Genomic DNA, 115,343 nt, shown 5'->3' on the forward strand with positions numbered 1-115,343 from the left:
TTAGTTGATGTTTTGCTTTTGAATACAACACCAATTCTCGTTTTTCACAAGGCGTTATAGCTTTTTTTCGATAACATCTTTTAAAACTACGTTTTCTAAAGTAAGCTCTGCTACAATTTTTTTATATCGGGACAATTGCTTCTCTAGTTCCTTTAATTGAGCTAATTGATGGGCTTCCATTCCGCCATATTTACTCTTCCATTTATAAAAAGTGGGTTGGCTTATTCCATGTTCACGACAAATTTCATTGACTGTTTTGCCTTGATTTTGTTTTGATAAGATCTTGACGATCTGAACTTCTGTAAAATTGCTTTGTTTCATAATTATCCCTAAGTTAATAAACTATATTTTTAAACGTTCCGGTTTTTAGGGAAGATTACACTTCATATTTCCTCAAAAAACTTTTTTTGACAAACTCATCATTATTTTTTTGACTTTCTTTATTAATTAAAAAACTCAATATAACAAGAGCAAAAACAGCAATAACACTTACAATAAGCGCTATAACATAAATGGATTTATTAGATAAATGGACTCGAAATCGAAAAGACAAACTATTTTTTTTGCAAAACTAAGGGAAGCTTTTTAATCAAAAAAATAAGAGAACATTTATCATAAAATGATAATTTTCAAATATTTGACAATATTATATAAACTAAAATCTCCCAAAAGGGAGATTTTTTTATCTTTTTAATCTTATAAGCGTCATTTAGAACTTAACATTAAAACAATTCGATTAAAGCTTGACGAATCGTATCATAAATATAATTTAGATCATCAGTCGAAATACAATAAGGAGGAACTAAATAAATAATATTCCCTAAAGGACGCAATAATATACCTTTCTCTAAAAAGTAAGGATATAGCTTTTCGTGTATATCACTAAAATAAGATGTTTCTTCATTTGTATTCCATTCCAACGCCAAAATAGTGCCGCATTGTCTTATCACTTTTACTTTAGGATGATCTTGAATAGACACAACAAAATGTTGATGTTGATGTACAATATTTGCTATTTGCTGTTGTATAGAAGTCTGTAATAACAAATCAAGACTTGCTAACGCAGCGGTACACGCTAATGGACTTGCCGTAAAAGAATGCCCGTGAAATAACGTCTTATTCAAATCATCAGCATAAAAGGCTTGGTAAATTCTATCTGTACAAGTTGTAACGCCCAAAGGCAAAGTACCACCTGTTAAACCTTTCGAAAAACACATAATATCTGGAACTTCTGTCAAATGATTTGCTGCAAATAATTTACCTGTACGACCAAATCCTACAAAAATCTCATCTTGAATCATTAAAATATGATATGCTCTACAGCAACTCATCAATTGATCTAAATATTCAGCCTCATGCATCAACATCCCCGAAGCTCCTTGAACCAAAGGTTCGTAAATAAAACACGCTACTTTAGTTGCAACTTCTTTTATTTGCGATTTAATCGCTTCTATATTTTCTGCATTCGGCGTATCAATAAATATAACATCAAAAAGCTTTTCACTAAAAGGTTCTGTCCAAATTCCTCTTCCACTTACAGACATCGCGCCAAAAGTATCACCATGATAGGCATTTTTGAACGCTAAAATCACAGGTCTATCTTCTTTTTTTATTGAAATGATATTGTAAACACATTTTTAATGCTACCTCAATCGCTGTTGATCCATTGTCGCTATAAAATGCTTTCTTTTGATTTTGAGGTAAAAGAGCCAACAAACGTTCAGACAATTCAATTGCAGGTCGATGCGTAAATCCTGCAAAAATAACATGTTCCAAAGTTGTTAGCTGTTCGTGCATTTTTTGTGCAATATACGGATGCGCATGTCCATGCAGCGTTACCCACCACGATGAAACAGCGTCAATATATTGTTTGTTATTTTCATCGTAAATATAACTTCCTTCTCCTCTTACAATTGGAATAATATTATTGGCTTTTTTCATCTGCGTATAAGGATGCCAATTCACCAACTGATCGCGTTCTTTTAATGTGTACATGTCTGAGTTGTTTCTTGTTTAACCATTGGTATTAAACCTAAATTTTCAAACATTTTCATATCCTCTGTTACCCCAGGATTAGGCGTTACCAGTAAGGTTTCACGCTCTCCTGTAAAAATCGAATTCGCTCCAGCCATAAAACACCAAGCTTGCTCAACTTCTGTCATTTCTATTCGACCAGCACTTAAACGCACAATCGAAGAAGGCATCACAATACGAGCTGTAGCAATCATACGAACCATATCCCAAATATCTACTTTCGGATTATTTTCTAAAGGTGTTCCTTTTACTCTTGCTAAAGCATTTACAGGTACAGATTCTGGATGTTTTGACATTGTTGCCAAAGTTAATAGCATAGAAATTCGATCTTGATGCGTTTCTCCTAAGCCAATAATTCCACCCGAACAAACTGTAATCCCAGCCTTTCGCACATTTTGTATCGTATTGATTCGATTATCAAATTTACGAGTAGAAATAATCTCATCGTAATAAGCTTCGGAAGTATCTAAATTATGATTATAAGCATGTAAACCTGCTTCTTGCAAACGAATTGCCTGCTCTTCTGTCAACATTCCTAATGTACAACATACTTCTAATCCCAATTCATTTACACCTTTAACCATTTGGATTATTCGATCAAAATCTCGATTATTTCGTACTTCTCGCCAAGCAGCTGCCATGCAAAAACGTGATGAGCCCGCTTCTTTTGCTTTCTTTGCATGTGCTAATACTGTTGCAGTTGGCAACAAAGCTTCTACTTTAATATCGGTATGATAACGCGCTGCTTGTCCGCAATATGAGCAATCTTCGGGACAACCACCTGTTTTTACAGATAACAAGGTGCATACTTGTACTTCTCTTGCATTGTGCCATTCTCGATGTTTTTTGGATGCGTGATATACTAAATCTAATAATGGTTGATGATAGATTTTTTCGATTTCTTCTTTCGTCCAATCATGGCGTGTTTCGTTTGATACTTTCATTGTATTTTAAATATTAAATTGATGCTTAATTGTTTCTGCTATATTTCTCACTTCGCTTGAATTTATTGAATTGAGTTTTGGTATAATGATGATAGAAATATCCGGAGACAAATGATTTTTTATAACACGAGAAGTGTCTTCATCAAACTCTCCATTAAACACAAAATATTCGATAGCGATATTTCTTAATTTCAGTATTTCAATCGTTAATAATGTATGATTAATACAACCCAAATAATTCGTTGCAACCATAACTACTGGAAGATTAAACTGCTGAATAAGATCAATCATAAAATCTTCTTCATTAATAGGAACAAATAATCCTCCTGCTCCTTCAACAATAAGAGAATTGGTTGTTTTGGGAAATTCAAAATCATTTAAATTGATTTCAATTGCTTCTTCCTTTGCAGATTGATGTGGCGAAGCGGCTTTTTGCAAACAATAACGTTCTTGATGAATTTTCAGTTCTGGAGAAGTTAACGATTTTACCAACAAACTATCTGATGAATCTAAATCTCCCGATTGTATTGGTTTCCAATAATCAGCTTGTAAAGCTTCAGTTAATATTGCTGAAACCATCGTTTTCCCAACTCCTGTTCCTATTCCTGTAACAAATAATTGTTTAGACATTTTCTTTTATCTTTTCTATTAATTGATTAATTTCTTCTTGTGTGTTAAAAGCATGCAAACAGATTCTTAAGCGCTCTCCTCCTTCTACTACTGTAGGTGGAAAAACTGCAAAAGTGTTTATTTCAACCTCTTCTAATTGATTTTGGATTTTGGTTAATTGACTCCTAGACTCAAACTTTAGAATTTGAATTGGACTATTTTTATTTGAAGAACTCGTTAAGCCACTATTTCTAAAATGTGAGATATTATATTGTAAACTTTCTTGAAGCGATTTATTTTCTTTGATAAACTGATAACCTTTTCGTAAACCTGTCACATGAAAATCAGCAATAGCTGTGGTGTAAATAAAAGGTGAAGCATAATTAATGAGATAATCAATCACTAACTGATTAGCTAAAATCGTGGCACCGCTCATTCCCATCGCTTTTCCATAAGTTACAACCGTTGCAAACACTTTGCATTGTAAACCGAATTGATGAACCAATCCGTAACCAAAAACACCAAAAGCATGAGCTTCATCTACCACTAATGCTGCATTGTATTTATTGGCTAATTCAACCAGTTCAATTAATGGAGCACAATCACCATCCATCGAATACAAACTTTCTACCGCGATAAAACAACGCTCTTTTACTCTTTGCAATAGTTTCTCTAAATGATCTAAATCGTTATGTTTAAACTTTGTTTTTTTTGCGTTGGATAATTTAATCCCGTCATGTACTGATCGATGTATATTTTCATCAACTAAAACAATATCATGTCGAGTTAAAAGTGCAGAAAAAAGTGCTAAATTGGCATTATATCCAGATGAAAAAAGTAATGCAGCTTCCACTTTATGTTCATTTGCTATTATCTGTTCCGTTTCTCTTAGGTAATTGGAATTCCCACTAATCAAACGTGCTCCAGTAGAACCATAAAGTAAAGATGGTTGTGCTATAAACTCATTTAAAATCTGCTGATGTAAGATTTCATTTTTAGCTAATCCCAAATAATCATTACTATAAAAATCAATTCCAGAAGAACGAACTTTTAATGTTCTTTTAATTCCTTTTTGTTCTCTTTCGAATAGAGATAATTGCAATGAATTAAAAAATTTCGACATTATTCAATTCATTTTCAATTGCAGAAATCCAATTCATAAATAACACTTCTTCTAGTTGTTTCACTTGATTTGCATAGATATTCCATTCACTATGAAATTCTTTTAATTGTGAAATCATTTCTTCAAGATGACCTTCTTCTTCAACAATAATAGATTTTACCATCACTTTTTGTTGATGCGCCGTCAAAATATCTTGATATATTGGATACAATTCATCTGCCCTCACTTCTATAGCGTAAGTCACAAACAAATAAGCTGCGTATTTTAAATCTTCCCCATCAAGATTAAATTCTTTCTTCAATAAACGACAAACCTGAATATCTAATTGATGTAAATAATACATTGTTGCTTTTGGTGCTAAAAGATAAATAGGCTCATAATTGACACAAGCATCTGGAATTAATTTTATAATTTGCTTTTTCAAATAATAAGCATGGCGATGTTCCTCAGCTGCATGTTTCAATTGGATAAGATTGACAAAAGTTTTGTGTTCACATGCCGAAATTTTTCTTGCTCCTGCATTTTCCATATACGAAAGTGTATTAAGCCACTTTACATGTAATTTTGGTTCTAAAACAATATGATTTAATAATTTTTTCAATTGATTTTATTTTTGACCAAAATTATAAGTCCAACGGATTGTATATACATTCCACTTTTATAATAAATGATAGTCCGGATATATTAAACCCATTCTAAAATCTCTGAAAAAGGTTGTAGAATCATCACTATAAAGAAGTTGAATAATGAAAACTATTATTACAGAAAAATTCATTATTCATGTATTAATTCTATCTTTTACGATTAGATTTTTCTAAATAGCTACTTTAATCTTATTTTTGCAAAAATTTTTAAATTGAGTACTCGAGAAAATTGGATAAGTTGCAAGAATTGTAATGGACTTGGAAAAAAAAGTCAAGGAGTTTCGAAAAGGAAACTATCGCGTTATGAATCAGCTGTTGCTCAATCTAAAAAGAATGAAAATTTTATTACTCCAAATAAACCAAAAAGTTCGATGCAGATCTGTACTGTCTGCTCAGGAACCGGTTTGACAACTACAAATGAACATCCATCACCCAACGAAAAAAAATATCCTCATATTGCAATTGTCGGAGCTGGAATTGGTGGAATTGCATTGGCATTAGCGTGTTTACATCGTCAAATTCCTTTTACACTTTTTGAACGTGATCGAGCTTTCAACGATCGTTCCCAAGGTTATGGACTAACGTTACAGCAAGCTAGTAAAGAATTAAAAAAATTTGGAATCCAAACTTTAGAGGAAGGAATCGTTTCTACATTGCATTTAGCACATACTATAGAAGGAAATGTGATTGGCGAATGGGGAATAAGAAAATTGCAAGATAAAGAAGCGATTGAAGCTAAAAACAAGAATAAACATACCAATATTCACATTGCGAGGCAATCTTTACGCTTAGCTTTTTTAAATCAATTAGGTGGCAATAATCAAGTTTTATGGAATCATCAATTAGTCGATTTTAAAGTTGATGATAAAATAGAATTAACATTTGATGTTGATGGAATTCAAAAACACTTTAAAGCTGATTTACTTGTTGGTGCTGATGGCATACGAAGTACAGTTCGTCGATTGATTATAAATGAGGAAAATACTCCATTACGTTATTTGGGGTGTATTGTTATTTTAGGTATTTGTAAACTGGATGCTTTAGCTAATTTAGAAAATCATTTGTTGGATGGAGCAACGGTATTTCAAACAGCAAATGGAACTGAACGAATGTATATGATGCCTTATGACAAAGATTCGGTTATGTGGCAATTTAGTTTTCCAATGTTAGAAAATGAAGCGATAGCTTTGAGTAAAAAAGGTTCAGAGGCTTTAAAAATAGAAGTTGCTAAAAGAACGCATTGGCACTCTCCTATTCCTGAAATTATTGCAGCTACAGAACCCAAACAAATCACTGGATACCCCGTTTATGATCGAGATTTATTAATGTCAAATTTACTAGAAAATGCTGGCTCTGTCACTTTAATTGGCGATGCAGCTCATCCTATGAGTCCTTTTAAAGGACAAGGTGCAAATCAAGCTTTATTAGATGCTTTATTGTTAGCACAAAAAATAACATCAGCTTATAATAATATTCAAAATAAACAGATTAATTTACGTGAAGAAGTTTTACAACAATATGAAAAAGAGATGATGGAACGAAGTAGCGTTAAAGTGAAAAAGTCAGCAGATGCCGCAAAATTTTTACATTCAGATATTGTACTTCAAGAAGGTAACGTAACGTTTGGTTCTAAGTGGTCTTCTACTTTATAATTAATTATTCTAGATTTACTCATTCATAATCAATAAAAAAGGAGTTTTTACCTTTTGATAAAAACTCCTTTATATAAAACAACTACACAAATTATTTCAGGAATTTCTGTTGATATTCTTTTCTATATGCATAATAAAATACAACTGGAAGAATTGTAAAGGATAAGATTAAACAAATAATTAATCCTCCTACAATCATAATTGCCAAAGGCTTTTGAATTTCTGATCCCATTCCGGTAGAAAGTGCTGCCGGTAATAATCCCATCGATCCCATAAGCGCAATCATCACAACAGGGCGTATTCTACTTTTAACACCATTGACTATTGCTTCTTTTAATTGCATTTTATGCTTTAAATTATCTCGAATAACACCAATTAGAACAATTCCATCAATCGTTGCTACTCCAAAAAGAATAATAAAACCTATTCCCGCAGATATACCAAAAATGGTTCCTGTTACCCAAAGCGAAATAAATCCTCCAATAAAAGCAAAAGGCAGTGTTAATGCAGCTATCGCTGTGTCTTTTACATTTCCGAAATTGGTATACAATAATAATAAAATCAAAACTAACGAAATCGGAACGACCATTGCTAATTGTTTTGCTGCACGCTCTTTACTTTCGAATTCACCAGCCCATTCCATGTAATTTTCTTTCGGTAATTTAACTTCTTTCGCCACTACTTTCTTCGCTTCATCGATTGTACTTCCTAAATCACGACCTTCTATACTGAATCCTACACCGATATATCGACTATTTCCTTCTCGATAAATAAAAGCAGGTCCTGTTTGATAACCAATTGTAGCTATTTCCTGCAAAGGAACATTGTTCCCGTTACTTGTCGGAATCAAAATATTTCCAATTTTCTCAGGAGTATCTCTATAAGCTTCTTGAAAACGAAGAATAACATCAAACTGTCGATCATTTTCATAAAACTTAGTAGCTGCTTGTCCACCAATTGTCATTTCAATTACTGCCTGAACATCCGCTGTACTAATACCATATTTCGCCATTTTTGAATCACTCAATTCTATTCTAAGTTCAGGTAATCCAATATTTTTGTAAACATTGATATCCGTTATTCCATTTACTTTTTCGATAGATGAAGCTACCTTATTTGCATATTTTTCTAAATCATACAAATCATCACCAAAAATCTTAATAACTAATGAACTTTTTACACCTGCTACATATTCTTCAACATTATCTTGAATGGGTTGCGAAAATCCAAATACAATTCCAGGATAATGATTCAGTTTATCTCGCATCTCTTGAATAATCTCTTCTTTTGAAACCTTGCGCTTCCAATCTTTTTCATCTTTTAATTGAACATTAAACTCAATATTAAAGAATCCTGTTGGATCTGTTCCATCATTTGGTCGACCTGTTTGTGTTAAAATAAAATCAATTTCATCACAATCTTTCTGCATCAACTCTTTCATCTCTTTTGTTAATCGAGTTGACTCTTGTAAATTGACACTATTTGGTAAAGTTGCACGAATGTAAATTGCTCCTTCATTCAATTTCGGAAGAAATTCTGATCCATAATGCGAGAATTTAAACAAACAAAGAGCTAAAATCCCTAAAAATATTCCTATTGTTGCTTTTTTATAACGAAATGCGGTTTCATATAATCCGAAAATAGTTTTCTGAAAAAATCGAGTAATAAAGTTTTCTTTCTCCTCCATATTTTTCTTAAAAAGCAACTTACACATTGCAGGAACATAAGTTAAGCTTAATATTAAAGATCCTAATAATGCGTATCCTAATGTAAATGCCAAAGGAGAGAACATTTTACCTTCCACTTTTTGAAATGAGAATATCGGTAATAAAGCAACAATAAGAATAAGTAAGGCAAAGAAAATATAAGAAGCTACACTTCCTGCGCTTTTCTTTATAACACCCATTTTACTCATTTTCGCGAAACGTTCTGCTCCTACTTTATGTTGCATTGTAGCTAAAGCAACAAAAACTGTTTCTACAATTACCAAAGTTCCTTCTAACAACAATCCAAAATCCAATGACCCCATTGAAATTAAATTCGCTGGTAATCCTTGTATTTTCAACATAATAATTGCGAACAAAAAAGAAAGCGGAATAACCGAAGCTACAATAAATGTTGATTTCCAATTATATAAAAAAACAAAAACAATTAATGAAACCAATAAAATACCTTCAATAATATTTTTAGAAACCGTATGTACTGTATTATCCACCAATTTTGTACGATCTACAACTGTTTCAATTTTTACATTATCTGGTAAAGTTCTTGTATTTAATTCTTCAATCTTTGCTTTCAGATTTCCAATGACTTCTGATGGATTTTCTCCTCGTAGCATAATAACGATACCTTGAACCATATCATCATTTTCATTATAACCAACTTGTCCCAATTTAGGTTTATTTGAAACAACAACATCTGCTACATTTTTGATAAGGATTGGCGTTGAACCATTTAGAGCAACAGTAATATTTCCTATATCCTCTATCTTATCTAACAAACCAACACCACGAACTACATAAGCTTGATCTCCTTGTTGAATAACATCTCCACCAACATTTATATTTGATTTAGAAACTGCTTCATAAACATCTAAAGGCGATAAATTATAATTCTTTAATTCTGTCGGATTGATTTTAATTTCATACGTTTTTTCTTCTCCACCAAAACTTACAACATCTGCAACTCCTGATACAGAAAGCAATTCACGTTCAATTACCCAATCCTGAATTGCTGTAACTTCCTTTATTGGTAAATCACTTTTTATTACATAACGAAAAATTTCTCCTGTAGCACCAGAAGGTGGTTCAATGTCTGCATCGGCTCCTTCTGGTAAATCAACTCCACTCAATTTATTAGACACATATTGTTGCGCATAAAAATCATCTACTCCATCTTCAAACTGAACCGTTACAACAGATAATCCGAAAAGAGAAATTGAACGAATATTAGATTTATGCGGAATACTATTCATTACTTTTGAAACTGGTAGAGTTACCAATTTTTCCATTTCTTCGGCGCTTCTTCCTGGCCATTGAGTTATAATACGAGCTCTAGTATTTGTTACATCTGGAAATGCTTCTATCGGTGTATGTTTCAAAGAAAATATACCTGCAAAGAGTAATGCAAATACAGCAAATAAAACAAAGGTTGTATTTCGTAACGAAAAAGTTACGACTGATTGTACTAACTTTTTCATTTATTATTTATTTAATTCCTCAAATATCATTAGAGCGTTTCGAGAAATAACTTTTTCATTTGGAGCAAACTTTTCGCTAACAAATGTGTATTCCTCATTTTGTCCTATTGTTGTAATCTTTCTAATTTCCATAGAACAATCATCTTTATAAACAACAACATATTCTTTATTATTTTCAAAAACTTTTGCTTTATTAGGAATCGCAAATGCATTTCCAACAATATTTTGTTTATCGATAATAATATCTGCACTCAAACCTGGCATCAAGTTCAAATCTTGATTTTCCAATACTACACGAGCTTTCAAAACATGTTCATTTTCATCAAACACATTGTATATTTTATCAATTTTTCCAACATAAATTCGATCAGGATACGCCATAGATTTCACTTTTACAGCATCTCCTTTTTTTACATATTGCAGATTATTGGCGTAAATATTTACCATTACCCAAACTTGTTTCAAATTAGAAATAGAAAATAAATTATCTTCTGAATCTGAAATAATAGATTGACCAACGCTCATGTTTTTCTGAACGATATAACCATTTTTAGGTGATAAAATCTGGAATTGACCATTGCCAACCGCACGATACATTCTCAAGGTTGCATTGATTTTATCAATTTCAATTTGCGTTGATTGTAATTCGTGTTCTGCCTCTGTAACTTCGGGTTGAGAAGCCATTCCATCATTCAACAATTCTTTTTTCGACTTGATTTGTTTTCGAATCAAATCCATTTGATTTTGATGATAACGCTTTTGTTGCACCAAATCCAGTACTTCGTTCGATTTTACAACTGCCAAAACTTGACCTTGACGCACATAATCGCCTAATTCAAAGTTCACTTTATCTACCACTCCTTGTAGCAAACTTTTAAAGCCAACTAAATCATTTTCGTTATATTCAATTTTTCCTGATAAGGTTAATTGTTCGTGAATTGGTTGCTGTAAAACTGGTACAATTTCGGTTGACTTTTTCAATTGCTCGTTCAAACAAAATTTGTCTTCTTTTACCGCTTCTTTCGGGGCTTCTTGCTTGTTACAACTACTTAAAACCAAAGTAAAAGCAGCTAAAAAATAAAAAGTTTTTTTCATCATTTTATAAATCTTGTCCAACGATATAATTTAATTCTTCAAAAGTGTTTTGATAATTCTCTAACAAATCAAAATAAGCTTGTTGAGATTCTCGATAAGCTTGTATGAAATCTATAAACTCTAGTAAAGTAATTTGTTTGTTTTGTAAATGTTTTTTATAATTTTCAATCATTGTCAATTGATCTTGATTATTCATTTTCTTCCATTGAATAATCGCTTTATCTAATTGATTGATTTGATTGTGAATTCGGTCAATTGTATTATTCAATTCAAAATCAATTGCATTTTTTGTAATCTGTTGTTGACTAACTACAATTTCAGAAGCTTTGATATTTCCTTTATTCGTATTAAAAATCGGTAAATCAATGCTTACTCCAACACCAACAAAATCGCGCATAATACCTCCACCTCGATCATAAATTACTTGAAAAGCCAAATCTGGTGTACGTTGTGCTTTTTCTAAAATCAATTGTTTTTCAGCTAAATTGATTTCATTCTCTTGTTTTTTTAACGCTATATTTTGCTCTTTCGCTAATTGTTTAGCATTAAATGGAATTGATTTGGAGTGAGAATTGAATCTTGAAAAATCGATTTCATTTACATTTAAATCTGAATTTTGCGTTAACAATCGAAGTTTATTGATGTATTCAATTTCTTGATTTTCTAACTCAATTTGATCTTTTTGTAAACCAATTAATTCGGTTTGAAGTCTGTAAAAATCTGCTTTTGGAACATTTTTTAAATCTGCTTGTCGCTGATATTGCGTCATCATTTGTTCAAACAAATCAACGCTATTTTGCAATTCTTTCTTTTCAGATTGAATACGCGCCAACGAAAAATATGTTTGTCTTAATTCCTTTTTCAGCTCACGCAACAATTCCTCATACTCAAAAAGTGCCGAATTCTTCTCTAATTCTTTAATCGCAACACGCTTTTTTCGTTTACCAGCGGTTTCAATTAATTGCTCTAATTCGACAGAAATTTGTTGATTTTTCCCGTATTTACCGAATAAATAAGGCTGTTCTTCTACATTATAAGTTTTCCAAAGATTAACCTCAGAAATACTCAACGTTGGATTTTGCCATAATTTCTCCTGAATAATTTCAGCATCAATTCTGTCTACATTGAATTTATTCGCAATAAGCGCGTAATTTTTTTGTAAAAACGCAGCTTCTAGATTGTCCAACGTTATGTTTTGCGCCTGTGTTTGTATCGCAAGAACAATTGGAATTGCTGTATAATAGATCTTCTTCACTTCTACTCTTTTTGAAAATTCAAAAGTAAAAGTGTAAGATTAAGGCGAGTTTTAAGTTAGATTAAAAGTAGATTAGAAAATGAGTTTAACAATCGTTCCTTTAGGTTTATTTGGAACAATTTCGATATCAATTTGATGAAGTGTAAAAATAATATTCGCCATCGAAAGTCCAATACCTTTTCCTTGAAAATCTTGCGTGTTTTTTCCTCGAAAAAAGTTTTGTTTAATTTGTTTGATATCGGTTTCTAAAATACCAATTCCCAAATCGGAAATATGAATTTGTAAACGGTGATTGATTTCCAAAAACTGTACTAAAATCGGTTGATTGTTCGAATATTTTATCGCGTTACTTACTAAATTATTCAACGCAACTTCTAATAATTTTTCGTTTCCTTGAATGGTTAACAATTGATTATTTTCGACTTGTAAATCCACATTTATACGTGCTTGATGATACAAAATAGCATTTTCAATCACTTGCCAAACTACCTCATCAATTCGAATTTGACTAAATTCAAAACTCGTTTTTGCAGCCGAAAGCAACATCATTTGATCTAACGTTTCTTGCAAATCATTCGTATATTGTTTTAATTGCACAATCACACTTTCGTATTCTTCTAGCGTTCTTTTTTTATGATTAGTTACCTCTAAAGTCCCTAATAATGCTGTAATTGGAGTTCGTAATTCGTGTGAAACATAATCGATAAAATTCTTTTGTACATTAAAAGTTTGCGCCATTCGATCAATAAAATGATTGTAGGTTTTGATTAAATCTTCAATCTCCGCATACGACTTATTGAGCTTTAAAGGTTCAGTAAAATTCTTTGCATCACGCTCTTTTATTTGCTCAATAATTTTTGTAATCGGTTCATAAGCAATTACTCCTAAAAAATTAGAAAATAGATAAATAAAAATAAACCCAACCAATGAAACCGAAATCAAAATTTGAAGTAACGATTGCATTTGTTCGTTAAATTCTTGTTTAGATTCACGCGTGATTACAACAAAATCACCTTCATTATCACGATAAAAAATTCCGTTATAAAAGAAATCTTTACTTGTAAAAAAATCTGATTTATTGGCACGAATATTTTCTATAAAATTGGTTGAAATATCTTTATTAGACGACATATTTCCATTGTATTTTTTGTTGTTATGATCAACAATTAAAATATTTTTTCGGGAAATCGTCTTCTCTAATTGATTTTTGATATTATTATGTTCTAAAACAGGTAATTCGTCCTTTTCTAAATAATAAATAGAAGCCAAAAGTGTCTTATTCTGCAATGATTTGATCTCTTTTTTCTCCATTTCGGTATAAAAAGAAAAATAAATAATTGTAGAAACAATCAAAATAATGATACTAAAAATAATGACTGAATAAAGCGCTAATCGATGTTTTAACTTCATAATTTAAGCTTTAAACATATAACCAACGCCTTTTACTGTATGAATATATTTCATACCATTTTTCTCTATTTTGTTGCGCAAATACGAAATGTAAACATCCACAACATTGGTGTGATTATCGAATGTTATTCCCCAAACAGCATTTAAAATTTGGATACGAGTAACGGTTTTATCTATATTTTCGATTAAATAATTCAACAACTTAAATTCACGAGGAGAAAGCTCTGTTTCTTCTTGATTGACAAAAACTTTGTATTGATCCAAATCGATTTCTAAGTCATCAAAAATCAATTTATTTTCAGGGATTTCTTGTGAACGAAACTGATTACGACGCGTTAAAGCTTTGATTCGCGATAATAATTCGTCGAAATGAAATGGTTTTGTAATGTAATCATCTGCACCATAGTCCAAAGCCGAAACTTTATCTTGAACTGTATTTAATGCACTTAACATCAAAATTGGAGTGAATATTTTTTTGTAACGAAGTGTTTGTACAAGCTGAATTCCATCCATTTTTGGTAACATAATGTCACAAATAATCAAATCAAACTGAATCGTAAGAAATTCATCTAAAACAGTTTCCGCATCTTTACAAAGCGTAACCAAATGTCCATTTTCTTCTAATCCTTTGATTAAAAAATCGCTAATTCGCTTATCATCTTCGATTACTAAAATTTGCATATACTTTCCATTTTTCCAAAATTAATGAAATTGATCAAGATGAGATGAATATAGCAAATTTTCTAATTGGATTTTAATTTAAAAAGAACAAAATTCAATAAAAAACGAGCAATAAATTGCTCGTTTTTTATATTCAATAATTCGAAGTCTAATCTCCTTCTCCACTATTTTTCATCGCAGTCAAAAGATTATATGCTCCTTTCGAAACATAGACTTTTCCTGAATTTTGAGGAGATTTTATTTCAATCATTTTATTCGCAGAACCTCCTATTTCTACAAGAACTAATCGAAACTGATTTTTAGTTTGTCTTTCGAACACATAGTCTTTTCCTTCAAACTGAATTACAGCTTCTTCTGGTAAAACATTCGCGTCAAGCGAATTCACTTGCAATTCGATATTGAAATACATATTCGCTGTTAATCGCGTACCATTCGCATTCGTAATTCGTGCAAAAACATCAACCGTTCCATCTTCATTCACTTGATTTGAAATTGAGGTGATTTGCGCATCTAACTTTTGATCTGGTTTTGCATTGGTATAAGCTTTCAAAAATTGACCAATCTGAATGTTACTCAGATCCTTTTCAAATACTTTTACATTCAACAAAGAACGATCTGGATTAATAATTTCTAACATCGCATCTGCTGGCGAAATATATTGTCCTGTATTCGCAAAAACCTGACTCACCATTCCGCTAATCGGTGCATAAACATTGATGGTACGTCGGATATTACTCAACGAAACTGAGGAAGGATTGATATTCATTAATCTTAGTTTCTGTTCCAAGGAACTTTTCTTTACCATCAACGATTGACGTGTCGCTTTCGCTTGTTGCATCACTTTGTCACTTGCTGCCTGCTCTGCATTCAAATCCTTTTGACGAACATAATCTGCACTAGCCTGCTCTAACAATGCTTTTGTTGTGAGATAATCTTCTTGCATTTGAATATACTGCGGATCTTCTAAAACCACTAAAACTTGTCCTTTATTCACATAATTTCCTGGAATTAATGCAATTCGTTTCACATAACCACCAAAAGCATTGGTGATAGAAATAGTATTCTCTGGGGTTACAGCCGTCTTTGCATTCAACCGAATAGTTGTAGGTAAATTCTGATGACGTAAAGAGGTAGTATCAATTTCAAAATTCTTTAATTGAGCATCTGTCAACTTTAAAATTGAGGTAGAAATAGTTGCTTTTTGCTCTACTTCGGGTTTTGTTTCTTCTTTGTTACAACTCATCACAACAAGAGATGTACAAAGCATTAAGATATATTTTTTCATATTATTGTGCAGTATAAAAAGTCATTGCGGCATAAGCCTGATTACGTAGATTCTTTGCTTCTAAAAACTTTGTTTTCACTTCGATGATTTGATTATTCAGAATCACCCAATCCAAAAAATTAATCTCTCCTTCTAGTAATTGACGATTAATTGTTTTTTGTAAATCATTCGCAGCAGGAAGTTGAGATTGTTCAAAATCCCCTACCATTTCTTCGTAAGCATTTACTTTATTTTTTAATACATCAAAATCTTGTTGCAACTTCGATTGTTGTAAAGTATACGCTTGTTTTGCAAGATCAGTTTTAACTTTTGAGGCTTCGATTGACGAATTAATTCCTCTATTAAACAAAGGTAAGCCAACTCCTACTTGAAAAGAATTGTATCGATTTTTGTCCAAATCAGAAAAGCTTTGATTTGAATATCCAACTGTTAAAACTGGAACTTTTTTCGATTTCTCAACTTCAGTTTCCAGCGTTGAAGTCTGAATATTTTCTTCCGCTAATTTTAACATTGGATGTGCATCTAAAACAGATAATCCTGCAATTCCATTCCAATTTACACCATCTTTTGTTGGATAAATTTTGAATGATGAATTGGTTAAAAATTGAATTTGTCTTGATTCATTTTCTAATTCATTCTCAACTAATCTCAATTGATTTTGAATCGATTTCAACTGAATAATAGCCGTTGAAACCTCACTTCGGTTTGATTCACCTTTTTTCAAACGTAAATTTGCTTTCTTCAAAAACTCTTGGTAAATCAATTCATTTTCTTTCAATAAATCTTGTTGATATTCTGTATTTTGCATATTGACATACAAATTGGCTAATCGTTGTTTAATTTCAACTTTCGTCAATTGTTCATTTGCTTTAGAAGTACTGATCATTTGTTCGTTCAAAGCTTTTTGACGTTTAAAAACCACAGGAAATTGAAACGATTGCGAAATAGTAAACTTGTTATCAAATTCACCCGAATTCACTTGTCCAAATTCCGCAGCTATATCTAAAGGTGAAAGCGAACGATTGGCAAATACATTTTTCTCATGATAAACAGTAGTCAATTCTGCTTGTTTAATTTCGAGGTTATTCGCGTCAGCTAACTTGACAACCTCATCAAAACTCATACGTTCTTGCGCATTGGCAGTTGCTCCAAACAAAACTAAAACTAATAAAATAGCTGTAGGAATTGATTTATGACGAGTTGATTTCTTTTTAAAATGAATATTTTCGAACATAACATATAAAATTGGTAAAACAAAAAGGGTAAGAAAAGTTGCACCCATTAATCCTCCGATAACAACAGTTGCTAATGGACGTTGAACTTCTGCACCCGAACCATTACTAAGAGCCATTGGTAAGAAACCTAAAGAGGCTACAGCTGCTGTCATTAGGACAGGACGAAGACGAGTTCGTGTTCCCATAATAACAATTCGAGTTGTATTTTTAATTCCGTTATCACGTAGACGATTGTATTCTGATATTAATACAATTCCGTTTAGAACAGCAATTCCAAAAAGGGCGATAAATCCAACTCCAGCACTAATACTAAAAGGCATATCTCGCGCAGCTAAGAATAGTATTCCACCGATTGAAGAAAGCGGAATGGCTGTATAAATTAATAAACTTTCTTTGATTGATTTGAATGCAAAGAATAACAACACAAAAATCAAAACCAAGGCGACTGGAACAGCAATACCTAAGCGAGCTTTTGCATGATTCAAATTTTCGAAAGCTCCACCATAAGTCGCATAATATCCTGTAGGAAGTTTGACTTGAGCATCAACCTTTTGTTGCAACTCTTGCACAACACTCTCTATATCGCGTCCTTTTACATTAAATCCAACAACAATTCTACGTTTTGCATCTTCGCGCTGAATTTGATTTGGCGTATTTTTATAATCTACTTTTGCTAATTGATTCAATGGAATCTGAATTCCAGAAGCAGTAGGAATCAATAAATTTCGAATATCTTCTATATTCTCGCGTTTATCTTCTGCCAAACGAACCACCATATCAAAACGTTTTTCACCTTCGAAAACCATTCCAGTAGATTGTCCTGCAAAAGCCATATTAATAATTCGATTTGCTTCTCCAATACTCAATCCATATTGCGCTAATAAAGCACGATCAAACTCAATCACAACTTGCGGAATTCCATTAATTGGTTCGATATATAAGTCTTGCGCTCCTTTTACAGTATTGATTATTTTTCCTAATTTATCTGCATTATTAGCTAAACTATCTAAATTTTCACCAAATATTTTCACCACCACATCTTGTCGTGCTCCTGTCATTAATTCGTTAAAACGCATCTGAACAGGAAATTGAAATCCCGTTGAAAGTCCTGGAACATCTTCCAAAGCTTTACTCATTTTATTCGATAATTCTGGAAAAGTTGTGGCAGAAGTCCATTCTTTTTTAGGTTTCAGTACAATAATCATATCTCCTGCATCCATTGGCATTGGCTCGGTAGGAATCTCTCCACTCCCAATTTTTGTCACAACCATTTCAACTTCAGGGAAACGATCTTTCAGTATTTTAGCTGCCTTATTTGTGTATTCTATTGTTGTCGTAATATTACTTCCTGGTAAAATACGTGCTTCCACAGCAAAATCGCCTTCTTCTAAAGCTGGAATAAATTCTCCACCTAAACGAGACATCACAAAAACAGCAATAGCAAATAGAGAAAGCACAATTGCTAAAATAATAGTACGAACTTTTAAGGCTTTGATTAAATATTTCTGATGGAAAATCTCAATTTTAGCCATTACACGATCCGATAAATTTGGTTTCACTTTCTTCTTTTTACTTAAGAATAAGCTGGTCATCATCGGAACATAAGTCAACGAAAGAATAAATGCACCAATCAATGCGAAAGCAACTGTTTGCGCCATTGGTTTGAACATTTTTCCTTCTATTCCTTGTAAAGTAAAAATTGGTAAATAAACAATTAGAATAATAATTTGACCAAAAACAGCCGAATTCACCATTTTTTTAGCTGAAGAACCAACTGTTTGATCCATTTCTGTTTGTGTTAATTTGTTCTTCAACCCAAACTTTTTGTTGTGCGCTAACTGATGCATCGCCGCTTCTACAATAATCACAGCTCCGTCAACAATTAATCCGAAATCTAATGCGCCTAGACTCATCAAGTTTCCACCTACACCAAAAATATTCATCATAATAATCGCGAATAATAAGGCCAGAGGAATGACAGAAGCTACAATAAAACCAGCACGTAAATTACCTAAGAAAAGTACCAAAATAAAGACAACGATTAAGGCTCCTTCAAGTAAATTCGTTTCAACCGTATGAATAGTATTGTCAACCATTTTTTTACGGTCTAAGAAAGGTTCAATAACAACTCCATCAGGTAATGTCTTTTTGATTTCTTCGATACGTTGTTGTACATTCTTAACCACTTCGTTACTATTTGCTCCTTTCAACATCATAACAATTGCACCAGAAACTTCACCTGTATCGTTATATGTCATTGCACCATAGCGCGTAGCAAAGCCAGTTTTTACGTCTGCAACATCTCTCAATAAAATAGGTGTTCCACTTTGCGAACGTTTGACCAAAATATTTTCGATATCTTCGATGTTACCAATTAAACCTTCAGAACGGATGAATAAAGAAGTAGGACCTTTTTCGATATAAGCTCCACCTGTATTTTGATTATTCTCACTCAGTGCATCAAATAAATCATTAATTGTCAGACTAAAAGATTGTAAACGTTGCGGATCAATTGCAATTTCGTATTGTTTCAATTTTCCACCGAAACTACTCACATCTGCCACACCAGGAACGCCTAAAAGTTGACGACGAACAATCCAGTCTTGAATTGTTCTTAATTCAGTTTCATCATATTGATCTTCGTAACCTTCGGCGGGACGAACAACATATTGATAGATTTCGCCCAAACCTGTCGAAATTGGACCAAGTTGTGGTTCTCCAATACCTTCGGGAATCTCATTTTGAACCTGAATCAATCGTTCACTTACTTGTTGTCGCGCCCAATAAACATCTGTATTGTCATCAAAAACAATGGTTACCAATGATAATCCAAAACGAGAAAAACTACGAATTTCGGTAATCCCACCAATATTAGAATTAGCTTGTTCGATAGGAAAAGTCACTAAACGCTCAATATCTTCTGCACTAAAAGAAGGCGCTACAGTGATAATTTGAACCTGATTAGATGTAATATCAGGTTGTGCATCAATGGGTAATTTTGTCGCATCGTAAATACCAAATATCAACAAAGCCAACGTAAACAAACCCACGATAAATTTATTCTTGATTGAAAAATCAATAATTTTATTTAACATCGTAAAATTGTATAGATTAAAAATGTGCTAAATACAAGTTGTAAATAGCTGAAATTGGATAAATTGAAAGAATCAATCTATCATAAATCTAAAAAAAATCACGCTTGTTTTGGCGGTTGCCAGATAGAATCTAAATAATAAGTATGTAAAAAATCTTCATCAAATATTTTGATTGAAGTGGTAGAAATTTCTTTATCTAAGTGTAAAATATCAAAGAGTTTTATAGGAGAGAAAAAAAAGTCGATATGAACAAACTCAACTTTCATGAAAGGTAATTTTTGGTCAGTTTCCCAATCCGCATCAACCTCATGTCCACCATAATGATGAACTAAAAAAGTTTTCATTTCATCCAAAAAATCTCCTCCTTTATCATGTTCAATAAAATGAGAAATAAACACAGGCAATTTATATAACTGACATAATTGAGTTGAAGTTGTTATATATAAAAAAATTAAAATTTTAGTTGCCCATAGTTTCACGACCCAAATGTACAGTCAATTTTGCTTTCTTTCAAATTTAATTAATGGAAAAATCTCGTTAAACTTACTTAGAAACCTCTTTCTTCGTAAATAAATGAGAAATCACTTCGAGTTTATCATGATCGAATAAACACAAACCTTCAACATAGAAAGGTGTAAAATGAAAACTTTGTTGATCTACGATTCCAAATTCTTTCAGTTTTGGTTCGTAAACGACAAAACCTGTACGCAAGAATGGTTTTTTAGAGACTTTATACAACACAATATCATTGGTAAATAATCGTCGATTTCGTTTATCCAATATATCTATTCCAATATCTATGGTATCAAATTGTAAAGCATTTTCGTGCCAAGAAAACTCGTTATAACCTTTAAAATAGGTCACTCCATCTATCTCCTTCGCAAAACCTTCTACTTTATTTTTGTTTCGTAATCGATAATATCCAATCGTTTTCATCTGGCAAATTTGCAATAAAAAAATTTAAAATAGAAACGAGCAATATTAAAATAGATGATTAAATTTATCATCCGAAAACAACTAACACAATGTACAAAATATATCCACAAAAAAGATACAATGAAACCTTAGCTTTGCTGAAACAATTTGCTCAACCTACTGATAAAATTCTTGATTTAGGAATCAAAAATCCTTTTACAGATGTGATGTTGGAAAATGGTTTTGATGTAAAAAATACAAATGGCGACGATTTGGACTATTATTATAAGGATTTGCAAAATTATGATGCTAACTTTGTAACGGCTTTAGAAATTTTAGAACATTCGGTAAATCCAATGGAAGTGCTAAGAAATTTGCCTGGAGATAAATTATTAGCTTCAATTCCGATGCGTTTGTGGTTTTCGCCTGCTTATCGTAATCAAAATGATGCGCGAGATGTACATTATCACGAATTTGAAGATTGGCAATTTGACATGTTAATGGAAAAAGCTGGATGGAATGTAATACATCGTCACAAATGGACGCATCCATCAAACAAACTGGGAATAAGACCCTTATTAAGAAGAATTACACCAAGATATTATGCTGTCTACACAGAACGAAAAAAAGACTTTACTTACTAAATACTCTATTGTTATACCTGCACATAACGAAGAAGATTTTATTGCGATTACGCTAAATTCTCTCGTTAATCAAACTGTTTTACCATATGAAGTGATTGTTGTAAATGATCATTCAACCGATAAAACACAACAAATTGTAGAAGAATTTACAGCTAAATATCCGTTCATCAAATTAAGAAATATCTTATCAAAAGGTGAACATCAGCCAGGAAGCAAAGTGATACAAGCTTTCTTGAAAGGTTACGAAATCATTGATCCTAATTATGATATTATTGTTAAATTGGATGCTGATTTAGATATTCCGTTCAATTATTTTGAGACTATTTTAACTCATTTTAATCAAGATGAAGATATTGCAATGGTTGGTGGTTTTGCGTATATTGATAAGGACGGAAAATGGATTCTTGAAAATCTGACAGATAAAGACCATATTCGTGGCGCATTTAAGGCGTATAGAAAAAATTGTTACGAAAAAATTGGTGGATTACGCGCACATATGGGTTGGGATACAGTAGACGAATTGTTGTGTAAATATTATGGTTGGAAAGTTGTTACAGACGAATCTTTACACATCAAACATCTAAAACCAACTGGTGCTAGTTACAATAAATCGGCACTTTACAAACAAGGTGCGGCTTATTATGCATTAGGTTATGGATTTTGGATTACATTAATTGCTGGCACAAAATTGGCTTTACGTAAAAAGAAACCCACATATATTTTGTATTATTTGAAAGGTTTTTTTGAAGCTAAAATTAATGGTACAAAAAAAATGGTAAATCGAGATCAAGAAAAATTCATCCGAAATTATCGTTGGTCGAAAATGAAACAAAAAATAAAAGGTTAAATCTAACATGCGATATTGGTTAACATACACACTATTTATATTTCCATTCATCAGCTTTGCACAAAATAAGTTGATTACTGGTTCTGTGGTTGTAGACGAAGGAAACGATTATATTTCCTCAGTTTCTGGTGCTCGTATAGAAAATCTGACGTCAGAAAGTAAGACATATACAAGCCCTTCGGGTTATTATTCTATCCAAGCAAATGTTGGCGACACGATTTTGTTTGAAGCAGATTTTTTGATTCCTAGAAAAATTGTAATCAACCAAAATATTTACAACAAAGGTTTTTTACAAGCACATTTGGATATTGAAACAATTGAATTGAGTGGTGCTACAGTTGGTAAAGGTCCTTTGCAGCCTAAATATCATAAGGATAATAAAACAGATTTGTACGATAAAATGGGACTTGATCAACGTTTACGAGATTTAGAACCTAAAAGAGATATTGCCAAATTCAAACCAATGGATGTTTTAAATCCTGTTCGATTAATTGGTCATATAAATGGTTTTTACCGTGAGCAACGTCGTGTACGTAATTATGAAACAAAACTTTCTCTTGTTCAAGAAGTTAAACATTATTATCCAACAGATTTTTATACTAATCAATTACAAATTCCTGAATATAAAATAGAAGAATTTTTATATTATGTTAATGCACGTTATCCGCTTCAAGAAAAAGTTTTGAGCAGACAATTTGGTACGATAATGATTGATTTAGAATCTTATGCGAAAGATTATTTGAATGAATTAAATCAAAACAAAAATCAATAATTCTTAATAGATTTTTAAAATTTAGCCAATAAACGTTAACAAAATTGATGCTAATTTATTAAGACTTATCTTCGTACAAATAATTAAACGTATAATCACGAACAATTGAAATCACTATTTACCATTCTAATATTGCTGTTGTCGAATTTTATTTTCGCACAAGAAAAATGGGTTCAGGGAAACATTATCATTGATGATTCTGACGATACAGCAGAAGGAGTTTACGTTACAAATCTGAGAACAAATCATACAACAATTTCTAATTTTACAGGAACTTTTCTTATTCAAGCAAAAGTAAATGACACGCTAAAAATACAATCTGATTGGTACGAAAATCGACTAATTATCTTAAGACCAAATTTGTTCAATAAACAAACAATTGTAGTGCATTTAGCTGTGCAGACAATTCAATTGAATACCGCATATATTGGTCAAAAATTGACAGGAATTCTTGAAAAAGATGTCAAAAATGGAAAAAAAGCTGATGTTGTAACAAAACTTTATAAAAGTCTTGGTGTTAATCCTGATATCAAACCTATAAAAGACACATCTTCGTTGAAAGCTGGATTTTTGAGTGGAGATATTACGTTGACGAGATTGGATATTGGGCGTATTTATGATGTTTTTTCTGGTAAAGCCAAACAACGAAAAGCATTGCTTGATTATGAAGATAAATACGATAAAATTACAAAAATTAAGAATTATTTTGGTGAAGATTATTTCACAAATGATTTAAAAATTCCGAAATTCAAAATCAGAGATTTCATTGAAAATGCATTAACAAATACCGAATCTAAAATAGAATTGAATGATGTAAATTATTTCAAATTACTTCAATTATTTAATTCTTACAGTAAAATATACCTCGACTTTTTATACGGAAAAGTACCAAATAATACGAAAATCATCAAAAAAGATACGATAGACGATTAAAAAAAGAGCTTGATAAATCAAGCTCTTTTTTTAGTTTTATAAGTTGTGTAAAATTAGTTTTTATAAGAAACCCATTTAATCATTTCTTTCACAGTTGGTTTTTTACCATAAATTAAAATCCCAATTCTATAGATTTTTCCAGCAATATAAACCATAAATATTGTACTGATTAACAGCAAAAATAAGGATAAAGCTAATTGCCAAATCGGAACATCGAACGGAATTCGAGTAATCATTGAGATGGGAGAAGTCAATGGAATCATTGATAACCAAAAAGCAACTGGACCATCAGGATTTTCGAAAGTTGTCATACTTCCGTAAAGTCCAATCATCATCGGAACTAAAGGAAAATATGTAAATTGTTGCGTATCTGTATCATTGTCAACCGCAGAACCAATTGCCGCGAAAACAGAGCTGTAGAACAAATATCCTAAGATAAAATAAGAAATAAAAGCAAAAATGATTAACGGATAATTAAACGTTAACAATACTTCGCTAATTTCTGTTACTTTTTGCATCATATCTGGATTAGTCTCGGCTAATTGTGCTTGATTCATCATTTGTTGCGACATATCCATTCTTGAAGCAGCAATTGTTGGAAATAAAATCAATAACCCCATTGTCATTCCAATCCATATTGCAAATTGCGTGACTGCAACCATTGTCGTTCCTAAGATTTTACCCATCATTAATTCGAAAGGTTTTACAGAAGAAATGATAATTTCGACAACACGATTATTTTTTTCTTCAACCACAGAACGCATTACTTTTACACCATAAATCATCACAAACATGAAAATAATGTAAGTTAAAAACATCGATAATCCGATTTTCAACTCCATTCCTTTATCTTCTTTTCCGTCTGTAACGTTAAAAACATTCAGGTTAACACGTGCCTTAGAAGCTTCTAAAGCCGCTTTGTCAATACCAGATTTTGCCTGTTTTTCTTTTACTATTTTATCACTAATCGTTCTCGAAAGTTTTTCACGATCAGTAATTCCAAGATTTCCATTTGTGATTAATTCAGTATTTTTCTCAATATTATCATAATTTCCATCTGTATTTTTCGGAATATGAAGAATCGCATTCAAATATTCGCTTCCTTTCAAAGTATCTTTGATAGATTTCAACTCTTGAGGCGTGTAAATACTGAACATCATTTGTTTAGTCGATTTAAACGAGGTTACAAACTCTGTACTTTCATCTACAATTGCAATATTTTTCACTTCCGAATTATTCGCAGAACTCAAAAAGAAAATCACCGCTCCTGCCCCAACAATCAACAAAGGCGAAAGAAAAGTCATAACAATAAACGCTTTGTTTTTTACTTGAGAAAAGAACTCGCGTTGTGCAACTAAAAATATATTTTTCATTTGAAAATTAGCTTAAAGATTAGGAATTGAACTTTGTTTGACGGCTTCCAAAAACACATCATTCATCGAAGGAATAATTTCTTTGAATTGATGAACTTGCCCCACTTGCATCAATTTATCTAAAATCACATTGGTTGGTGTTTCTTTATTGTACAACAAATTAAATTCAGTTCGTTGATTAATGTTTCGTACATCCGAAATCTCAAATTCATTCGCTAAATTTTGAAGAGAATCAGCGGGAATTTCATTCAATTGAATCGAAAATTTCCCTGTCTTAAATTGATTTCTAACTTCTTCAATTGTTCCATCTAATACTTTATTCGATTGATTAATCAAAGCAACATGATCACACATTTCCTCTACAGATTCCATACGATGCGTCGAAAAAATAATTGTCGTTCCTTTATCTCTTAATTCAAGAATTTCATTCGCAATAATTTGTGCATTTACAGGATCAAAACCACTAAAAGGTTCATCAAAAATCAGCAAAGAAGGATTGTGAATAACTGTAATCACAAACTGAACTTTTTGTCCCATTCCTTTCGACAACTCGCTCAATTTCTTGTTCCACCAAGACATCATATCAAGTTTCTCGAACCAATATTCGGTACGTTTTTTAGCTTCCGCAGAAGAAAGACCTTTCAGTTTTGCAAAATACAGTGCCTGTTCTCCAACCTTCATATTCTTGTACAAACCACGTTCTTCTGGCATATAACCAACTTGACCGATTGATTTTTTCGTCAAAGGTTCTCCATTCAACAAAATTGTCCCGCTATCTGGCGCTGTAATTTGATTGACAATACGAATAAAAGTCGTTTTTCCAGCACCATTTGGTCCCAAAAGTCCATAAATAGAACCTTGTGGAATATTGATACTAAAATTATTAAGCGCAACTTTATCTTTATATTTTCTTGTTAAGCCTTGAGCTTGCAATAAAAATTCCATTTTCTATATCATTTGATTTGTAAAATTAGTAAGAAGAAAGTAAATTTTGTTACAGATTTTAATGAGATTCATTCGGATCCCATACAATTTCTTTAAAATTAATCACTTTATCATTTATAATCTCCACACCTTCATTCTCTAACAATTGCTGCATCAAACTCGAAGGATTAAAATGATGTTTTCCAGTTAACAAACCATTTCTGTTTACAACACGATGCGCAGGAACATCTTCTCGATTATGTGCATGATTCATCGCATAGCCAACCACACGCGCAGAAAATTTTTCTCCTATATATTTTGCTATCAAACCATAAGTAGAAACACGTCCTTCGGGAATTTGACGAACTATTTCATAAATTTTCTCATAAGTATCAGAAATGATTTTTGTCATAATCTAAACATTTATTGTAAATTTAAAGAAAGTAATAGAATATGAGCCAAAAAGTTCCAATTAAATCTCTTTTAAGCCGACCACGTTTTAAGGTTTTTACGCATTTATCAAAACAAGAATTTATTGATTTAATCAAAAAACACCTTGAAACAAATTCTATTGAATACGGAGGTTATGCCAATCAGGAAGTTGCGATGATTCGTGTCCGCAAAGACAAGGATAAATATTGGCACCCGCAATTACAAATCAGAATTGAAGATGACGATGATCATCCTAACTATTTGGTTGTAAGAGGAATTATTGGTCCGCCTTCTAATGTTTGGACATTTTTCGCATTTTTGTATGGTTTGAGCGGAGCTATTTTTATCACCTTAGGCTCTTATGCGGTTTCCGAATATATTGTACAAGGAAATAGTGTATGGATTTGGAGTATTCCTATTGCATTATTGATTACTTTAGGAACCTATTTAGCGAGTTTATATGGTCATTATTTGGCAAAATATCAGCTAGGAAGATTGTATCATTTCGTGAATGAATTGCTTCGTGATGCAGAGTTTTATCAAAATAGCGACGAAATCAAAGAATAAAAAAAGCGACCTAAATAGGTCGCTTACAAGAAATATGTTGAGATAATATATTAATTAGATTACTTTCACATTAACGGCGTTGATGCCTTTTTTTCCTTGTTCTAAGTCAAAAGATACTTTATCGTTTTGAGCTACTTTGTCTGTTAAACCAGAAACGTGTACGAAGTACTCTTTTCCTGATTCGTCATCTTTAATAAATCCGTATCCTTTTTCTTCATTAAAGAATTTTACAGTTCCTTTATTCATAGTATTTTATTTTCGTTGATAAAGATATAAGATTTATTTACAAAACCAATATTAATTTTTAGTTTTTTTTATAACAATTTTTTTAGCCTATAATTTCATTATAATTTTGCTTCAAATCATAATATTTTGGCAGGAATTTATATTCATATCCCGTTTTGTAAACAAAAATGCAGCTATTGCGACTTTCATTTTTCGACAAATCTTCAACATAAATCAAATTTAATTCAAGCAATTAATAAAGAACTTGAGATCAGAAAAGATGAAATTTCAACACCTTTAGAAACGATTTATTTTGGAGGAGGAACACCTTCTATCCTGTCCGAAATTGAATTAGAAAGTATTTTCGAAACGATTTATAAAAATTATTCAACCAAAAATTTAAAGGAAATTACACTCGAAGCGAATCCTGATGATTTGAATAAAGAAAAACTTAATTTCTTAAAATCAACTCCGATTAATCGTTTTTCGATTGGTGTTCAATCATTTTTTGAAGAAGATTTGAAATTAATGAATCGCGCACATAATGCACAAGAAGCTGAAACTTCGATAAAATTGGCGCAAGATTTTGGTTTCGAAAATATCACTATTGATTTGATTTATGGTTCTACGACCACAACCAACGAAATGTGGAAGCAAAATTTGCAAAAAGCAATTGAGCTGAATGTTCCACATATTTCTTCTTATGCGTTAACAGTCGAAGAAAAAACAATTTTAGATCATCAAATCAAAAAAGGAATCACAAAACCGGTTGATGAAGATCGTCAAAACGAACAATTTCAACTTTTAGTTGACACTTTAACTTCGAATGATTTTATTCAATATGAAATCTCCAATTTCGGAAAAGAAGAGTATTTTTCTTTACACAATTCTAATTATTGGAAAGGAATTCATTATTTAGGAATTGGACCTTCTGCGCATTCTTATAACGGAAAAACTCGTGCTTGGAACATTGCAAATAATTCTAAATACATACAAGCTATCAACGAAAATAATCTACCTCAAGAAATTGAAGTTTTAAATGAAGTAGAAAAATTTAATGAAATGATAATGATAGGATTGAGAACAATTTATGGAATAGATTTAAATCGAATTAATTCAGAATTTTCTCAACCTTTAGTTAATTCTTTTCATCAAGAACTCAATCAATTAATCAACGAAAATTTAGTCGAAAAGAAAGAAAATAAAATTATTTTGAAACCCGAAGCAAAATTTTTCGCAGACGGAATTGCTTCTAGATTATTTTACATCAATTAATTTGTTAAATTTGCGATATGAATGATAACAGACCAATTGGTGTTTTCGACTCTGGAGTTGGTGGTTTGACGTTTGCAAAAGAAATAAAACGTCTGCTACCAAACGAAAGTTTGATCTATTTTGGCGATACTCAAAATTTGCCTTATGGAGAAAAATCGAAAGAAGCGATTACACAATTTTCGGTAGACATTACTAATTTTTTAATAGACAATAATTGTAAAGCGATTTTAGTTGCATGTAATTCTGCAACCGCTAATTCGTTGAAAGAAATTAGAGAAGCTGCAGGAAAAGATGTTCCTGTTATCGATGTTATTTCGCCTGTTGCGGAGAAAGTTTCGTTCGAATTAAGAGAAAAGATAGGTGTTATTGCAACAAAAGCAACTGTAAATTTGGGCGCGTACAAGAAAGCAATTCGTCGTCGAAATAAACATATTACGGTTATTGAAATGGCTACTCCTCTCTTAGTACCTGTTATCGAAGAGGGTTTTACAAATTCTACGATTTCTAAAGCAGTTTTAGAAACGTATTTATTGAACAAAAAATTAGAAGGAATTGATTCGATTATTTTAGGATGTACGCATTATACACATCTGGAAAAAGAAATCAATCAAGTATTTGAAGGAAAAGTTGATATCGTAAATTCACCTTTAATTGTCGTGAATCAAGTAATTTATCAATTGGCAAAAGAAGGAAAATTGGCTGCGAAAGATACTGTTGCAAACTATACATTTTATATTTCTGACAATACAGATAATATTATAAAAGTGGCAAAAAAATTCTTTGGAAAAGATATTCAATTAATTGAGAAAAATTTAGAAACGAAATAGAACCGACCATTATTTGTCGGTTTTTTTATAAAATATTACGAACAAACAAAAACAAATCATTACATGGAAAAATCAGCAGAATTAATTGCATTAGAAGAAAAATACGGAGCGCATAACTATCACCCACTTCCAGTTGTATTGGAAAAAGGTGAAGGTGTTTACGTTTGGGGTGTTGATGGAAAAAAATATTTCGACTTTTTATCAGCTTATTCAGCTGTTAATCAAGGTCACTGTCATCCTAGAATTATTAAAGCGTTGAAAGATCAAGCCGAAAAATTAACGTTAACTTCTCGTGCTTTTTATAATGCGGAATTAGGAAAATACGAAAAATTTATCACAGAATTATTCGGTTTCGATCAAGTATTGCCAATGAATACGGGTGCAGAAGCTGTAGAAACAGCGCTAAAAATTGCTCGTAAATGGGGTTACGAAAAGAAAGGAATTCCAACTGGTGAAGCGATTATTGTAGTATGTAAAGACAATTTCCATGGTCGTACAACTACTATTATTTCTTTCTCGAATGATGAAGATGCACGTAAAAATTTCAATCCTTACACAAGTGGTTTCGAAGCTGTAGAATACAATGATGTTGAAGCTTTGAAACAAATTTTAGAAGAAAAAGCAGATAAAATTTGTGGATTCTTAGTAGAACCAATTCAAGGAGAAGCTGGTGTTAATGTACCTTCTGAAGGATATTTGAAAGCTTGTGAAGAATTATGTAAACAACATAATGTTTTATTTATCGCGGACGAAATTCAAACAGGAATCGCACGTACAGGAAAAATGTTAGCAATCGATCACGAAAATATTGATGCTGATGTTTTAATCTTAGGTAAAGCCGTTTCAGGTGGAGCTTATCCAGTATCTGCAGTTTTAGCAAATGATGAAATAATGAATGTCATCAAACCAGGACAACACGGTTCTACTTATGGAGGTAATCCATTAGCTGCGGCTGTTGCTACAGAAGCTTTGCAAGTTGTTTTGGACGAAAAATTAGCTGAAAATTCTGAAAAATTAGGACAAATTTTTAGAACAGAAATCACGAAAATGGCTGAAGAATTTCCATTATTCAAATCAGTTCGTGGAAAAGGTTTATTAAATGCAATTTTAATCAACGATACACCAGAATCTGAAACAGCATGGAATTTCTGTGTTGCAATGAAAGACAACGGATTATTAGCCAAACCTACACACGGAAACATCATTCGTTTCGCTCCTCCTTTAGTGATGAACGAAGAACAATTACACGAATGTTTAGCGATTATTCGTAAAACTGCACAAGAGTTTAAGAAATAATCAAAACATAATAAACACACAAAAGCCTCTTAATTAGAGGCTTTTATTTTATATCTTAAGGTGCTAAACGCTCTTTTTTCCAATCAAAATCGTCTTGTAAAACATAACGAACTCTATCGTGTAAACGACTTGGACGTCCTTGCCAAAACTCTATCTCAGTTGGGCGAATCAAGAAACCTCCCCAATGTGCTGGACGAGGAATTTCTTTTCCTTCGTATTTTTTTTCTAATTCCAATTCCTCTGCCGCCAAATCTTCGTGCTCATCAATCACAGAACTTTGCGCCGAAATCCAAGCGCCTAACTGGCTACTTCTTGGACGTGTTTCGAAATATCCATCCGAATTATTATCCGAAGTTTTTTCAGCCACACCTTTTATAATAATCTGTCTTTCTAGAAATGGCCAAAAAAATGACAAACAAACTTTCGGATTTTCTAATAAAGCTTTTCCTTTCTGACTGTTGTAATTCGTATAAAAAATAAAACCTTCGTCCGTATATCTTTTCAATAAAACAACACGCGTTCTCGGAAATCCATCTTCACCAATCGTTGCAACAGACATCGCATTTGCTTCATCCACTCCATCCGATTCTTCAGCTTGCAGAAACCAATCACGAAATTGTTCGATCGGATTTTCTCTTAACGAATCAAAATTCATCGACTGTTTTTCGTAAACTTTTCTTTTATAACTTAAATCTTGTTTCATTAATGATTATTTTATATTTTTAAACAGCTAATTGTATATTTCGTTAAGATTTCACGTAACAAAACCGAAACAAAAATGTCTATCAAAAGTATAAAAAAAGGAGCTATTTTGGTCGCAAAACCAACATTAAGTAACGATATTTTTCAGCGAAGTGTAATTTTAATTACAGAACACTTAGAATCTGGAAGTATTGGTTTTATTCTTAATCATTCATCTCATATTCCGATTAGTATTTTTGTATCTGAAATGGAGTCTGCATCTATTGTTTTTGAAGGTGGACCTGTCGATAAAGAAAACATCTATTATATTCACAAACGACCTGATTTAATCAGAAATAGTGAAAAAATTACTGAAAATTTATATTGGTCTGGCGTATATGAAGATGTGCGTGATGCAGTAAATCAGAATTTGATTAGTCAAGATGAAATCAAGTTTTTTATTGGATATTGTGGTTGGGCACCAAAGCAAATCAAAGATGAATTAAACAACAATTCGTGGGCTGTAACGGATTTGGATTTTGATATTTTTGAGCGTTGGGATGCTGATTTGTGGAAAAAATTGATGAAACAGCTTGGAGGTGAGAACTTAATTTGGCTAAACACCCCCGCTGATCCTTCTATGAATTAATCGATTATAAATATTTAAAAATCGATTTTGTTTTGTCTAAAGTGTATTCTTTTTTACGATTTTTGGTAATTGGTAAAATTCCAATTCCATCAATCAAAATGAAAACTTCTTCTGCCTTCTGAATTTCAAATGGAAAAATTTCGACTTCTTCTACTTTAAATTCTTCGGCTTTATTAATTTTTGTAATGAAATTATTTCTCAAAACACTAGTAATAACACCTTCTTCTTTTTTCGGTGTACGAATCGTTTCTCCATTCACAACAAAAATATTTCCTCGTAAAGAACGCGCCATTTTTTTGTTTGCATTTAGCAAAATAATATCAGCATAATCATTCTCTAAACGATAGATTTCTGCAATATTTTCTTCTGGACGATACGTATTTACAAGTGAATAAAATGCAGTATTGATTGCATAATCTTTGTAAACATCAATTTCGTTTTCAGCTTGTAAAAACTCCCAATCATTTTCACTATTTTCAATGGAAATCAAATAATTGATGGATGCTTTTAGATAATCGCCCTCATCATTTCTGAACGCAAAAAATTCTACTTTCCCTGATTTGGTCTGATTTGCTTCTGCTAATAAATTGATTTGTTCTTGAAAAAATTCTGGTGTAAAATCTAACGGAATATTCATACGGTAAATACGCATAGAAGCCATTAGATTGAAATAATGATCTTCCCAATCAATAATTTCACCATTTACAAATCGCAAAATTTCTTTTACAGCATCACCATTACGAAAAGCTCTGTTCTGAATTCCTATTTCTGCATTTGCTTTTTCGACAATAACGCCACCTAAGTTAATTTTCAAAATAATAGATTTTAAACAGATCCTAAGATTTTTTTTAGATCTTCAATTTGACTTTCCCACAATTGTTTTGATTCTTCTACTTCGTCTTCATCAGCAAAATCTGTAATAACTAATGATACATCGTTCGTTAAATCGTCTTCTACAATTGTTAATTCGAAGAAATATTTTGTATCTTCATCATATTCCCATTGAAAGCGCACGTATCCATCTTGCTTAGATTTCATCAAAAATGCAGATTCTTCGTGTCCATCCCAAATAAAAGTATATTTTTCTCCACGAGAATTTACGTTATCTGCAAACCATTCTGATAAACCAGAAGGGTTTGAAATATAGTTATATAGCAAAGACGGTGAAGACTTGATTGAAAATTCTACTTGATATTTCTTTTTTGGCATAATTCTATTTTATTGAAGTCGCAAGATATAAAATGAATTGTATCTACCAAAGAAAATCAAAATAAGTTTTGTTATAAAATCTAAAAAAAATTACCTTTGCAAAAATTAAAATTTAGGCGAGGTAGCTCAGATGGTTAGAGCGCAGGATTCATAACCCTGAGGTCGGCAGTTCGATTCTGCTCTTCGCTACACAAGAAAAGCCCAAACAGACAATCTGTTTGGGCTTTTGCTTAACTACTAAAACCTATACTAATCTAAATAACCTACTACTTGATAAGCTCTTGTTCCTCTGTTGTAAATTTTTTGGTACAAAACACCTCCAAATTCATACAGATATTCGCCTCCATAATCTACTCTTTCATATCCTGCTGGTAACGCATATACGATAGCACCTAGAGGAGCTTGAACTACTTCATAATAATTTCTATTTGGGCTGTAATAAACACCTTCGTAGAAATAATATGGATTTCTATTACCAATATTAATTGTTACATAACCTACTGGTAAAATATTAATTCTAAATCCTACGTATGGCATATATCTCACATATCCACTGTTATAAGGACGATAGTAAATACCATTGTTTCCGTAGAAATTATAACTATTATACGAATACTTGTTATAGTTTCTTACATTCACATTAGAAACTGGTCGGTTTCCTCTGTTGTATGAGCTAGAATTTATACGAACTGGATTGTTGTAGAAATCTCTGTTTTTTAAACTCTCAGATCTATTACCTTGATTACCTTGGTTATTTTCTCTGTTATTTCCACTATTATTCCAATCTTTATTAGAACTTGATCTACTACTTACAATCGCTGTATTATTTCTATCTATACGTGTACTCGTTTCACGTTCAGTTCTATTTGTAGAATTTTTCCAAGATTCATTCGTAAAATTACCTCGATCTATTCTTTCTGTTCTATTTCCTTCAATACGACTAGTTCTATTTTCTGTTCTAGCCATTTCAGAGCGTCCATTCCCTTTACTTCTTGAAGTTGCTTCTCTTGAAGAAGAACTTCTCTCACCACCTCTTTGACCTCTATCTTGAGCATTTACACCAACAGCTAACATGGCTGTAAAAGCTACTCCTAAAAGTGTAAATTTAATATTTTTCATCACCTAACTTTTTAATAAATTAAGACATTTCTCCTAATACTATTTCCGTGCCATAATTATAAGTTTAAACCATAGAAAATGTTATAATAATCAAAATAATTTATAAGCCATTCAAATTCAATGAATTGCATTAACAATTTTGTTTGACAATTTTGTTAAATATTTTTATTCCTGACATCGTTTGTATTGATTTCTGAATTGATTACTTTTGTTTTTAAGAAATTATATAAAATGATTGACGTTAAAAATGCTTACATCGCCTTTATTAGTTTACAAAAAGTTGGACATAAAGTTCGAGAAGAAGCTAACATTTTTGCCGATAAAACACTAGAATACGATGAATCTAAGGAAGAACAATTGGTTCCTTTCTTATTAAGTCCGTTCAAAAAAACACTCGAAATTAATCGTTTCACGCATTATACAGAAAAATTAGAATTTAATGTTTTGTACAATCAATGCAAGCAAATGTTTGATGAAGAAATAGATTTTATCGATTTTTCGCAAGAAGTTTTAAGTCATTTATACGAGAAATCATTGCATCCGCAGATCAAAAGTGGTGAAGTTTTTATTGCCCTTTTCGAAAATATGATGTTCGACGGAATTCCTTGCCGTGGAATTGGAATTTATAAATTAGAGAATAAGAAGAAATTCTTGCGTTTCGACGAATCGCGTGGTTTAGATTACAACATTTGGAAAGGTTATAAGCTAGAAGGAATCGACAAAGCCTGTCTTATTCTTGATGCTTATCGCGACGAAGGTTTCCGCGTCTACTCTATCGATGATAAAAATGTGGAGTCAGAATATTGGAAGAAAAATTTCTTGGAAATTGATTTGATTAAGGATAACAATTACCATACGAAGAAATATATGGAGTTGATTACAGATTTCTCGAATGATTTTCTTTTGGATAAAACAGACAAAAAACAACAAGCAGAATTTATCTCAAATTCGATAAATGTGTTGAATTCGAATGAAGTTGTAACGAATGAAATTTTTGAAGATCAAGTTTTGAAACCTTTCGAAATTATTGATGAATTCAAAGAATATAAGAAAGATTATAGCGAAAATAATCGTGTTGAATTTGTGGAAGCTTTCGAAGTTTCAGTTCCAACTTTGATGAAAGAATCTAAGAAAATTAAAAGTGAAATTAAATTAGATACAAAGATTAACATCAAATTAGATTTGACAAATCCTGATGCAGCTGAAGAATATTTGGAGCGTGGTTTTGACGAAGAAAAGAAAATGTATTATTATAAAGTCTATTTCAATTCTGAACAATAAATTAAAGGCTCCTATTTTGGAGCTTTTTTTTTGATATTAATTCAATTTCAAAATACATTGATGATTCAAAATCTCAAAACCATTTTTCAGCCAAAAACCTTTTGCAAATTGATTTTCAGCTGTAAATTCTAATTCAATATATGCTTGATCGTTCAAGAAATTTATCGCTTCTTTAACCAATTTAGAAGCGATGTTTTGATTGCGATAATTTGCATCAACATACAACGAATCTATTCTTCCTTTTGATTTAATCACAAAATATTTCGGACGAAGATGTTTCGAACAAATAATATATCCCGTCAACTGATTTTCTATTTCGGCTACAAATATTTTTATATTCTGTTGATGTAAAATTCCCTTGAAAAAATCATCAATATCATGTTTGTAGGTCAAATCTATTTGATACAATGCATTAAACTCTTGATGATGTTGTAACAATTTTATCATCATTCTTTTCAGTTCAGGAATATCATTTTCTACGGCAATTCTTATCATATCTAAAAATAAAAAAATCCAGTTAAAAAACTCTAACTGGATTTACTAAAAACTATTGTTTATCTAGTTTTATTTTGTCTTGACCTTGTTGCAATTGATACAACTCTATAATATCCTCAATTGGATAATTAAACCAATCAACTTGTTTTTTGATTTTCGAATTTTGATCTAAATACAAATATGTCGTGAATTTCATCGCTGGAAACTTCATTCCATTATAGGTATAAGGCGAAAATTCTCCGTTTGCAATAATCATCGAATCGTTAGAAAATAATTCATTTACTTTCAATAATTTATTATTTTCATATTGCATCGTTTGATCACTCCAACGAATAATATCATTCAATAAATAACGCGGGTCTACCGTAGAACCTCCCGAATATTGTGCTACATTTTCATATACCAAACTATCATTGTAAAAAGACAACATTTTCTTGTAATCTTTTCGAGATGAATAATTTTCGAAAAAACGTTTTCCTAATTCATCATTTTTACTGGCTGAAGAAGAATTACAACTTACTAAAAAAGTAATTGCAATAAGACTTAAAATCCATGTAAATTTTATTTTCATTTGTCTGAAATTCTTGTTAAATAATTTTCACCATTATCATCAGCCATTCCATCTTCATTGAGAATCATAATCTCCGAATTGTCCGACCAACGTAAAAATTGAAAAGGTAATTTTTTCTTTTTTGAATCAATCTCCATCAACGATCCATCATCTTTTTTGAATAATTCTCCGTTATAAGATTGACCTTTGTATTCAGCAGTAAATTTATCATCTGCTAATTTCAAAACAATTTTATCCCCAAAATATTTTCCTTCAAAAACACCCTTATAAACAAGCGTTTCATTTGTAAAAACAGAATTTTTTTCTAAAGACAATACATCTTCATGCGATAAGCTATCTGAACTTTTATCCACTTCTACATTGTCCTTTTTACAAGAAAATAAAAAGAGTTGACTGATAAATAGCAAAAAGAAAATCTTTTTCATCTGAGATGAATTATTTTTTCACGAATTGTTCAACATCTTTTCTCGAAATTGGATCATCACCCAAAATCAATAAACGTTCAACAACATTTCTTAACTCACGAATATTTCCTGACCAATCTAATTCTTTCAAAGCATCATACGCTGAATTATCAAAAGATTTTTGACTTGTTGTATCAGTAATAAAATGTTCAACCAAAGCAGGAATATCATCTTTACGATCATTAAGTGCTGGAACATTAATGATAATTACCGCTAAACGATGGTATAAATCCTCGCGAAAACGACCTTCCTCAATCTCTTTTCGTAAGTCTTTATTTGTTGCAGCAATTACACGAACATTTACATTAATCTCTTTCTCAGAACCAACTGGCGAAACTTTTCCTTCTTGTAGCGCACGCAAAACTTTTGCTTGAGCAGAAAGACTCATATCCCCTATTTCATCTAAGAAAATTGTTCCTTCATTTGCTAATTCAAACTTACCTTGTTTGTCTTTCACAGCTCCGGTAAACGACCCTTTCACGTGACCAAATAATTCACTTTCAATTAATTCCGCTGGAATTGCAGCACAATTTACTTCAACTAAAGGTTTTACATTACGATTACTTTTTTCGTGTAAATGATGTGCAACCAACTCTTTTCCTGTTCCATTTGGACCAAGAATCAATACACGAGCATCTGTAGCAGCCACTTTATCTATAATTTGTTTCACTTCTGCAATTGCAGGAGCATCACCAATCATTTCATATTTTTTAGCAACTTTTTTCTTTAATGCTTTGTTTTCTTTCTTCAATTCTTTGTTCGAAGATAGCAACGATTTACGGTCTAAAGCATTACGAACAGTCGTCAATAATTTATTAAGATCTGGTGGTTTTGAGATAAAATCGTACGCACCTTTTTTGATCGCATCTACAGCCAAATCAACATCTCCGTGCCCCGTTATCATCACCATTGTTAAATCAGGATTGTATTCCATCGCTTCCGATAAAACTTCCATCCCATCTTTCAACGGCATTTTTATATCACTTATAATTAAGTCGTATTCTTTTTCTTTTATTTTTTCAAGCCCTATAGCTCCGTTTTCAGCTTCATCCACATTCCATTTTGGATTTTCGTCCATTAAAATGCTTTTCAAAACGTTGCGAATTGCCTGTTCATCTTCGATTAATAAGATATTTGACATCGTTTAGATCGTTTATTTTTGTAAAATTAAAATAGACTCAAAGATAATTGAAATTATTATTTTTGAGTCTACTTTTGATATAGATTTTAATACTTTTTTTAAGATGTTTTCACTTTTCGTGCATTTTCTAAACCTAATTCTTTTATAGAAACTTCTCTCATTTCTATTTTTCGAATTTTCCCTGAGATAGTCATAGGGAATTCTTGTACAAACTTCCAATATTTAGGACGTTTGAAATGAGCAATGGATAAACAATAAGCCTTCAATTCGTCTTCTGTTACACTAATACCATCTTTCACTTTCACCCAAGCCATTACTTCTTCTCCATATTTGATACTTGGAACGCCAATAATTTGAACATCAGAAATTGATTCATGTTCGTACAAAAAATCTTCAATCTCTTTTGGTGAAATATTTTCTCCTCCTCTGATAATAATATCTTTAATTCGTCCAGTAATATTAATATAACCATCAACATCCATAGTCGCTAAATCACCAGTATGCAACCAATTATTTTCGTCAATAACTTGCGCAGTTGCTTCCGGATTGTTCCAATATTTTTGCATGACGGAATAACCTCTTGTACAAAATTCACCAGCAATTCCACGAGGTAAAATATCTCCTGTTTGCGGATCAATAATCTTAATTTCTAAATGATCTTGAACTGTTCCAACCGTCGAAACTTGCTTTTCTAAAGGTGTTCCGATAATAGTTTGTGTAGAAACTGGCGAAGTTTCTGTCATCCCATAACAAATCGAAACTTCTTTCATATTCATTTTAGCTTGCACTTTCTTCATAATTTCAATCGGACAAGGCGAACCAGCCATTACACCAGTTCTCAAAGATGTTAAATCGAAACGATCAAAATTTGGTAATTCTAATTCCGCAATAAACATCGTCGGAACTCCATAAAGTGATGTACACTTTTCCATTTCGACTGCATTTAAAGTCTTTGCAGGATCAAAACTATCCGAAGGAATTACCATACAAGCGCCATGCGAAGTACACGCCATATTACCAATTACCATTCCGAAACAATGATAAAATGGAACAGGAATACAAACACGATCACGATGCGTATAATTTAATCGAACACCAATAAAAAAACCATTGTTCAATAAATTATGATGCGTTAAAGTTACTCCTTTTGGAAAGCCTGTTGTTCCAGATGTATATTGAATATTTACAGCATCATCAAACTGAACAGATTGCTCTATTTGATGCACTTCTGAAGTCGAAATTTCTTCTCCTTTAATCAAAAAATCATCCCAATTTTCTTCAAAAATAATGATATGTTTTAGTAATTTCGCATTCTCTTTTACATTATTCAACATCACTTTATACTCACTTGTTTTGAAGCTTAAAGAAGCAAAAACTGCAGAAATTTCAGCTTGATTTAATACAAATTCGAGTTCATTTTCACGATAAGCAGGATTCAAATTAACCAAAATCATTCCCACACGGGCCGTTGCATATTGTAACAATGTCCATTCCGCACGATTTGGCGCCCAAATACCTACGCGATCTCCTTTTTGCAAACCAATTGCAATCAATGATTTTGCTATTTGTTCGGTTTGTGAATAAAATTCTGTATACGTCGCTCTATAATTTTGATCTACGCAAACCAAAGCCTCTTGTTGCGGATATTTTGCAACTGTATTTCGTAAATTTTCGCCAATTGTTTCTCCTAAAAGAGGATATTGTGATGCACCACTTGAGTATGATAAGTTAGAAATCATGCGCTTATATTCTATGTTTTTAAAATTACTTTCCAACTCAAACTTAACAACGATTTTCAGGAAAATAAATTTATCAAATACAAGATTTATGATTTCTAAAAGAATCGTATTTTTTTATTAAAATCAAAAATGAATTCAAAAAAATGAAGGTTTATTTTTAACAAATACTTAAAATAACTCCATCAAATTATCCTTAAATTTTAAAAAATTACTGAAAAATGAATACAATAAACCACGACAATTATACTTCTATTTACGATGGAATAGAAGTTGTAGATGCTTTACAGACACGTATTGCTGACATCAAGAAAACATTAATAATTGTAACAGAATTAGATAAATGGGATTATGCATATGCAGAAGGTAAATGGACGATCAAAGAAATGATACAACATTGTATAGATTGCGAACGTATTTTTTCTTATCGTGCGCAACATATTGCGAGAGAAGATTCACAAACATTAAATTTCTTCGATGAAAACGCCTATGTATTGACTTCGAATGCAAATGAAAGAAAGCCTGAAGAATTAATAAAAGAATGGACTAATTTGATGAAAGCAACTTACTTTCAGTTTGAATCTTTTAATGATCAAACTTTAAACAAAATAGGAAAAGTTGGTAATCGAGAGTATTCTGTTGAGAAAATCGGTTATGTAATGGCTGGTCATTCCATCCATCATATGAATGTAATTAATGAACGATATTTATAAAAAAAGTCAGCTTCTAAAAAGCTGACTTTTTTATTTCGGCATCACATTATAAGTTGGATCTTCTTCGATATTTACCTCAATAACGCTTTTTGCATTTTCTAATAATCGAATAGAATCTTTACTCAAATGTCGCAAAATTACAATTTTATCTTGTTGTGCATATTTAGATGTAATAATATGTAAAGATTCAATTGCACTCATATCAACTATTCTACTCTCTTTCAAATCTATAACAATTATTCTTGGATCAGAATTAATTTCAAATTTCTCTAAAAAAGTAGAAGTCGAACCAAAGAAAAGTGGTCCATAAATCTCATATATTTTTCGTCCATTTTCATCAACAAATTTACGTGCTCGAATACGTTTTGCATTATCCCAAGCAAAAACCAAAGCCGAAACGATAACACCTACAAAAACAGCCAAAGCAAGGTTATGTAACACAATCGTGATAATCGCCACCAAAATACTTACAAACACATCCGATTTTGGCATTTTTGTTATTAATTTAAAAAATCCCCATTTAAAAGTCGAAATCGCAACCATCATCATTACACCTACAAGTGCTGCCATTGGGATTTTCTCAATCACTGGAGCGCCAATTAGAATAATAATCAAAATAGTAATAGCACCAATTGCTGGTCCTAATCTCGAACGAGAACCTGCATCTAAATTAACAAATGTCTGAGCAATCATTGCACAACCTCCCATTCCACCGAAAAAACCATTTGTAATATTTGCAGCACCTTGCGCCAAACATTCTTTATTCGACGAACCTTTCGTTTCAGTCACCTCATCCACCAAAGTAAGCGTTAGCAAAGTTTCAATTAACCCAACCGAACCCATAATAATCGAATAAGGCAAAATAATTTTCAAGGTTTCTAACGTAAACGGAACACTCGGAATATGAAAACTTGGCAGTTCTCCTTTGATACTCGCAATATCACCAACAGTCTTTGTATCAATATGAAATCCGATTACCAATAGAAAAGTCACAAGAATTGCAACCAAAGAAGCTGGAATAATTTTCGTTAATTTCGGAAAGAAATAAACTATCAGAACTGTAATTAGCGTCAATCCAGCCATCGTATAAAAAGGTGTACCACTCAACCAACTCGTTATTCCATTCGTAGTTGATTTGAATTGTTCTATTTGTGACATAAAAATAACAACCGCCAAACCATTTAGAAAGCCATACATAACAGGTTGAGGAATTAAACGAACAAATCTTCCTAATTTGAAAACACCAACTACTATCTGGAAAACTCCTGCTAAAGCAACCGCAGCAAAAATATATTGCTCACCATACGTAGCATTCAACGCGATTAAAGTGATAACGGTAGCACCTGCTCCACCCGCAACCATCGCTGGTCTTCCTCCAAAAACCGCCGTTACAATTCCCATGATAAATGCACCATATAAACCTATTAAAGGTGATAAACCAGCTAAAATTGCAAACGAAAGCGATTCAGGAATCATTGTCATAGCAACAGTTAAGCCGGCTAATATTTCGTTTTTATAATTTATTTTTTGATTGAATTTTAAATATTCAGCAATCGACATCAGAAGTTTTATTTCATGCAAAAGTAACAATTACTACGCATCTAAAATTAGTAAAAAGCTAGATTAAATATCAAATTACATACTAATGATTGAAGTAATTTTATAATTGTTAAATATTTCTTAATAAATATTTAACAATTAAGATATATAGCAAGTGTATTTTTGACGAAATTTAATTTCTAATGAAACATCTTTTAAAACTCTCCTTATTCATTCTAGGTCCATTCGTTTTGGCTCAAAGCGGCGTTATCTCAGGAAAAGTTATAGATTCTAACGATCAATTTTCGTTACCAGGAGCTACAATTCGCATCGAGAATTCCAATAAATATACTGTATCTGACCAAAATGGTAATTATCAATTTCTAAATCTTACGCCTGGTATTTATACCATTTATATTGATTATTTGGGATACGAAACCGTTTCAAAACAAATAGAAGTTACCGAAAATAAAACAGCCGTTATTGATTTTTCTCTAAACGCAGGTTACAACGAACTAAATGAAGTTGTTATTTTAGGTGATTATTTAAAAGGACAAGCTAAAGCATTAAATCAACAAAAGAGTAATGGCAATATTACAAATATAATATCTTCTGATCAAGTTGGTCGTTTTCCCGATTCTAACATCGGAGATGCGTTAAAACGTGTGACTGGAGTTACAATGCAAAACGATCAAGGTGAAGCCAGAAACATTATCATTAGAGGTTTATCACCCGAATTAAATTCGGTCATGTTAAATGGAGATCGTATTCCATCTGCCGAAGGTGATAACCGAAATGTACAAATGGATCTAATTCCATCAGATATGATTTCTACCATTGAGGTAAATAAAACATTAACTCCCGATATGGATGCTGACGCGATTGGAGGTTCAGTAAATTTAATTACTCGTGCAGTACCCAATAAGGAAAGAATTTCTTTCACTGCTTCTGGAGGTTTTGCTCCAATTAGAGATAAAGGCATTTATAATACTGCATTTATATACGGAAATAGATTTTTTAATAATAAACTTGGTATTGTAGGATCAGCAAGTTATCAACAACAAAATTATGGTTCTGATAATATACAAGCTGTTTGGAAGAAAGGTAAAAATGATGATTTTTATGTATCACAAATGGATATTCGTAAATATGATGTACAACGTATAAGAAGAAGTTTTTCTATCTCATCTGACTATATATTTAATAAAAACAATCGTATTGATTTTACTGCTATGTATAATTGGCGTGATGATAGAGAGAATAGATATAGAACAAGATACAATGGTATAAAGCAAAACTTCGATGATAATGGTAATTTAGTGGGCTATACCGGAGAAATCCGTAGAGAAACTAAAGGAGGTATTGACAATAATAGAAACAAGAATACACGTTTAGAGGATCAACGTGTTTATAATCTTTCTTTAAGAGGTGAACATTTGTTGTCTCCAAAATTGGATATGGATTGGGGAATTTCTTATTCAAAAGCTAGTGAAGATAGACCTAATGAGCGTTATATAGATTATCGTCAAAAAAATGTAAGTTTAAACGAGGACTTGTCAGATGGTAATTATCCTTTTATTTCTGTGGTTGGAGGAGAAGATTTATCAAAATATTCTTTAGGAAAAATTACAGAGAATAGAAAAAATACAGATGAATCTGAATTTGGTGCTAAAATTAATTTTAGAGTTCCATTTAGTCTTATAGAAAATAGAAAAGGACGATTGAGATTTGGAGGACGATTACGTATAAAAGATAAAGAAAGAAACGATATTTTTTATTCATATAAACCTATTGATGGTTTCGGAAGTTTGGGAGAAGTTCCTACATCATATTATGGTGGAAATGGATTCAATCCAGGTTCTAAATATGTACCAGGCACATTTGTTTCAAACTCATATTTAGGAAATTTAGATTTAAAAAATTCATCTTTATTTAGAGAAACTCTAGATCCTTCGGAATATTTATCTGGTAATTATAACGCTAAAGAAAGAATTACAGCAGGATATATTCGTTGGGATCAAGATTTATTTGAAAATACATCAATTATTACCGGAGTAAGATTTGAGAATACAAATATTGATTACACTGGGAATTACGTTGAAAATAAAAAAGATTTAGTAAGTCAAATTTCTAATAAAACTGATTATTTGAATGTTTTACCAAGTATTACTTTAAAACATAACTTTACAAAGGATTTTATTTTAAGAACTGCGTTTACAACAGGAATTGCTCGTCCTAATTATTATGCATTAGTTCCTTATATAAATGTGGTACAAGAAAATTATGAAATCGCAGAAGGAAATCCAGATTTAAAAGCAACTTATGCTTATAATTATGATATTATGGCCGAAAATTATTTTGACAAAATTGGAATTGTATCTGGAGGATTCTTTTATAAAAGATTAAATAAATTTATTTATACTTACAGAAATAACTCTTTTTCATCAAATGATTTTACTCAATTACATCCAAATTTAGCTAATCCAATTCCAGAAGGTGAAACATGGCAATATAAACAAGCTAGAAATGGAGATCATGTAAATGTATGGGGATTTGAGGCTGCAATACAAAGACAATTAGATTTTATTCCAGTAGATTTCTTTAAACATTTAGGGATTTATCTTAATTATACATACACGAAATCTAAAGCAAAAGGAATAACAAATGAAAATGGAGATGTTAGAAATGACTTAGATTTACCTAAAGCTGCTCCTCATATGTTTAATGCATCATTGGCTTGGGAAAATAAAAGATTTTCTACTCGTGTTTCTATGAACTATACATCATCTTACTTAGACGAGATTGGTGGTAATGCAGACGAAGATTCATATTATGATAAACAATTATTTGTAGATGCAAATGCATCTTATAAATTCAATAAATACTTACGTATTTTTATTGAAGCAAATAATCTAACAAACCAACCATTACGCTACTACCAAGGTGTTTCTGATCGTTTGAAAAAAGTTGAGTATTATCAACCACGTTTTACTTTAGGTCTAAAATTTGATTTCTAAACAATTATGAAAAAAATATTCATCACATTATCACTCTTCACTATTCTATTTTCTTGTGAATCCTCTAAACTGGCTCCAGTTCCTACAAATGCAGTAAAACCAACTGTTACAACAGAGCAAACACCAAATGACACTGATGATCCTGCAATTTGGATCAATTATCAGAATCCTGAAAAATCACTTATTATTGGAACAGATAAACAAGAAGAAACGGGCGGTTTATATGCCTATGATTTGAATGGTAAAATCGTAAACCAAATCGTTCCACTTAATCGTCCAAATAATGTAGATGTTATGTACGGTTTTCCTCTGAATGGAAAAAACGTAGACATTGCAGTACTTACCGAACGTGCAAACAATAAAATTAGAATTGTTTCGCTTCCAGATTTTAAATTGATTGACGATGGCGGAATCGAAGTTTTCAAAGACGAAACATTACGAGACCCAATGGGAATTGCGCTCTACAAAAGCAAAAACAACAAGTTTTATGCAATCGTTGGTCGTAAAGACGGTGTAAGTGGCGAATACCTACATCAATATGCATTAGAAAACAAGAACGGAAAAATAGAAGCAACTTTAGTACGCAAATTTGGAAATTATTCGGGTAATAAAGAGATTGAAGCCATTGCAGTTGACGAAGAATTAGGCTTTATTTATTATGCTGACGAAACAGCAGGAATTAGAAAATATTATGCTGATCCAGAAAAAGGAAACGAAGAAATTGCATTTTTTGGGCAAAAAGATTTTAAACGCGACCACGAAGGAATTGCAATTTATAAAACCAATGCAACAGATGGCTATATCTTAATTTCGGATCAACAAGCAAATTATTTTAATGTATACAAACGACAAGGTGAAGCTTCAAATCCGAATGAACACAAATTGATTGCTAAAATCCCAGTTTCTACTATCGAATGTGACGGAGCTGATGCTATAAACTTCAATTTTGGAACTAAATTCCCAAAAGGTTTCTTTGTTGCTATGAGCAATGGAAAAACATTCCAAATCTATGATTGGCAAATAATTCAAAACGAAATTGATAAACAAGCAAAATAATTATACATTCACACATAAAAAATCCGAGCTCATAGCTCGGATTTTTTAGTTATATAGCAGCACCTTTTTTGTCAATATAACATCATTTGCACTTATATTTTTTTGTAAACAAAGCCAATCAAAACAAACATTATGAAAATTTTCTACATATTTTCTACATAAAAACTTCTACTCCACTTCATCGAACAAACATCGAACAAACATCGAAGAACAAATATAGAATAGATATAAAACCATCGAAGAACTATCGAAGAATCATCGAAAAAACAAACACATAAAAACAGTACATAACCTATAATCAATTGATAATCAATTAATAGAAAAGACAAAAACAGATAACCAAGGAAAAAGAAAGAAAAATAAGGAAAAAACCTGACAATTAGAGAAATTTTAAGAAAATAGAATTTTTGTCAATATATATTGCTGAACTTTAGCATAATAACCCCTAAAAAAATAAAACAATGGGAAAAATTTATGATTCACTTTTAGCAGGCTCTTCAGGACGCACAGGGCGTATAGTTGTAGCAAATGTAAATGGTCACGAGATTTCAAGAATCAGACCTAAAAAAAGAACCAAAGCACCATCAGAAAAACAATTACTCGTTCAGCAAAGAATGAAACTTGCCATAGACTTTATGACCTCATACAGGGCCTATGCTTGCAAACACTATGGTTATCGTACAGGCATGCGATCTTCTTACAATCAAGCGTTTACCAACATCACAACAAACCTTGTAATAGACTATTCAACAGCCACTATAACACCAAATTACCAAAATATTTGTTTCTCCAAAGGTGCATTATTAGCCGCCATTCCATTATCTATTACTTTAGTATCAGCCGCAATGGTCGAGATAAACTGGCAGAACAATGCTTCACCCACATCAGACACAGCTACAGATATGTTGCAAATATTAGTAGCAGTAGAAAACGAAAACAATACATTTTTTATTGAAAATGCAACAGAACGAATGAACGAAACTTACACTTTAAGCCTATCCAACTTTCAAATAGGTAAAACCCTACACTTTTGGATTGCCTTCCGTTCACAAACAGAAGACCAAGTGTCAAACTCAGTTTATTTAGGTGCCATTAGTACTTAAAAACATATTCCTAAGGCTAAAATAATCTAATCATATTTAGCCTTAGGAATATTAAAGTTAAATGACCTACATAAAATTGTCAATCATTATACCTCTTCAAAATATCCAAAAACAATAAACTCCTCAAATAGTAGTTCTTAGAACCTAATCTAAAAAACTTAATCTCACCTTTTTTGCGACACCTATCCAGAGTCTTTTCAGATATACCAAACAATTCAGCAACCTCTTGATCCGTCATCAACTCATCTTTAGTCAATTTAAAATCCTTTGTACTATAACGTTCTACAAACTCCGCATAGATTTGCTGAAGTTCCAAAAATGTAAATTCTGTTTCCTTCATACTACAGCTTTTATAAAAACAACACACATTGGTAATTATTTAATAATGACTAATTTACAAATAAATAAAATATAATACCATATATTAAGCATTTAACTCACAAAGCTTGTTGTATAAATGAAGAAAATAGCCTCTCAAGAAGATAATAAGGCTGTAATCATCCAAGACTCTAAAATCACAAAATGAAAAGAATCTTTTTACATGAAAAATGCACAACTGAAATAAATTTAGTTAACCAAAAAAAAATCCTATTCGAAACAAATAGGATGTATTCTGCTAAATATTTTAATAAAATTACTTGTAGTTAATGAATTGCGAAGGATAATCTGTTTCAATAATATCTGGTCGAGAAATTAAATGCTGAATATAACCCCTTGCCCTTTCTATATCGGTTGGCAATTTATCCGTAGAAGGCGCAATGGCAATCATCACCATAACACCTTTTTTACGCAAATAAGCTATCATTTCTTTTTGTTCTTCTTTCACTTCCAAACCAATCCAAGCAATCATTCTATCATACGAAACATTTAGTTTCTCAAAACTTTCAACATCTTTCATCGAATGAAAAGGTTTCATAAACATTACATACTCAAGATGTTTTGCATAATAAGCAACCTCATCATCTTTTCGCAAACCTAAAACTACATTAGGATAAGGATTTTCTTTCAGAAATTTCACATAAGTTGCATACGGAACACCTTTATTATCCAATTGAAAAATAGTTTTTCCTTGACTCCAATCCAAAGCTTCTTTTAGTGTCGGAATTTTAAAATCAGTTAAATTTCCTTCTCGGTCTTTTAATCTTGCATTCTTTATTTGAGCATAGGTATACTCTTTTACCTTTCCTTGTAAATTTGTTGTTCGATTGAATGTATCATCGTGCATAAGAATTAAAACCGAGTCTTTCGTCAATTGTGGATCAATCTCAAAAAAAGAAGGTATAATTGACAATGTTTTTTCAAAAGCTTCAATACTATTTTCTGGATAGCCAGGCATCATACCTCCTCTATGTCCTGAAATAATGATTGGTTTTGATTGGTCTTGTTTGAAATAAGACTTCAAGTCTTCAAAATTTTTGATATCAACGGTATTTAATTGCGCATTAGCCACAGTAACTGTAGCTAATAACGCAAACCATAAATGTATTTTTCTCATGTGAATTGAAATATTAAAAACTATATCTAAATCCTATTTGTATTTGATACGGATTGAATGCATAACTCGTTTTACCTGTGTTCGTATTTACATTATAAACAAAACGTTCATTAGCTGTATCAAAACTCTTAATAGAATAAATATTTTGTTTACCTATTCTAGGTCCTACTCCCCATTCTTTATTCATTAAATTAGCTACATTAAAAATATCTACTGCAACTTCAAAACGATGCTTATCTACAATTTTTATCTTTTTAGCTAATCTTAAATCAAATGTTCCTGAAAAACCATTAATTCCACCATTTCGCTCGGCTATTTTTCCAAAACTTTTACGAATATAATCTTTCGTATGTTTTTCAACTTCAGGATTATCTAGAATAGCTTGAATTCCTTTTCTTAAATATTCAGGAGTTGAAGCAGCATTAGGATCATAGATGTATGCCAAATCATTTGAATTTACGAAATCTCCATTCATATTACCATTAACAGCCAATGAATAACGTGTTCCTCCAATTCCACTAAAACGAATACCTGCAGTCATTCCCCAAAAAGTTGGAGATTGTCCATAAACAACTAACTTGTGACGGAAATGTGTATCTGAATAATTCATTTTACTTAAATTTCTTGGATCTTCCGCAACCATTAAACTTAGAGTTGCAGTGTTAGCTACATTTCCATTATAAGAGGTATTATCTTTTGAATCATTCCATGTATATGAAACAGAAATTTGCCCATCTTTAAAATAACGATATGTTCCATCTAACACAATCGCATATTGATCTTTTTTACCATCACTAATTAACTCTAAAACTCGCCCCAATTCATTTGTTTTACGTCCATTAACCCAATTGGCAACACCATTTATAGGGTTAATTGTAGATGCAGGTACATAAACTCCTCGATTAGCTTCTTCTTTTATTCTGAAAAAGGGTTCGTCGACCATATTTCGATCAACGTACATATAATTATTTCGTGCCCAGTTAGCATAAGCACTAATCCCAACCCTTAATCGGTCACTAAAGAAATGATTATAAGATGCATTTAATTTGTAAACCGTCGGCACTTTAGCGTCTTTACTATTTGCATTAATCGTGATTAGTTTCTCTATTGCAGGATTATCGAACAAATCTTTTCCTGGTGCATGATTAGGATTTTGTCTATAATCAATAAAATCTGGAGTAGGAACTAAATCTCCTACTATATCTACTGCTGCGACTTTTGTTCCATCAAACAACATATTGTTAATCATTGAGTATGGATTTAGTGAAGAACCAAAAATACCTCCACCAAATTTCACAAAATCTTTTCTATTCTGATTAATATCCCATGTTAATTGGAAACGTGGCTGAAGTTGCCATGTATTAATTTTATTATCTGTTCTTACCCCCAATTGTTTATCTGCAACCTCATTGTAATTCGCTGCATTCAGATATTGCATATTCTCAAAACGAATTCCAGCCATTAAATCTAAACCAGGAAGAATTTCTGTTTCCAATTGTCCATAAACAGCTGATGCTAATTGATTAATCTTTGTTGATGGATCATCTGTTAGTCGAATTTCTCGCGCATAACGATAAGGAGTCATATTTTTGAAATTATCCATTCCAGTAAAATAGAATCGACCATTCATTTCACTTCCATATACATTTTTCATATGATAGTAAGAAAAATCTCCTCCTAGCGTATACTTAATATTATTTTTATTAATATATACATTATCAACTAATTGTATCACATTCCCTTTAAACCATTCTGGTGAAAAGCGTTGTCCACCTAATTGTATGTTTGTATATTGTGTTTTTTCTCCTATTTGAGATCCTATACTTTCCACAATTGCACGCGGAATCGATTGGCTTGGTAATTCACTTGAAGGGATAATATTCTGGTGTTCTATAAAATGTTGAACTTTCAGTTCATTAGTAATGTCATTATTAAAATCAGTTCTTAACGATAACATCAAACTATTGTCTGTTTTTTTTCTATCAATATACGATTCATACATATTGATTCTTGTATTATCTCCTTCTGAAAGTTTATCTTTTTCATGAACAAAGTTGTTACGTAATGTCAATAAGTTTCGAGCATTTAATTGCCAATCAATGCGTAAAAATGCAGCATTTGTATCTTTATTTTTATCAAATGATCCAAATTGAGGATTATTAGATACACCATATTTTTCTCGTGCAATAGATAAAAATTGATCTAATGTTGATTGCGTTACGTTATACAGAGCTTCATCACTTGGGTTATTAATATTCGCAATAAATAAAGGGCGTTTATCTACCTGTCTATCCCAAGCAACAAAGAAATGAGCTTTATCTTTCTTTATTGGTCCACCTAAAGAAAATCCATATTGATATGTAGAGAATTCGTTGTCTCTTTTGTTTCCACGAATGTCGTATGGACTAGAAAGCCAATCTGTACGACCATACAAAAAAGCACTTCCTTCTAATTTATTAGTTCCTGACTTAGTAACTGTACTAATAGTTCCACCTCCAGCACGTCCATTGGTCACATCATATTCATTTGTTACTACTTTAAATTCTCGGATTGCTTCCATTGAAATAGAATAAGAAGATGAGGTAGAACCTCCAGCTATTGTTCCACGGTTAGACATTCCGTCTATCGTATAATCTACCGAAGATGCTAATTGTCCACCAATACTCGAACCATTACTTAAAGGAGATAGGTCTATTAACGACGTAAAGTTTCGTCCATTTACAGGTAAAGTTTGTAAATCTTTTGCCGATACAGAAGTAGACGCACCAACTTGTTTAATAGAACTTTTTAAAGTTTGCCCACTTACCATCACTTCATTCAATTCAGTCGTTCCATTTGTAAATTTGAACGGAACCCAAATTAAATCTCCTTGATTCAAACTATAACCTTCTAAGATCTCCTCACCATGCTCTTCCGAAATAATAGTAACCGTATAAGGAAAACCTAATGGCAACTGCTTTAAGTTATACTCTCCTTTTTCATTCGTTTTCGTAGAAGCTGTAAATCCTGTCGATTCATTTTTCACAACAATGGTTACATTGTGCAAATCCGAACCATTAGCATCAGTAATTTTTCCCGATATACCTGCTAAATCTCCCTGTGCATAAACTGCAGTAGTTGCTCCCATCACAAAAACAACTGCTGATAGTTGAAATAAATTAAGTTTCAAGTATATGTTTTATTTGAAACCCAAAATTATTTTTTACCTCACAATATGGTGTTACTTAATAATTAAGAAAGCTTTAACTAAAAGTCATAAAAAAGTTAACAGTTACAAGAAATTTAAACGTTTAATAAACCTTAAGAATTTGGTTTTAAGATTTAAAAGAGTATTTAAAGAAAATAATATGTTAAAAATCCGAGCATTCGCTCGGATTTAATTATACAATTATGGCTTTTTTTCGTGTTGATTTCTTCATTCTATACATAAGGTAAATAATTAGAGATAATAGAAATGAAAAAATAAAGTATCGGATTGCTAACCCATTTTGAGTATCAACTTTACCAGTACTTGAGATAATAAAACTTGTAAGCGAAGTAATAATATACGTCATTCCTCCCATCAAACCACCAGCAACACCAGCATTTTTAGGAAAAGCCATCATATTTGAAGTAAAGAATGATGTGAATAAAATTCCCGAACAAATATGAATGAAAAACGCAAAGAATAATAAAACAAATAGATTTTGAACAAAGAAACCTGCGATAATCAAAAGAGAAATCAAAACTAATTGTACAATAATAGGTAAAGCTATACTTTCTTTAAAGTCAAGATGCATTCTTTTCTTTCCTACAAATCCGCCAATCATCCACGAAAAACCTAAAATTAAAGTTGAATAACCAATCACTACAGAATTAAAATGATAGGTATTTTCAATTAAAAACGGACCAATAATATTGAAAATCATTACAATAGAATAAGCAACAGCCTGTATCATAATTCCAACTATAAATAATTGATTGCTAAGCATCATTCTATAAGTATCAATAACGTTTTTCAAATTCAATTTAGTCTTTTCAACAATACTTTCCCCACTAAAAATCAATTCAAAAATTAAAATTAAAGCAGCGTAAATAGCTAAAAAATAAAAATTCGCATGCCAATTGAACAACTTTTCTAAATATCCACCTAAAAATGGAGCCAAAATAGGTCCGCATGACCAAACAATCGTGAAATAACCTAAATAATGTTTCGCCTTTTCTGGTGTATGAATATCAATAAAAAGTGCTCGAGTTGCAATAACAATAATCGCAACTGAAATTCCTTGAATAATTCGAAGAAAACAAATCAACAAAATGCTATCTGTACTCGCGATAACTAAACTTGTGATTAATACGACAAATAATGCTACAATTTTTGGATAATATCGTCCAATTGCATCCAAAATACTTCCAATAAACAATTGAGATAAACCATAACTCAATAAAAAACAAGTCAGAGTTAATTGAATACTACTTTCTGGAACTATCAACGATTTTGCCATCGACGGAAATGACGGCAAATAGATATCTGTTACAAATCCCGAAATTGGAATCGAAAAGAAACCAAGTATACTTATAATTTTTTTCCTTTTTTCTGATGCTTCTCTCAACATAAATCATTTTTTACTATGCAAAAGTAAAATGAATGTGAAATTGAGGAATTAAAAAAGACAAATAAAAAATTACAAAAATCAAATAAATTAATTTTATTGTTTAAATTTTAATGGAGAAGTTAAAGTATGTTTTTTAAAAAAATTATTAAAATGAGCAGGTTCCTCAAAACCTAATGTATAACCAACTTGCGCAATATCCCAATCAGTGTACAACAACAGGTTTTTAGCTTCTTCAACTATTTTCTGTTTAATAATTTGTGTCGTTGTTTGTTTTGTTACAGATTTCACAGATGAGTTGAGATGATTTACATGAATATTTAATTTCGTTGCAAAATCAGCTGGTGTTTTCAAAATAAGTGGATGAGCAGGTGAATCTAGTGGAAATTGTTTATTTAATAATTCATCAAACTTCTTATACAATCTCACATTTGATGGCAATTCAACCGCATGTATTTCATCAACTTTTTGTTCTAGAACATAATGAAAAATAGCAGATAAATGATTACGAATACTAAAATATCTCAATTGATAATTGGATTGATTAAGACGATACATTTCCTGAAAATAAGACAAAATCAAAGGCAATTGTTCATCCGAAATCTCAATAAAAGGAGAACTCCAATCTTTAAACAAAGATGTTTTTTTGAAGACGTCAAACTCTTTATTTTCAGAAAAAAATTGTTGATTGAATAAACAAAAATAACCTTCTTGCAAACTCGATTTACATTCCCAAGTATAAGAAATATGCGGAGATGGAAGAAATAAAACTGGTTTAGAAATATATCTTTCATTATTTCCATATTTAAAAATTCCTTCACCAATCAACAAACTGATTTTGTAATAATCTCGCCGACTATATGGACTTTTAAAACTACAATATTTGCGCAAAGAAATATTAAAATGCGCTTTATCGTGTTCAAAGTTAGCAGAATTCATCAATTCGGCTTGTTCTAAACTAATTTTATTATAATAATCTGCAATAGTTTCTAATTCTTGACTCATCTTTATTCTTACAAAATTCAAATAAACGACATTTTAGAATAATTATATGTTAAAATCTATATTAATCATAAATATTATAAAATTTCATTAACTTTAATCACATTCAAAACTTAATAAAATGCCTTGGAATCCCGAAATTTATAATCAATTCAAAAATATTCGTTATCAACCTTTTTATGATTTAGCGGATTTGATTTCTGCTGATAATTTGAAAAATTGCGGCGATGTTGGTTGTGGAACTGGTGAACAAACAGCTATTCTTGCCAATAAATTTGAATACGCTAATTTTTTAGGAATTGATTCTTCTAAAGAAATGCTCGAAAAGTCAAAAGAATTTGATTTAGCCAATCTTACATTTCAGCAAAAAACAATTGAAGAATTTGCAAATTCTAATACAAATTGGGATTTAATTTTTAGTAATGCAGCGTTACAATGGTCAGATAATCATGAAAAATTGTTTCCCACATTAATCTTAAAACTGAATGATAATGGACAATTTGCGGTGCAAATGCCTTGTCAAAAAGATAATGTATTGAATGTTATTTTGAGTGATTTAGCACGAGAAAAACCTTTTACAGATTTTCTGAATAATTTTCATCGAGATTCACCTATGTTAACGATAGATGATTATGCGAAAATCATGTTTGATAATGGATTGAAGGATTTGAACATTAACATGAAAGTTTATCCAATTTACGGAAATGACGAAACAGAATTTTATAATTTTATATCTGGTTCTGCCTTGATTCCTTATATAGAGCGCTTAACCACTGAACAGCAAGAATTATTTACTACAGAATTCAAAACGAGAATTAAGAAATATTACAAAACTTTTCCTGCAATTTATTCCTTTAAGAGAATATTGTTGTATGGGAGAAAGAGTTAAATAAAAAAGAGAATCATAATTGATTCTCTTTTTTATTTATTAAAATTTAATCTAAATCGTCTAATACAGATTTTAAGATATCACAACCTTTTATAATATCTTCATCCGAAATATTAATTGGCGGTGTAATTCGTAAATTCTCGATGCTATACATCAAAAAGAAAAGAATCAAACCTCTGTTCATACATTCTTGCTGAACGCGCAACGTATATTCTGGCGATGATAACTCAGGAGCTAACATCAAACCTTTACCATGAATTTTCTTAATTTTTGGATGCTGAAGATTTTCTCTGAATAATTGCTCTTTTCGATCAATATCATCCATTAATTTTTCATCATCTATAACATTTAGTAGTTCCAAAGCCGCTGCTGCAATCACAGGATTTCCTCCGAAAGTCGTGATATGTCCCAATTGAGGATTTTGTTTCAACGAACTCATAATTTTATCAGAAGTCATAAACGCACCAACAGGCAAACCGCTCGCCATGCCTTTTCCCATCGCTACAATATCTGGCACAACTCCAAAATGTTCGAAACCAAATAATTTCCCTGTACGTCCAAAACCTGGTTGAATTTCGTCCATAATCAATAATGCACCAACTTCTTCGCAACGTTTTTTCAGCTTGATAAAGAAATCATTTTCTGGCAACCTAAAACCAGAAGCACCACGAATACTTTCTACAATAACACCAGCTGTTTCTTTGGTAATTTTTTGTAAATCTTCTTCGTTATTAAACTCAATGAAATAAACTTCTGGTAACAATGGTCGGAAAGCAGCTTTCTTATGTTCATCCCCCGAAACACTTAACGAACCGTGTGTATTCCCATGATAGGCATTTCGGAAAGAAATTAATTGACGACGACCTGTAAAACGTTTCGCTAATTTAAGCGAAGCTTCAATCGCTTCTGTTCCAGAATTTACCAGATAGACTTGATCCAATCCTTCTGGTGTTAAATCAACCAGTCGCTTACATAATTCAACTGGTTTTTCTTGCGCATATTCACCATAAACAGCGACATGCATATATTTGTTTACCTGATCTATAATCGCTTGATTGATGCGCGGATGGCTATGTCCAAGTGTATTCACCGAAACGCCAGCCACAAAATCAAGATAAGCTCTTCCATCCTTTCCATAGATATAAGAGCCTTTTGCGTAATCAACTTCAAAACCAGATGCAAAATTTGTTGTTTGCGCCTGATATTTGAAAAATCCTTCCTTTAATTTTCCCATTTTATTTTAATAAAAAAAGTACAGCTGCACCGCTCATTGCATACGCTGCAACAGTAAGAGCATCTGATTTACCTTTCGAAAATTTTCTTATTTTGAACGATGAAATATCGTTTTTATGAAACTTCAATTCTTTTTCTGTTCCTTTTACAACAGCATATAAGGTATCAGCTTTCCATTGCTTTGCCTCTATTGTATATTCTTTTCCTTGCGCATCTACTTTATAAAATTGATCGGGTTTGATAACATCCGAAATTTTAATTGTAGAAGGATCTATCACTACTTTTTCTTCTTTATTCTCTTGTTTTTTAACCTTTATTGCAGCTAATTCTTCTTGACTTTCTGAAAGAGATGAACTAATTGCATTTTCATTCGGACTTTTTCGTTCTTTTCTCAATTCAGCAATATCAGCTCTAGAACGACTTCTTTCATTAGAGTTAGTCGTTTGATTTTGATTATTACCTTTAGACATTTCCAATGCATACTCCTCAGGATCAAAAGCTTTATATGTATAACAACTTGATAATAATAGAATAGATAATATGATAGATGTAGTTTTCATTTATAGTTTTAGAAATTAAACGATTAATTTATGAAAAGATTATTTCGATTCGATAAAAATATCTCGCCAAGTGTTTAATCGTTCAGAAATTCGCCATTTAAAATCGGGTAAATAACGCATTTCTTCAGGAAATTTAGACAATGGATACATTTTTCCGTCCGATTTTATGCGACATGCAACCAATTCAACATCTTTTCCTACAACATCAACTTCTATAATTCCGCAATAAGAAATATTAACTCCATAACGTTCTTTCACTTTCGTTTTTTGATCCGTATCATCCATGTACGTCAACGCGACAGCATTTTCTTCTACATTTATAAAATCAATTTTATCATCCTGAAAAAGAACAGTTAAATATTTTCCTTTGATTTGATGATATTCATTTTCCACAAGCGAATCCACTTTAGCAATCACAAAAGCATTATTAAACACTTTCATCGAGTCTAATTTTTCTGTTTTCGCATTTGTATACGCTTCGATATAATCTCCTGTAACTTGGTTATCACCAGAAAATAAAATTGGATCTTTGTAAAATTGCATCAATCCTTTAGTTTGATTGTACACCAAAGAATCTGCTTTTCCGTTCGCATTCGATTTGTAAAAACGCGCTTTATGAAAAGCTTTCACCAATGAAGTCGAATCAACATCGTGACGTTTTACCGCCAACAACGTATCAGCACTTATGTAAAGCGAATCTTTATCAAACGCTTTCACAGCATACGCGTTCTTCGTTACAAAAGCCGAATCTAAGTATTTAAAAGCTTCTCCGTAATCACCTTTCAAAAATCTTTTTTCTAATGGATCATCCAAAAAAACATCGCCTTCACCTTTACCAAAACCTGTTTTATCGTTGAAATAAAGTTTTTTAGCCGTCAACGTTTTGTTTTGATAATAAACTTTTGAATTTCCTCTTAACCAAGCTTCACCTGTTTTTTTATTAAAATCTCCATCCGAAGTAATGATATATTGTGATGGATCATTTCGACGTGTAATTTTAGAATAATCGCGGAAAGTTGTAATTCCCGTAATATCATTCGTCGTCATTTTTCTCGAATAAATCGTATAATCTTTATTCGTAATAAAAACTTCTGAACCAAAATTTGCCGATTTAGACTTTACATTATACACAACATTTCGTCCTTCGACTAAAGTTCCATCAGAACCAATTGTTTTGTAAGTATCATTTACAATAATATTTCCTGTCAATCGCTCGTAAATCATTTTCTCAGAACTGATTTGTTGCGTAGGTGTCTTCACTTCTACTTTCCCAATACCAGTCGCAATCTCGGTTGTACGATTATAATCCATATAATCTGCCGTAATACGAGAACTTGGATCAGTCAACACCACATCTTTGAAAGCTTTTGCAATTGTTGTGTTTCCGTCATACTCCATTTTATGCGCCGTAATTGTTTTGTCTTTGCTCACCAAACGAGCATTCGACCAAACAACAGCCAAGTTTTTATCACGATACAAAACCGCACTATCAGCTGTAATTACATCACCTTTATATTCGATTACAACATTACCTGATAAAAAATCATTTCCTTCAAAACGATCTGGATAACGCTCAACTAAATCAGCATTCTTCAACACAACTTTTTCTTTTTTAGGTTTCTGTTGCGCAAAAACACTTATCGTTATAAAACATGAAAGTAAAAAAGCAACTTTCAAACCTGTTTTATTTCTATCTATATAATTAATTAACAATTACTTATTATTTTTATTTAATCTCTATTTCACTTCAAAAAAGTGTTAGCCAAAATTAGTATTATTTTTTTAGTCCTAAAAATTAATTATTACGTTAAAACATGCTTGAATACTTAAAATTATCATAATGTTTTAATCAATATGATAGATTTTCAAGTCTTAATTTGATTAAAAAAAAATAACGATTATTCATCAAATTCAGTTTTAAAATTCTTAACTTCATATTCAATTTTATAAATCTATTAAATGCCTCAATATCAAAATGTATTAGACAGTCCAAACACCAATACTATTTTTATGGTTTGGAATTTTAAAGAAAATACTGCTTACAAAGATACTTTCAAAGAGCTTTGCGCTTTAATTATCAATCTCAATCATTCAGCCAATACACGTTTTCCGAAAACGCAATCGAGCGTTATTTTAGGAATTAGTTACGATGCTTGGATAAAATTAGATTTACCAAAACCTTTGCCGAAAGAATTAAAACCTTTTGTTGCCATTAAAGGAGAAAAGCATGAAGCCGTTTCTACAAAAGGCGATATTCATTTTCATATCCGCTCTACGCAACAAAGCTATTGCGTTGATATTGTTTCTAATTTGACTGATTTATTGAATGATGTTGCAACTTGCCAAGAAGAAATTCATGGTTTTAGATATTGGGATGGTCGTAGTATTTTAGGTTTTGTTGATGGAACTGAAAATCCACAAGGTAACGAAAGAATAAATTTTGGTTTGATTGGCAATGAAGATTCTGCTTATACAAATGGAAGTTACTTATTTGTGCAAAAATACATTCATGATATGCAAGCTTGGAAAAATTTACCAATCTCTGAACAAGAAAAAGTAATTGGACGATCTAAAGTTGATGATATCGAAATGAATGATGATGAAAAACCTTCGAATTCGCATTCTGCATTAGCAAATGTTGGAGATGACAAAAAAATTGTTCGTGATAATATGCCTTTTGGAAATATGTCGACAAATGAAATGGGAACCTATTTTATTGCTTATGCCAGAAAATTTAGCATTGTAGAAGAAATGTTAGAACGCATGTTTGTTGGTGAACCTGTCGGAAACTATGATCGAATATTAGATTTTAGTAAAGCCAAAACTGGAACTTTATTTTTTGTTCCTTCTTTTGATTTGTTAGACCAATTTTCTAATTAAAATAACAAAAAAGACCTTTTACGAAATTGTAAAAGGTCTTTTGGTTTTATAAAATCAAGGTTATTTATTCTTACGAGTTCCGTAAAAATACAATGAATGATTATCAATTTTGATATCAAAAATATCTTCTATCGTTTGTTTAATAGATTGAATTCTTGGATCACAAAACTCCAATACTTCTCCTGTATCAGACAAAATAATATGGTCATGATTTTTGTCGAAATATGATTTTTCGTAATGCGCTTGTTGATCTCCAAACTGATGTTTACGCACCAATTTAGCTTCCATCAAAAGCTCGATAGTATTGTATAAAGTAGCACGACTAACGCGGTATTTCTTATTTTTCATTTTGATATACAACATATCAATATCAAAATGATCATCTGTAAAATAAATTTCCTCTAAAATAGCATAACGTTCAGGTGTCTTACGATGTCCATTGTCTTCCAAGAAATTCGTAAACACTTGCTTTACTATTTCGTAATTACTTGATTTTACTGATTCGTCTGTCATATAAAAAATTTGTGTAAATATACAGAATATTTCCTTATCAATGTAACGAAACAGCTTTCAATTCGTACGTTTTTTTCTATCTCTTGATAATAAATCTTTATAGCAGCATATAATTAACAATACATCTATATAAGAAAATATATAATCTTTCAAAATTATTTTATCCTTTACACCACAAAGGTTAACTTTGCACACGATGGAAGAAAATTATTTAGAAAAACTGAACGAACCACAGCGTTTGGCTGTAGAAGCTACCGAAGGTCCAGTAATGGTGATTGCAGGTGCGGGTTCTGGAAAGACGAGAGTGTTAACTTATCGCATTGCTCATTTACTAAATAAAGGAGTTGATGCTTTCAATATATTGTCTTTAACATTTACCAATAAAGCTGCCCGAGAAATGAAAGAACGTATCGGACATGTAGTTGGTGAAGCGAATGCAAAAGCTCTTTGGATGGGTACCTTCCACTCTGTTTTTGCGCGCATTCTACGTGTTGAAGCTCCGCTTTTAGGTTATCCATCAGATTTTACAATTTACGATCAACAAGATGCAGTTTCGGTAATGACAAAGATTATTAACGAAATGCATTTGGATAAAGATATTTACAAAGCAAAACAAGTTTTGGGAAGAATTTCTCAATACAAAAATAACTTGATTACAGTTAGAGCTTATCATAACAATCAAGCTTTGATTGAAGCCGATAATGAAGCAATGCGACCTCGAATGGGCGATATTTACAGAGCTTATGTAGATCGTTGTTTCAAATCTGGCGCAATGGATTTTGATGATTTATTGTTACGTACCAATGAAATTTTGACGCGTTTTCCTGAGGTTTTAGCAAAATATCAAGAACGTTTCAAATACATTATGGTTGATGAGTACCAAGATACCAATCATTCGCAATATTTGATTGTAAAAGCATTGGCTTCTCGTTACGAAAACCTTTGTGTGGTTGGTGATGATGCGCAATCTATCTATGCTTTCCGTGGTGCAAATATTCGAAATATTTTATCATTCAAATCTGATTATCCTGATGCGAAATTATATCCATTAGAACAAAATTATCGTTCGACACAAATGATTGTGGAAGCTGCGAATCAGATTATCAAACAAAATCAAGATCAATTAGAAAAAAATGTTTGGACAGCAAATGAAACTGGTGAGAAAATAGCCGTTTATCGTGGACTTTCTGATGCTGATGAAGCACGTTATATTGCAACTCAGATTTGGGAAAGACAGATCAATAAACATCTTCAACCAAAAGATTTTGCTATTCTTTATCGTACCAATGCTCAATCTCGAGCATTAGAAGAAGCCTTGAGAAAAAGAGGAATTCAGTACCGTGTTTATGGCGGAACATCTTTCTATCAACGCAAAGAGATTAAGGATATGGTTGGTTATATGCGATTATTGATTAATCAAAATGATGAAGAAGCTTTATTGCGAACAATCAATTATCCGGCACGTGGAATTGGTCAAACGACTATTTCAAAACTTTTGGTTGCGGCAGATCAACATCAAATTAGTTTATTTTCTTTGATTGAAAATATTGCGATGTATGCTCCAACCATTGGAATAAATGCAGGAACATCAAACAAATTGAATGATTTTGTGTTGATGATTAAGCGTTTCCAAGTGATGCTAAAATCACATGATGTATATGAAGTAACAATGGAAATGGCTAAAACAACACAATTGTTGAATGCGTTGAAAGAAGATTCTACACCAGAAGGTGTTTCTCGCTTAGAGAACGTTCAAGAGTTGTTAAATTCGATCCAAGGTTATGTCGAAGAACAACAACAATTAGACGAAGGAGATGCTTCTTTAGGAGGTTTCTTAGAAAATATTGCTTTAGCAACTGATGCGGATAACGAAGAAGATGACGATAATAAGGTCAATTTGATGACTGTTCACTTAGCAAAAGGTTTAGAATTCCCTGTTGTATTTATTGCTGGTTTAGAAGAAAATCTTTTCCCTTCTATGATGAGCGTTAACACGCGCGCTGAGTTAGAAGAAGAGCGTCGTTTATTTTATGTTGCCTTGACACGTGCCGAGAAAGTGGCTTATATGACCTACTCTGTTTCACGTTTTCGTTGGGGAAAAATTATCGATTGCGAACCATCTCGTTTCTTAGAAGAAATTGATGATAGTTTCTTGGATTGGAAAAATCTTAATATTTCTGCAAGAGCTTCTAATAATAGTGGATTATCGGCTGATTTATTTGGAGATGAACCAACACCACAAAACTATCAACAACGAGAAAAATCAGTTGCAAGACCAAATCCAAGAGCTCGTGTAGAACCAGCTCAACCAAGGTCAAATTTCAAACCACTAAATCAAACAAAAAGTAACGCTTCATCAACAGCAAATGCACAAGGTTTGCAAGTTGGTCAAGTTGTTGTTCACGATCGTTTTGGACGAGGAATTGTGAAAGATTTGCAAGGAGAACCATCAGATATGAAAGCAATTATTCATTTTGATAATGCAGGAGAAAAAAAATTACTCTTAAATTTTGCAAAACTAAAAATCATTCGATCATAATAAAAAAACAGAAAAAGGTTACAGTAATTTGTAACCTTTTTTATTTATATTTAACTAATTACATACCTTTTATCAAACTAAAGGTTTAAATAAGATATCTTCAAAATTTAGAATAAAATTCTTGCTTGTATTTATTTTTTCGAATAAATAAACAGATTAAATCTTATAATTAAGATTTTTTTAGCATTTTAGCACCACAAATAAACACAAGAACAAAATTTTTTACTCAAATGGATGATATCATCAATCTAATAAGTAACTACGTCTGGTCATATGCCTTGATTGGACTTTGCGCTTTAACAGGAATTTACTTCTCTATTCGCACCGGATTTTTACAAATAGTCTACATAAAAGACATGGTTCGCTTGCTATTTAGTGGCGAAAAATCGGACAAAGGAATCACACCTTTCCAAGCTTTTTCTTTAGCAATTTCTGGTCGTGTCGGAACTGGAAACATTGTTGGTGTTGCAACTGCAATCGCAATGGGAGGCCCTGGAGCAATTTTTTGGATGTGGTTTATCGCATTTTTAGGAAGTGCATCTGCATTCATAGAATCTGCATTAGGACAGGTCTACAAGCAAGAAATCGATGGAGAATATCGTGGAGGTCCTTCATACTACATCGAAAAAGGTTTAGGAATCAAATGGTACGCGGTTTTGTTTGCAATCATTACAATTATGAGTTGTGGATTATTATTACCAGGCGTTCAGTCGAATAGTATTTCATCTGCTTTGAATAACGCGTTTGATATTCCTATTTATAATTTTGTAGGAATTCCAATCAACATTGTAGGATTCATCATTATTGGATTATTAGCCTTGATTATTTTTGGAGGTGTAAAACGTTTAGGACAAGCTTCTGAATTTATCGTTCCATTTATGGCAGGCGCTTATATCTTAATGGCAATGATTATTATCGGAATGAATATTCATCAAGTTCCATCAGTTTTAAGATTAATTTTCTCATCAGCTTTCAATCAAGAATCGCTTTATAGTGGAGTTTTTGGATCTGCAATTGCTTGGGGAATAAAACGTGGAATTTATTCTAACGAAGCTGGTCAAGGAACTGCTCCTCACGCGGCAGCGGCAGCGGAAGTTAATCACCCAGCTCAACAAGGTTTGGTACAAGCTTTCTCTGTTTACATCGATACATTATTTGTGTGTACAGCAACTGCTTTTATGATTTTATTTACAGGAAAATACAATGTGAATCACCCAGAAAAAGCGGGAAGTTTCATTACTCAAAATCTTCCTGGTGTGGATTATACAGGTTTTACGCAAGCTGCTGTTTCTAGTCATTTCCCTTCATTCGGAAATAGTTTTGTTGCAATTGCTTTGTTTTTCTTTGCTTTTACAACGATTATGGCTTATTACTATTATGCTGAAACGAATATTACATACATTTTCAAGAAAGGAAATAGAAAAGTATATGTATGGATTTTACGTATTTGTTTTTTAGGTGCTACGTATTACGGAACAATCAAAACTGCTGAAACTGCTTGGGCAATTGGAGATATTGGTGTTGGTTTAATGGCTTGGGTAAATGTTATTGCTATTTTATTATTAAGCGGAGTTGGGCTTAAAGTCTGGAAAGATTATAAAGACAAACGTAAAAAAGGAATTAAAAATCCTGATTTTAATCCTACAGAAATCGGAATTAAAAATGCTACTTTTTGGGAGAACAAAAATAAATAACACAAAAAAAACCACTTCGTTTGAAGTGGTTTTTTTGCTATTAAAAATTATGATTATTGGGCTTGAGTAAACTCTAAATTCACCAATAATTTTACTTTATCAGAAACCACTAATCCTCCAGCTTCTGTTACTTGGCTCCATCCTAATCCGTAATCTTTACGGTTGATTTCTCCTGAAAATTCGAATCCAGCTCTTTGTAATCCCCATGGATCAGTGATAACTCCACCAAAATCTGCATTTAATGTAATTGGCTGTTTTTCACCACGAATTTCTAAAGTTCCATTAATTTTTCCGTTTTGAATACCTGAAGTACTTTCAAATTTCATTTCTGGAAATTGCTCAGCAGCAAAGAAATCAGCTGATTTTAAATGTCCATCACGATCTGCATTTTTTGTATTGATTGAATCTACTTTTGCATCAAATTCAAATTTTGCATCAGAAAAATCATCTGAATTAGCTTCTACATCAGCATTGAAATGATCAAAATTTCCTGTTACTGTAGAGATTACCATGTGTTTAACTTTAAATTGAACTTCTGAGTGAGAAGGGTCTAAATTCCATTTTGTTGCCATAATGTTTTGTTTTTATTTGTTATTTAAATTGATTTATTTATCCTATTTTGAATGATAACATTCCTAATGATCCATAAATTAGTTTATCATTAAAAAGTGTTACTTCCTCTTCTTTTCCTTGTAATGCTAATGCGTAAATAGCTGGCAAATAATGTTCCATAGATGGGACAGCAAGATTAAATGCGCTACCTTTTTGTACAAAATTGAACAATTCGTCGTGATTACCTGTTTGAACAATATTCTTGAATGTATCATTCACTTCATATGCCCAATCGTAACCAGCATTTGGCTCATTCCAATTTAACGCTCTCAAATTGTGCACAACATTCCCACTTCCTACTATTAATACACCTTTACTACGCAAAGCGTCTAATTCCTTCGCTAATTCGTAATGCTCTTTTGGCGTTTTATAAACATCCAAACTCAGTTCTATCATCGGAACATCTGCTTCTGGATACAAAAATTTAATCACACTCCAAGAACCGTGGTCAAATCCCCACATTTTGTCTAAATCGATTTCTGTTGTTTTAATTAAATTTTTGATCTCTGTAGCCAATTCAGGACTTCCTGGTGCTGGATATTCAACATCGAATAAAGCTTGTGGAAAACCATAAAAATCGTGAATCGTTTTGGGTTGTTCTAAAGCCGTAACTTTAGTTCCTTTCGTTTCCCAGTGTGCCGAAATACAAATAATTGCATTTGGTTTTGGGATTGTTTTTCCAATATTCTTCCAACCTTCTACAAAAATATTTTCTTCGATTGCATTCATCGGAGAGCCATGTCCTAAAAATAAAACTGGCATCTTATCAGTTATAGAAAAACTTGAAGTTATAGATTTTAACGTATTGAAATCCACGATTTTTATAGTATATTTTATTTATTATTATTTAGCTTTTGGAGCTGCAAATTCTAAGTTAGATGTTAAGGTAACAACATCACCTACAACAGCTTCTGGGAAATTACCACCGATATTAAAATCACTTCTTTTTACATTTCCTTTTACTGTAAATCCGTACGTTTTAACTCCGTTATTGTTGATACTTCCGTTGTAAACTAATTTTAATGCTACTGGTTTAGTTACTCCGTTTAATGTTAAATCACCAACCATTTTAAATTGATTTCCTTTAACACGTGTAATTCCTTTTGAAGAGAATTCTAGTTTTGAATTTTTTGCTGCATTGAAAAAATCTGCTGATTTTAAATGATTATCACGTGCCTCTATTCCTGTATTGATTGAATTGATATCTGCAACTACATGAAATTTTGCATCGCTTAAATCTTCTTTTGTAAAGTTTAAATGAACATCAAAATTTTGGAATTGTCCTTCAACATCAGAAATTGTCATGTGAGAAACAGAAAAGCCTAATTTTGAGTGCGCTTTATCATTTGTATAATTTTGAGCAAATGCAGACATTGAAGCTGCTGATAACATTAACGTGAATAATAATTTTTTCATAACGAATGATTATTTGATTGTTTTTAATTAATTATTTATTTTGATAGGACAAATTTAGCTCAGTCATCAGCGAGATTTCATTGACATAAGATAAGAAATTAAAAAGCTTGATTTTTCATCTAATAAACGATCAAATTGTATCAATTAATATTCCAAAAAGTAAAGATTTTGAATTTGTTAGCAATAAAAAAAACACTTCAATAGAAGTGTTTAATATTATTTTACTGGACTAAAATACCAGTAGGTAGATGTTTTTTTATTCTCGACTTCCAAATATTCTGGAAATGCTTGTGGTAATAAATGTAATTCTTCCGATTTTTTCAAATCAGTTAGAATCTGACGTAAAGGATATCCTTTTTTACGATCGTGAGGAAAATATCCTTTTTCTATTAAGAAAGGCATCATGTCCTTCGTTTTTACACGTTCCAACTTATTTTCTGTTAAATAAGCCTGAATATCTTCGCTCATTTTTTTGACCACTTCGCGGTCTACTTTAATATATTCGTTTCTCTTCATATAATTTTACCAATTACCATTCATGTGCGTCAAAATCATAGGACCTTCAGAAGTTACCAAAACAGTATGTTCGTGTTGCGCAAAAACGCCAGGAGCATTTCCTATCATCGTCCAACCATCCGCTTGTTCAATTGCTTCGTAAGAATTTTCAGAAATAAAGGTTTCTAAAGCAATAACCGAATTTTTTCGAAAACGACGTTTATCATCTGGATCTCTGAAATTCATCAAATCTAACGGTTCTTCGTGCAACGAACGCCCTACTCCATGACCAGTTAAATTCTCAATCACATGATAATGATGTTTTTTTGCTTCTTTCTCAATAATTCCACCAATATCAGCGATTTTAACGCCAGATTTTACAGCCGCAATTGCTTTTTGAAGTGCAGAAATCGATGCATCAACAATTTTTTGATAACCATTTACATCTTCTCCAACAACAATAGAACCTCCATTATCAGCCCAAAAACCACCTAATTCTCCAGAAACATCAATATTAATAACATCTCCATCTTTCAAAATTTTATCAGCTCTTGGAATTCCGTGACAAATTTCTTCATTGACACTTAAGCAAGTATATCCCGGAAATTGATACGATTCATAGGGTGCAGATTTACATCCAAATTTCTTCATGATTCCTGCTCCAAAATCATCCAATTCTTTGGTTGACATTCCTGGTTTCACATAATCTTTCATCTCTTTCAGAGTTACCGCTACAGCTTCGCTGACTTTTTTCATTCCGATTAACTCTTCTTCTGTCTCTATAATCATTGCTTATATTCTATTGATCTCAAAACTCTGAAATCGTATGCAAAAGTACAATTTCTTTGAATAGATTTTAAAGAGTTCGGATTGAATTTTAAGAGGATGTTAAAAACATAACTAAACGAATAATTTTTCATCTAACGAAAGCGTTTAAATCAATTGAAAAATTACTATTAAATCTGAGATTATTTAAAAAAGTAATATTTTTTGTTCTACTCTCTTATTTATTTTCAAAAAATTCAAGTATAAGGTAATATTTTCCTTTCGGAAGAGTTTCTCCTTCCATAATCACCTCGCGTGCATTCATATTATAACTTAAAACATTGTTTGCTATGCGTGTACTTTCTTGGTGAATTAATCGGACATTAATTATTTTTGTAACAGGTGATAGCTCAAGCTCTTTTGGAAGAACAATACTATTCTTAGAATTATCTAATATAATTTCAGTTGTTAGTTCTTGAATAGATGCCCCATTCATCCATTTTTTTCCAGTCTCTTGAATTTGATTCGAATAGTTTATTTTATTGTGGCTGTCACTTTTTAAATCCGCGATATTTTTCCATTCTAACTGGGTGTAAGAAGCTCCTGATGGGATATCACCCACAACAAGTACTTGACCTTTTGTTCCAATTGTACGAGGAAACATATAACTGTCTGTATTCACTTCATTACCAGTTGCTCCATTTGTATTAAAATTAAATTTGATGCCTCTTGCCCCATCCAAAATAATCTCTGATTTAAAATGATTTCCGGTCAGGATTGGAGAACTTGAAGCAATCGAATATAATGTCATTTCCTTACTCGATGGATTAAAATCAATATTCAGAAGTGATCTAGATGGACTTGCTACATCATTATGAGCTCCTATATTCAGACGATTATCCAAAATACCTACAGAAGACCACAAAACAGAACTTCTTCCACTTCTCAGTGTAATATTACTTGTCGTCATGTCAATAGTTGTTCCACGACCCGATATCTGAGTATTTCTATTATACAAATTTAAAGATTGAGTACCTGATACTGCACCAGATGTTTCGATTCCTACAGATTGCCCAACTCTTTCATAAGCTGTCTTAAAATCACCTTTTATCTCCATTTGTTTACCAGATACAGCATCCGTATCTGTAAAACCCACTGCTACCTTACCTTGTTGGTAGATATTTTGGTCGTTGGCAGTCGCAACATTGGTGGTATTTTGTATACGCCAAGGCTCTTCTTGACTTAGACTTAATCTAATCCATTCTCCCGTTTGTTCATCTTTTTTAGACCAATAATAATATCCAGGGAATACAGCATTTTTTCCAGAACCATTTTGAGCTGTATTGAAAATTAACAAAGAATTTTCCGGATTATTTATAGGACTCGATAAATCGGTGGTAGTCAAACTAATTCTAGGAATTAAAACACCTGTATTTTGACTCGAAATATCTAAAGATGAAGAAGAACTGGGGTTATCCGTTCCTATTCCGACTTGAGCATTAACATATTTGAACGATGCAATTACAGACAAAATAATGGCATACTTAAAAGACAGGTTTTTCATAATAAAGAATTTAGGTCATTAACAAAATAAATCGACGTATAAAGCGTCGATTTTGATTTGCAAATTACAAAAAAAGAATGAAAAATTTAGTTTTTTTCATCTTTACAAATCTCTTTCGAAAAAAACTCCTAAACAATAAAAGTTAAGAGAAAATCATTTCAAAAAGAGCTTTTAATCTGCATCATAGATTAATACTCGTTTTGCTAGTTTATTTGGACCATTCAAAAATTCGAGATGTTGCGGATGTTTTTGATAAGCTTCAAATTGCTCCATTGTTTCAAAAGCTAAGAACAACGAGAATGAATAAGAAGCATCTATCACATCTCTTTCAATATTTGCAGGTGTTCCTACATGAAAAAAAGTTGAATCAGCAATTGGTTTCAAATCTTTCAAAGCTTGGTGAAATGTATTCATTTCTTCTTTTGTTGCATCATCTTTCAACCAAAAAAAAACATGGTGAACTAGCATAAAATTATATTTTATAAGTTATTAATTAATAAGCAATTTGCATTTTTATTTTCTTATTTTTCACTTTCTGTCCGTTTAGTTTCTTTAATAAATCAGGAACTTTTTTTCGGTTAATTGCAACATAAGAAGTCGTATCTTTTACTTCGATAATTCCGACATCATTTTTTTCTAGGTTTCCTTTTTTAAATAAAAATCCCACGATATCAACCTTGTTTACTTTATCTTTTTTTCCTGCAGAAATATAAATCGTTTGGTAAGGAGTACGTTCTGGAATTTTATAAGTTCCTCCTACATTTTCGACAGGTAAATTTTCTTTAACAAAAGGAAAATGCTCTTCATTACTGATAATTAAATACACAAAACCTTTCGCATTCATACGCGCTGTACGCCCATTACGGTGAATAAAAGCAGCTTCTTTTGCAGGTAATTGATAATGAATAATCGAATCTACTTCTGGAATATCCAAACCACGCGCAGCCAAATCTGTTGTAATTAAAACTCGAACCGAATCATTTCTGAATTTCAGTAACGCACGTTCGCGTTCGTCTTGTTCCATTCCACCATGAAAACTTTCACGCGCAATTCCTTTTTCATGCAACAAATTACTAATACGGTCGACAGCATCACGGTGATTACAGAAAATCAACATGCGTTTGCTTCCAATTTTGCAAATCAAATTAAATAAAGTATCCAATTTTTCTTCTGAAATGGTGTTAACCACTTTCATATGTAAATCAGGCTTTACCTCGATTTGTTTTAGATAGCTCACAATTTTTTCGTCATTCAATCCGACAAATTCTGGAATGCTTTCCATTTCTGTTGCAGAAGTCAAAATACGTTGTTTCAAGCCAGAAAGTTGCTCAACAATAAAGCTCATATCTTCTTGAAAACCTAATTCTAACGCTTTATCAAACTCGTCTAAAATTAAAGTCTGAACAGTTGAAGGATCAAAATTTTCGTTACGCAAATGATACGCAATACGTCCTGGAGTCCCTATTAATACAGCCGGAGCTTCTAACAAAGTATTTTGCTCAACTTTTGTATTGTGTCCACCATAACAACACGTTACTTTATAATCAGATTTCATCGATTTGAAAACTGTTTCGATTTGTAAAGCTAATTCACGAGCAGGAACTAAAATTAAGGTTTGAACACCTTTTATATCTGGATTTAAATCTCTTAAAGTCGGAAATAAAAACGCCAATGTTTTACCAGAACCTGTTGGTGATAATAGAATTAAATCTCGTTGATTTTCGGACATTTTGAATGCTGAACGTTGCATTGCATTCATATCTTTGATGCCCAAATTTTTATAAAGTAAATCGATTTGCATACTGCAAAAATAGTCTATTCTTTCGAATTAATCATTTTTTGACGCTGTAGAAATCTTATAATCTTCCATAAATTCGTCAAAAAGATTCATGATTTCGAAGTGATTTTTATCTAATGTATTTGCGTCAAACGAAACAACAGCACCATATATTTTATTCCAAAATCTCATGCGCGCTTGTAGGAATTTTTGAGATTCATTATTGATAAACTTATCAGCATCAACAACTTTTACATTGATGACACGTTGACGAGGTAATTTCAGTTCTTCAATTTCCAAGATTTTTCCCCATTCAATATAATTCAAATGATCCGTAGGTTTGTAAACAATTCCTTTTTTATCAATCAATAAAATCAATTGTTTTTTCATCAATTTTTTGATTGAAACGATGATGAATAGTAAACTTGGAACAAATAAAACTCCGCTTAAAATTTTTGCAGTTTGCGGAGAATTAACTTGATTGGCGTTTAGAAATAAATAAATTGAACAAGCAAAAAATAAAAGACTACCGAATAATAATCCCCAATTGCTTGTTTGTTTTGCGTAAACTTTAACTGAATTCAATTGATTTTGTTTTTACAAAAATATAGATTTTAATCTTAATTAAAGGTTATAAAAAAGAGTCTCAAAAAACTGAGACTCTTATTAATTATCCAAAAATTTCTTGGTATTGTTTCTTGTATTTTTCTAAAATAATTTTACGTTTAAATTTTAACGTTGGCGTTAATTCTCCACCTTCTACGGTCATTTCATTTGGAATAATTGCAATCTTTTTGATTTGTTCCCAATGTCCAAAATGATTATTCAGTTGATTGATTTCATCTTCTAATTTCTTTTTGACAACATCACTTTTCTGAAATTCATCATGAGGAAGATTTACAATTTCAGAAGCATTTGACTGCGCCCATTTTTTGAGATTTGTATAACTCGGAACCACAAAAGCTCCAGGAAACTTCTCGCCTTCTCCAACAACCATCAATTGCTCGATGAATGGCGATTCTACCATTTTCATTTCGATTTGTTGTGGAACAATATATTTTCCTCCCGAAGTTTTGTACATTTCTTTTTTACGGTCAACAATTTTCAAGAATTTATTGTCAACCCATTCGCCAATATCCCCCGTATATAACCAACCATCTTTGATTTCTTCGGCAGTTTTTTCTGGTAAATTATGATAACCCATCATCACAATATCACCTTTTACTAAAATTTCGCCATCATCAGCCAATTTTACTTCAACACCTTTCAACGGAGGTCCAACAGTTCCTATCTTTTTACCTCGACGAAAACAATTCACCGCAATTACTGGCGAAGCTTCTGTCAATCCATAACCTTCATAAATTGGAATTTCGGCAGCTAAAAATACGCGAACAATTCGTTGTTGAATCGCTGCACTTCCCGTTACAATGGCTTTTAATTCGCCACCAAGTCCTTCGTACCATTTGTGTAAAACTAATTTTCGGGCAATTGCTAATTTCAAATTATAAATTGTAGAACGCTGATCATCTTCTAACACAAACTCATCGCCAACTTTTACAGCCCAATCAAAAATAGATTTCTTAAAACCTGATAATTGAGCTCCCGTTTGCATGATTTTTTCATAAACTTTTTCAATCACACGAGGAACAGCCGTAATCATATGCGGTTTAATTTCTTTTAAATTATCGCCAATCTTCTCCATCGATTCTGCAAAATATATCGAAATCCCCATGTACACATACAAATACTGAATTGTTCGCTCATACGCATGACAAGCAGGAAGAAAGGTCAAAGCACGATCATAAGGATCAAGTGGTGTTGAATATTCGCAAGCCATAACATCTGCAATAATATTTTTGTGCGACAACATCACACCTTTCGGATTTCCCGTTGTTCCTGATGTATAGATTAAAAAAGCTAAATCTTCGTGCTTTACATTTGCGGCACGTTTGTCTATTTCTTCTTGTTGAATTGTTTTTCCTTTTTCGATTAAAACATTCCAACTTTCTGTATTTTCAAATTCATCAATCGAGTACAGTTGCTCTAATGAAGGCAATTTTGTTTTGAGTTGATTGATTCGCGTATACAAATCGAGATTACTTGTAAAACACAATTTTATAGCCGAATCGCTAAAAATATATTCGTAATCGCTGTCAGAAATATTCGGATAAATCGCTACCACAACAGCTCCGATTTGTTGTATCGCATAATCTATCATATTCCATTCGACACGATTTTCTGAGATTAATCCCACTTTTTCACCTGGTTGAACTCCACAAGCGATTAATCCTTTTGAGATTGCATCAACATGTTCTAAAAAAGTTGTGGTTTTCATTGGTTTCCATTCTCCATTTTGTTTGGATACAAACATGGATAAATCAGGAAACTTTTCCAGCTGACGTTTTGGTAAATCAAAAATTCTGGTTGCTTCCATAGCGTACTTATAGTTTTGTAATTTTGAAAATAATTCGTCGAAAATAGCGTAAAATGATGAGTTTTTCAAAAATTTTATCTTCAACTTAAAAAGAATTATATTCGTCATAACTATTACAATTATGAAATATCTAATTTTATTTCTCTTATTATTTTACTCTTGCAGTTCTGATTTTAAAAAGTCTTATATAATTGGAGATATTAAATTATATGAATTACAATGTTCTGGACACTATTATTTAAGCACTGATAATTGTGATTGTAAACATTTACCAACTAATTATTTTATTCCAAAAGGAGAAAATGATTCATTTTTTGAATTATTCTTAAGAGAGAATAATGGTAAACTTCAAGTTAATTCACTTTATAATGAATTTGAAACTCATGGAAATAGCTAAGAGAAAGTAGATTTTATTATATATACCGATAACGCTTCTTTTATGGATAGTATTGAAAAAGTAGATTATACTGTGATTCGTGGTTATACTAACGAAAGAATGAATCCATAAAAAAATCCCTCAACTCATGATGAATTGAGGGATTTTTTTATTTATAAATTTCTTCGAATTCTTTCTGATATTTCTTTAGAATAACTTTACGTTTTAATTTCAAAGTTGGAGTTAATTCTTCACCTTCAATCGTAAATTCATGCGCTAAAATTGCTGGTTTCTTAATCTGTTCCCAATTTCCAAAAAACTGATTTGCTTTACGAACTTCTTGATTAATTACTTTATGAACTTCTGTAGATGCTATGAATTCATCGCGAGAAAGATTACTAATTTCAGGTGCATTTTCTTTTGCCCATTCTTTCAGATTTGCATAATTCGGAACAATAAAAGCTGACGCAAATTTTTGCGCATCACCAACAATCATTGCTTGCTCAATAAAATTTGATTCGACAAGTTTTGTTTCAATTGGTTGAGGAACAACATATTTTCCACCAGAAATTTTGAACATTTCCTTTTTACGATCAATGATTTTCAAGAAATGACCTTCTCCTTCCTCCCAAACTCCAATATCACCTGTGTGCAACCATCCATCAATAATGACCTCATCGGTCGCTTTTTGATTTTTATAATAGCCCATCATCACATTAGGACCTTGAACCAAAATTTCTCCATCTTCGGCTAATTTTACCTTAACATCTTTTATTGGTGAACCCACAGTCCCTATTCGAACACCTAATTTATGCGGATTATTTACAGTGATTAAAGGCGAAGTTTCCGTCATTCCATATCCTTCAAAAAATGGTAATCCAGCCGCCATAAAAACACGCGCAATTTTACCTTGCAACGAAGCACTTCCCGAAATAATATATTTGAAATTACCTCCTAACGCTTCATAAAATTTATTCAAAACTAATTTTCGAGCTAAAGCTAACTTCACATTATACACCAAAGATCGTTTCTTCGCATCAGGTTCATATTGAGAAGCAATATTAATCGCCCAATCAAAAACTTTTCGTTTTTTTCCTGTTAAAGCGCTACCTGTTTTTAGGATTTTCTCATAAACTTTTTCCATCACTCGAGGAACAGCAGTCATGATATGAGGTTGTACTTCATTGATATTATCACCAATTTTTTCAAAACCTTCGGCGAAATAAACCGTTACACCAATATATAAATAGGTATAAATTACAGTTCTTTCGTATGTATGACAAGGCGGTAAAAAAGTCAAACCTCTTGTTCCTTCTTCTAACACTACAATTTCTTTTGCCGCAATAAAATTCGAAACCAAATTATTATGAGATAACATTACACCTTTCGGTTTTCCTGTTGTACCAGACGTATAAATTAAAGTTGCTAAATCTGAATTTCGGACAATTGAACTAAGGTTATTTACATATTCGTCTGTAATATCTTTTCCAATTTCTTTTAATTCTGACCAATTTCGAGAATCTGGGAACTCATTAATAGCAAAAACGTATTCTAAACTATAAATTGTGCCAAACATTTTATTGATACGTTCATACAAATTTTTTGTACTTACAATACACAATTGTATTTCTGCATCATTGAAAATAAATTGATATTCAAAATCTGTAATATTTGGATAAATCGCTACTACAACAGCACCAATTTGCTGAATTGCAAAATCAATTACATGCCATTCATAGCGGCTTTCACATACAAGTCCTACTCGATCGCCAGGTTTAACTCCCAAAGCCAATAAACCTTTAGAGATTTCTCTTGTTTGCGCAATAAATTCGGATGGTTTTGTAAACTTCCATTCGCCATCTATTTTACTTGCAAACATATTATGATTGGGATAAAGTTCTTGTTGACGATAAGCTAAGTCAAAAATTCGTGTAGGATTATTCATTTTCTAAATACTAAACTTTATAAAAAAGAGTGCAAATTTGGTTCAAAATTTTCATAAATCAGTTTTATTTCATGAAAAAAGCAAGATTAATAAAAATCTTGCTTCATTATTTTTCTAAAAAATTGATGTTTTTATTGATAAATTCCGTCAATTTCTTTTTTATATTTTTCTGAAATGATTTTACGTTTCATCTTCAAAGTTGGTGTTAATTCTCCCGCTTCAATTGTAAATTCATAAGATAATAAATGAAATTTTTTAATTTTTTCCCAATTTCCAAAATTGATATTTAATTTGTTGATCTCATTTCCTATCAATTCATAAATTTTTGGATGTGTTAAAAACTCTTCACGAGGTAAATTAATCAATGAAGATTCATTTGTTTTTGCCCAATCAATACAGTTTTCATAAGAAGGAATAACCAAAGCAGCCGGGAATTTTCGTCCTTCTCCAACTACCATAATTTGTTCGATATAATTAGATTCGGAAAGAATTTTCTCAATTTGTTGTGGCACAACATATTTTCCTCCAGAAGTTTTGAACATTTCTTTTTTACGATCGATAATTTTTAAGAATTTATCATCAACCCATTCACCAATATCGCCCGTATACAACCAACCATCTTTCAAAACTTCAGCAGTCGCTACAGGATTTTTATAATATCCTTGCATGATATTTTTACCTTTTGCTAAGATTTCTCCATCTTCAGCTAATTTAATTTCGATATCAATCAGAGGAATTCCGACAGTTCCGATTTTCATTCCACGTTTGATACAATTTACAGATAAACAAGGTCCGGCTTCTGTTAAACCATAACCCTCGTAAATTGGAATTCCGGCTGCTAAATACAATTTTAATAAACGAGTTTGTAAAGTTGCACTTCCCGATGCAATTCCTTTGACATTACCGCCAAGCGCCGCTTTCCATTTCGAAAAAATTAATTTTCGAGCAATGTTTAATTGAAATTTATACCAAGCAGAAAGTTTTGATTCATCTAAATCATACTGTTCTCCTAACGAAATTGCCCAAAAGAATAAAGCTCTTTTAACTCCTGTTAATTGTTCTCCAGTCGCCATTATTTTATCGTAAACTTTCTCTAAAACACGTGGAACAGCCGAAAAAATATGTGGTTGAACTTCTTTCATATCTTGCCCAATCGTATCCATTGATTGTGCAAAATAGATTGGTAATCCCATTTTGATGTACACGTATTGAAAGACGCGTTCATACGCATGACAAGCAGGTAAAAAAGACAACGCTTTATCATACGCTTTTACAGGAAAAGAATATTCGGAACTATTGACATCAGCCAATAAATTTTCGTGAGAAAGCATAACGCCTTTCGGGTTTCCTGTTGTTCCAGAAGTATAAATAAGAGTTGCTAAATCAGTTGGTTTTACATTGTCCATCTTCGTTTGTAAAACCTCATCAGAAATAGAAATTCCTTTCGAAATTAGCTCAATCCAATTTGGTGTATGCGGATAAGTATTAAATGTATAAACTTGTTCAAGATTTGGAATACGATCTTTGATTCCTAATAATCGTTGATACAACGCATCATTGCTCACAAAACAAAGTTTAATTTCGGCATCATTTAGAATAAATTCGTAATCATTATCCGAAATATTGGGATAAATTGCCACAACAACAGCTCCAATTTGCTGAATTGCAAAATCTACTAAATTCCATTCTAAACGATTTTCGCTGATTAACGCAACTTTATCATTTTGTTGAACACCATTTGCAATCAAACCTTTCGAAATATTATTTACTCGATTGATAAAATCTGTTGTCGAAATTCCCTTCCATTCTCCTTTTTCTTTGTAATTAAAAATCGAAATGTTAGGTGTATTTTTTTCTTGAAATCGAGATAAATCGAATACTCTTTGTGGTTGTTTCATATTCTTGAAATAAGGATACAAATTTCTGCTAATTCTTTCTACTTTAGAAATTATTTACTCATTCTTTTCTCAAAAAAATTAAGTTTATTATCAATAAAAATCATTTTATTTTTTTGCAATAATTATACTATACTCTCTTTCAACTTTTTCGCCAGCTTTGCTAATTACACTTTCTGAAAATGTTTTTCTATTTTCAATAGAAAATTTAGCTGATTTCAATAGTTTTATCACTTCGTCTTCTGTGTATAAATTGAAGCCAAATTGAGTAAAAGGTAAAGTTTCCATAAATTCCTTTTTAGCAAAAGTAAGAGCAAATTCCCCATTGAATTTCAAGACTCTATAAATTTCACTCAAGAAAAATTTAGGATTTTTCCAAAAATAGATTGTATTCACTGTGAAAATTTTATCAAAACGTTTTTCATAAAAAATGAATTCTTTCATCCATAATTATTTCAAATCTAATATTTGCATTCAAATAATCAGAATTGTTCGTGATAGCACTATTTTTCATGACCTGTGAAAGTTCTAAACCAATATATTCTAAATCCTTTGCTTGATTTAATACATAAGGTAAATGCTTACAATTTCCATGACCTAACTCTAATATTTGTTCTTTATTTTGTAATTGTAAATGATCTATTGTCGTTTTTATCATACCAAAATTACTTTCATTCATTTGCTCACCAACTTCAATTCCTTCGTCTCCATTTGGACAACTCAATTGTTCCGCAAGATTTTGTAAATCAATATTATTTTTCATTAAATTTATTTATATAGAATAATTCTAAATTAATAAATATTAATCATTGTTCGCGTGATTTTAATCATTTAAAAATTACATCTTACCTTTGAAAAATAGTAAAATAGATGAAGGATATTATACGAACTGAAGACGAAGATGATTTCAAATTGTTTTGTTTGGAATCTGTAGCAGATATTGAAGAGCAAAATGATTCGCAATTATTGGAATTTTTGGAACATTTGGCTCGAGAATTTCAGATTACAAATGTTTATAAAACGACTGATAGCTTTGAAGGTTTCGAAGAAAGTTTGACCAATCTTCTTTATCATGATAAATATTTTAGAGATTATAAAATCATTTATTTAGTTTTTGAAGGCGAAGGAAATCAAATTCAAATTGATGATTATTACTATAGTTTGGAAGAAGTAGCAGAAATTTTTCAAGGAAAACTAACCGATAAAATTGTTCATTTTGCAAATACAATGAGTTTAAATTTGGAAGACGAAAGTTTTCAATATTTTATTGATGTTACAGGAGCAAAAGCCTTATCTGGATATGTAAACCCTTCTCCAATTTTGAGTACAATTTTAGATCAATATTATTTTTGTTTAGCAAAAGAAATTGATGACGAAGAAGAGCTTGTACATGCATTGTTTGATAAACACGCCAATATATGCCTGAAATTAGGATTTAGATTGTATCATTAATAAGATTTAACAATAAGCTAAAACACTTCTCAGAAATAATCTATTCATTTACAAAAATAATAAAATGGATAGACGTAAATTTCTTAGAGGATCGGCATTAATTTCTACAGGCTTAATTCTAAATCCTTTCGATTTATTTGCTCAAAATAAAATCAAACCTAATCTTTCTACAAATTCTGCAAAGAATATTATTTTTATGATAAGTGATGGAATGAGTTCCGGAACTCTTGCTATGGCTAATTTGTACAACATACAATTGCATGGAAAAAATGGTAATTGGATAAATCTTTATGAAGAAAATAAAGTAAAAAGAGCTTTAATGGACACCGCTTCTGCAAGTTCTATTGTTACCGATTCAGCTGCTGCAAGTTCAGCTTTTGGAGGTGGAATTCGTGTGAAAAATGGCGTATTAAATATTAGCACGAATGGAGAACATCATGTTCCGATTTGGCAAAAGTTCAAAAAAGCGGGTAAAAGAACAGGGTGTGTGACTACAGTTACTATTACTCATGCCACTCCAGCTGGTTTTTGTATAAATTCTGCAAGTAGAAATGCAGAACCAGAGATAGCTGAAAAATATGCCGAAATTGGCATTGATGTTTTATTAGGTGGTGGTGATGAGTTTTTTAATTCATCCAAAAGAGAAGACAAGAAAGATTTGTATGCTATTTATAAAAATAAAGGCTATCAAATTGCGAAAACAAAGGAGGAATTAGGAAAATCTCAAAACAATAAATCTCTATTAGGTATTTTCAATACTGGAGCAATTCCTTACGCAATCGATCATAAAAATCTCTCAAAAAATAAATCTATTCCTACACTTGCCGAAATGACTAAGGTTGCGATTGATAATTTGAAAGATCATCAAAATGGTTTTGTATTGCAAGTAGAAGCTGGAAAAGTGGATTGGGCGGCACATGCAAATGATGTTGCAGGATTAATAAATGATCAAATTGCATTTGATGAAACAATCAAAACTGTAATGGATTTTGCTGAAAAGGATGGAAATACGTTAGTTATCATCACAACTGATCACGGAAATGCAAATCCAGGAACTATTTATGGAGCTGATGTAAACAAAAAATTTGAAAGTATTGTTAATTATAAATATACCAACGAACATATTTTGAATGAAATTCACGAAGATTTTAATATACAAGAAATCAAAGATTGGATTGTCGAAACAAATGGTTTTAGTTTAACTGATGATGAAGCAAAACATATGTTAGATTTTTACAAAGGTTTGGATAAAGAAGAAGGATTATATAATTTCAAAAAGCTTCCGTTCAAATTTTTCTCTGAAATTCAGAAAAAACACAACAATGTAGGTTGGATAAGTATGGATCACTCGGGCGATTATGTAGAATTAGCTATGTATGGACCAGGAAGTGATTTGTTGAAGCCATTTGTAAAAAATACAGATCTTCATCAACTTATGTTACAAGCAACGAACGTAAATGTATAGTAAACAAAAACCTCTCAAGTTGAGAGGTTTTATGTTTTATTCTTAAACTATATTTTACATCGAATGCGCTTTATTTCCTTCGAAATGAATCATCCAAGGTGTTCCAAATTGATCAATAAAAGACGCATAAAGCTCAGCAAAAAACTGCTCAGCCAAAGGCATTTCTAACGATTTTGCATTTACCGAAAGACGATCATATAATTGATGCGCTTCTGCGGGATTATCAACATCAAGCATAATGTAATTATTATTTCCAGCTTTGTATTGATGTCCAAATTCTTCAATAATATCAGAACCCATTAACATTGTTGTTTCATTAATAAACAATGCCACATGCGAAACTTTATCCTTTGCACTTTCTGGAATCTGAAATTCTGGATTTGGCGGCATATCTCCCATTTTATACATCCCAATATTTTGCGTTTCAAAAACAGTTTCATAAAACTGAAATGCCTTTTCGCAATCTCCGTTAAAATTTAAGTAAGCGTGTACTTTAGCCATAATATTGTGTTTTTTGTGATTATTTTTTTAATATAATGATTGACCATTTTCATCGGTTGTTAAAACCTCGGTCATATAATCTAAAAATGGTTGAAGAACTTGAATTGATTTCGCCACTTTCTGCGGAAAATCTTTTGCTAAAACTTCTTCATCTGTAAAATTCTTAATAAACAAATATTGCTTTTTACGTAATAATTCAATTCGTTCATGATCTTTAGAGAAACCTTTTGGCGCAGATTTCACTTCATCTCCTTGCATTTCTCCAAATTCTTTCTGAATCGTTTTTGATTGCAAAATCTTTGCTAATTCATCCGAAACTTCAATATCTTTTCTGATACGAAGCAAATCATCGCGCTCTGGTCCCCAAAAACCAACACCTATAAAATTATGATTCGGTTGAATATGGAAATAATACCCACCTCTATTAAGCGGTTTTTTGCGACCTGTTTGCGCAGAAAAATGAGTTTTATAAGGAGTTTTATCATGAGAAAAACGAACATCTCTGTAAATTCTATAAATTTTAAGCGGTTCTAATTCTTCCTTTTTACTTAATTCTTGGTAAATCACATTGAAAATTGAATCTGCTTCAGCTTTCGCTGTATCAAATTCAACTTTATGTTCTGTAAACCATTCGCGGTTATTATTTTTTTGTAATTTATTTAAAAATTTATCGATTTGTGACATGATTTATTTTTTTCGATTAAGTAGAACTTTTTCATAATTTTCTATCCATTCTTGTGGCGTAATTTTTTGCGCTAATTTTCCGATTAATTCGAACGGAATATCCTCCACTTTTTTGAAACGAATACAACTTTTTCCCATATCTAATTTACGTTTTGAGTATTTTGGATATTCATCAACAAACCAATTCAGCAATTTATTGTCCATATAAATTCCCATGTGATATAACGCAATGAAATTCTTTTGAGAAGCAATATTGATAAACGGCAACGGTGATTTCGGATCGCAATGATAACCATTCGGATAAAGTGAAAACGGTACAACAAACCCAAGATGACCATAGCTCAACTGCAACTCGAAACCAGTGGGTAATTTATCTGCCAAAATTTTAATTAATTTCTCAACAGCTTCTTTTCTTTCTACTGGAATTGACGTTAAATATTCTTCTAAATTTGCGACTTCATATTGCATTATTTTCGATATTTATCATTCAAACCTTTTCCTTCTAAAATCATAGGTTTTATTTTTTCGATGCGAGAAATTTTCGTTTTCTCTTGTTTTGCTTCATCAATATATTCGATGTATTCTTTTTGTCTTCCTGAAGTTAAAGCTTTAAATGAAGTAAATAATTTATTGTTTTGATTTAGAGTTTCTTTCAAAATCCCATCAACTTCTTTTGGTACAGATTTTTGAGGTTTTATTTCCTTTCCGTCTTTCACCAATTGAATCGCTTCTAAGACATATTCTCTTACTTTTTCGACATCAATTTCATCGGCAGAATTAAATCTCCATTGACGCAAAGCTTTCGTTTTTTCTTCATTCGCATTCACCAAAACTTTATATTGATCTTTCAAGAAAACGCCATTGTGAAACCACAACGCAAAATGATTTTTGAAACCACTAAATGCCAACACATTTTTCTTGTTAAACGTATAAATATCTCCACCCCATTTAAACTCTTTTACAAGTTCCGTTTCATTTACAACTTGTTGAATTTTCTCATTCGCTTCTGCCCAATTACCATTGTATTTCGTCCATTCTTCAGCTTTCTGATCTTTCATCAAACTAACTTTATACAACACAATTTCTCTCAATAATTTCTTCGGTAAAACTTTATCCAAAGGAAGTTGTATTGTACCTTTTGATGTTTTATAATCGGTTAAATCATTTTTAAAATGTTCGATTGTTTCTGCTCCAGGATAAATCCCTACATGATTTTTGAACATCGCAAAATGAATCACATTTCCATTCAAACGAAATGTTGGCATTTTATAATTAATCGTTTCCATTGCTCTTGGTACAGCTTCATGAATAATTTTTCTTACGTTTTCTAAAATCTCCTGTTTAGCTTGATCAAACCCAAGAATATATTCATCAATAGTTGTGAAATTATCTGTCATCATAATTAATCTTCGCAAATCTCTTTCAGTTTGCGCAGTGCATTTATCCACATTTCTCTGACTTGAGTTTCTGGAAAAACCTGATCATCTATCTCCACCGAACAGGTTAATCGTGTGTGACCTTCTACATCTTCCATTTTATAGGTTTCTTCTGTATTTTTCCACGCATCAATTTCTGGTCCATCAAAAATTTCTTGACCTTCTTCATTCAGCTTTCCTATATGACGCATTTTGATTGATTTTCCAATAATATTTTCATCTATTGTAGCAATCATCGCTGCCGAACCTTTCTCGGTATCATAAGTGAAATAAACATGAGAACCTTCGGACCAATCTCCTTTAAAATCTGAAGTTTCACTAAACGATTTCGTCCAAATTTTATACGAATCTGGCGCAATCATTACTTTATGCACATGTTTAGGCTGCGCATAAATTACTTCTGTAAACGATACTTTTTTCATATTTTAAGCATTTGCTAATCCAAAAACAGCTCCAGCAGGATCTTCTACAATTGCAAATTGAAGATTTCCTTCTTTATTTTTAATCTCATGAATAGATTTCCCTCCCATTTCCAACGCTTTTTGTAAACTTTCCGCAACATTTTCTACACTAATGTACATAATCCATTGAGAAGGAATTCCTTTATTCATACCACGTTTCGTACAAACTCCACCAGCCGCATTTTCTGGAGAAGACATCATTGCATAATCATTGTATTCTTCTTCGCCATCTTTCATCGCAACATTTTTGACTTCCCAACCAATCACTTCTTTGTAAAAATCTTTTAATTCAGTCGAATTTTCAACAGTTAAATCAGCCCAAACCATTTGACCAATTTTCGATTTATTTTCTTCCATCTTCTACTATTTTTATCGATTTGATTCAACATAATTTTTGAAACTATTCAAAATAGCTTGCCAACCTTGTTGTTGCATTTCAGTAGGATTTTGACTTTCTGGTTCAAATTTTTCTGTGATTTTGGTTAAATTATTTTCTTCATGAAAATTAATTTCAACCTTACGACCATCTGCGATGTAATAACGAATAAATTTATTTGGAATGATTTCATCATATTTAGCTTCAAATTCGAATTGAAAACTGCCATCTTTCGCAGCCATCGTATTCTTTAATTTTCCACCAACTTGCAAATCATTTTCTGCTTTCGGACAATGCCAATCATCAGAAGCTTGATTCCATTTTACAATATCTTCAGGAGAATTAAAAGCTTTCCAAACTTGATCTATTGGAGCATTTATTATTGTTTCGATTGTGATCATACGTATGTCTTTTGTTCATTTTTAAGGTTTCATAAAATCAAAAGCACCTTTGCGCAAATTAATTCCATATTCGAGATAAGCTTTCAAACAAGCCAAGAAATTAGCCCAACCTTCTGTTTGTCCCATCAATTGCTTAATTCCAGCTTCATCATCATTCATTTCATGTTCAATGACTTTGACAATTGTCGAATCATTTTCTCCTTTTTCAAGAAAAATTTCCACCAACATATCATCAACACCGCCACTCCAATCAAACGAAATGTATTCATCTTGTTTTAAATCGCCTCCCATTACAGGAAAAATATCATCAAACTCAGGGAATTTCCATTCAACAATTTTTCCAGTTTCGATAGCACCCGTAGAAGAAGCGATAAAATATTGATTCATCTTATTTGGATTAACAATCGCATCAAAAACTTCATTTTTAGGTTTCTGAATTTGAATTGTTGCTTTTGCAGTTAACTTCATTTCAATTGATTTTGGCTAACTAATTTAGTCAAAAAAAGTGTTCGAATTTTCAAATTCATAAAAAATAATTAAAACTTTATCGATATTGAAATCATTTGTAGAAAATAATTCGATTTATAAGTGTAAAATTTAAAAGTTTTTTACATTTATAGTATTGTAAAATTGATAAACACGTGAAAAAATTTACTCAAAAAGCAACTCTACTTAGTCTTATTTTGATGAGTGGAATTAGCTATGCGCAAGTTGCAAAAGCAGATTCTGCCTATGTTAGAGAGCATTATGAAAAGACCGAACAATTGATTCCGATGCGAGATGGAACGAAATTGTTCACGGCTATTTATACGCCAAAAGATCAAACCAAAAAATATCCTGTTTTACTTAATCGAACACCTTATACCGTAGCGCCTTATGGAGCAAATGAGTATAAAAAATCGCTTGGAAATTTCCCTGCAGAAATGCGCGAAGGTTTTATTTTCGTGTACCAAGATGTGAGAGGAAAATGGATGAGCGAGGGTGAATTTGAAGATGTACGACCTGTTAATAAAACGAAAAATAAAAAAGCGATTGACGAAAGTACAGATACGTACGACACATTGGAATGGTTGGCAAAAAACATGAAAAATTACAACCAAAAAGCTGGAATCTATGGAATTTCTTATCCTGGTTTTTATTCAACAATGAGTTTAGTTAATTCGCATCCAACCTTGAAAGCTGTTTCGCCACAAGCACCAGTTACGAATTGGTTTTTAGGCGACGATTTTCATCACAATGGTGTATTATTTCTGAATGATTCTTTCAAATTTATGTCGTCATTTGGTGTAAAACGTCCGCAACCAATTACGCCAGATAAAGGTCCAAAATCATTAGAATATCCAATCAAAGATAATTACCGTTTTTATTTAGAAGGTGGATCTGTAAAGGAATTGAAGGATAAATATTTTCAAGATAATATCAAATTCTACAATGATTTGTTTGCACATCCTGATTATGATCAATTTTGGCAAGATAGAAATCCTTTGCCACATCTTACCAATGTGAAACCTGCTGTGATGACGGTTGGTGGTTTCTTTGACGCAGAGGATGTTTATGGTGCTTTTGAAACTTATAAAGCAATTGAAAAGCAAAATCCGAATGCGACAAATATTTTGGTCGCTGGACCATGGTTTCATGGTGGTTGGGTTCGCTCTAAAGCCGATACGTTTGGCGATATGCAGTTTGGAACGCCAACAGGTGAATATTATCAGCAACAAATTGAATTACCTTTTTTCAATTATTATTTAAAAGATAAAGGAAATTTCAAACCGACAGAAGCGCAAATCTTTATCACAGGTTCTAACGAATGGAAACAGTTTGATACTTGGCCACCAAAGAATGTGACAACTCAGAAAATGTATTTGCAAGCCAACGGAAAAATATCTTTTCAACAGACTAATAATACAAGTTTTGATGAATATGTAGCAGATCCAAATAATCCTGTTCCATATCAAGGTGGTGTTTTAGAAAGTCGTCCACGAGAATATATGGTCGATGATCAACGATTTGCGTCAACTCGTCCTGATGTTATGGTTTATCAAACCGATATTTTAACGGAAGATATGACAATCACAGGTCCAATTATAAATCATTTATTTGTTTCATCAACAGGAACAGATGCTGATTATGTAGTAAAATTGATTGATGTTTTTCCTGAAGATACACCAAAATATAATGGGAAATTGATGGCTGGATATCAAAATTTGATTCGTGCCGAAATTATGCGAGGAAAATACCGCAATAGTTTTGAAAAACCCGAAGCAATGGTTCCTAATCTGAAAACAAATGTAACGTATTCTATGCCAGATGTTGGACATACTTTCAAGAAAGGACATCGTATTATGATTCAAGTTCAAAATACATGGTTTCCTTTAGCAGACCGCAATCCGCAACAATTTATGAATGTTTATGAAGCAACCGCGAAAGATTTCTTGAAACAAACACAACGAATTTATCACGATTCTTACATCGAAATTCCAGTTTTGAAATAACAAAAAATCCAACAAGTAATTTGTTGGATTTTCTATTTTGATTCTATCAATTTATTCAACTAAAACTGCAGAAATCAACACTTTTTCGAAACTAAATGAAACACTAATCGGACAGGTTTCTTCTGCCTCTTTTGCTATTTTCTGAAATTCTTCATCTGTAATCGAAGGAATACTTGCTGTTAAACTTAATTCTGATCGAACAACTTTTCCTCCTTCAAAAACAATTTTACAATCGGTTTCTAATTTTTCTGCTGTATAACCTGCGTCTCCAAGTAATGCAGAAGTTTTCATTGTAAAACAACCTGCATGAGCCGCTGCCAGAAGTTCTTCTGGGTTTGTTCCTACTCCTTCTTCAAATCGACTTTTGAACGAATATTGCGTATTATCTAATACTGTACTTTGTGTGGTTAATGTTCCTGATCCTTCTGTAACCGAACCATTCCAAACTGCTTTTGCACTTCTTTTCATTTTGAATATTTTTTAGATTGAATTTTATTAAAGTTAAAGATTATGAAATCATAAGAAGAATTAATTCTCAACTTTAAGAATAATTTTAACGAAAAAAGTTCAGATAAAAAATATCTGAACTTTTACTAAAAAAACTACTAACCACCCTTTACTATGAATTGTATTAGGTTATTCAAATTTACTAAGAAACTAATATTTATAAAATTGAAAATCAATTTCTAATCTAATTTTAATTTTAGAAAATCTTTATAACGTAACTTTTCCTATCTTTCCTTTATTCCCAACCAAAATCACATATTTCTTATCTGGCGAAACTGTACACGTATTGTAACTATCTTGTGTAATAGTTGTCCAATTATGTCCTCCATCTGCTGAATAATCCACTCCAGAATATCCACAAACCAAGACTTTATCTTTTGAAATAATTGTTACGCCAGATTTATATCCTGTTGGATATTTCCATGAATCTTGAAAAGCAATTTTACCATTTGTCAACTTAAATTTATAGAAATTATAGCTCGAATCTTCTGGTTTTGTAAAATCTCCACCAACCAAATATCCTACATTATTTGTTGCGTCATAAGCCATTCCATTAATTCCAGAAGTAGAACTTTTTGTTTTCTCTAACGCATACATTTGACCACCTTTTGGCGTATAATAGTATAAATTCGATAGCTCTCCTCCTGTCACAATCAAGGTTTGCTTTGCATCTACATACAAATTACTTCCACTTGAAGCAAAAAAAGCTTCTTTCGGATTTTTTAAACGCAAAGGTTGACCATGAAGCGATTTTGCAACTTCCCATTTTGTCGGATCAGTAATCGAAGACGTTAATACAAATGGTTTATCTGGCGACATTGGATCGCCCAAGACAATAATCTTTTTCGAAGTTTTATCCACATAAATTGCATCTAAAAAAATACCTTTTTCATTATTTTCATACACTTTATTCCATGATTTTCCGCCATCTTTCGTTTGCAAAACATAAGCAGGAGAATCAATTCCTAAAGCTAAATAGTTATCTTTTCCTAAAACTTCTACATCTCTAAAATCTCTATTTTCAACAACTTTCGGGTTAATCCAACTAAATGTTTTACCACCATCTATCGTTTTACCAATTGTATTTTTTGAGCCAGAAACAATAAACGTTTTTGCATCCTGAAAAGCCAAACCTCGGTAACTAACAGACGAATTTTCCTCATTAATCACTTGATAGGTTTGCGCAAAAGACAAACTCGATAACAATAGGACGAAATATTTCATTTTTTTATAAATTTTAGATTCTACATTTTATATAAAACTATTTTATCTCGGCGAATCAACCAAATATTTTTTAAGTTTGTGTTTTACATCAAATAAAATGAAACGATATACATTCTCAACATTACTTCTAAGTCTTACTTTAACATGTTTTAATCCAATTAATCAAACTGTTTATGGACAAAATATGTCAAAAAATAGTTCGAGAAGTTTACAGATTAATGAAAAAACATTAAACGATATTCTTGAGAGAAATAAAGCTTTTTACAAAGAAGGAAAAGTTGCCGATTATATTCCAGAATTAGGAAAAATGCAAGCGGATAAAATTGCTTTTTCTGTAGTTAATGAAAATGGTAAAGTGATAAATGTTGGCGATATCAATCAAAAATTTACAATTCAAAGTATTTCTAAAATCATTGCGTTGATGATTGCTGTTACAGAAAAAGGGGAGAAAAATGTATTTTCTAAAATGGGTTATTTCGGAACAGATAAACCATTTAATCATTACGCAAACCTTGAAACGACAGGAAAACCTCTGAATCCAATGATGAATGCTGGTGCGATTTTAACAACTTCTATGATTGATGGTGAAGGTGAAATTCCTTTCAAAAAAATCCTTGAAATGGTTCGCTACATCACCAAAAATAATTCGATAGATTATAGCAAATCCGTTTATAATTCTGAAAAAGAAACGGGACACAAAAATCGTGGAATGTTTTATTTGATGAAAAATAATGGCTTGATTGAAGGTGATGAAGAAAAGTTGAACAACTATTTCAAACAATGTTCTATCGAAGTAACTGCCGAAGATTTAGCTAAAATTGGTTATTTCTTTGCGCATCAATGCACACGTTTTGATGGTGATGCAACGTATAAAAATCCAGAAATCTCACAGTTAATTCAATCTCAAATGTTGACTGCTGGAATGTATGAATTTAGTGGCAAATATTCACGCACCGTTGGTTTACCAAGTAAATCTGGCGTTGGTGGCGGAATTACCGTTTCCGTTCCAAACAAAATTGGTATCGGCGTTTTCAGTCCTGCACTTGACGAACATGGGAATTCCGCAGCTGGATATCATATGATTTTGGATTTGGTAAAGCAATACAATTTAAGCTTATTTCAATAATTTCTTATGTTCGATTTTAGATTAAAAGTTTTTGATACGGTTGCTAAACGATTGAATTTCACGAAAGCAGCAAACGAATTAAACATAACACAACCAGCTGTTACAAAACACATTAAAGAAATTGAATTAAATCTTAACATTAAGTTATTTGAACGAAATGGGACGAAAATAAAATTGACCAAAGCTGGTGAAATTCTATTAAAATATACAGAAGAAATTTTTTCTGTTTATCAAAAAATGGAATTTGAAATTGGGCAATTACAAGAAAAACAAAAAGGAATTTTACGTTTGGGTGCAAGTACGACAATTGCGCAATATGTATTACCTCCTATTTTGGCAGAATTTCGAAAAAGATTTCCTGAAATTCAATTGAGTTTGGTGATTCAAAATTCGGAAAGAATTGAAGAATTATTAGGAAATCATAAAATCGATGTCGGTTTAATTGAAGCTCAAATCAAAAATAGAACGTTTCATTATTTTCCGTTTATGAAAGATGAAATTGTGTTAGTTTCTCGTCAAAATCATTCTATTTTTACCAAAAATAATATCAAATTAGATGATTTAAAGAACATTCCGTTGGTTTTTCGGGAACCTGGTTCTGGAACTTTAGAAACCATTGATTTAGCTTTAAAATCGAAAAATATAAAGCTAAATGAACTCAATATCGAAATTCAATTGGGAAGTACAGAAAGTATAAAATCGTATGTGTTACATTCTGATGCTTTAGCGTTTTTATCAATTCAATCTATTTTACAAGAACTTAAAAATCAAACTTTAACTATTATTGACATTAAAAACCTTGTGATAGAACGTAATTTCAATTTTATCATTCCAGAAGGTGATCAATCTAAATTGGTGAATTTGTTTATTAATTTTTGCAATAGTTATAACTTAAAGTAATAATAGATTACTTTTTATCATTTCTTTTTGAATAATAAGTACAAGAAATTTGTACCATAAAATTATTCAAATCATGAAAATTATACATTCAGAAAAAGGCTTATTTCAACAATTCACTACACAAAAAGTTATCTTTTTAATTTGTGCATTTCTATGTTTAATGCCTTTTATAAGCTCTCCTATCGCATTAGTTTTAGGATTTGTTGTTGCGCAAATATTTGGAAATCCATACGAAGTACAATCACGAAAAGTATCAAACACTTTACTGAAAGTTGCTGTGGTAGGTTTAGGATTCGGAATGAATATTTTTTCGGCTATACAAGCAGGAAAAGAAGGAATTGTATTCACCGTTGTAAGTATTTCTACGTTGATGATTTTAGGATTTTTATTTACCAAACTCTTCAAAATTGAAAAAGCTACAGGCTACCTAATTTCCGCTGGAACAGCAATTTGCGGAGGAAGTGCAATCGCTGCAATCGCGCCAATTACAAAAGCAAAACCCAATCAAATTTCGGTTGCTTTAGCAGTAGTTTTCACATTAAACTCAATTGCATTATTGATTTTCCCACCGCTTGGACATTTATTCAACTTATCTCAACACGAATTTGGTTTATGGTGCGCTATCGCAATTCACGACACAAGTTCTGTCGTTGGAGCAGCAAGTAAATACGGAGAAGAAGCTTTACAAATCGCTACAACAGTGAAATTAGCTCGCGCACTTTGGATTATTCCATTATCGTTTTTAACCTTATTGTTTTTCAAAAACAACACATCAAAAATTAATATTCCGTGGTTTATTGGTCTATTTTTAATCGCTATTTGTGTGAATACCTATGTACCTTTTGTCCATCAATTTAGTCCAATTATTATCGATCTATCTAAAGCTGCTCTTACGCTTACATTATTCTTAATCGGCACAAGTTTATCATTCAAAATGATGAAAAATATCGGCTACAAACCGTTATTAATGGCGATTATTTTATGGGTAATTATTGGTGTTGGAAGTTTAATTATGATTATGAATTTAGCTTAAAATCATTCAGATTTCTATATTTGTTGTTATCTTTAGAACAAGAAAATTTACAATGAATCATCGATTATTAAAAAATATTGCTCTCGGAATTGGATTTTCAATTTCGAGTTTTGTTTCTGCGCAAACCTATACTTTAAAATTCAAAACTAATTACGGAAAATTTGATGTAATGTTATATGATTTCACTCCCAAACATCGCGATTTGATTTTGAGTGAGATTAATAAAGGAACTTATACAAATGCACAATTTAACAGAGTTGTGAAAGATTTCGTCATTCAAGGAGGCGAATTAGATGATCCTATTTTGGCGCGAGAAGCCGAACATCCAGAGCAAAAACCGATTCGTTTAGCGCCAGAATTTAATCCGAAAGCTTTTCATAAAATGGGAGCTTTAGGTGCTGGTCGAGATGGAAATAAAGAAAAAGCTTCTTATTACAATCAAATTTATTTTGTTGTAGGAAAAAAAATTACAGCGAAAGAATTAGATGATTTGGAAACTAAAAAAGGAATCAAATTTACAGCAGAACAACGCGCTGAATATTTAAAAAATGGCGGACAGCCTCGTTTAGATCATGATTTTACAGTTTTTGGAGAAATTACAAAAGGTTTAGACAAAGTCATGAAAATTAGTGAATTTGAAACAAAGAACGAATTACCATTAGAACCTGTTATTTTTTCAATCAAAGTGAAAAAGAAAAAAACGCCTACAAAATATAACAAAACAAGTGTTTCTTTGGGCGGTACAGCGATAGGTTTTTAATTATTATTTTTGCAAATCAATTACAAATTATGCAATCATCAATTTTATTAACGACTTTAAACGCAAAATATATTCACCTCAATTTGGCAATTCGTATTTTGTACGATTTAAATCATCATCATGGAAATATTTTTTGGAAAGAATTTACGATTAAATCTGACTTTGATGAAGTTGCAGAAAAATGCGTTAAATACAATATTATCTGTTTTAGTTGCTACATTTGGAATATTACGCAGACGTTAGAAGTTTGTAAACGAATCAAACAAATTTCTCCTGAAACTAAAATTTTGTTGGGTGGACCAGAAGTTAGTTACGAATATGATGATGTGATTGCAAATGATTATATCGACTATATCATTGTAGGTGAAGGAGAAATTCCGTTCGAGGAATTTGCAGCAAATTATCCCGCAATAGAAAATGTACCGAATTTAGTTTACAAAAAAGAGAACAAAGTTGTTTTCAATGCACAAAATATTCAATTTGATATTAATCGATTAAAAGGTCGAAATCCTTATCAATACGATAATCCAGCGGATTTGGAAAAGAAGGTTTGTTACATCGAAACTTCTCGTGGATGTCCTTATAAATGTGAGTTTTGTTTAGCAAGTTTAGACAATAAAATGCGCTATTTGCCGATGGAAACCATTAAAGAAAATTTGTTGTATTTGATGAAGCATGGAAAAACAATTAAGTTTTTGGATCGAACATTTAATATAAAACGTGATTTTACGATCGAATTGTTTCAATTTATTTTGGATCATTATCGTGAAGGAAATGTTTTTCAGTTCGAGATTACAGCAGATATTGTTCATCCTGATATTATAAAATTCATCAACGAAAATGTTCCAAAAAATCTTTTCCGTTTCGAAATCGGAATTCAAACCGTTAATCAACAAAGTAATCGAGAAGTTTCGCGCAAGCAAAATTTTGAAAAAACGTCAAATGTTATCAATCAATTGAAAGATCGTATTGAGATGCATTTAGATTTAATTGTTGGTTTACCTTTGGAATATATTGATGATTTGAAATTTAGTTTCGAAGAAACCTTTAAACTATATCCACCAGAATTGCAATTAGGTTTTCTGAAATTTCTGAAAGGGACTCCAGTTCGTCAAAAATATGAAAACTATGGTTACCATTTTGATCCAATGCCGCCTTATCAAATTATAAAAAGTGATTTTTTAAGTGAAAATGATTTAGAAAATATTACTGCTTTAGAAAATGCTCTGGAGATTTATTGGAACAAACCAAGAACGCCAGAAACGCTGAAATATATTAGTCAAAAGTATTCTATTTTCGATTATTTGATGGGATTAGGACAATATTTTGAGCAGCATCATTTGTTTCACAAACATACCTTGAACGATGTTTTTCAAACGATTTACGATTTTGCGCAAACATTTACAAACGACAAAATTATATTAGAATTAATCGCGATTGATTATTATAGTTTTCATAAATCAAAACCAAAAGATTTATTTGAAATGGAACAAAAAATTGAAGAAGATTTGAGTGAACTTGCTTCTCATCCAAAAAGTAAATTTGTTTCGATTCCAATTTCATTTGATTATCTAATTTGGAAAGATGAAAATCGAATTGAAGAAACTACTGAAAATTGGTTAATAGAATTTGTAGGAACTTCTCACAATATTATTCATTGCGAAGTTTTAGAGAAATAGAAGTATAAAAAAACCTCTCAAATATTTGAGAGGTTTTTTTCTTAAGATTAGAATTGCTTATTGCCATCCACCTCCAACAGCGCGATATAATTCGACCATTGATGATAAAGATGATAATTTCGCATCAACAACATTCAATTCAGCATTCAACCCATTGTCTCTTGCTGTAATTACTTCTAAATAGTTTGCCATACCGTAGTTTAACAATTCTTCAGAATAGGTAATTGCTTGATTGTATAATTGATATTCTTTTTGTTTATATTCAGCTTTCTTCGTTGCTGCATCGTATGTGTATAACGCATCAGAAACCTCTTTACTTGCATTTAAGATTTTGCTTTTATAATTAATCAAAGCATTTTCTTGATTTGCTAAAGCAACTTCTTTTTGCGTACGCAATTTACGTTGTTGTAACAAAGGTTGAGTTAAGCTACCGATCACCGTTGCAAATAAAGATTGCGCACTAAATAATTTATCAATATCAATTCCTTGTACACCACCTGTTGCAGTAATAGAAAGAGAAGGATAAAAACTTGCATTCGCAACGTTAACATTCTCAAAAGCGTTCATCAATCCAAACTCTGCAGCTTTGATATCAGGACGATTTTCTAATAATTGAGCTGGAACACCAACAGATAATTTTTCGTCAATTTTTTGAGAAGCTAAGTTTGTACGATTAATAGATTGAGGATTTGTTCCTAACAAAATACTCATCACATTTTCATTCATCTTAATTCCATTTTCAACGTCAACCAATAATGATTTCACATTGAACAATTGCGCTTCTGTTTGGTTAACTGCAACTTCTGTTACATTCCCAGCTTCTTTCAAAGCTTTCGTTGTTTCTAAACTTTGCTCGCGGTTGATTAAAGTTTTATCTAAAATTCTTTTTTGCTCATCTAAAGCCAATAAGTTGTAATATGCATTTGCAATAGATGCAACAATTTGCGTTTTTACCGCTTTGTGTGCTTCTACAGTTTGCAAATAAGTTGCTGCAGATGCACGTTGATTACTTCTAATTTTACCCCAAATATCTGCTTCCCAACTTAAGTTCCCTGAAACTTCGTATTGACTTTGTGCACGTTTTGACATCAATGCACCAAATTGAGTATTACGAGAGTTTTCTGTAAACGTATATTTCGGACCTACAGATAAAGTTGGTAAATAACCTGCTTTACCTTGTTTAGCATACGCCTCAGCAACTGCAATATTTTGCAGTGCTGAACGTATATCTAAATTATTTTGTAAACCTTGATTAATCAAAGCTTGTAATTGAGTGTCTGTAAAAATTTGTTTCCAAGAAACAGTTGCAACACTTGCACTGTCTTTTGCAATAACATCTGTTCTGAAATTTGCTTCATTTACAACAGCTTCAGGACGATGATAATCTTTTGCTACGAAACAAGACTGAACAGCAAACAATCCAGCTGCGATTAAAGTAATATTAAATATTCTGTACTTTTTCATTTTTAGATTGAATTATTATGTTCAATTTCTTCTTGTGGACGATCAAATTTAACTGGTTTAACTTTTTCTTGTAATGTTTGGAAAACAACAAACAATACTGGAATAACAAATAAACCTAAAATTGTACCTACCAATAAACCAAATGCTGCTCCAGTAGCTACAGAACGGTTACCAGCAGATGATACACCTGTTGCAAATACTAATGGCATTAATCCTAAAATAAAGGCAAAAGATGTCATCAAAATTGGACGTAAACGAGCTTTAGCTCCATCTATAGCTGCCTGAACAATTGACATTCCGTGTACACGTCTTTGTAAAGCGAACTCTACAATCAAAATGGCATTTTTAGCGAGTAACCCAACCAACATGATTAAGGCAATTTGGAAATAGATATTATTTTCTAATCCAGCTAACCATTGAGATAAATACGCCCCCATCATACCACAAGGAACAGATAATAATACTGCGAATGGTAAAACATAAGATTCATATTGTGCAGATAAGATAAAGTACACGAATACGATACATAAAGCAAAAATCATTGCTGTTTGAGAACCTGAATTAATCTCCTCACGAGTAAGACCTGTAAAGTCAGTACTATAAGAAGTAGATAATGTTTGTTCAGAAACTTGATTAATTGCTGTAATCGCATCACCTGTAGAGAATCCTGGTTTTACTGCTCCTGTAATATTAGCTGATGTAAATAAGTTGAAACGGTTAACAGAGTTAGGACCATACACACGTTTTAAAGTCACAAATTGTGAAACTGGTGTCATTGAACCTGCATCCGTTTTCACGAACATTTTATTTAAGCTTGTTTCATTGATACGATCATCTGGTGAAGCTTGAATGTACACACGGTATTGTTTACCAAAACGTGTAAAGTCAGCTGCATATAATCCTCCAATATATCCTTGTAAAGTTGAGAAAATAGAACTTACTGAAACACCAGATTGTTTTGCTCTTTCAATATTAACATCGATTTCGTATTGAGGAAAACCTGTGTTTAAAGATGTTTGAGCATACATAATTTCTGGACGTTGCATTAAAGCACCAATATATTCCTTTGCAACTTTATCAAAATCAGCAATATCTCCACCTGTTTTATCTAATAATTTCAACTCGAAACCAGAAGACATACCAAAACCTGGAATTGATGGTGGTTGGAAGAAAATCATTTGAGCATCAGGAATTTGAGCTGCAGCACCAAATAATTGTCCAATGATTGATTGTACTGATAAAGCATCTGTTGTACGTTCTTCGAATGGCTTCAATTTAATGAACATCATACCATAGTTAGAACCAGCTCCAGAAATAATAGAGTTACCCGAGATAATTGTTGCTTTATCTAATCCAGGAATTTTTTCAATTTTTTTCTGGAATTCTTTTTCAACTTCATATACACGGTCCATAGAAGCACCCGCTGGTAACTCGATATTACCAATAATAAACCCATTATCTTCAGTTGGTACGAAACCTGTTGGCATCATCTTTCCAACACCCCAAATTCCTAAACCACTTACAATAATCAATAAGAATGAAATCCATTTGTGTTTAATTAAAAATTTGAATGAATTACCATATTTATGTGTCATACGATCAAATGAAGCATTGAAAGCATCAAAGAATCGCTGAATAAAGTTACGTTTTTGCTCTCCTTCTTGATGTGGTTTTAAGAATAAAGCACACAATGCTGGAGATAATGTCAAGGCATTTAATGCCGAAATTAAAATGGCAACAATTAAAGTAATACCAAATTGTTTGTAGAATACTCCGGTTGGTCCTGAGATAAATGTTACTGGTACGAACACCGCACACATTACTAATGTAATTGAGATAATCGCTCCAGAAATTTCATCCATCGCATTTTTCGTTGCATCCATAGGAGCTTCGTGATGAGACTCCATTCGAGCATGCACGGCTTCCACAACAACAATGGCATCATCCACCACAATACCAATGGCGAGTACTAAGGCAAATAACGTTAATAAGTTTAACGAGAATCCTGCCAAATTAAGGAAAAAGAATGTACCAATAATAGACACTGGTACCGCAATCAATGGTACTAATGTAGAACGGAGATCTTGTAAGAAAATATATACAACAATAAATACTAAGATAAACGCCTCTATCATTGTGTGAACAACTTTAGAAATAGACGCATCTAAGAATGTATTTGTATCCATTAAGATAGTGTAAGAAACTCCTTCTGGTAATAATTTAGAAGCTTTTTCTAACTCAGCTCTTAAGTTTACAATAATTTCTTGTGCATTAGATCCTGGCGTTTGATAAACAGCAAATACAGCAGAAGGATCTCCATCCATTGCAGAACGTCCTGCATAAGATTGAGCACCAAATTCTACATTTGCTACATCTTTTAATCTTAGAACCTGTCCGTTTGGTAAAGATTTAATAACAATATTACGATATTGATCTTCTGTCTTGTATCGTCCAGAATATGTAATTGTATATTGGAATGACTGTCCAGAGTTTTCTCCTAACGAACCAGCAGCAGCTTCAAGAGATTCTTGAGATAAAGCTGCAGAAACTTCAGAAGGAACTAAACCATAACTTGCCATACGAGAAGGATCTAACCAAATACGCATAGAATAAGTCATCGCACCAAACACAGTTGCATCCCCTACACCGTTTACACGTTTTAAGGCTGGAATAATATTGATGTTCAAATAATTTTGAAGATAAATCTCATCGTATTTGGGGTTTGTTGAACTAAACGAAGCAAACATCAATGCTGATGTCTGTTGTTTTTGTGTCACAACCCCTGAACGAGTTACCTCCGAAGGTAATAATGGTGTAGCACGTGCCACACGGTTTTGTACGTTTACCTGTGCGATATCTCCATCTACACCTGGTTTAAATACAACATCAATAGAAGCAGAACCGTTATTAGAGGCAGTAGAAGAAATATAATCCATTCCTTCAACCCCATTCACCTGTTCCTCTATCGGGATAATTACAGACTCCATTACTGTCTTTGCATTCGCTCCGGGATATGAAGCAGAAATTTTTACAGTAGAGGGTGCAATATCTGGATATTGTGTTACCGGAAGCGATATAAGCCCCAGTATACCCAATATCAATATAAGGATAGAAATTACCGTAGATAATACGGGTCTTTCAATAAACTTTTTTAACATATCTATTTACAATTTAGAATACCGTTTTTGTAGATTCTACGATTTGATCAAAGTTTGCTGGAGTTGGTTTAACAGCTGTTTTATCACGTAGTTTTCCTACACCTTGTGCAACAACTTTATCACCTTTTTTCACTCCGTCTTTTACAACTGCCATATTATTCGCTCTTTCTACTACAGTAATTGGCGTTGCGTAAGCTGTATCTTTTGTTACTTTGTAAACATAAGTCATACCTTGTTGTTCAAACGTTGCAGCCTCTGGCACAACCAATACATCAACATAAGTTTTTGGAACACGAATACGCCCTGAGTTACCATTTGCCAAAAGCTTAGCCTCATTATTGAACGTAACACGGAAATCAATTGTCCCTGTTGTTGGATTAATTTGACCAGTTACAGTTTGTATTTTACCTTTCTCAGGATAAACATCTCCATTAGCTAATACTAATTCAACTGCTGGAATTTTGTTTAATTTATCTTTTAAAGTTGATCCTTCAGATTTAGAAATAAAGTTTAAATATTCTTTCTCATTCATAGAGAAATAAGCATATACTCTACTTGTATTTGAAACTGTAGTAATTGGAGTTTGATCCGTAGGACCAACTAATGTCCCTTGACGAGAATTAATAGAACCAACTACTCCACTAATAGGTGCTCTTACAACAGAATAGTCAACATTTGCTTGCGCTCCTTTATAACTTGCTTGCGCTTGAGTAACACCAGCCTGCGCTTGAGACTTAGCCGCTACAGCTTGATTGTAACTCGCTTGTGCTTTTGCTAGATTAGCTTTTGCAGTTTCTAATTGTACATTACTAATAATGTTTTTCTGTACCAAAGGAGTTAATTTGTTCACCTCTACCTGAGCTGCTTGCACTGCCGCTTGCGCTGCACTTACATTAGCCTGAGCCGCTTTTACATTAGCTTGCGCAGCACCAACACCAGATTTTAAAGCATCCGCATTTTGAGTTAAAACATTTGTTTCTAATTTGAACAAAGGCTGACCAGCTTGTACATATTGGCCTTCATCAACATAAACTTCTGTAATGTATCCTTGGATTTTTGCACGAACATCATTATTTACGATACCTTGAATATTTGCAGGGTATTCATCATAACTCGTCACCACTTTCGTAGGCACATCAACTACCGGATAAGGTGTTGGACCTTGTGCTTGTTGAGCAGCAGCATTGTCTTTCTTTCCACAAGAACTCAAAGCTATTGCCAAAGCACCAACCATTATAACGTTAACGTTTTTCATATTACTTTTACTTATTTTCTAGTTGAATTTTATTTATTTTTTGTATTGTTTCGTCTAATATCACTTTTGTTTGATTAAGATGTTCCAAATAGATATCAATTACTCTATTTTCAACATTCTTAGAAAGCGTATTATTCGCTAGTTTATGTTCTTTTATTCGATTTGTATAACCTATATCTTGAGAAATCATTTCAAATAAAAAATCTAATTTCTCTGTCAAATAATTAAAATTTAATCTAAAATATCTTTTTCTAGAGTTAATTTTATTTATGTACTCGATGTGTTTCATCGATAGTAAGTAGTTAATAGAGTTTGATAAGGAACTTTTACTAACATTAAAAATCTCAAGAAGTTCTTCAAACGTGAATCCTTCCTCATCAGACTCTAAAATCATGTATGCTGACAACTTAGCTGTCAATGGAGGAAAACTGTAAGTTCTCTCCAAAAAAGCACTAAAGCTGCAAAAAAGATCCGAATTACATGCTTGATTTTTTATATTCATAATGTGTATAATCTACAAAACCATGCAAATATAAAATAGTTAGTTCGGTTTACACAGAACTAACTATACTTTTTTCGTTATTTAACAATAAATTAAATTAATAATTTGTTAATCCACTATTTTTAAGACTAACAAAAAATAGACCAAACCAATTAATAATAAGTCAATTATAGTAAATTTAATTATTATTTTATACAATATTAGATAAGCAACCTTTTGTTTAAAAGAACTATTGAAGTTTAAAATTTATAGGAGTTTTTCTTAAAAAAGTATTAATTTCATCAATATCGTTCTGGTAATCAAATTTTAAATCTTCATGAAATTTATTAAAAATAGAAAAAATCAATTTCAATCTCCCATGTTGATAGTTGTATAATTTTTCTGCATTATCTCCTATTGTATAAGTTTCAAAAAGATAAGGATAACGATTAAAAGATTCTTGAATGATATATTTTCTCAATTCAAATTCGGAAACTTTATCTTTCGTAATTTGAACATGATAATTCACGATTCCACTCAATGTTTTTAGCGTCAACAACAATTGACGATGACTTCTATTTATATTAATTTGATTAATTAAATGATGAGATTTTTTAAACTGTAAATCAATCTTTACATAAATATTTTTTACACGATCTTGCAGATCATTTTCATCTTCTAATAATTGAAAATGTAAATGCTCTACCAAGGTTTCATCTTTATTGATAAGACGCAAAAGAAGTTTATCTTTTTCTTTTGAAGGAAGATCTAAAATGGAGATTTTCAACTCGGGAACGTCTTTCAATTTCATACTTATTTTGTTTGTTGTTAGCTTGCTTAAAATTACAAAAATATTCGAGAAAATTCATTTTACACAAAACGATTAAATCATATAAATAATGTATATTCGAAAAAATAAATCATAACCTAAATGCCAAAATCACTCAAAATCTACATCATTTCTTCAGTTCTCCTCATTTTATTTTTATTGAGTTTAAACCTTATGGGGTTGAATTTAAAAGGAGAATATACCTATCAAATTCTTGCTTGGACTTGGATTATTTTCACCTTTTACATCGTTATTAAATTTTGGAAAATTATCTATATCAAAATTTATGGTTTTTTACTTTTTGCTTTAGTTGGATTGAGCATTTTACCAATGGCAATTCCGTTTCTATCTATCGTTAGTTTTTTATTCAATATGAATACAATTCAAACCATTAAAGTAAATGATGAATATAAAATAGTAGTTACGAAAAAAGTTATGGCAATGAAACGTGCTTATATCTATAATTCTGAATCTAAACTTCTTATTTTAGAAAAATCACAAAATATTGCGAGACCTGATTATAGTGACATTGTTTCTGAAACATTAAATATTAATTCTGATGATCCAAAGCGATATGAATACGTAAATGAACCTATTCAACAAGCTAAATTGGTTTCTGTAAACAAGGATAGTATTGGAATTGAATATCAAATTCTCAACAAAAAGAAAATTATTTATCATAATCTTAACGAAACTTATGGATATTAAACGTATTTCGTGATTTATAATCCGTACTTTTGCACTCCGAAAAATGGATTATAATTATGAAAAGCGTTGTAGAACACAGAAAATTACTTGGAGTTGATAAAAATGTAACTCTAAAAGAGTTGAAAACAATTTACAGAAATACGATGAAAGATGCGCATCCTGATAAATTTATCAACGACGAAGCAGGTAAAATAGAAGCTGAAGAAAAAAGTAAAGTTGTGATCGAAGCATACCACTTTTTAGTAAGTATTAATCCTGAAACGCACGAAAAAAATAAAGAAGAATATACGATTACAACTGCAAAATCTAACATTCATGATTTTTATATGGATGAACAAATTTTGAAAGTAGAACATTTAGATGGAAATCATTACGAATATTTCGGTGTTCCTAAAAACACTTACATCAAAATGGTAAATTCTGACTCTCCAAGCCGTTTTGCAAGAAGACATATCTATGGAAAATTTACGCATAGAAAAGCTGGTGAAGCAATGAAAGATTAATTATCGGAACGATATATAACAAAAAAACCACTTCAATCGAAGTGGTTTTTTTATGCTTAATATATTCTATTGATTAGTTTCCTAAAATATAGTTGAAAATCAATGGAGCAACAATAGTCGCATCAGATTCTATCATATATTTTGGTGTATCAACATCTAATTTACCCCATGTAATTTTCTCATTTGGAACTGCTCCAGAATAAGATCCGTAAGATGTTGTAGAATCAGAAATTTGACAGAAATACGCCCAGAAAGGAACATCTGTCCACTCTAAATCTTGGTACATCATTGGAACAACACAAATTGGGAAATCTCCAGAGATACCACCAGCAATTTGGAAGAAACCTACACCTTTACCATCAGAATTAGCACGATACCACTCTGTTAAGTAAATCATGTACTCAATTCCAGATTTTACTGTAGACGCTTTTAAATTTCCTTTGATTACGTTAGACGCAAAAATGTTTCCTGTTGTAGAGTCTTCCCAACCTGGACAAACGATAGGTAAATTTTTCTCAGCAGCAGCAACAATCCAAGAATCTTTCGGATCAATTTCGTAGTATTGCTCTAAAACTCCAGAATTTACAACTTGGTATAAAAATTCGTGTGGTAAATAACGCTCACCTTTTTCTTCTGCTGCATGCCAAACATTCTCTAAATGCTCTTGTAAACGACGAAAAGCCTCCTCTTCTGGAATACAAGTATCTGTAACACGGTTGAAGTGTGTATCTAACAATTCGCGCTCTTGCTCTGGTGTTAAATCACGGTAATTTGGAATTCTTTTATAGTGAGAATGCGCAACTAAATTCATTACGTCTTCTTCTAAATTTGCTCCTGTACAAGAAATGATGTGCACTTTATCTTGGCGAATCATTTCCGCTAATGAAATTCCTAATTCAGCAGTAGACATTGCTCCACCCAAAGAAATTAACATTTTACCACCTTCTAACAAGTGTTGCTCATATCCTTTTGCAGCGTCAACTAAAGCAGCTGCATTAAAGTGTCTATAGTTATGTTCTATAAACTGACTGATTGGTCCTTTACTCATTTTATTTGTTTTATATTTTATTAAAAATTCTAATTATTTATATCCTAATGTATTCAACACATCTTGATGCGTTTGTTCTTCTGAATATACTTTTGCTTCATAATTTTCGTCAATCAAAATATATTTGGGCTGAGGAATTAAACAGTGATTAATTCCACCAAAACCACTAATATTATCTTGGTAAGCTCCTGTATTAAAGAAACCGATATACAATGGTTTTGCTTGATCATATTTCGGAAGATAAATGGCATTTACATGCTGTTCTGAATTGTAATAATCGTCAGAATCACATGTTAAACCTCCTAATAATACACGTTCATACTTATCGTACCAACGGTTAATTGGCAACATTACAAATCGTTTCGAAATTGCCCAAGCATCTGGCAAAGTTGTCATAAAAGAAGAATCGATCATATCCCAATACTCTTTATCATTTTGTTTCTTTTGATAAAGAATTTTGTAGACTACTCCTCCACTTTCTCCTACTGTAAACGAACCAAATTCTGTAAAAATATTTGGAACAGGAATTCCTTCTTCATCACAAATCATTTTAATTTGCAACAAGATTTCTTTCGCCATGTATTCGTAATCATATTCGAAATTCAACGAATTTTTGATTGGGAATCCACCACCAATATTCAAACTATCTAATTCTGGACAAACTTTTTTAAGGTTTACATAAACTCTCAAACATTTTGTCAACTCATTCCAATAATACGAATTGTCTTTAATTCCTGTATTAATAAAGAAATGAAGCATTTTCAATTTAATGCGTTCATTAGGTTTTACCATTGTCTGATAAAAAGGAACAATATCCTTGTAACCAATTCCTAAACGAGAAGTATAAAATTCAAATTTTGGTTCTTCTTCCGATGCAATACGAATTCCGATTTCAAAATCACCTTCAATTGCCTCAGAAAACAAATCAACTTCCTCGTAATTGTCAATTACTGTAATCGTTTTACGATGTCCGCTATTTACCAAACGAGCAATATTTTCTACATATTCCTCACGCTTGAAACCGTTACAAACAACATATTGATCGTCTGTAATCAAACCTTCTCCAATCAAATTTTCGACAATATTAATGTCAAATGCAGAAGATGTCTCAATGTGAATATCGTTTTTTAATGCTTCACCTAAAATGTGACGAAAGTGAGAACTTTTTGTACAATAACAATAATTGTAAGTTCCCTCATAGTTTAACTCTTCACGCGCTTTTTCGAACCAACCTTTCGCTTTCTGAATGTTTTGCGAAATTTTAGGCAAATATGTGAATTTTAATGGTGTTCCATGTTCTTCGACCAAAGCTTTTAGGTCAATTCCATTAAATTTTAAGTACTCTCCATCTAATTCAAATTCATCTTGTGGAAAGTCAAATGATTGCGTGATTAAATCTATGTATTTAGTTTTCATTATGCTTTATAAATGTTACGTGTGTTTAATAATTCTAAAAATTTTGCAAAAAAATTAGGGTATTACAGACGTATCGCATAATATACATTGCGAAGCAATAAGGGGAAAGAATAATTCTTAAATTCGTTTCTATTCATTAAAACTACTGCGTTAAAGCTCTTTCTATTCTCAACGCTTTCGAATAAAAGGTTAAAACTCATCAACTTTTTTTATTAAAAAAATTATAAAAATACTTGTCGCAAATATAAGTTTTTTAATTCTGTTAAAAAGATAAAATAATATTAAAATTTAGCTTTACAGAACTGATGTTTTATGATGTAAAACAAATATTCAACAATTATTCAAAAATTTATTTTTTCTTTAAGGTTTAGCAAGGTTAAATATTGTATTTTTGAAATCGTTTTGAACGTAAATTATGGGTAAAATTATTGCTATTGCTAACCAAAAAGGTGGTGTTGGTAAAACGACAACTTCGTTAAACCTTGCCGCTTCATTAGGTGTTTTAGAGAAAAAAGTTTTATTAATTGACGCAGATCCGCAAGCAAATGCAACATCTGGTTTGGGTTTTGATTTGGATGAAATCGAAGCTGGAACCTATGAAGTATTGGAAAATGAAGTGCTTGCGAGCAAAGCTATTTTAAAATCAGAATCGCCAAACCTAGACTTGATGCCTGCTCATTTAGATTTAGTTGCTGCCGAGATTGAGATTGTAGATTACGAGAACCGCGAATACATGTTAAAAAACGCGCTATCAGAAATCAAAGATCAATATGATTATATTATTATAGATTGCGCGCCTTCACTTGGTTTAATTACTTTGAATGCGCTTACAGCTGCAGATTCTGTGATTATTCCTATTCAGTGCGAATATTTTGCATTAGAAGGTTTAGGAAAATTATTAAATACGATAAAAGGAATTCAACAACATCACAACAAAGAACTGGATATTGAAGGTTTATTGTTGACGATGTATGATTCGCGTTTACGCCTTTCTAATCAAGTATTAGACGAAGTGAACAATCATTTTCCGCAAATGGTTTTCAAAACAATTATTACTCGAAATGTACGTTTGTCAGAAGCACCAAGTTTTGGCGAAACAATTATTCAGTACGACGCAGCAAGTAAAGGTGCAGAAAATTACTTAAATTTAGCGCGTGAATTTTTAATTAACAACAACGATACAGTTTAAATAAAATGGCAAAGCCAAACAAAAATAATCGCTTAGGACGTGGATTATCTGCTCTATTAAAGGATGAACCAACTGTAAAAACAGCACAAGATGAAGGTGCAAAGAAATTGGTTGGAAACATTTTGGAAATAGATTTAGAAAAAATCACCGCGAATCCTTGGCAGCCACGAACTAATTTCGATAAAAAAGCTTTAGAGGAATTGGTTTCGTCTATTCAAACATTAGGCGTTATTCAACCGATTACGATTCGTAAAAAACCAACTGGTGAATATGAATTGATTTCTGGTGAAAGACGTTTTCGCGCTTCACAATTAGCTGGTAAAAAAACAATTCCAGCTTATGTACGTTTAGCAAATGACCAAGAAATGCTGGAAATGGCATTGGTCGAAAATATTCAGCGTCAAGATTTAGATGCGATCGAGATTGCGCTTTCTTACCAACAATTGATTGATGAAATCAAGTTAACACAAGAAGAATTAAGTAAACGTGTTGGGAAAGACAGAACGTCTATTACCAATTATTTGCGTTTATTAAAATTAGACCCAATTATCCAAACAGGAATTCGTGACGGAATGATTTCAATGGGACACGGTCGCGCTTTAATGGCTATTGATGATACTGATTTACAATTTGATATTTACGAAAAAATTGTCAAAAACAATTTATCTGTTCGCGATACAGAACGTTTAATCAAATCGATAAAAGAAGGTAAACCTGAGAAAAAAGCAACAAATGAATTACCTTCTCAGTACAAAGAAGCATTAAGTTCTATTTCAAATTCATTGAATACGAAAGTTGAAATAAAACGTGCAAATAATGGAAAAGGTAAAATAATTTTGAATTTTACTTCTGATGATGAGTTTGAACGATTAAGAAAATTTTTAAATGAGAATTAAAGCATTCTTACTTGGATTAACGATCTCTTCGACGTTTGCTTTCGGTCAAGTTAAAACGGATTCTTTAGTCGTTGTCGAAAATAATGTTATTGTAAACGATACAATGAGCGTAACTAAAGAAGCATTAATGGAGAAAAGTCCAATTAGAGCCTCTTTGTATTCGGCTATTTTACCTGGTGCTGGACAATTGTATAACAAAAAATGGTTAAAAGCACCTATTGCGCTTGGTTTAGTAGGTACAGGAACAGGTTTTACGATTTATTACAATAATTTGTACAAAAAATACCGAAAAGCTTATATTGCGGTAAGAGAAGGAACACCAAACGAATTCACAGGAATTTTATCTGCAGAGCAATTGGCAGTTATTCAAGATGATTACAAACGAAAACGCGATTATAGTGTCGCTTTAACTGCATTAGCTTATTTATTAAATATTGTAGATGCAACAGTAGATGCGCATTTATTCACAGTTCGTAATGACACAGAAATGTCATTCAAACCAACAGTCATTCAAGATGAAATGACATTAGAGCCAGTTTTAGGATTGGCATTTAACTTAAAATTTTAGAAATTACAGATGAAAATTGCATTAATAGGATACGGAAAAATGGGAAAAGCCATTGAAGAAATTTTAATTCAACGCGGACACGAAGTTGTACTTAAAATATCTCGTACTCCACTTGCGGAAGAATTAAATAATGTTGAAGTTGCAATAGAATTTTCGAGACCAGAATTCGCTTACGACAACCTTAAAGTATTACTTGAAAATAAAATCGCAACAATTTGTGGAACAACAGGATGGTTAGATAAACAAGAAGAAATTAATCATTTAGCAATTTCAAATAACACCGCTTTTTTATATGCTTCTAACTTTAGTTTGGGCGTTAATTTATTCTTCGAATTAAATTCTATTTTAGCTCGAATGATGAATAAATATCGTAACGAATACCAAATTAATCTAGAAGAAATTCATCATACACAAAAGCTTGATGCACCTTCTGGAACAGCGATTACAATTGCAGAAGGAATTATTGACAATTCAACATATAATTCTTGGTCGATGGACGAAAAAGCAAAAGACATTATTCCAGTTGAAGCAAAAAGAATCGAGGATGTTCCCGGAACACATATCGTACAATATAACTCTGATGTAGATACTATTGAGATTTCTCATACGGCGCATTCTCGCAAAGGTTTTGCCTTAGGTGCCGTGATTGCTGCGGAATGGATTTGGAATAAACAAGGTGTTTTCACAATGAAAGATGTACTTGAACTGAACTAAATTAAAATACTAAATATCAAAAACTTATGCATGTACTAATTTACTGGTTAATTGGTTTTATTATTGCCAATATAATCTTTGGAGCTGCAACTTGGAAATTATATAAAAATGCTGGAAAGCAAGCAATTCAAGCTTATATTCCTTTTCTAAATATCTGGAAAGGTTTAGAAATTATCCATCGTCCAAAATGGTGGATTATTCTATTTTATTTGCCAATTGTTGGTCCTATTTTTTGGTTAGTATTCTTTGTTGATTTAGGAGATTCTTACGGAAAAATTGAAACAAAAGACAAAGTCATTATGGTTTTGACTTTAGGTTTATACATTTTTGCGGTTAATTATTCTGATAATCCAAAATATTTAGGTCCAGAAAAACGCAAACCAACATTTGTTTCTTCCTTAATTTTTGCCCTTGTTTTAGCAACTTTGGTTCATAACTGGTTTATTCAACCAATGATTGTTCCAACAGGATCGATGGAAAATACAATCAAAATTGGTGATGCTTTATTTGTAGAAAAAGTAAGTCATGGAGCGCGTGTTCCTATGACACCAATCGGAATTCCATTCTCAGAATTTATTTACCGTGATGGTTTTATCGACAAAGCACGCCTACCTTATATGCGTATTCCAGGTTGGAGAGATTTAAAATCGAACGACATTGTTGTCTTCAACTATCCTACAGATTCTATTTACAATGCGATCGATCGTAAAGATGCTTATGTAAAACGTTTAGTTGGTTTACCAGGAGAAACTGTACAGATTCGTAATGGAGTTTTATATGTAAACGATAAAAAATTCATTCCGAAAAAAGATGCACAAGTTCAGCATGCTTATACAGTTGTTGTAAAAACTCCTTTCAGTGATAAATTATTATACGATAATTTTGGAATCATAAGTACAGATTATAATGCTGCAAAACAAAGCGACGGAACATTTATTTATCAATTTGCAGCTTTGACTGATGCTCATGTTACAGCAATGAAATCTAATGCAAATGTAGTTTCTGTTGAACCTATTTTACAACCTGTAGGTGAAAAAACGGAACATATTGTAAATGGAAAAATTGATAGTACAAACACTATTTTTCCAGTAAACAAAAACTGGAATCCTGATCAATACGGACCTTTATACATTCCGAAAAAAGGTGATGTAGTTGATGTTAACAAAGAGACTTTAGCGCAATATATTAACATTATTCGTCGCTATGAAAACAATACATTAAGAGTTGATTCTACAAACGGTAAGTTTGATGTATTTATCAATGATCAAAAAACAGATAAATACGAAATCAAACAAAATTACTATTTTATGGTTGGTGATAACAGAAATCAATCATTAGATGCACGTTTCTTTGGTTATGTTGGAGAAGATCATATTATTGGTCGTCCTATTATGATTTGGGCAAATATGAACGGAATGTTCGAGCCTGCTGCTCCTAAGAAATTTATTTGGAATCGTTTCTTTACTTCAATAAATAATGATAATCCGGACAAAACTTCGTACGGAATTTATGTTCTAATTGCCTTAATTGGTTGGATTGGATATGATATTGTAAAAGCTCGTAAAGAGAAAAAGAAGAACAAATATTAATAAAAAGAGCGATTAAAATCCTCTAAATTATAAAATTAACAACACTATAAATGTGCATTATAAGCTACTTGTAATGCACATTTCCATATAAAATAATAGAATGAAAAATACGTTTGCAGCTTTTTATTTTGGACCGATTGATTACTATGCAGAAATGGTAAAAAGCCAAACTTTGGATATCGAAGTTCAAGAAAATTTTCAAAAGCAAACTTACCGTAACCGCATGTATATTTTGGGCGCAAATGGTAAATTAATGTTGAATATTCCAATTTTACACAACGGAACACGTTTGTTCAAAGATTTGCAACCTTCTTATGAATATGATTGGCAAAAAGAACACATCAAATCGTTAAAATCAGCTTATCAAAGTTCTCCATATTTTGAATATTATGAAGATGAAATTATTCCAATTTTAGAACAAAAAGAGAAATTTCTTTTAGATTTTAATCTAAAAACAATTGATTTCATCAACAAGAAATTAAGCTTAGATTTGGATATTTCTAAAACTGAAACCTATCAAGATCTGAATCCTGAAAATGATTTCAGAAATCAATTTTCTGCTAAAAAAGCACCTCAATATAACTTACCAGAATATGCACAAGTTTTTGATGATAAATTTGAGTTTATAGAAGGTTTGAGTATCTTAGATTTACTTTTTAGCGAAGGACCAAGTGCCGCAGTATATTTAAAAAACTTAATAAAATAACAACATGAGAAAATTATTTATTGCTTTAGGATTTGCCTTTACATTAGGGTTTGTTCAAGCACAAACAACAGAAGTACCAAAAGAAAAATGGTATCATGCAGGTGTAGAACAAACAGGTGTTTATGGTGTAAATACTGATCAAGCTTTACAATTCTTAAAAGACAACAAAAGAAAAGCAAATACAATTATTGTAGGAGTTTTGGACAGCGGTGTTGAAAATTTTCACGAAGATTTGAAAGCAAATATGTGGTCAAATCCAAAAGAAATTCCAGGAAACGGAATCGATGATGACAAAAATGGTTACATTGATGACGTACATGGATGGTCTTTTTTAGGAACAGCAAAAGGAATCAATTACAATGATGATACCACTGAATTAACACGTGTTTACAAAGCTTTATCATCTAAATACGCAACTTTCGATCAAAAGAAAAATCATGAAGCTATTGTAAAAAATCCTACTGAATATGCTGAATTTCAAAAAATTGAAAAAGAATATTTAAGCGCTGTAGGAAAAGCAAAATATAACCAACAAGTTGCTCAATCTAAATTGAATGCTGTTGAAGGTGGTGTAAATAAAATGGTTCTTGAATTTGGAGATACTAAATTAACTAAAGATATTTTAAAAAATTACCAACCAACAGATTCTCAAATCTTAGAAGCTTTATGGATTTTTGGTGAATTGAAAGAAGAGCAATGGGTTGGGAAAACGATGAAAGAAGTTTCGAATACCTATTTAGGAGCTGCTCGTCGTGCTGCGAAGGGAGATGCTTTATCTTCTCACTTAAATTTAGATTTGGTTGATCGTAAAGATGTTGACAATCCAAATGATAAGAAAGAGCGTTTTTATGGAAACGGAGATTCTAACGGACCTGAGTCTTCTCACGGAACTCACGTTGCTGGAATTATCGGTGCTGTAAGAGGAAATAATATCGGTTCTGAAGGAACGACTGGAGGAAATAATGTAAAAATTATGTCGGTTCGTACAGTTCCAAATGGAGACGAACGCGATAAAGATGTTGCAAATGCAATTTACTACGCAGTTGACAATGGAGCAAAAATCTTGAATATGTCTTTCGGAAAACCTTATTCTCCTGATGCAGATTTAGTTTGGGATGCGTTCAAATATGCTTCTGATAAAGGTGTTTTAATCGTTAAAGCGGCTGGAAATAGCAACGAAGATATTGATGTTCATGTACATTATCCAACTAATTTTAGAAATGGAAATGTTGTTTCTAAATCTGTTCTTACGGTTGGTGCTTCTACTAAAGATCCAAATGCTTTAAAAGCTCGTTTCTCTAACTATGGTAAAAAATCGGTAGATGTTTTTGGACCAGGACAAGAGATTTATGCAACATATCCAGGGGTTGATCAATATCGTTTCTTAAACGGAACTTCTATGGCTTCACCTGCTGTTGCTGGTGTTGCAGCATTGGTTTGGTCACATTATCCAAAATTAACTGCAGAAGATATTCGTAATATCTTAATGGAAACAGTTAATAAAAATGAGCAATTAAAAGAGATTTCTGTTGCTGGAGGTGTTGTAGATTCTTACAAAGCTGTACAAAAAGCTGAAGAAATTTACAAACAACGTAAATTGAAATAATTTTAAATTTAACACAACATTATAAAAAGGCTTCAAATTTTGGAGCCTTTTTTGCGTTTAAACTCGAGATAATTTTAGATGTAACAATTTCGGTTGTTTCTCGACATATAGATAAATCAATTATGAAAAAATTCTTATTAAGTATATCAGTTGCCATGTTTGTTGGTGTGGCATCGTTCGCACAAGAAACGACAACTGCTCTACCATTGCCTAAAGTTGATCAAAAATATTGGCAACACGAATCTTTAGAAGAAAGTGGTGTTTATGGTGTAAATACTCAAAAAGCTTTACAATTTTTAGAATCAAAAAAACGTAAACCTTCACAGTTAATTGTTGGTGTTTTAGATTCTGGAGTTGAGATTACTCACCCAGATTTAAAAGATAATATTTGGACAAACACCAAAGAAATTGCTGGAAATGGAATTGATGATGACAAGAATGGTTATGTTGATGATATTCATGGTTGGAATTTTATTGGAGGAAAAGATGGTAAAAATGTTGATGGAGATACATTAGAGTTAACACGTCTTTTTGTAAAATACCGCGATTTATTCGAAAAAAGTAAAGATGCAGCTTCTAACAAAACAAAATTCCCAAAAGAATTGGAAGAATATCAAAAAATAAAACCTGAGTTCGAAAATAAATTAGCCGAAGCAAAACAAAATGCAGCGCAATATGTGCAGATGAATGATATTTTCTCAGTTGCATTTCCTGCTTTGATTAAAGAATGGGGCGAAAAAGAGTTGAATGAAAAAAATATGATGTCTTTTAAACCTGTTTCTAAAGAAGCACAACAAGGGATGATTATTTTTGGTATGGTTCCGAAAGAAGCTTGGGAAGGAAAATCAATGAAAGATTTCTTAACAGAAGTTGGAAATGAAATTTCAGAAGGAACAAAATATTACAAAGAACAAGTTGAAATTAACTTGAATACAGAATTAGATCCTCGTCCAATTGTTGGCGATAATTATGCTGATAAATCAGAACGTTTTTACGGAAATAATGATGTAGATGGCCCTGATTCTATGCACGGAACACACGTTTCTGGAATTATTGCAGCAAAATCTGGTAACGGAATTGGAATGGATGGAATCGCTGGAAATGGTTATGTAAAAATCATGTCAGTTCGTACAGTTCCAAATGGAGACGAACGCGATAAAGACGTTGCAAATGCCATTCGTTATGCTGCAGATAATGGAGCAAAAATCTTGAACATGTCTTTTGGAAAAGCTTATTCTCCAGATAAACAAATTGTTTGGGATGCATTTAAATATGCTGAGAAAAAAGGTCTTTTATTGATTAAAGCTGCAGGAAATGAAAACGTAAATATTGATGACGAAATTCACTTCCCTACCGTTTATGACGACAAAGGTGTAGAAGTTTCTAAAAACGTAATTACAGTTGGAGCAAATACAATGGATAATGACAATTTAAGAGCAAGTTTTTCTAATTTTGGTAAAAAGTCTGTAGATGTTTTTGCGCCAGGAAATGAAATATATTCTACTGTTCCTAATAAAGATGGGGAATACAAAAATGAAAGCGGAACTTCTATGGCTTCTCCAGTTGTAGCAGGAGTTGCGGCTTTGGTTTGGGCACATTATCCTAAATTAACTGCAACAGATATCAAACAAATATTGTTAGAATCTGTCAACAAAAATCCTGCTTTAACAGATATTTCTGTAACAGGCGGTGTTGTTGATGCGTACAAAGCTGTTCAATTAGCAGAAAAAATGTATGTTGCTAAAAAATTGAAGTAAGGAAATCTTAATATCACCATTTCTTATAGTATTTAAGTAACAAAATAAACTTGGGTTAGATTCTATTTTTTTTAGAGTCTAACCTTTTTTTGTATAAGATATTTCTTGTACAGATTGAATAAAAATTGTCAGTTCGAGTGATTTTTAGGAAAAATTATAAATGAATCATTTATTTAAAATCATAATTTCTCCTCGCCCATTTTTTACTTGGTTCAATC

Annotated in this window: 106 protein-coding genes, 1 tRNA gene and 1 pseudogene (1 of these 108 running past the window's edge); 38 read left to right on the forward strand and 70 right to left on the reverse strand. The window is 31.8% G+C overall.

The features are described from left to right. Window positions 1-54: 54 nt before the first annotated feature. From G0Q09_RS02960 to G0Q09_RS02985, 6 genes and pseudogenes are all read right to left on the reverse strand, one after another. The gene (locus tag G0Q09_RS02960) at window positions 55-321 is read right to left on the reverse strand and encodes a transposase (RefSeq protein ID WP_219033924.1); all 267 of its coding nucleotides are present in this window, start codon (window positions 319-321) and stop codon (window positions 55-57) included. A gap of 401 nt (window positions 322-722) precedes the next feature. Next, window positions 723-1,995: pseudogene (gene bioA / locus G0Q09_RS02965) on the reverse strand (adenosylmethionine--8-amino-7-oxononanoate transaminase). After that, the gene (gene bioB / locus G0Q09_RS02970; protein ID WP_125349502.1) at window positions 1,983-2,978 is read right to left on the reverse strand and encodes a biotin synthase BioB; all 996 of its coding nucleotides are present in this window, start codon (window positions 2,976-2,978) and stop codon (window positions 1,983-1,985) included. The pseudogene bioA and the gene bioB overlap by 13 nt, the downstream one beginning before the upstream one ends. A gap of 6 nt (window positions 2,979-2,984) precedes the next feature. After that, entirely contained in the window at window positions 2,985-3,608 is a 624-nt protein-coding gene (bioD, locus tag G0Q09_RS02975; protein WP_125349501.1) for a dethiobiotin synthase, read from the reverse strand. Continuing rightward, entirely contained in the window at window positions 3,601-4,710 is a 1,110-nt protein-coding gene (locus G0Q09_RS02980; protein WP_125349500.1) for an aminotransferase class I/II-fold pyridoxal phosphate-dependent enzyme, read from the reverse strand. Before G0Q09_RS02980 ends, bioD begins: the two co-directional genes overlap by 8 nt. Then, entirely contained in the window at window positions 4,694-5,311 is a 618-nt protein-coding gene (locus G0Q09_RS02985) for a hypothetical protein (protein ID WP_125349499.1), read from the reverse strand. Before G0Q09_RS02985 ends, G0Q09_RS02980 begins: the two co-directional genes overlap by 17 nt. Before the next feature lie 255 nt (window positions 5,312-5,566). Here G0Q09_RS02985 and G0Q09_RS02990 point away from each other — a divergent pair, with 255 nt between their 5' ends. Next, window positions 5,567-7,006 (forward strand): FAD-dependent oxidoreductase, encoded by a 1,440-nt coding sequence (locus G0Q09_RS02990; protein WP_219033925.1) that lies wholly within the window; start codon window positions 5,567-5,569, stop codon window positions 7,004-7,006. 91 nt (window positions 7,007-7,097) lie between these two features. Here the strand turns inward: G0Q09_RS02990 and G0Q09_RS02995 are convergent, their stop codons facing one another. The 9 genes from G0Q09_RS02995 to G0Q09_RS03035 form a co-directional block, all read right to left on the reverse strand. After that, window positions 7,098-10,205, reverse strand: a complete 3,108-nt coding sequence (locus tag G0Q09_RS02995) for an efflux RND transporter permease subunit (protein WP_219033926.1) — start codon at window positions 10,203-10,205, stop codon at window positions 7,098-7,100. A gap of 3 nt (window positions 10,206-10,208) precedes the next feature. Beyond that, on the reverse strand, window positions 10,209-11,300 hold the full coding sequence (locus G0Q09_RS03000) for an efflux RND transporter periplasmic adaptor subunit (RefSeq protein ID WP_219033927.1): 1,092 nt from the start codon (window positions 11,298-11,300) through the stop codon (window positions 10,209-10,211). Window positions 11,301-11,304: 4 nt separating this feature from the next. Next, window positions 11,305-12,555, reverse strand: coding sequence for a TolC family protein (locus G0Q09_RS03005; RefSeq protein ID WP_219033928.1), 1,251 nt, complete (start codon window positions 12,553-12,555; stop codon window positions 11,305-11,307). Between the two features lie 72 nt (window positions 12,556-12,627). After that, a complete protein-coding gene (locus G0Q09_RS03010; RefSeq protein WP_257468039.1) occupies window positions 12,628-13,965 on the reverse strand; it encodes a sensor histidine kinase in 1,338 nt (445 codons plus the stop codon). Window positions 13,966-13,968: 3 nt separating this feature from the next. Next, the gene (locus G0Q09_RS03015; protein ID WP_125349494.1) at window positions 13,969-14,646 is read right to left on the reverse strand and encodes a response regulator transcription factor; all 678 of its coding nucleotides are present in this window, start codon (window positions 14,644-14,646) and stop codon (window positions 13,969-13,971) included. Between the two features lie 148 nt (window positions 14,647-14,794). Then, entirely contained in the window at window positions 14,795-15,931 is a 1,137-nt protein-coding gene (locus G0Q09_RS03020) for an efflux RND transporter periplasmic adaptor subunit (protein WP_219033929.1), read from the reverse strand. A 1-nt stretch (window position 15,932) separates the two neighbouring features. Further along, a complete protein-coding gene (locus G0Q09_RS03025; protein WP_219033930.1) occupies window positions 15,933-20,261 on the reverse strand; it encodes a CusA/CzcA family heavy metal efflux RND transporter in 4,329 nt (1,442 codons plus the stop codon). Window positions 20,262-20,359: 98 nt separating this feature from the next. Next, on the reverse strand, window positions 20,360-20,665 hold the full coding sequence (locus G0Q09_RS03030; RefSeq protein ID WP_125349491.1) for a hypothetical protein: 306 nt from the start codon (window positions 20,663-20,665) through the stop codon (window positions 20,360-20,362). A 139-nt stretch (window positions 20,666-20,804) separates the two neighbouring features. Then, on the reverse strand, window positions 20,805-21,197 hold the full coding sequence (locus G0Q09_RS03035; RefSeq protein ID WP_125349490.1) for a hypothetical protein: 393 nt from the start codon (window positions 21,195-21,197) through the stop codon (window positions 20,805-20,807). Between the two features lie 89 nt (window positions 21,198-21,286). On the opposite strand from G0Q09_RS03035, the gene G0Q09_RS03040 reads away from it, so the two are divergent. The 4 genes from G0Q09_RS03040 (at window position 21,287) to G0Q09_RS03055 (ending at window position 24,372) form a co-directional block, all read left to right on the forward strand. Further along, window positions 21,287-21,820 (forward strand): class I SAM-dependent methyltransferase, encoded by a 534-nt coding sequence (locus G0Q09_RS03040; RefSeq protein WP_219033931.1) that lies wholly within the window; start codon window positions 21,287-21,289, stop codon window positions 21,818-21,820. After that, on the forward strand, window positions 21,780-22,667 hold the full coding sequence (locus tag G0Q09_RS03045) for a glycosyltransferase family 2 protein (protein ID WP_219033932.1): 888 nt from the start codon (window positions 21,780-21,782) through the stop codon (window positions 22,665-22,667). The genes G0Q09_RS03040 and G0Q09_RS03045 overlap by 41 nt, the downstream gene beginning before the upstream one ends. A 7-nt stretch (window positions 22,668-22,674) precedes the next feature. Further along, window positions 22,675-23,439, forward strand: a complete 765-nt coding sequence (locus G0Q09_RS03050) for a hypothetical protein (protein ID WP_219033933.1) — start codon at window positions 22,675-22,677, stop codon at window positions 23,437-23,439. 138 nt (window positions 23,440-23,577) lie between these two features. Beyond that, a complete protein-coding gene (locus tag G0Q09_RS03055; protein ID WP_257468040.1) occupies window positions 23,578-24,372 on the forward strand; it encodes a hypothetical protein in 795 nt (264 codons plus the stop codon). A 53-nt stretch (window positions 24,373-24,425) separates the two neighbouring features. Here G0Q09_RS03055 and G0Q09_RS03060 read toward each other — a convergent pair whose 3' ends face one another. Genes G0Q09_RS03060 through G0Q09_RS03070 form a run of 3 tightly spaced genes read right to left on the reverse strand, consistent with a single transcriptional unit; the run spans window position 24,426 to window position 27,081 of the window. Then, window positions 24,426-25,745 (reverse strand): ABC transporter permease, encoded by a 1,320-nt coding sequence (locus G0Q09_RS03060; protein WP_219033934.1) that lies wholly within the window; start codon window positions 25,743-25,745, stop codon window positions 24,426-24,428. Window positions 25,746-25,757: 12 nt separating this feature from the next. Further along, complete coding sequence (locus tag G0Q09_RS03065) at window positions 25,758-26,690, reverse strand: ABC transporter ATP-binding protein (protein ID WP_038330560.1); 933 nt, start codon at window positions 26,688-26,690, stop codon at window positions 25,758-25,760. A 58-nt stretch (window positions 26,691-26,748) separates the two neighbouring features. After that, the gene (locus G0Q09_RS03070; RefSeq protein ID WP_115000393.1) at window positions 26,749-27,081 is read right to left on the reverse strand and encodes an MGMT family protein; all 333 of its coding nucleotides are present in this window, start codon (window positions 27,079-27,081) and stop codon (window positions 26,749-26,751) included. Window positions 27,082-27,122: 41 nt separating this feature from the next. Between G0Q09_RS03070 and G0Q09_RS03075 the strand changes: the two genes are divergently transcribed. Further along, window positions 27,123-27,668 (forward strand): hypothetical protein, encoded by a 546-nt coding sequence (locus G0Q09_RS03075; RefSeq protein ID WP_219033935.1) that lies wholly within the window; start codon window positions 27,123-27,125, stop codon window positions 27,666-27,668. 54 nt (window positions 27,669-27,722) lie between these two features. On the opposite strand, the gene G0Q09_RS03080 is transcribed toward G0Q09_RS03075, so the two are convergent. Next, complete coding sequence (locus G0Q09_RS03080) at window positions 27,723-27,914, reverse strand: cold-shock protein (protein ID WP_038330556.1); 192 nt, start codon at window positions 27,912-27,914, stop codon at window positions 27,723-27,725. 126 nt (window positions 27,915-28,040) lie between these two features. On the opposite strand from G0Q09_RS03080, the gene hemW reads away from it, so the two are divergent. The 3 genes from hemW (at window position 28,041) to rocD (ending at window position 31,291) form a co-directional block, all read left to right on the forward strand. After that, window positions 28,041-29,168, forward strand: coding sequence for a radical SAM family heme chaperone HemW (hemW, locus tag G0Q09_RS03085; RefSeq protein ID WP_115000397.1), 1,128 nt, complete (start codon window positions 28,041-28,043; stop codon window positions 29,166-29,168). Window positions 29,169-29,185: 17 nt separating this feature from the next. Further along, entirely contained in the window at window positions 29,186-29,995 is an 810-nt protein-coding gene (gene murI, locus G0Q09_RS03090; RefSeq protein ID WP_219033936.1) for a glutamate racemase, read from the forward strand. Window positions 29,996-30,058: 63 nt separating this feature from the next. After that, complete coding sequence (gene rocD, locus G0Q09_RS03095) at window positions 30,059-31,291, forward strand: ornithine--oxo-acid transaminase (protein WP_219033937.1); 1,233 nt, start codon at window positions 30,059-30,061, stop codon at window positions 31,289-31,291. 55 nt (window positions 31,292-31,346) lie between these two features. On the opposite strand, the gene pdxH is transcribed toward rocD, so the two are convergent. After that, entirely contained in the window at window positions 31,347-31,994 is a 648-nt protein-coding gene (pdxH, locus tag G0Q09_RS03100; RefSeq protein ID WP_115000403.1) for a pyridoxamine 5'-phosphate oxidase, read from the reverse strand. A 75-nt stretch (window positions 31,995-32,069) separates the two neighbouring features. Between pdxH and G0Q09_RS03105 the strand changes: the two genes are divergently transcribed. Continuing rightward, on the forward strand, window positions 32,070-32,621 hold the full coding sequence (locus G0Q09_RS03105; protein WP_219033938.1) for a YqgE/AlgH family protein: 552 nt from the start codon (window positions 32,070-32,072) through the stop codon (window positions 32,619-32,621). Between the two features lie 4 nt (window positions 32,622-32,625). Here the strand turns inward: G0Q09_RS03105 and G0Q09_RS03110 are convergent, their stop codons facing one another. Continuing rightward, a complete protein-coding gene (locus tag G0Q09_RS03110; protein ID WP_219033939.1) occupies window positions 32,626-33,435 on the reverse strand; it encodes an aminotransferase class IV in 810 nt (269 codons plus the stop codon). A gap of 11 nt (window positions 33,436-33,446) precedes the next feature. Further along, window positions 33,447-33,830, reverse strand: coding sequence for an START-like domain-containing protein (locus G0Q09_RS03115; protein ID WP_038330532.1), 384 nt, complete (start codon window positions 33,828-33,830; stop codon window positions 33,447-33,449). Window positions 33,831-33,945: 115 nt separating this feature from the next. Between G0Q09_RS03115 and G0Q09_RS03120 the strand changes: the two genes are divergently transcribed. Beyond that, a tRNA-Met gene (locus tag G0Q09_RS03120) sits at window positions 33,946-34,019 on the forward strand. A 60-nt stretch (window positions 34,020-34,079) separates the two neighbouring features. Here the strand turns inward: G0Q09_RS03120 and G0Q09_RS03125 are convergent. After that, the gene (locus G0Q09_RS03125; protein WP_219033940.1) at window positions 34,080-34,949 is read right to left on the reverse strand and encodes a DUF6515 family protein; all 870 of its coding nucleotides are present in this window, start codon (window positions 34,947-34,949) and stop codon (window positions 34,080-34,082) included. A gap of 231 nt (window positions 34,950-35,180) precedes the next feature. Here G0Q09_RS03125 and G0Q09_RS03130 point away from each other — a divergent pair, with 231 nt between their 5' ends. Then, window positions 35,181-36,230 (forward strand): nucleoid-associated protein, encoded by a 1,050-nt coding sequence (locus G0Q09_RS03130; RefSeq protein ID WP_038330727.1) that lies wholly within the window; start codon window positions 35,181-35,183, stop codon window positions 36,228-36,230. Between the two features lie 36 nt (window positions 36,231-36,266). Here G0Q09_RS03130 and G0Q09_RS03135 read toward each other — a convergent pair whose 3' ends face one another. The 5 genes from G0Q09_RS03135 to G0Q09_RS03155 form a co-directional block, all read right to left on the reverse strand. Beyond that, the gene (locus G0Q09_RS03135; protein WP_038330524.1) at window positions 36,267-36,725 is read right to left on the reverse strand and encodes a GNAT family N-acetyltransferase; all 459 of its coding nucleotides are present in this window, start codon (window positions 36,723-36,725) and stop codon (window positions 36,267-36,269) included. Window positions 36,726-36,777: 52 nt separating this feature from the next. Continuing rightward, entirely contained in the window at window positions 36,778-37,296 is a 519-nt protein-coding gene (locus G0Q09_RS03140) for a hypothetical protein (RefSeq protein ID WP_038330521.1), read from the reverse strand. Continuing rightward, window positions 37,293-37,721, reverse strand: coding sequence for a hypothetical protein (locus G0Q09_RS03145; RefSeq protein ID WP_038330520.1), 429 nt, complete (start codon window positions 37,719-37,721; stop codon window positions 37,293-37,295). Before G0Q09_RS03145 ends, G0Q09_RS03140 begins: the two co-directional genes overlap by 4 nt. A 10-nt stretch (window positions 37,722-37,731) precedes the next feature. Beyond that, window positions 37,732-38,901 carry a sigma-54-dependent transcriptional regulator gene (locus tag G0Q09_RS03150; RefSeq protein WP_038330518.1) on the reverse strand — a complete coding sequence of 390 codons (1,170 nt, stop codon included), beginning with the start codon at window positions 38,899-38,901 and terminating at the stop codon, window positions 37,732-37,734. Window positions 38,902-38,999: 98 nt separating this feature from the next. After that, on the reverse strand, window positions 39,000-40,640 hold the full coding sequence (locus G0Q09_RS03155; RefSeq protein ID WP_038330517.1) for an AMP-binding protein: 1,641 nt from the start codon (window positions 40,638-40,640) through the stop codon (window positions 39,000-39,002). Window positions 40,641-40,858: 218 nt separating this feature from the next. On the opposite strand from G0Q09_RS03155, the gene G0Q09_RS03160 reads away from it, so the two are divergent. Then, window positions 40,859-41,350 (forward strand): DinB family protein, encoded by a 492-nt coding sequence (locus G0Q09_RS03160; protein ID WP_084106811.1) that lies wholly within the window; start codon window positions 40,859-40,861, stop codon window positions 41,348-41,350. Window positions 41,351-41,380: 30 nt separating this feature from the next. Here G0Q09_RS03160 and G0Q09_RS03165 read toward each other — a convergent pair whose 3' ends face one another. Beyond that, window positions 41,381-42,910: a SulP family inorganic anion transporter gene (locus G0Q09_RS03165; RefSeq protein ID WP_115000408.1), complete on the reverse strand. Its 1,530-nt coding sequence runs from the start codon at window positions 42,908-42,910 to the stop codon at window positions 41,381-41,383. 182 nt (window positions 42,911-43,092) lie between these two features. On the opposite strand from G0Q09_RS03165, the gene G0Q09_RS03170 reads away from it, so the two are divergent. The 3 genes from G0Q09_RS03170 to G0Q09_RS03180 all read left to right on the forward strand — a co-directional run bounded on the left by G0Q09_RS03170 (window position 43,093) and on the right by G0Q09_RS03180 (window position 48,065). After that, window positions 43,093-45,906 carry a TonB-dependent receptor gene (locus tag G0Q09_RS03170; RefSeq protein ID WP_219033941.1) on the forward strand — a complete coding sequence of 938 codons (2,814 nt, stop codon included), beginning with the start codon at window positions 43,093-43,095 and terminating at the stop codon, window positions 45,904-45,906. 6 nt (window positions 45,907-45,912) lie between these two features. Then, on the forward strand, window positions 45,913-46,962 hold the full coding sequence (locus G0Q09_RS03175; RefSeq protein WP_219033942.1) for a phytase: 1,050 nt from the start codon (window positions 45,913-45,915) through the stop codon (window positions 46,960-46,962). Between the two features lie 461 nt (window positions 46,963-47,423). Then, window positions 47,424-48,065 (forward strand): DUF6266 family protein, encoded by a 642-nt coding sequence (locus G0Q09_RS03180; RefSeq protein ID WP_125349470.1) that lies wholly within the window; start codon window positions 47,424-47,426, stop codon window positions 48,063-48,065. 79 nt (window positions 48,066-48,144) lie between these two features. Here the strand turns inward: G0Q09_RS03180 and G0Q09_RS03185 are convergent, their stop codons facing one another. From G0Q09_RS03185 to G0Q09_RS03205, 5 genes are all read right to left on the reverse strand, one after another. Further along, the gene (locus tag G0Q09_RS03185) at window positions 48,145-48,405 is read right to left on the reverse strand and encodes a helix-turn-helix domain-containing protein (protein ID WP_125349469.1); all 261 of its coding nucleotides are present in this window, start codon (window positions 48,403-48,405) and stop codon (window positions 48,145-48,147) included. A 294-nt stretch (window positions 48,406-48,699) separates the two neighbouring features. After that, window positions 48,700-49,560 (reverse strand): glycerophosphodiester phosphodiesterase family protein, encoded by an 861-nt coding sequence (locus G0Q09_RS03190; protein ID WP_219033943.1) that lies wholly within the window; start codon window positions 49,558-49,560, stop codon window positions 48,700-48,702. A 13-nt stretch (window positions 49,561-49,573) separates the two neighbouring features. After that, complete coding sequence (locus G0Q09_RS03195; protein WP_219033944.1) at window positions 49,574-52,729, reverse strand: TonB-dependent receptor; 3,156 nt, start codon at window positions 52,727-52,729, stop codon at window positions 49,574-49,576. A 211-nt stretch (window positions 52,730-52,940) separates the two neighbouring features. Then, on the reverse strand, window positions 52,941-54,155 hold the full coding sequence (locus G0Q09_RS03200) for an MFS transporter (RefSeq protein WP_125349467.1): 1,215 nt from the start codon (window positions 54,153-54,155) through the stop codon (window positions 52,941-52,943). A 93-nt stretch (window positions 54,156-54,248) separates the two neighbouring features. Further along, a complete protein-coding gene (locus G0Q09_RS03205) occupies window positions 54,249-55,157 on the reverse strand; it encodes a helix-turn-helix domain-containing protein (protein ID WP_219033945.1) in 909 nt (302 codons plus the stop codon). A gap of 118 nt (window positions 55,158-55,275) precedes the next feature. On the opposite strand from G0Q09_RS03205, the gene G0Q09_RS03210 reads away from it, so the two are divergent. After that, window positions 55,276-56,043 carry a methyltransferase domain-containing protein gene (locus tag G0Q09_RS03210; protein ID WP_219033946.1) on the forward strand — a complete coding sequence of 256 codons (768 nt, stop codon included), beginning with the start codon at window positions 55,276-55,278 and terminating at the stop codon, window positions 56,041-56,043. 46 nt (window positions 56,044-56,089) lie between these two features. Here G0Q09_RS03210 and G0Q09_RS03215 read toward each other — a convergent pair whose 3' ends face one another. From G0Q09_RS03215 to G0Q09_RS03225, 3 genes are read right to left on the reverse strand one after another with little or no spacing between them, the layout of a single operon-like run. After that, on the reverse strand, window positions 56,090-57,277 hold the full coding sequence (locus tag G0Q09_RS03215) for an aspartate aminotransferase family protein (protein ID WP_219033947.1): 1,188 nt from the start codon (window positions 57,275-57,277) through the stop codon (window positions 56,090-56,092). A gap of 1 nt (window position 57,278) precedes the next feature. Beyond that, window positions 57,279-57,836, reverse strand: coding sequence for a hypothetical protein (locus G0Q09_RS03220; protein ID WP_219033948.1), 558 nt, complete (start codon window positions 57,834-57,836; stop codon window positions 57,279-57,281). Between the two features lie 39 nt (window positions 57,837-57,875). Next, window positions 57,876-59,549, reverse strand: coding sequence for an OstA-like protein (locus G0Q09_RS03225; protein ID WP_257468044.1), 1,674 nt, complete (start codon window positions 59,547-59,549; stop codon window positions 57,876-57,878). A gap of 246 nt (window positions 59,550-59,795) precedes the next feature. Between G0Q09_RS03225 and G0Q09_RS03230 the strand changes: the two genes are divergently transcribed. Then, window positions 59,796-60,716: a Dyp-type peroxidase gene (locus tag G0Q09_RS03230; RefSeq protein WP_219033949.1), complete on the forward strand. Its 921-nt coding sequence runs from the start codon at window positions 59,796-59,798 to the stop codon at window positions 60,714-60,716. Window positions 60,717-60,776: 60 nt separating this feature from the next. Here G0Q09_RS03230 and G0Q09_RS03235 read toward each other — a convergent pair whose 3' ends face one another. Beyond that, on the reverse strand, window positions 60,777-61,229 hold the full coding sequence (locus G0Q09_RS03235; RefSeq protein WP_038331681.1) for a Fur family transcriptional regulator: 453 nt from the start codon (window positions 61,227-61,229) through the stop codon (window positions 60,777-60,779). A 196-nt stretch (window positions 61,230-61,425) separates the two neighbouring features. On the opposite strand from G0Q09_RS03235, the gene G0Q09_RS03240 reads away from it, so the two are divergent. Both G0Q09_RS03240 and G0Q09_RS03245 read left to right on the forward strand, forming a co-directional pair. Then, window positions 61,426-63,768, forward strand: a complete 2,343-nt coding sequence (locus G0Q09_RS03240) for an ATP-dependent helicase (protein ID WP_219033950.1) — start codon at window positions 61,426-61,428, stop codon at window positions 63,766-63,768. Window positions 63,769-63,998: 230 nt separating this feature from the next. After that, window positions 63,999-65,462, forward strand: coding sequence for an alanine/glycine:cation symporter family protein (locus G0Q09_RS03245; RefSeq protein WP_219033951.1), 1,464 nt, complete (start codon window positions 63,999-64,001; stop codon window positions 65,460-65,462). A gap of 53 nt (window positions 65,463-65,515) precedes the next feature. On the opposite strand, the gene G0Q09_RS03250 is transcribed toward G0Q09_RS03245, so the two are convergent. The 14 genes from G0Q09_RS03250 to G0Q09_RS03315 all read right to left on the reverse strand — a co-directional run bounded on the left by G0Q09_RS03250 (window position 65,516) and on the right by G0Q09_RS03315 (window position 79,504). Next, window positions 65,516-66,034, reverse strand: coding sequence for a YceI family protein (locus G0Q09_RS03250; protein ID WP_125350085.1), 519 nt, complete (start codon window positions 66,032-66,034; stop codon window positions 65,516-65,518). A gap of 37 nt (window positions 66,035-66,071) precedes the next feature. Then, window positions 66,072-66,890 carry a 4,5-DOPA-extradiol-dioxygenase gene (ygiD, locus tag G0Q09_RS03255; protein ID WP_219033952.1) on the reverse strand — a complete coding sequence of 273 codons (819 nt, stop codon included), beginning with the start codon at window positions 66,888-66,890 and terminating at the stop codon, window positions 66,072-66,074. Window positions 66,891-66,917: 27 nt separating this feature from the next. Further along, the gene (locus G0Q09_RS03260; protein WP_180906725.1) at window positions 66,918-67,490 is read right to left on the reverse strand and encodes a YceI family protein; all 573 of its coding nucleotides are present in this window, start codon (window positions 67,488-67,490) and stop codon (window positions 66,918-66,920) included. 216 nt (window positions 67,491-67,706) lie between these two features. After that, window positions 67,707-68,006, reverse strand: a complete 300-nt coding sequence (locus G0Q09_RS03265; protein WP_038331664.1) for a hypothetical protein — start codon at window positions 68,004-68,006, stop codon at window positions 67,707-67,709. Between the two features lie 6 nt (window positions 68,007-68,012). Then, window positions 68,013-68,774, reverse strand: a complete 762-nt coding sequence (map, locus tag G0Q09_RS03270; RefSeq protein ID WP_219033953.1) for a type I methionyl aminopeptidase — start codon at window positions 68,772-68,774, stop codon at window positions 68,013-68,015. A gap of 214 nt (window positions 68,775-68,988) precedes the next feature. Then, window positions 68,989-70,314, reverse strand: coding sequence for a phage tail-like protein (locus G0Q09_RS03275; protein WP_219033954.1), 1,326 nt, complete (start codon window positions 70,312-70,314; stop codon window positions 68,989-68,991). A 171-nt stretch (window positions 70,315-70,485) separates the two neighbouring features. Next, window positions 70,486-70,782, reverse strand: coding sequence for a Dabb family protein (locus tag G0Q09_RS03280; protein WP_219033955.1), 297 nt, complete (start codon window positions 70,780-70,782; stop codon window positions 70,486-70,488). Window positions 70,783-70,807: 25 nt separating this feature from the next. Further along, window positions 70,808-72,115, reverse strand: a complete 1,308-nt coding sequence (locus G0Q09_RS03285; RefSeq protein WP_219033956.1) for a DEAD/DEAH box helicase — start codon at window positions 72,113-72,115, stop codon at window positions 70,808-70,810. Between the two features lie 27 nt (window positions 72,116-72,142). Further along, window positions 72,143-72,676, reverse strand: coding sequence for an STM3941 family protein (locus G0Q09_RS03290; protein ID WP_180906720.1), 534 nt, complete (start codon window positions 72,674-72,676; stop codon window positions 72,143-72,145). Window positions 72,677-72,761: 85 nt separating this feature from the next. Continuing rightward, entirely contained in the window at window positions 72,762-74,525 is a 1,764-nt protein-coding gene (locus G0Q09_RS03295; protein WP_219033957.1) for an AMP-dependent synthetase/ligase, read from the reverse strand. Window positions 74,526-75,070: 545 nt separating this feature from the next. Further along, complete coding sequence (locus G0Q09_RS03300) at window positions 75,071-76,846, reverse strand: AMP-dependent synthetase/ligase (protein WP_219033958.1); 1,776 nt, start codon at window positions 76,844-76,846, stop codon at window positions 75,071-75,073. A gap of 131 nt (window positions 76,847-76,977) precedes the next feature. Continuing rightward, window positions 76,978-78,744, reverse strand: a complete 1,767-nt coding sequence (locus G0Q09_RS03305) for an AMP-dependent synthetase/ligase (protein ID WP_219033959.1) — start codon at window positions 78,742-78,744, stop codon at window positions 76,978-76,980. A gap of 105 nt (window positions 78,745-78,849) precedes the next feature. Beyond that, window positions 78,850-79,185: a methyltransferase domain-containing protein gene (locus tag G0Q09_RS03310; RefSeq protein ID WP_219033960.1), complete on the reverse strand. Its 336-nt coding sequence runs from the start codon at window positions 79,183-79,185 to the stop codon at window positions 78,850-78,852. Continuing rightward, a complete protein-coding gene (locus G0Q09_RS03315) occupies window positions 79,163-79,504 on the reverse strand; it encodes a hypothetical protein (protein WP_219033961.1) in 342 nt (113 codons plus the stop codon). Before G0Q09_RS03315 ends, G0Q09_RS03310 begins: the two co-directional genes overlap by 23 nt. Before the next feature lie 107 nt (window positions 79,505-79,611). Here G0Q09_RS03315 and G0Q09_RS03320 point away from each other — a divergent pair, with 107 nt between their 5' ends. After that, window positions 79,612-80,193, forward strand: coding sequence for a DUF6642 family protein (locus tag G0Q09_RS03320; RefSeq protein WP_219033962.1), 582 nt, complete (start codon window positions 79,612-79,614; stop codon window positions 80,191-80,193). A 64-nt stretch (window positions 80,194-80,257) separates the two neighbouring features. Then, the gene (locus G0Q09_RS03325) at window positions 80,258-81,658 is read left to right on the forward strand and encodes an alkaline phosphatase (RefSeq protein WP_219033963.1); all 1,401 of its coding nucleotides are present in this window, start codon (window positions 80,258-80,260) and stop codon (window positions 81,656-81,658) included. A gap of 54 nt (window positions 81,659-81,712) precedes the next feature. Here the strand turns inward: G0Q09_RS03325 and G0Q09_RS03330 are convergent, their stop codons facing one another. Genes G0Q09_RS03330 through G0Q09_RS03365 form a run of 8 tightly spaced genes read right to left on the reverse strand, consistent with a single transcriptional unit; the run spans window position 81,713 to window position 85,985 of the window. Further along, window positions 81,713-82,159 (reverse strand): VOC family protein, encoded by a 447-nt coding sequence (locus G0Q09_RS03330; RefSeq protein ID WP_038330748.1) that lies wholly within the window; start codon window positions 82,157-82,159, stop codon window positions 81,713-81,715. A 27-nt stretch (window positions 82,160-82,186) separates the two neighbouring features. Continuing rightward, a complete protein-coding gene (locus G0Q09_RS03335) occupies window positions 82,187-82,843 on the reverse strand; it encodes a DUF2461 domain-containing protein (protein ID WP_219033964.1) in 657 nt (218 codons plus the stop codon). A 3-nt stretch (window positions 82,844-82,846) separates the two neighbouring features. Further along, window positions 82,847-83,311: a DUF1801 domain-containing protein gene (locus G0Q09_RS03340; protein WP_219033965.1), complete on the reverse strand. Its 465-nt coding sequence runs from the start codon at window positions 83,309-83,311 to the stop codon at window positions 82,847-82,849. Next, a complete protein-coding gene (locus G0Q09_RS03345; protein WP_125388319.1) occupies window positions 83,311-84,258 on the reverse strand; it encodes a DUF1801 domain-containing protein in 948 nt (315 codons plus the stop codon). The genes G0Q09_RS03340 and G0Q09_RS03345 overlap by 1 nt, the downstream gene beginning before the upstream one ends. Then, the gene (locus G0Q09_RS03350; protein WP_125350073.1) at window positions 84,246-84,701 is read right to left on the reverse strand and encodes an SRPBCC domain-containing protein; all 456 of its coding nucleotides are present in this window, start codon (window positions 84,699-84,701) and stop codon (window positions 84,246-84,248) included. Before G0Q09_RS03350 ends, G0Q09_RS03345 begins: the two co-directional genes overlap by 13 nt. Window positions 84,702-84,704: 3 nt before the next feature. Continuing rightward, on the reverse strand, window positions 84,705-85,097 hold the full coding sequence (locus G0Q09_RS03355; protein ID WP_125350072.1) for a VOC family protein: 393 nt from the start codon (window positions 85,095-85,097) through the stop codon (window positions 84,705-84,707). A gap of 12 nt (window positions 85,098-85,109) precedes the next feature. After that, complete coding sequence (locus G0Q09_RS03360) at window positions 85,110-85,517, reverse strand: SRPBCC family protein (RefSeq protein WP_219033966.1); 408 nt, start codon at window positions 85,515-85,517, stop codon at window positions 85,110-85,112. A gap of 21 nt (window positions 85,518-85,538) precedes the next feature. Continuing rightward, on the reverse strand, window positions 85,539-85,985 hold the full coding sequence (locus G0Q09_RS03365) for an SRPBCC domain-containing protein (protein ID WP_219033967.1): 447 nt from the start codon (window positions 85,983-85,985) through the stop codon (window positions 85,539-85,541). Between the two features lie 173 nt (window positions 85,986-86,158). On the opposite strand from G0Q09_RS03365, the gene G0Q09_RS03370 reads away from it, so the two are divergent. Beyond that, a complete protein-coding gene (locus tag G0Q09_RS03370) occupies window positions 86,159-88,009 on the forward strand; it encodes a CocE/NonD family hydrolase (RefSeq protein WP_286494907.1) in 1,851 nt (616 codons plus the stop codon). A gap of 51 nt (window positions 88,010-88,060) precedes the next feature. On the opposite strand, the gene G0Q09_RS03375 is transcribed toward G0Q09_RS03370, so the two are convergent. Together G0Q09_RS03375 and G0Q09_RS03380 are read right to left on the reverse strand one after the other, a co-directional pair. After that, window positions 88,061-88,477: an OsmC family peroxiredoxin gene (locus G0Q09_RS03375; protein ID WP_115000360.1), complete on the reverse strand. Its 417-nt coding sequence runs from the start codon at window positions 88,475-88,477 to the stop codon at window positions 88,061-88,063. Between the two features lie 246 nt (window positions 88,478-88,723). After that, window positions 88,724-89,740, reverse strand: coding sequence for a YCF48-related protein (locus G0Q09_RS03380; protein WP_219033968.1), 1,017 nt, complete (start codon window positions 89,738-89,740; stop codon window positions 88,724-88,726). Between the two features lie 184 nt (window positions 89,741-89,924). On the opposite strand from G0Q09_RS03380, the gene glsA reads away from it, so the two are divergent. From glsA to G0Q09_RS03405, 5 genes are all read left to right on the forward strand, one after another. Continuing rightward, window positions 89,925-90,866: a glutaminase A gene (gene glsA / locus G0Q09_RS03385; protein WP_371875726.1), complete on the forward strand. Its 942-nt coding sequence runs from the start codon at window positions 89,925-89,927 to the stop codon at window positions 90,864-90,866. Between the two features lie 6 nt (window positions 90,867-90,872). Further along, window positions 90,873-91,766, forward strand: coding sequence for a LysR family transcriptional regulator (locus G0Q09_RS03390; protein WP_219033970.1), 894 nt, complete (start codon window positions 90,873-90,875; stop codon window positions 91,764-91,766). 73 nt (window positions 91,767-91,839) lie between these two features. Further along, window positions 91,840-92,799 carry a YeiH family protein gene (locus G0Q09_RS03395; protein ID WP_115000367.1) on the forward strand — a complete coding sequence of 320 codons (960 nt, stop codon included), beginning with the start codon at window positions 91,840-91,842 and terminating at the stop codon, window positions 92,797-92,799. Between the two features lie 52 nt (window positions 92,800-92,851). Then, window positions 92,852-93,559 carry a peptidylprolyl isomerase gene (locus tag G0Q09_RS03400; protein WP_219033971.1) on the forward strand — a complete coding sequence of 236 codons (708 nt, stop codon included), beginning with the start codon at window positions 92,852-92,854 and terminating at the stop codon, window positions 93,557-93,559. A gap of 29 nt (window positions 93,560-93,588) precedes the next feature. Continuing rightward, complete coding sequence (locus G0Q09_RS03405; RefSeq protein WP_219033972.1) at window positions 93,589-95,238, forward strand: B12-binding domain-containing radical SAM protein; 1,650 nt, start codon at window positions 93,589-93,591, stop codon at window positions 95,236-95,238. A 57-nt stretch (window positions 95,239-95,295) separates the two neighbouring features. On the opposite strand, the gene G0Q09_RS03410 is transcribed toward G0Q09_RS03405, so the two are convergent. The 5 genes from G0Q09_RS03410 to G0Q09_RS03430 form a co-directional block, all read right to left on the reverse strand. Next, a complete protein-coding gene (locus G0Q09_RS03410) occupies window positions 95,296-96,702 on the reverse strand; it encodes an efflux transporter outer membrane subunit (RefSeq protein WP_219033973.1) in 1,407 nt (468 codons plus the stop codon). A 2-nt stretch (window positions 96,703-96,704) separates the two neighbouring features. Then, complete coding sequence (locus G0Q09_RS03415; protein ID WP_219033974.1) at window positions 96,705-99,860, reverse strand: efflux RND transporter permease subunit; 3,156 nt, start codon at window positions 99,858-99,860, stop codon at window positions 96,705-96,707. A gap of 13 nt (window positions 99,861-99,873) precedes the next feature. Next, entirely contained in the window at window positions 99,874-101,115 is a 1,242-nt protein-coding gene (locus G0Q09_RS03420; protein WP_219033975.1) for an efflux RND transporter periplasmic adaptor subunit, read from the reverse strand. Window positions 101,116-101,122: 7 nt separating this feature from the next. Further along, complete coding sequence (locus G0Q09_RS03425; protein ID WP_219033976.1) at window positions 101,123-101,617, reverse strand: GbsR/MarR family transcriptional regulator; 495 nt, start codon at window positions 101,615-101,617, stop codon at window positions 101,123-101,125. Window positions 101,618-101,846: 229 nt separating this feature from the next. Then, complete coding sequence (locus tag G0Q09_RS03430; RefSeq protein WP_219033977.1) at window positions 101,847-102,407, reverse strand: hypothetical protein; 561 nt, start codon at window positions 102,405-102,407, stop codon at window positions 101,847-101,849. A gap of 192 nt (window positions 102,408-102,599) precedes the next feature. On the opposite strand from G0Q09_RS03430, the gene G0Q09_RS03435 reads away from it, so the two are divergent. Together G0Q09_RS03435 and G0Q09_RS03440 are read left to right on the forward strand one after the other, a co-directional pair. Beyond that, window positions 102,600-103,133: a hypothetical protein gene (locus G0Q09_RS03435; protein WP_219033978.1), complete on the forward strand. Its 534-nt coding sequence runs from the start codon at window positions 102,600-102,602 to the stop codon at window positions 103,131-103,133. A gap of 56 nt (window positions 103,134-103,189) precedes the next feature. Further along, a complete protein-coding gene (locus G0Q09_RS03440) occupies window positions 103,190-103,636 on the forward strand; it encodes a KTSC domain-containing protein (RefSeq protein ID WP_038330588.1) in 447 nt (148 codons plus the stop codon). 73 nt (window positions 103,637-103,709) lie between these two features. Here G0Q09_RS03440 and G0Q09_RS03445 read toward each other — a convergent pair whose 3' ends face one another. Together G0Q09_RS03445 and G0Q09_RS03450 are read right to left on the reverse strand one after the other, a co-directional pair. Further along, on the reverse strand, window positions 103,710-104,684 hold the full coding sequence (locus tag G0Q09_RS03445; RefSeq protein WP_219033979.1) for a deoxyhypusine synthase family protein: 975 nt from the start codon (window positions 104,682-104,684) through the stop codon (window positions 103,710-103,712). 33 nt (window positions 104,685-104,717) lie between these two features. Further along, window positions 104,718-106,100: a type III PLP-dependent enzyme domain-containing protein gene (locus G0Q09_RS03450; RefSeq protein WP_180904450.1), complete on the reverse strand. Its 1,383-nt coding sequence runs from the start codon at window positions 106,098-106,100 to the stop codon at window positions 104,718-104,720. A 415-nt stretch (window positions 106,101-106,515) separates the two neighbouring features. Between G0Q09_RS03450 and G0Q09_RS03455 the strand changes: the two genes are divergently transcribed. The 8 genes from G0Q09_RS03455 (at window position 106,516) to G0Q09_RS03490 (ending at window position 115,125) form a co-directional block, all read left to right on the forward strand. Next, window positions 106,516-107,289: a ParA family protein gene (locus G0Q09_RS03455; RefSeq protein ID WP_219033980.1), complete on the forward strand. Its 774-nt coding sequence runs from the start codon at window positions 106,516-106,518 to the stop codon at window positions 107,287-107,289. Window positions 107,290-107,294: 5 nt separating this feature from the next. Further along, entirely contained in the window at window positions 107,295-108,185 is an 891-nt protein-coding gene (locus tag G0Q09_RS03460; protein WP_038330580.1) for a ParB/RepB/Spo0J family partition protein, read from the forward strand. Next, window positions 108,175-108,753 (forward strand): DUF5683 domain-containing protein, encoded by a 579-nt coding sequence (locus G0Q09_RS03465; RefSeq protein WP_180904451.1) that lies wholly within the window; start codon window positions 108,175-108,177, stop codon window positions 108,751-108,753. The genes G0Q09_RS03460 and G0Q09_RS03465 overlap by 11 nt, the downstream gene beginning before the upstream one ends. Window positions 108,754-108,762: 9 nt before the next feature. Further along, a complete protein-coding gene (dapB, locus tag G0Q09_RS03470; RefSeq protein ID WP_115000386.1) occupies window positions 108,763-109,467 on the forward strand; it encodes a 4-hydroxy-tetrahydrodipicolinate reductase in 705 nt (234 codons plus the stop codon). 26 nt (window positions 109,468-109,493) lie between these two features. After that, on the forward strand, window positions 109,494-111,056 hold the full coding sequence (lepB, locus tag G0Q09_RS03475) for a signal peptidase I (protein WP_219033981.1): 1,563 nt from the start codon (window positions 109,494-109,496) through the stop codon (window positions 111,054-111,056). A gap of 100 nt (window positions 111,057-111,156) precedes the next feature. After that, window positions 111,157-111,762 (forward strand): WbqC family protein, encoded by a 606-nt coding sequence (locus tag G0Q09_RS03480; protein WP_038330572.1) that lies wholly within the window; start codon window positions 111,157-111,159, stop codon window positions 111,760-111,762. Window positions 111,763-111,766: 4 nt separating this feature from the next. After that, window positions 111,767-113,368, forward strand: coding sequence for a S8 family serine peptidase (locus tag G0Q09_RS03485; RefSeq protein ID WP_219033982.1), 1,602 nt, complete (start codon window positions 111,767-111,769; stop codon window positions 113,366-113,368). Window positions 113,369-113,490: 122 nt separating this feature from the next. After that, window positions 113,491-115,125 (forward strand): S8 family peptidase, encoded by a 1,635-nt coding sequence (locus G0Q09_RS03490; protein ID WP_219033983.1) that lies wholly within the window; start codon window positions 113,491-113,493, stop codon window positions 115,123-115,125. A 169-nt stretch (window positions 115,126-115,294) separates the two neighbouring features. On the opposite strand, the gene G0Q09_RS03495 is transcribed toward G0Q09_RS03490, so the two are convergent. Continuing rightward, window positions 115,295-115,343, reverse strand: the end of a protein-coding gene (locus tag G0Q09_RS03495; RefSeq protein ID WP_219033984.1) for an alpha/beta hydrolase family protein. 605 nt of this gene lie beyond the right edge of the window; the window shows 49 of its 654 coding nt (coding positions 606-654); the start codon falls outside the window, past its right edge; its stop codon occupies window positions 115,295-115,297.

Source organism: Empedobacter falsenii, assembly GCF_019308355.1.
In the GTDB taxonomy this organism is placed as follows: Bacteria; Bacteroidota; Bacteroidia; order Flavobacteriales; family Weeksellaceae; genus Empedobacter; species Empedobacter falsenii_B.

Coding starts and splice junctions, on each gene's coding strand:
- G0Q09_RS03075 (WP_219033935.1), top strand. CDS start 27,123: ATGAGCCAAAAAGTTCCAATTAAATCTCTTTTAAGCCGACCACGTTTT.
- G0Q09_RS03125 (WP_219033940.1), bottom strand. CDS start 34,949: ATGAAAAATATTAAATTTACACTTTTAGGAGTAGCTTTTACAGCCATG.
- G0Q09_RS03245 (WP_219033951.1), top strand. CDS start 63,999: ATGGATGATATCATCAATCTAATAAGTAACTACGTCTGGTCATATGCC.
- pdxH (WP_115000403.1), bottom strand. CDS start 31,994: ATGAAACAAGATTTAAGTTATAAAAGAAAAGTTTACGAAAAACAGTCG.
- G0Q09_RS03145 (WP_038330520.1), bottom strand. CDS start 37,721: ATGAAAAAGATTTTCTTTTTGCTATTTATCAGTCAACTCTTTTTATTT.
- glsA (WP_371875726.1), top strand. CDS start 89,925: ATGTCAAAAAATAGTTCGAGAAGTTTACAGATTAATGAAAAAACATTA.
- map (WP_219033953.1), bottom strand. CDS start 68,774: ATGATTATAGAGACAGAAGAAGAGTTAATCGGAATGAAAAAAGTCAGC.
- G0Q09_RS03350 (WP_125350073.1), bottom strand. CDS start 84,701: ATGAAAAAAGTATCGTTTACAGAAGTAATTTATGCGCAGCCTAAACAT.
- G0Q09_RS03455 (WP_219033980.1), top strand. CDS start 106,516: ATGGGTAAAATTATTGCTATTGCTAACCAAAAAGGTGGTGTTGGTAAA.
- G0Q09_RS03155 (WP_038330517.1), bottom strand. CDS start 40,640: ATGATTTCTAACTTATCATACTCAAGTGGTGCATCACAATATCCTCTT.
- bioD (WP_125349501.1), bottom strand. CDS start 3,608: ATGTCTAAACAATTATTTGTTACAGGAATAGGAACAGGAGTTGGGAAA.
- G0Q09_RS03070 (WP_115000393.1), bottom strand. CDS start 27,081: ATGACAAAAATCATTTCTGATACTTATGAGAAAATTTATGAAATAGTT.
- murI (WP_219033936.1), top strand. CDS start 29,186: ATGAATGATAACAGACCAATTGGTGTTTTCGACTCTGGAGTTGGTGGT.
- G0Q09_RS03015 (WP_125349494.1), bottom strand. CDS start 14,646: ATGCAAATTTTAGTAATCGAAGATGATAAGCGAATTAGCGATTTTTTA.
- G0Q09_RS03180 (WP_125349470.1), top strand. CDS start 47,424: ATGGGAAAAATTTATGATTCACTTTTAGCAGGCTCTTCAGGACGCACA.
- G0Q09_RS03440 (WP_038330588.1), top strand. CDS start 103,190: ATGAAAAGCGTTGTAGAACACAGAAAATTACTTGGAGTTGATAAAAAT.
- G0Q09_RS02995 (WP_219033926.1), bottom strand. CDS start 10,205: ATGAAAAAGTTAGTACAATCAGTCGTAACTTTTTCGTTACGAAATACA.
- G0Q09_RS03040 (WP_219033931.1), top strand. CDS start 21,287: ATGTACAAAATATATCCACAAAAAAGATACAATGAAACCTTAGCTTTG.
- G0Q09_RS03065 (WP_038330560.1), bottom strand. CDS start 26,690: ATGGAATTTTTATTGCAAGCTCAAGGCTTAACAAGAAAATATAAAGAT.
- G0Q09_RS03480 (WP_038330572.1), top strand. CDS start 111,157: ATGAAAAATACGTTTGCAGCTTTTTATTTTGGACCGATTGATTACTAT.
- G0Q09_RS03025 (WP_219033930.1), bottom strand. CDS start 20,261: ATGTTAAATAAAATTATTGATTTTTCAATCAAGAATAAATTTATCGTG.
- G0Q09_RS03160 (WP_084106811.1), top strand. CDS start 40,859: ATGAATACAATAAACCACGACAATTATACTTCTATTTACGATGGAATA.
- G0Q09_RS03275 (WP_219033954.1), bottom strand. CDS start 70,314: ATGAAAAACCTGTCTTTTAAGTATGCCATTATTTTGTCTGTAATTGCA.
- G0Q09_RS03205 (WP_219033945.1), bottom strand. CDS start 55,157: ATGAGTCAAGAATTAGAAACTATTGCAGATTATTATAATAAAATTAGT.
- G0Q09_RS03220 (WP_219033948.1), bottom strand. CDS start 57,836: ATGAAAACTACATCTATCATATTATCTATTCTATTATTATCAAGTTGT.
- G0Q09_RS03395 (WP_115000367.1), top strand. CDS start 91,840: ATGAAAATTATACATTCAGAAAAAGGCTTATTTCAACAATTCACTACA.
- G0Q09_RS03410 (WP_219033973.1), bottom strand. CDS start 96,702: ATGAAAAAGTACAGAATATTTAATATTACTTTAATCGCAGCTGGATTG.
- G0Q09_RS03080 (WP_038330556.1), bottom strand. CDS start 27,914: ATGAATAAAGGAACTGTAAAATTCTTTAATGAAGAAAAAGGATACGGA.
- G0Q09_RS02980 (WP_125349500.1), bottom strand. CDS start 4,710: ATGTCGAAATTTTTTAATTCATTGCAATTATCTCTATTCGAAAGAGAA.
- G0Q09_RS03140 (WP_038330521.1), bottom strand. CDS start 37,296: ATGAAAATAAAATTTACATGGATTTTAAGTCTTATTGCAATTACTTTT.
- G0Q09_RS03365 (WP_219033967.1), bottom strand. CDS start 85,985: ATGAAGTTAACTGCAAAAGCAACAATTCAAATTCAGAAACCTAAAAAT.
- G0Q09_RS03060 (WP_219033934.1), bottom strand. CDS start 25,745: ATGAAAAATATATTTTTAGTTGCACAACGCGAGTTCTTTTCTCAAGTA.
- G0Q09_RS03285 (WP_219033956.1), bottom strand. CDS start 72,115: ATGCAAATCGATTTACTTTATAAAAATTTGGGCATCAAAGATATGAAT.
- G0Q09_RS03010 (WP_257468039.1), bottom strand. CDS start 13,965: ATGAAGTTAAAACATCGATTAGCGCTTTATTCAGTCATTATTTTTAGT.
- G0Q09_RS03380 (WP_219033968.1), bottom strand. CDS start 89,740: ATGAAATATTTCGTCCTATTGTTATCGAGTTTGTCTTTTGCGCAAACC.
- G0Q09_RS03185 (WP_125349469.1), bottom strand. CDS start 48,405: ATGAAGGAAACAGAATTTACATTTTTGGAACTTCAGCAAATCTATGCG.
- rocD (WP_219033937.1), top strand. CDS start 30,059: ATGGAAAAATCAGCAGAATTAATTGCATTAGAAGAAAAATACGGAGCG.
- G0Q09_RS03340 (WP_219033965.1), bottom strand. CDS start 83,311: ATGCAATATGAAGTCGCAAATTTAGAAGAATATTTAACGTCAATTCCA.
- G0Q09_RS03240 (WP_219033950.1), top strand. CDS start 61,426: ATGGAAGAAAATTATTTAGAAAAACTGAACGAACCACAGCGTTTGGCT.
- G0Q09_RS03450 (WP_180904450.1), bottom strand. CDS start 106,100: ATGAAAACTAAATACATAGATTTAATCACGCAATCATTTGACTTTCCA.
- G0Q09_RS03420 (WP_219033975.1), bottom strand. CDS start 101,115: ATGAAAAACGTTAACGTTATAATGGTTGGTGCTTTGGCAATAGCTTTG.
- G0Q09_RS03400 (WP_219033971.1), top strand. CDS start 92,852: ATGAATCATCGATTATTAAAAAATATTGCTCTCGGAATTGGATTTTCA.
- G0Q09_RS03045 (WP_219033932.1), top strand. CDS start 21,780: ATGCTGTCTACACAGAACGAAAAAAAGACTTTACTTACTAAATACTCT.
- G0Q09_RS03320 (WP_219033962.1), top strand. CDS start 79,612: ATGAAGGATATTATACGAACTGAAGACGAAGATGATTTCAAATTGTTT.
- G0Q09_RS03000 (WP_219033927.1), bottom strand. CDS start 11,300: ATGAAAAAAACTTTTTATTTTTTAGCTGCTTTTACTTTGGTTTTAAGT.
- G0Q09_RS03230 (WP_219033949.1), top strand. CDS start 59,796: ATGCCTCAATATCAAAATGTATTAGACAGTCCAAACACCAATACTATT.
- G0Q09_RS03250 (WP_125350085.1), bottom strand. CDS start 66,034: ATGGCAACAAAATGGAATTTAGACCCTTCTCACTCAGAAGTTCAATTT.
- G0Q09_RS03260 (WP_180906725.1), bottom strand. CDS start 67,490: ATGAAAAAATTATTATTCACGTTAATGTTATCAGCAGCTTCAATGTCT.
- G0Q09_RS03305 (WP_219033959.1), bottom strand. CDS start 78,744: ATGAAACAACCACAAAGAGTATTCGATTTATCTCGATTTCAAGAAAAA.
- G0Q09_RS03405 (WP_219033972.1), top strand. CDS start 93,589: ATGCAATCATCAATTTTATTAACGACTTTAAACGCAAAATATATTCAC.
- G0Q09_RS03430 (WP_219033977.1), bottom strand. CDS start 102,407: ATGAAATTGAAAGACGTTCCCGAGTTGAAAATCTCCATTTTAGATCTT.
- G0Q09_RS03115 (WP_038330532.1), bottom strand. CDS start 33,830: ATGCCAAAAAAGAAATATCAAGTAGAATTTTCAATCAAGTCTTCACCG.
- lepB (WP_219033981.1), top strand. CDS start 109,494: ATGCATGTACTAATTTACTGGTTAATTGGTTTTATTATTGCCAATATA.
- G0Q09_RS03265 (WP_038331664.1), bottom strand. CDS start 68,006: ATGAAGAGAAACGAATATATTAAAGTAGACCGCGAAGTGGTCAAAAAA.
- G0Q09_RS03330 (WP_038330748.1), bottom strand. CDS start 82,159: ATGGCTAAAGTACACGCTTACTTAAATTTTAACGGAGATTGCGAAAAG.
- G0Q09_RS03390 (WP_219033970.1), top strand. CDS start 90,873: ATGTTCGATTTTAGATTAAAAGTTTTTGATACGGTTGCTAAACGATTG.
- G0Q09_RS03105 (WP_219033938.1), top strand. CDS start 32,070: ATGTCTATCAAAAGTATAAAAAAAGGAGCTATTTTGGTCGCAAAACCA.
- dapB (WP_115000386.1), top strand. CDS start 108,763: ATGAAAATTGCATTAATAGGATACGGAAAAATGGGAAAAGCCATTGAA.
- G0Q09_RS03175 (WP_219033942.1), top strand. CDS start 45,913: ATGAAAAAAATATTCATCACATTATCACTCTTCACTATTCTATTTTCT.
- G0Q09_RS03170 (WP_219033941.1), top strand. CDS start 43,093: ATGAAACATCTTTTAAAACTCTCCTTATTCATTCTAGGTCCATTCGTT.
- G0Q09_RS03210 (WP_219033946.1), top strand. CDS start 55,276: ATGCCTTGGAATCCCGAAATTTATAATCAATTCAAAAATATTCGTTAT.
- G0Q09_RS03325 (WP_219033963.1), top strand. CDS start 80,258: ATGGATAGACGTAAATTTCTTAGAGGATCGGCATTAATTTCTACAGGC.
- G0Q09_RS03445 (WP_219033979.1), bottom strand. CDS start 104,684: ATGAGTAAAGGACCAATCAGTCAGTTTATAGAACATAACTATAGACAC.
- G0Q09_RS03375 (WP_115000360.1), bottom strand. CDS start 88,477: ATGAAAAGAAGTGCAAAAGCAGTTTGGAATGGTTCGGTTACAGAAGGA.
- G0Q09_RS03485 (WP_219033982.1), top strand. CDS start 111,767: ATGAGAAAATTATTTATTGCTTTAGGATTTGCCTTTACATTAGGGTTT.
- G0Q09_RS03310 (WP_219033960.1), bottom strand. CDS start 79,185: ATGAAAGAATTCATTTTTTATGAAAAACGTTTTGATAAAATTTTCACA.
- G0Q09_RS03295 (WP_219033957.1), bottom strand. CDS start 74,525: ATGGAAGCAACCAGAATTTTTGATTTACCAAAACGTCAGCTGGAAAAG.
- G0Q09_RS03035 (WP_125349490.1), bottom strand. CDS start 21,197: ATGAAAACGATTGGATATTATCGATTACGAAACAAAAATAAAGTAGAA.
- G0Q09_RS03200 (WP_125349467.1), bottom strand. CDS start 54,155: ATGTTGAGAGAAGCATCAGAAAAAAGGAAAAAAATTATAAGTATACTT.
- G0Q09_RS03315 (WP_219033961.1), bottom strand. CDS start 79,504: ATGAAAAATAATATTGATTTACAAAATCTTGCGGAACAATTGAGTTGT.
- G0Q09_RS03425 (WP_219033976.1), bottom strand. CDS start 101,617: ATGAATATAAAAAATCAAGCATGTAATTCGGATCTTTTTTGCAGCTTT.
- G0Q09_RS03135 (WP_038330524.1), bottom strand. CDS start 36,725: ATGATAAGAATTGCCGTAGAAAATGATATTCCTGAACTGAAAAGAATG.
- G0Q09_RS03150 (WP_038330518.1), bottom strand. CDS start 38,901: ATGTCAAATATCTTATTAATCGAAGATGAACAGGCAATTCGCAACGTT.
- G0Q09_RS03235 (WP_038331681.1), bottom strand. CDS start 61,229: ATGACAGACGAATCAGTAAAATCAAGTAATTACGAAATAGTAAAGCAA.
- G0Q09_RS03050 (WP_219033933.1), top strand. CDS start 22,675: ATGCGATATTGGTTAACATACACACTATTTATATTTCCATTCATCAGC.
- G0Q09_RS03415 (WP_219033974.1), bottom strand. CDS start 99,860: ATGTTAAAAAAGTTTATTGAAAGACCCGTATTATCTACGGTAATTTCT.
- G0Q09_RS03490 (WP_219033983.1), top strand. CDS start 113,491: ATGAAAAAATTCTTATTAAGTATATCAGTTGCCATGTTTGTTGGTGTG.
- G0Q09_RS03435 (WP_219033978.1), top strand. CDS start 102,600: ATGGGGTTGAATTTAAAAGGAGAATATACCTATCAAATTCTTGCTTGG.
- G0Q09_RS03300 (WP_219033958.1), bottom strand. CDS start 76,846: ATGAATAATCCTACACGAATTTTTGACTTAGCTTATCGTCAACAAGAA.
- G0Q09_RS03465 (WP_180904451.1), top strand. CDS start 108,175: ATGAGAATTAAAGCATTCTTACTTGGATTAACGATCTCTTCGACGTTT.
- G0Q09_RS03165 (WP_115000408.1), bottom strand. CDS start 42,910: ATGTCGATTGCTGAATATTTAAAATTCAATCAAAAAATAAATTATAAA.
- G0Q09_RS02960 (WP_219033924.1), bottom strand. CDS start 321: ATGAAACAAAGCAATTTTACAGAAGTTCAGATCGTCAAGATCTTATCA.
- bioB (WP_125349502.1), bottom strand. CDS start 2,978: ATGAAAGTATCAAACGAAACACGCCATGATTGGACGAAAGAAGAAATC.
- G0Q09_RS03190 (WP_219033943.1), bottom strand. CDS start 49,560: ATGAGAAAAATACATTTATGGTTTGCGTTATTAGCTACAGTTACTGTG.
- G0Q09_RS03460 (WP_038330580.1), top strand. CDS start 107,295: ATGGCAAAGCCAAACAAAAATAATCGCTTAGGACGTGGATTATCTGCT.
- G0Q09_RS03335 (WP_219033964.1), bottom strand. CDS start 82,843: ATGTCACAAATCGATAAATTTTTAAATAAATTACAAAAAAATAATAAC.
- G0Q09_RS03215 (WP_219033947.1), bottom strand. CDS start 57,277: ATGGGAAAATTAAAGGAAGGATTTTTCAAATATCAGGCGCAAACAACA.
- G0Q09_RS03280 (WP_219033955.1), bottom strand. CDS start 70,782: ATGCTAGTTCACCATGTTTTTTTTTGGTTGAAAGATGATGCAACAAAA.
- G0Q09_RS03020 (WP_219033929.1), bottom strand. CDS start 15,931: ATGAAAAAATATATCTTAATGCTTTGTACATCTCTTGTTGTGATGAGT.
- G0Q09_RS03130 (WP_038330727.1), top strand. CDS start 35,181: ATGATTGACGTTAAAAATGCTTACATCGCCTTTATTAGTTTACAAAAA.
- G0Q09_RS03355 (WP_125350072.1), bottom strand. CDS start 85,097: ATGGAAGAAAATAAATCGAAAATTGGTCAAATGGTTTGGGCTGATTTA.
- G0Q09_RS03360 (WP_219033966.1), bottom strand. CDS start 85,517: ATGATCACAATCGAAACAATAATAAATGCTCCAATAGATCAAGTTTGG.